Raw genomic sequence first — 115,343 nt, 5'->3', positions numbered from 1 at the left:
TTTCGTTGAAGCTCTTCCTTCATATGCTGATATCCCCTGGTGTTTAAATAAATATTGGCCATATCTAGGTGGATACCGCCAATAAAGGCTGAAATTACAACATTTACCTGTTAAAGTGGGTAAAATAGAGCAGAGTTGTTTTCCTGAGGGGCTTGACCAACACCTCGTAAAGAAGCAGATCCCTACTGTGCAAGTTTGAAAATGGTTATATCCTGCTGGAAGCCTAGCAGATAGCATTTAAACCAGGTTTTTTGGAAAAGAGGAGGACATAGAATGAATTTATTAGTTATCATTGCGGTAATCATATTTAATCCCTATTATGAAATATTCATTACTAATTTTATCATTTTCTATTTTATTTTTCTCTTGTAAAAAGGCTGAAAAAGAGCCTGTTGGTGCGGCTGTCTCAACAAAAGTTGTAAACTTTAAATCCATCAGCGGACTGGAAGCTTTGCTTGCAGATACAGAGCCAACTGCCGTTATGGTGACGAGAAACATCGTTTTACGCGATCCTTTGAAAATTGAACTGAGCGGCACTTCGGAAGTTAAGCTGATCAATTTTACTTTGAAAACCATCAAAGATGTTCATGTTTTTGTAAAACTGGCAGGAGAAACAGAACGGTTGGAGCTCTTGAAAATTGACTCTATTACACCATTGGTTAGCTTCAAATTGCCGCTGTCGATCGTAGAAAAGGAGGAACAGCTGTACACGGAAAGTGGCAGGCTCATGACAATTGCCAAACAGACTGATCTTTCCAAAGCAGAATTTTCAGTAGTGGTAGATGATCCCTTTTACAAAAGAATAAATGCCATTAAAATCCCCTGGAAACTGAGCTTTAGAAAATCACAGGAGGATGCTGGCAATTGGTACCGGATGAATCCTTTACACGCCAGAGAAAGTTTGGTGATGTTTACCAATCTTGCTTATTTATTTTCACAGGCTGCTACCCAGACTGCTTTCATGAATTATGAGGGGCTAACTGCAAATGATGGCACTTTACTGAGCATGGAAAAAAAGGACGCGGTTTATAAAGACATTCTGACCAGAGCAAATATCGAAACGGGCTTGGTAAGAAATGTAAATGGCCTGGGAGGAGGAAACCTTGTTGCAGGTGCAGAATACGTATTGATGAGGCATTACAATAAAAACTCAGAAGAAGTAATTGTTCATGAGTTGGGGCATGCCCTTGGTTTTAGCCACAGTAGTAACATGACTTATGCTTCAAACAGTAAAGCTTTCCATTTGGCCATGCGACCTTTGATTAACCAATTGCTGACTGATCGGATTTATCCTTATTGGGACTATAGAATATTGAATACCTATAATAAATACATCGACATGACGGGTGATTACCTGCGTGAGGGAAAGAAACCTGATGGAAGCAGACATAATCCAACAAAATACGATTACTAGCCAAAGCATTTGGACTCCATTTAAAAAAAATTAAAACAGCTGGCAATTGCCGGCTGTTTTGTTTAAAAGTAATCACCTCCTCTTTGTTGTTTTAATAGTCTTAGGCCAATACAGCATGGTAATCGTATGTTTTTTAGTCGAGTGCTTTATTATGTATTAATTGCGGGATATTGCTTATTTTTATATAGTGTAGGCAGTGTTGTTTTGCCGGATTGAAATTGATTGCGGGTGTATAGCGTTTTTTGAATTTTAAAATTTAAGGTGTCTGCTGATTCAGGACATTTTATCATATAATATTTCTAACCTATAAAACTATAAGCATGAATTTAATTGAAATGTTAAAGAATGAGGTAAGTGGAAACCTGATCTCTTCTTTAAGCCAGAAAGCTGGCGTAACAGAGGACCAGGTAAAAACAGGCTTCTCTGCTGGTATCCCTGCGGTTTTAGCAGGAATTCTCAAGAATGGTACAGGAGCAGGATTCCTGGATACCATCTTACCCGGACTCAGCGGATCCAGCACTACAGACCCTGGTCAGGATTTATTAAATGGTCAGGAAGATACGCTGCTGGAAAAGGGAAAATCTATGTTGGGCAGCTTATTCGGAAGTGATACCAGTTCCGTAACAAATGCAGTTTCTTCTGCTACAGGATTACCCGAAGGTAAATCCGCGGGTTTACTGGCGATGATTGTTCCCCTGGTAACCGGTTTAATTACAAAGCTCATGTCTTCAAAAGGTTGGAGTGTATCCGATTTATTATCAAAGATTTTTGAAAGCAAAGCTGAAATTGCAGCCGCATTGCCTCCGGGTTTAAGCAGTTCTTTGGGCATTGGTAATATTCATCTTCCTAACGAAGGAATTCCTGATGTTCCCAAATCCACAGTGCATCCTGAGCGTCCTATTCCTCCGGTGAATATGCCGGTTAAAGATGCTGGTGGAGGCTTTATGAAATGGCTTCTTCCCCTTATCGTTGTGGTGGTGGCCATATGGTGGATGTTAGGCAAACAAGGCTGTAATCAAACTGCAGTGACGAGTACGGTTGATTCGGTAACTGCGAATATAGATACAGTTGGTGGTAAAATGGGGGAAGTGGTAGATGTGACAGTAGTTACCGTAGAAGGTAAACTAAATGAAGCAGGTGATTTTGTAAGAGATCTTGGAGCGAAGATGACAAAGAAATTGCCTGATGGAAAAGAGATCAGTATCGCTGAAAATTCAGTAGAAAATAAGTTAATTGGATTTATTGAAGATAAAAGTAAGCCGGTAGATAAAACCACCTGGTTCACTTTCGATCGGTTGTATTTTGAAACTGGCAAAAGTACCTTGAAGCCGGAATCTCAGGAACAGCTGAATAACATCGCGGCGATTTTAGTAGCTTATCCGGCAGTAACATTGAAATTAGGAGGTTATACCGACAATACCGGTGATGCTGCAGTGAATAAGAAAATATCTGAAGAACGTGCAAATACTGCTAAGAATGAATTGGTGAAATTAGGTGTTGATGGCAAACGTCTGGAGGCAGAGGGTTACGGTGCAGAACATCCAGTGGCCAGTAATGATACTCCTGAAGGCAGGGCACAAAACCGTAGAATAGATATTCGGGTAACCGAAAAATAAAGAATTATATACACAAAAAACGCCTTCAAATTTATGGTTTGAAGGCGTTTGATTTATAACGAGAAATTGATATTTTTTATAAGCTGATGAATTCGCTTAAACAGATTTCCAGATTTTAAAGGTATTCTGGTGGCTTCCATCTATTGGTCTGATGACCAGGCAAAGGTGTTCTTCTCTGCGAGGGAAATATTTGTCAATAATCAACTGTGTTTGCTGTATCAATTGTCCAAGGTGTTGTTCAAAATCTATGCTTTTGACGTTTAAAATGACCTGGTTCATTCTTGCTGAAATGGTGCATTCGAAAGTGAATTCTCTTTTGAGTGCTTTTACTACTTTTGACCTCATTTTTTTCATTGAACTATGGTTTAGTATGTAATTGAATGGGTTTTTTTAATTGTTAATACAGCCTTAAACGCTGGCTGTGATTAATAATTGTGTCGTTAAATGTCATTATTTTATGTCATGATGATAAACGACTATATTTTAAAAATAGTGAAAAGGCTTTAAGAAAGGGAATTTGAAAGTGTGTTTCTTTGTAACAAATTCATTCCTGTTTAACCTGTCGAATGCTTATTTTTGGCTGGAATTTATAACTATCTAACAAGGCTCGTTTAAGATTCATATAGAGCAGGTGTCTTGACGAGCTTGCATTATGAAGCGCATTCGCGTTGAAACCAGCTTAAGTCCAATATTTCTTCTCCCTGAGACCTTAGTCATTAGGACATGCTTATCTACTGAGGTTATAATTATGAGGGCATTGCCAGATAGACTATTGGGGGTTGGTAGGGCCTAAGATAGCTTATAGCCCAATCAGCCTCTTGGATAAACCCATTAGGTGATTGAATCTTCCTTAAAAAAATATAGCCTCTTATACTGATCACTATAAAGTTTTTTATTATCTTCATACAGTTCATCTCGAACGATAGTTAACTGAACCTAAAACTATTAACGACTCTCATATGGCAATAGCTGTAAACGGCCCACATGGCCACTTCAAAGGAAAAGTAGGCAATCTGGTTTATTATATGCTCAATGGGCAACCGGTAGTCCGCTTGATTGGCCATAAAGGCAATCCCAGTTTACTTCAACTGGCCAATTACCAGAAAATGTCTGTTACCATGAAATTGCTGAGCAATATGACCGGCTTTATCAAATTGGGATTCGGCTTACAGGCCAAAGGGACAGTTCATAATGCACACAACCTAGCCACCTCTTACCTGAAAAAACACGCTTTAAAGGGTGAATACCCTAATATCAGTGTAGATTATACGAAAGTTAAACTGAGCGAAGGCAGCATGCCTGCAACCCGGGATTTAAAAATTGTTAAAGTCGCAGGCGGCTTGGAAATCAGCTGGGATCCGACGCATAGCTATGAATTACAACACAACGATAGTGTGATGGTGATGCTCTGTTTTCCGGAAACCGGAAGAGACCGTGAATACCTGAATATTGCCAGAAGATCTGAAGGAAAGTGTTTTCTCCCATTGTTAGAAGAACAGCTCAGTCAACAGATAGAGCCTTATACAGCTTTCATCTCTGCAGATGGAGAAAGTGTATCTGATAGTGTTTATCTGGGTAATTTAAACGGGGAGGTTAAAACTGAGAAAGAAAAAAGTGACGAAAAAAAATACCAGCAGGTAAAAGAGCGCTTTGATCAGGTGGCAACCAGCTATAGGAGTCAGATTAAGGACGAATACGGGATGAAACCACGTACCAAAGCCTTTAGAGTACTGGAAAAGGAATATCTGGCGCTCAAAGAGAAGCTGGAACACCTACCCGGGAAGCCTGGCTAAAAAGGGGCAGGTATTTTCATTATGTAACTTAAATTCTAACCTGTGGTGTAAGCGGAACCGTTAGTACATTCCTCAATCCGTCAATATCAATCGGCATGAAAATATTAACAATTTGTGCTCAAACATGCGCGTATTCAAATGTATTAAGAAGTGTGTTTGAATATGAAAATAAAAATTTGAAGCAAGCAAAGTGAATTCAATGGATTTTGTCTATAGTTCATAGGCTGGATACATTTTTACTGAGATATTCTGGAATAAATATTTAACGGACTGGTCTGGCATGATACCTCCTCCGGTTTTGTCATCAACATCAGCAAAGCTGAATGGCAATATTCCATAGCTTAAAGTAAGAAAGGTTCCTGATGGGACTTACTTTTATCCTATTGCTATCAGTAAGGAAGGAGAACGTACACAATTTAAGCGCTTTATTGAGATTAAAATATAGTGATCGAAAAAAAAAGGGCAAAAAGAAAACCAGAACTACAGTTTTTTGTTTATTCGGAGCAGGATGTCATTAATGGAAAATTTCTCAATATAAAAATCATCCAGGTTGAAATAGGGAAATTCAGACGATAAGCAGGACGAATACTAATAATATATGAAAAACATAATTTTTGCAGCAACAGTAGTTGCAGTGGCTGTTACCACAATATCTTGTTCAAAAGATGACAAGCATTCAGAAAGTTTAATTCAAAAAAGCGAGTTGCCTTCAGAATCCAGAACATTCATTGATACTTATTTTTCTGGTAATGAAATACTAAGAATAGAAAAGGACACTAAAAGCACAGACGAATATTACGAAGTTTATTTTGTTGGAGGAATGAGCGTTGATTTTGACCAATCGGGAAAATGGACAGAAGTGGACGGTAACAACCAAGCTATTCAAACGGGATTTATCCTTCCAACTATCATAGATTATGTTAAAGTGAATTACCCAACTTCCGCTATTGAAAGCATTGACAAAAAACCATATGGATTTGATGTGGAATTGTTAAACAATATCGAGTTACGTTTCAATACAACCGGTGTGTTTTTGGGGTTAGGAAAGTAATTTAAAATGAACAAAAAAAAATATCTGACGTCCCTCTAAAAAGGGTAACATTTAAAATTAGAGAAAAAAGCTGATGATGTTCCATTATAAATAATGGAATTAGTTAGGAAAAGATTAAAATGTCCCTTTAGATGGATTGATGAAAGAATAGGAGGCAGACCATTCTTCGTTTGGATCTCCCGTTTTACCCAGGTAAGGTTTGGCAAATTTGGAGTTTAAATTCATAAACTTAAATTTTTCCTGATTTTGTACTGGAAATGTCCTTTAATACTGCGTGATTCATAGCGACAATTCTTTTTTCAATATTAGAGCCACCTAAGAAGAAATAAACACCCGGTACTTTTTGTTGAAAATAGGCGAAATCATCATTAAAATAAGGGACTTGTCCATAGTCAGGCATAATTACATTCTTATGCGTTTTTGGTATGCAAACATTTCATTAGGCTTAACCATAATTTTACCTACTGGTAGGTTAGTTATGTGTAAACCATAAATTTCATCAGGACGTATTTCGGAAAATAAACCGGAGTTAATCATATTTTTTGCTCCAACGAATGTTTCTTCTTCTGGTTGAAAAATAAAATATACTGTTCCCTGTAGATTTTTTTTATTTTTTGAAAGGATTTCCGCTATTCCCAATCCAATTGCTAAATGCACATCATGGCCACAGCCATGCTGTACTCCTTTTATTTTAGACTTAAACTCAACCTCGTCAGGAAAATCATTAGGTAAGGCATCCATCTCAGCCCGCCAGGATATCTTCTTTCCTTTTTTTTTACCATTTAAAATGCCTACAATACTATGCCCATAAATGTCTGTTTTAACTTCAATCCCTAAATCCAACAAATGCTGTTTTACGATTTATTGAGTTCGGTTTTCACTCCCTGCCAGCTCAGGGTTTGCATGAAAATCTCTTCTGATTTTCACCAATTTATTATAGATTTTGTCAGTTTCTGCGCTGACCAAGTCGTCATTTAAAGTTGTTTTCCCTTTTTGTTGCCAACTAAAAAGAATTATCAATTGAAAGAATAATGAGAGAATGCATTTCATAAGCTGAGATTCTGCAAGTAAGACAACATGAAAAAAACTAATGTTACACTCCGAAATTTAATACAATGACTTTTCAAGAATTACAAGGCAATTAAATGGTCATCATAATGGTATAATAGGTACTTATAAATGTGGTGGAGATATTGAATAAAACTATTCCTAAATTTGACTATGAAAACAATATTTTTTTGCTTGATATTGAGCTTTATTACGTGCGATTTACGAGCACAAAGCGGAAAAGAATTTGAACTGAGAAGACTTAAAGGGCTTTTTGAGGAGGCCATGTCTAAAGATGACTTCAAGGATACAAATATGGTATACATGTTTGCTTATAAGGTGGAAGTTAAGAAATCAAAGTCCGGAAATGTCGAAATAAAGAGTATTAATTCAAGTGACTCCTCTTCAAAGCTAATCTACAAAAATACTGATTTCATAAAGAAGATTAATTTCTCTATTCTAATGGGAGAAAAGAAGTCCTGTACTTTTGTATTTCCTGTAGTTATTTTTTTAAGCCATTATGAAGGTAATCATCCGGGAATGGTGAAAATTTCGGATGTAATAAAGAAATTTTTACCCTATCTGTATCTCAATGGGACTGGAATTGAACCTACTTACAATTATATATACATTCCTGCATTAATACTACTAACCTCCACTGCTTCAGATGTGTAATGTATTTTATAGCTTGGTGCTACCATTTGTTAAGTCAAAGCATCATGGAAAATTATATTTACTAGGGTATAAACCCGGTAAACGCGTTTATGATTCCACATATACTGTAGTTTCCTGATACGATGATACGTCATCCAAAATCCCCAGGTTTTATGGGCTTCTGCAAGCGCTGACAGCTGACTACGATCTCATTGTCATCCTTACGTTTCGCTCTGTAGTAAAATACAGTTCCTTTTCCATTTCCTTCAACTGTTTAACCTGAGAAACTTCCATCCCGGAATACTTACTCTTCCATTTGTAAAATATTCCCTGACTGATGCCATGTTCAGGGCAGATATCCCAAACGGATTTACCTGATTCTGCGAAGATAAAATCTTGATGATCTGTGGTTCGCTAAAATTACTTTTTTTCATTACCCTAAATTATTAAATACTACATTTATGTAGCTGTTTTTAGGGAAGATTACATTTTATGAAATTTGGCTAAGGGTTAACAGCCGTTGAGATCAGATATATTTGAAATAGTGTAGGTACCTGCCAATTACCTTTTTCATATCATCATCATATTGCGGATGGTCTAGGAAATCATTTGACAATGCAAGAAAGGAGGTGTCATTTCCGGCGATGAATTGTTCAAAGACCTTTATAAAATCAGGAAATGATTTGTAGATGGGGTCTGTATCAACCAGATGATCAAAATTAAGCGAGGATAGCGGTTTGAAGAAAATCCTTAACCAGGAGGTGGTCAGGGATTTCTCTTGATAATACCGCTGAATGATGCGGTTGAGCATTTCGGTAAGCACCTGAATAAAAAAAAGGTATTCTGTGTTTTTTGCCAATACGATTACCGGGACATCACCAATTACCTGGTTTGTGGTCCAGCAGGTTGATTTAGCATGAATATCCAGTACACATTTTGCGTATAATTTTATGGATTCTCTGATTGCGCCATTTGCCCAGTGGATTCTTCCCAGGTTTTGCTCTTGTTGAATCCGGCAGAAAAAAAGATATTCATGGCCTGTTTTTTCAAGGCCCAGGGTATGGTAAATGATCGTCTCCGATTCCCTAATCGCGAGTTCGTAATCCTGTATTTTGTAATAATAATAACTGATGTAGGGCATACAGAAAACAGAAACCCAGGTACTCACCTCTGGACTTGCTTTTCTTAGTAATCGGTTGCCTTCTTTCAGCTGCTGCATGGCCATTTCCTCATTCTTCTGTTTTGCGGCGACGAAACAGCTGGCAAAGCAGTTATTTATCTGGTTGTAGTATTCCAGCTCCTCAGTGTTCAACACTGTGTTTAGCGTAGCATCTACATAAAACTGATAAGGATTTTCAATTTTAGTGGCTAAATGTTGGTTAATCACTGCAGTCATGGGTTTGTGTTTATAGGTTTATAATAAAATGTCTTTAATCTTTCTGTAAACGATGTCGTCTTTTATGGTCTCGTCAAAATCGTATACACAGAAATCTTTACCTGCTGCTTCAATTGCTACCTGCGAGCATCCTCCATTACATAGGGGTAAGATTCCGCAAGTATGACAAGGTTTATTTTTTAGTTTCACACTCATCCTATCGTGAAATTTCTGATTCCAGATGATTTCGCCCTGTTCCGTAACCACGCCTTCACTGTTTTGATCCGAAAAATCACGTGCTGTGCATTTGAACACTTTGCCATCATAGTTTATTGTGGCGTGGTTTACTTTATCGGCATAACAGGAGTTTTGTAAGGTATTGGGTACATAGGCACTATGTGCTTTGAATCCTCTTGCTCTGAAAAAGCTGACAAGGTCATCAACCCGATCATTGAGGTTGCCATCTTCTTCCTGCCATACTTTGTGCATGGTAAAGGTCAGATATTTGCTTTCTTGTTCATTAAGGTCAGCGAAATCGTCATAAATTTCTTCAATATCATTTAAGTTGGTTTTTGTGAAATTGATTCTTGCAGTCACCCTGAATCTGTTTTTTGCCAGCAATTTAATATTGTGTACAATATCATCATAAGAGCCCCTGTTCTTTGATACATATCGTACCGTGTCATGGAGGAATCGGTTTCCGTCAAGCGTGATCTGGAAATCATTCAGGTTAAACCGGTCAAATTCATACAACATACTTTCTTTGATCAGGAATCCATTTGTAGTGATGTTAGAGCTGATCAATACCTCATAATTAACTTTTATCTTCTCCAGTTCTTCGTAGATCGGCAGCATTACCTTATCAAAATATAACAAGGGTTCGCCCCCAAACCAGGAGATAATGACTTCCTTGATTTTATCGTTTTTTGCAAGCACCATTTCAACATGCTTAACAATATTTCCGATCGTGGACATATCCATTTTTGAATCCTTGATATGCGATTCATAACAGTACCAGCACTTGAAATTGCAATTCATTGTTGGATTGATCACCAGATGGTATCTAGTGTCATCCTGATCAATACGGTTCATGATATCCCTGACTTCTTCTACTTCATCCCTTTCGTTATCGACGATGTACCGGTCATCTACTAGCTTTTGAAAGAAAGTAGGGTGGTAGTTTTTCAGTCCTTCCATGTTGTTTTCTGCCATAGCTGCCTTATAGAGGTCAACTAAAATTGGATCCAGCAATAGAAAATTGTTTGTTAATGTATTAAACAATATGTGATTATTGTCAACCATAAGGCAATGGTTAAAAAGACTGTTTTTCATGATCGTTTGTGTTAAGGTTAAAATAGGGGGAGCGCGGTGATTGCGCTCCCCCAGGTTTAATTTCAATGGCAATGAAATTTTAAGTACCGCAGCCAGCTACTGAGTTTGAGGTACAGCCCTTGTTGTTACAAGGAACATTAATGTCATCAATTGGAGCCATAGTACCTGATGATCCACCTGCAAATCCGCCGGTAAGCTGATCGTTTTCTGATTCGCTAACAGATTGTAATTCATCTTTAAGTGCGTCCAATACTTTCTTTTTAAGTGAGTTTTTGTCGGTTCCCATCTTGGTTGATTTTAAAAATTTATCCCTACTCTTTTAAGGGTTTTCAGGTTCCCCCTTTTCTACGCGTATTTTTTTTATTCTTTACATTCGGTTTTTTTCATTAGCGTTTCCGCCTTCAACTTTTTTGACAGTTGGTTTCTTACCCAGACTGAAATTGTATAGCAGTTGTAAGGAGAATCGTCTGGTTAGATATTTCTGTTTCTCCAGAAGTTTGAAGTTTCCGGAGACGATCTCATAATCGCTGCGGTTGGTGTCAAATATGTCGGTAATCAGCACCCTGGCTGTCAGTTTTTTCTTGAAAAAGCTGTTGCTTAGGCCTAGATCGATATAATAGTTGGGTACGAAGACTTGGTTGGAATTATTGTATTTTGACTGGTACAAGGCAGAAACTTCCATTCTCAGGTTCTGATAAAGGGTAATGTTCTGCGTCGTTTTTCCGGAGAAGATTGTTCTTTTGCTTTCGCCAGAATCAAATTTGATGATATTTCTGTAGAGCATCAGGTTATTCACCATGGACCACCATTTGGCTACAGTTACAGGTACGTATAAATTTATCCCGTAATATTTTTGGCTAGACAGGTTCTCCCAGCTATAATTGGCGACGATACCATTTTCACCGTTGTCTTTTAAGTACTGAGCAAATACACCTTCGGTTAGACTGGCAAACAGCGTTAGGTTGTATTTACTCAGGTACAGGTAGGAGAGGTTAAAAGAATTGGTAAACTGGGGTTTCAGGTAAGGATTTCCCGAAATATAGGTGTAATCATCAATCCGCCATTCAAAAGGATTTAAGCTATTGAATGTAGGGCGATCAAGTCTGCGTCCATAATTAAAAGATATTGTGTTGTTGCTGTTCAATTGCCTTTTCAAGAAAAGAGAAGGGAAAAGGTTAAAGTAGTTCCGATTATTGAGCTGCGATGAAGTAACAGAGAATCCCTTTGTATCGGTATGTTCTCCTCTTAAACCAAGCTGTATATTGGTTTTCCCAAATGAGAAGTTATACTGGGCATAAAGTGCAGCGATCTTTTCGGTGTATTTGAACATGTTGCTCCTTGCAGCATCATTGATGAACCCATTATCAGCCAGGTACTCATAAGTAACATTATTAGAAGTATGGGTTGCAGTGTATTTGAGACCAAGTTTCAACTGTCCTGCATTTTTGAAAACCTTTACGTAATTGGCCGCTGCATTGTAGTTTTTAATGCTTACGGGTGCAGCGTTCCTATAGATAGAGTCGAAAAGCGGTACAAACTGTTGATCGCTGTAATGCGAGGCAAAATTTCCTAAACTGTTTCTATCGTTATAGGTATAATCAGCGATTAGGTTAAACGATGATCCCAAAGTATCAAGTTTCCAGTCGTAATTGAGTGACAGTGTATATGTTTTGTTATTAGTTTGTGTTAAAAAGTTTCCATTAATGCGATTGTACCTATTATTAGCAGGGTCGTTTAGCAGGGCATCAGATAAAGAATTTAAGCTGGCCTTATTGAAGTTGCCGTTAAACTCAAGACCTATATACTGATCTTTGGATAGGTTATAGGCCGCTCCTGTGCGGAAATTATGGGCATTGCTGCTGCTTGTTGTATTGATGTTAGTTTGGTAATCCAGATCGGCCTGTGAACGGATATCATGAAGCTCGGCTGTGGTTTTTTTCTTTGTGAAATTGTAGCTGCCATAGAGCTGGAGATTCTTATAGCCATAGTTCAATTGGGCAGAAGTATTGTAAGATGGCATTTTTGGGGTGGTTGCCCCTAAACCAATGTTCCCGTCCAGGCCACCAGTACGCTGTTTTTTTAGAATCACATTAATCAGTCCACCACCACCCTCAGCTTCAAACTCCGCACCTGGGTTAGGGATGACTTCTATAGATTCGACATCTTCTGAACGCAAATTGGTCAGGTAATTCTGCACCTGTTCTCCGCTTAAACGAAGGAGACGTCCATTAACCATGATTTTTGTAGCCGTATTCCCATTGATACTGATGGCATTGCCAGTCGTAACTACACCCGGGGCATAATTCAATAATTCAAAGGTACCTCGACCACTGCTGAGTATACTTTCGGAAACATTGAGCACATAACGGTCGATTTTTCGGCTGATCATCGGCTTCCGGGAGGTCACCGTTACTTCTGCCAATATTTTTGCATCAGGTTCCATCACAATGCTTTTGAGATCCATGTTCCCGGTTACTGAGATGTTTCTGCTTTGGGATTTATAACCCACCATGCTGATGAGCAAGATATAACTGCCTGGTGCAACTGATAGTTTAAAGATCCCTTTTTCGTCACTGAGCGCTCCTTTTAGAGGCTTGCTGTCGCCATTTGATTGAAGGAGAGCAACAGAGGTAAATGGGAACGTTTCAGACCGTTCATCAAGAATCACCCCGGTCAGTAGGAATTGCTCCTGCGCCTTAGCCAAAAATACATTAACGCATAGGAACAACAGAATTAGCACTGGCTTCAGTTTCATACCGTTGGTATATGCGGCTTTATAGTTGTGTGAAATCATATTCCGAAAGTATAATAATGAATAGCTACGGAAAATTATTTTAGACTAAGGTGTTTCGTTTTTCGACGAAGTACAGGATATTGGCCCCTTTGAACGGATTTTATCCTTTCGGAGCAGCTGGACAGCAGATTAGCCTTATTTTCCTCTTTCCGTCGAAAATAAGATTGACTTCGTCTAATAAAATGGTGTCTGGCCCTCAGTTATGATAGATTTATATCAAATTAATGTTCTGCTGATGGATTAGAAAGCTGCTTGCAGAACCAGATATGACGTAAAGAATAAACTATGAAAAACTTAAAGAGTTGGTTCCTGAAAGAAAAGAAGAGTATCAGCGATTGTGCAGATTTCGAGATGGATGAAGTTCAGTCTGATCAGTTTTTTGGTGGTTTTAAAGAATATATGCCGCCAATATATGAGCATGAGAGTGCTGTGAAATCAACCGTTAAAGTGTCAGATCTTTTTTCTGCACAGGCTGAAAACAAATAAAACAATATAGTTATGTCAAAGAAAAAAGATCAAACCAGTAAAAAGGAAGAAACCATCATCAATAGCGAAGCAAAGCTCAAGGCATTCGGGATCATTAAAGATACCGAAGACGATGATATCGAAATTGACGGGGAGCAGGCCACCGGTGGAAAAGGAGAAACTGCAGAAACACACTGGCCTACTACAACTTCTTGACCAATTAAGCATTTTATGTTATGGCTTTTTTAGACAAAAAATTCAAATTTTATCGGCAGTTGGATTACATGGATTGCGGACCGACCTGTTTAAAGATGGTCTCTGCTTTTTATGGAAAGGATTATTCTCTGGATTTTCTGCGGGCGAACTCTTATATCACAAAAAACGGGGTAAGCCTGCTAGGCTTAAGTGAAGCGGCAGAGAAGATCGGCTTCAAAACAATGGTGGCCAAGATCAGCTATAAGCAGCTGACTGAGCAGGTGCCATTGCCTTGCGTTTTACATTGGAATCAGGAGCATTTTGTGGTGCTATATGATATAGAAAAAAAGTCGATATTTAGAAATGTAGAAAAGTTAGTGCTAGGAGACCCAGGACATAACCTGGTTAAAGTGGAACGAGAGGTATTCGAAAAATGCTGGATCAGTGCTGCTAACGACAAGGGTGTGGTGCTTCTGATGGAACCTACGCCTGATTTTTACCGGGATAGCCATGAAGAGCGTAAGAATAAAATGGGCTTCGGCTTTTTATTCGATTACGTGAAACCCTATAAACGCTACTTTCTCCAGATATTTTTGGGTATGTTCCTGGGTAGCCTCATCAGTATGTGTTTCCCCTTCCTGACGCAGAGCCTGGTAGATTTTGGGGTGAACCGTAAAAACCTGAGTTTTATTCACCTGATCCTGCTGTCACAGCTACTGCTATTCATAGGTAGTATTGCGGTAGATCTCATTCGAAACTGGATTTTACTCCATGTAAGTACCAGGATCAGTATTACGATTATTTCCAATTTCCTGGTCAAACTGATGAAGCTGCCGATCAATTTTTTCGAGTCGAAGAATGTAGGCGATATCACACAGCGGATCAATGACCATCACCGTATTGAAACTTTCCTGACTGGATCAACATTGAGCACACTTTTTTCTGTGATTAACCTCATCGTATTTTCCTTTGTCTTGGCCATCTATAATGTGCAGTTGCTGCTGATCTTTGGGATTGGCAGTATCCTTTCCGTGCTATGGATCTCCATCTTCCTCAGGAAAAGAAAAGACATCGACTACACCCGTTTTCAGCGGTCGCGGGAAAATCAAAACAGCCTGTACGAGATCATCACCGGAATGCAGGAGATTAAACTGTATAACAGTCAGCGGGCAAGACGGTGGGAATGGGAACGGATACAGGCCAAGCTTTTTAAGGTAAACATCAAAAGCCTTGCACTCGATCAATATCAGGAAATAGGCTCGTCATTTTTTACCCAGCTTAAGAATATCATTATTTCTTATTCTGCTGCCGTATTGGTGATTAACCAGGAGATCTCTCTTGGAGTGATGCTGAGTATCTCTTATATTGTAGGTCAAATGAATGGCCCTCTCGCACAGATCATCCAGTTTATACGTAGTATCCAAGATGCCAAGATCAGTATGGACCGCCTGGGCGAGATACACAATAAAAGAGAAGAAGAATCAAGTGAAGACCTGGTGGGTGCTAACGAAAACCCGACGGAACGCATGGGGAATGACATAGATGCAGATGGCATTTATTTTAACCACAGCCACTTTTTAAATAGTATCAAATCGGTATCAGGCGAAGGCATTACCATCTCCAATTTATCCTTTCGATATGGCTCTCCAAAAAGCAGTCTGGTGCTCAAAGATATCAGCATGCACATTCCCAAAGGAAAAATCACTGCTATAGTGGGATCTAGCGGAAGCGGTAAAACTACACTCATGAAACTGCTGCTGAAGTTCTATCCACCCTCCGAAGGAAATATCCTGGTTGATGGCATCAACTTAAACGATGTGTCTGCTCAGTTATGGAGGAACAACTGCGGTACGGTGATGCAGGATGGTTATATATTTTCGGATTCTATTGCCAGGAATATCGCCGTTGATGGAGAGCGCATTCAGGAAGAACGGTTATATGATGCCATTAAGGTGGCGAATATCCAGGATTATATCGCAAAGCTGCCATTGGGTTTTACTACCAGAATCGGGAACACAGGATCCGGCTTAAGCGGTGGACAGAAGCAGCGTATTTTTATTGCAAGAGCCGTTTATAAGGATGCAAAATACCTGTTCTTCGACGAAGCGACCAGTGCCCTGGATTCTAATAATGAAAAGGTCATCATGGAAAATCTCGACCAGTTTTACCAGGGTAAGACTGTGCTGATCATTGCACACCGTCTGAGCACCGTTAAGAGTGCGGATCAGATCATTGTGATGAAAGATGGGGAAATTGTTGAGCAGGGAAATCATTATGAATTGGCTGCTCAAAGAGGATACTATTATGAGTTAGTAAAAAACCAGCTCGAATTAGGAGCTGTTTAAAAATAAAATGATATGCCACACAATCAACAGCCATTAGAAATACGAAGTAATGAAATGGAGGAAATCATTGGGCAGGTTCCTCATTGGATTGTCCGCTGGGGCATATGCGTGCTGTTCAGCGTAGCCATCATTGGTATAGTGATCATCCGTTATGTGCGTTATCCGGATATTATCGCTGCAAAAGTTCTGTTGCAGGCAAAACAGCAGCCCGGAAAAGTGACCGTCAGGCGCGTAGATGCAAGTCAGGAATTTAAACTGCTGGTAGGCGAGGGTCAAATGGTGGTTAAAGGAGATACCCTGCTGGTACGAAGTGATACAAAAACTGGGTTGAAGTACCCTGTGATTACCCCAATGGCCGGAAAGATCTATATTTCAAATGGCATTGACAATAAGAATACGCTGGACTATGTAATATGGGTAGTACCCAAAACTTCAAGTTTCGACATTAAGATCAATTATGGTAGTAAAGGAGCAGGCAATGTGAGAGTGGGACAGCAGGTAAAGATCGACCTGTATGACTATCCAAATAACCAGTATGGCTTTTTGGAGGGCACCATTTCCTCCATCTTACCGGTGCAGTTAAATGATCTGCACCAGGGTTATGTGAAACTCGCCAGTGCCAAGCTCATTACTTCTAACCGTACAGAACTGCCGATCTTACCAACGATGCAAGGGGATGGTGAGATCTTGTTGAATGACAGAAGCATATTCGAGCGGATCTTTGGAAGTTTATTATAAAATTGATGTATAAAAATTTTGGAAAAGTAATTGTAAGAACCCCGTTATTGAGTTATGAGGATCTGATCAAAAAGGAAGATCAGCAAGGTTTTGATTTTAACCGGCTTATTGCGGTTAAATTGAATGATCCCTGCTTTATGGAAACCCTTTACTGGGCCTCTCCCGATATTTACCATTTGTCCTTACAATATAAACAAGGTTTATTGAAGGCTGGAAAGAAGGAAAGTAAGTTCCTCCATGCGCTAAAGAAATATATCATCAGAGCCGGCAGCAGGGCAACCCCTTATGGCTTGTTTGCCGGATGTGCGGTCGCGGATATCATTGATGGGAATGCTTCGGTTTCATACAGCAGTACCATCCCAATGGCTCCGGAAAGAAAAGTAAGGCTGGATATGAGGGTGCTGGGACAACTGGTTGACCATATCAAACTTGACGAAGCTGTTATTCCCCACCTCCATTATCGTGCTAATTCTTCTTTATATCAGGTTCAGGGCAGTTATCGCTACCTCGAATATCTACTTAAAAATGGACAAAGGGAATATCAGCTGAGTTCAATTGAAAGGACGGAGGTATTGGACGATATTTTGCAGGCATGTCAGCTGGAGATGAGGAGCAGGGAAGATATTTTTGCCCTGATTGGAGAGGTGGCCAGCCAACAGGAGAAATATGATTTTGTACAGGAACTCATTCAAAGCCAGTTTTTAGTTGCAGAAATTGAATTGGGCGTAACAGAAAAAGACCAGCTGCTAAAACTCAGTACTTTCTTTAATCCCTTGGCATTAAAGGAGCCAAGCTGCCGCAAATACCTGGAGCTCATCATTGCGCTGACAAACATGATCACTGAATTTGAGGCTGTGGAGCTGGGGTCACTGCCCTTTGAAAAGATCGCCTGGCTAAGCGAACAGCTGGCAAGCCTGGGTATTGAAGTAGAGGGGGAGGTGTTCCTGCAGGCCGACCTGTTCAGACCTGAAACCTCAGGTGTTCCTGTCAGCAGCGAGATCGTTGCAGAACTGCTGGAAGCGACCAGAGTACTGAGTCTGTTTACCTCAAAGAGCAGCGTGCATGAACAAAGACTCAAAGAGTTCAAAAAGACTTTTATAGAGAAGTACGAAACCCAGGAAATTCCCTTCGCTGAAGTGAGTGACATGGAAATGGGGATTGGTTTTCCGGTTTCCCAGCCCATTGGGAATGTTGCACATCATCCATATATGGAGGAGGTTAAGCCACTTTCAAGCTTGCAGAAATCAGAGCCGACTCAAAAATGGCACGAGTTTTTGCAGCACAAGGCAGGTCAGATTAGACGGTCCGATCGGAAAGGTATAGTGCTCCGCTCAAATGAACTTTCGGCTTTCTCGGATAAGATGGATCAGTTGTCTGGTACAATGTCCATCCTTTTCTCTAGCTTACCAGATGGAAAACTGTTATGGAACAGTGCTGGCGGTGCAACGGCAAATAGTTTAATTGGTCGTTTTGCTTATTTAAATGAAGACATTGAAGCGCTATGCAAAAAGATCGCAGAGGAGGACAGCCGTTTGTCTGGAGATGCTATTCTGGCAGAAATTGTACATTTACCAGAAGGAAAGGTCGGCAATGTAATACGCAGGTTGAATTTAAACCACTTTGAGATTCCTTTTCTGTCAGAACCCGGACTTGACGCTGATCATGTGATTCCAATTAACGACCTGATGATTTCCGTTCAATACGATCAGGTGGTGCTGCGGTCTAAAAGTCTGAATAAGAGAGTAATTCCGCGCCTGTCATGTGCCCATAATTATACAGGCAGCGACCTTTCTGCTTATCAGCTCTTGTGTGCTTTACAGCATCAGGGTAAAACAGGTATAAACATCAGTTTGGGGCATTGGTCAAAAGGGAGGAAGTTTTTTCCGAGGATAACTTATGGAAGTGTGATCCTGGCACTAGCCTCCTGGCATTTTAAGCCTGAAGACTATGGAGCAGTACTCCTTCAGGATAATCCCGCAGCAGCACTGAGGAACTTTCTTCAAAGCTGGGATTTGCCGCGTTTCTTTGCCCTAACTGAGGGGGATAATGAACTTTTCTTTGACCTGAATGAGGATAGTTACCTGGAAATACTAATTGTTGAGCTGAAGAAAAATAGACCTCTGAGGTTTATAGAATGGTTACACTTTGATGCCCGGGATCAGCAAAAGCGATGGGTAAACCAATATGTGTTGCCTTTATATAAAATAAGTGACAAGGATGAAAATCATCCTGATTTGGCCGACTTTGAAACCGCCACTTCTGTTAAGCGTAGTTTTCCGCCTGGAAGTGAGTGGATCTATTTTAAGTTTTACTGTGGTGCCCACCTGTCGGACGAGATTCTGGAAGGACTAATCCGGCCAGTTTCTGAATACTTGCTTAGCCGGCAGCTGTCCGATCAGTTCTTTTTCATTCGTTATAATGATCCGAATTATCATATCCGTTACCGGATCCATCTGAATAACTATCAAAAGAATGATTTCGCTGAAGTGATCGAATATATCAATCAAGCGTTGGAACCTTATCTTGTGAACCGTACGATCTGGAAGGTGCAGCTGGATACCTATCAGCGTGAATTGGAGCGGTACGGGCCATCGAATATTGTGACTACTGAATACCTATTCTTCGAGGACAGTCAGCTATACCTGCAGCTGCTGGCTGCCGGGACATTCCTGCAATATGAGCACATTCGGTTATTTGCTGCGCTGAAGAATATAGACAGCTGGCTGGAATTGTTTGACCTGGATCTCCACGAAAAAATGCTTTTTACGGAGCAAATGGCAAATGTTTTTCTGAAGGAGTTCGGCAATGAATGCAAGATTAAGATCGCCCAACAGTACCGGGAATTAAGAATGGAAATCAATCAGTATATGCAGGGATCAGAAATTAATGAACTGTTTCTTGGCCGTGGCCTTAAAAAATCGGATCTTTCAAGAGAGAACCTGGCGAGTTATATTCATATGAGTATCAACCGATGGTTCAAAACAGAGCAACGCCTGATGGAATATTATGTCTATTCTTTTTGTGCAAAATATTATAAAACGAGGACTAACCACAGTTTAGTGTAAAATGAATAAGGGCAGCAAATGAGTAGCAACAACGCTAAATTTTCTATTTATCCCAACCGGCAATCAAGAATTGCAATGCATTTTCTATTGTGGACTCTGGTGTTCTCCTTGCTTCTGGTGATTTGCAAAAGCTTGTTTGGGGTAGAATATATTTCCTATACTGTGCTGATCTACACCTTTCTAGTGGTATTGGTGATTATCTGTAACCATTATTTTCTTTCTTATTTTACGCTGCCCCTGCTGGAGAAGAAACCATGGATCGTGCCTTTACACCTGCTGATCGTCTATATTTTCTCTTCTATTTTCACCATAATGCCTCTGGAATTCCTGGCTAAGACATTTCCTGAGATGAAGCTTTTAAAGAGACAAAGCGAGTTGTACTATGTCCACAATATCTGGGATGTGTTCAGCTATAGGGCTTTTTTATGGTTTGTATCTTTAGTCCTGTTCTATAATATTCTGGCCTTTTTCTTGAAATTCGCGAAGAATTATTATGAAACCAACCAAGATAGATTAGCCCTGATCAGGGAAAAGAATGTAATGGAGGTTAATTTTCTGCGTTCTCAAATTCAACCTCATTTTTTGTTCAATACCCTCAATAACATCTATGGTCTGGTCATTGAAAACGAAAAGGCGAGTCAGTCTATCATCAAACTTTCTGACCTGCTCCGGTTTTCCTTGTATGAAAGTAGTAAAGGAACCGTTACGCTGGAAAGAGAAGTATCATTCCTGACAGACTATATCAATCTGGAGCAGATGAGGCATAAGGATGAAAGAGTGAAAATTGATTATAATTTTGATCATATAGCTGATAAGCAGCAGAAAATCAAACCGCTTCTAATCGTTAATTTTATTGAAAATGCATTTAAACATGGGATAAATGCAAATGTAAATTATTCATGGGTGAAAATTGTTTTGAGATCCGAGCAGAATGTCGTAACTTTTACAATAGAAAATAACAAACCAATAAATTCCGTTGTTAAGGTCATAAAAGAAATAGGTGTCGGTCTTGCTAATGTAAGAAGAAGATTGGACCTGGAATACCCAGGACGTTACGACCTGAGCATTAAGGATACGATGGAGATCTATGAAGTAAAATTAACACTCAGAATCGATGATTGAACAGATGAACGTTATTATAGTAGATGATGAGCCTATCGCACAGGACATCATCGAGAAATTCGTTGGGATGGTTCCCTATTTAAAGCTGGTAAAGAAATGTGATAATGCCATCGAAGCACTGACTGATATCAAAATAATGAAGCCGGATCTTGTGTTTTTAGACGTGCAGATGCCGGAGATGACTGGACTCGAAATGCTTAAAATATTGAAGAACCAGCATGCTTGCATCGTATTGACCACTGCATACCCGCATTTTGCAATCGAAGGGTTTAATATGGATGTCATCGATTACCTGTTAAAACCAATTCCATTTGAGCGATTTCTGAAAGCGGCCAATAAAAGCTTCGATTATTTTAAGTTGATTAAAGGCTCCGCTGCCTTTGAATCTGATGTGTTGACAAAGAACCACCCTGCAGGAGATACCAGAAACCATATTTTCGTGAAAGAAGGGAAGAAACTGGTACAGCTCTGTGTGGAAGACATTGTGATGGTAAAGGCGCTGAAGGATTATATGGAGATCTTCTTAAAAGAGCGCAAGGTAATTGTCCATATCACCATGTCCAGGCTGGAAGCTATCTTGGTTCCTCCTCAGTTTATCAGGGTGAACAGATCATGTATCGTCAGAAGAACTGCGATCAGATCTATTCAGGACATGCACCTGGAGACTGAGCTCAAACTGGATGAACGTATTGTTATCGGGAATACCTACTGGGAAATGTTGAAGTCTGAATTTAAAGAGCAATTTTAAATTAGGTGTAAAATGCTGATGGACAACAGCGATTTTAGTAATTATGTCGAATATATGGCATGTTTCGTCTAAGTTTTAAGGTTCTTATTCTTGGAATTTCTAATTTAAATAGAAATTAATCGTAATTATATGGGAAATGTTAAATTAGTAATCAAAAAACAAATTGTTTTCAAACCTGCCAAGCAAATTGCTGGTGCAAAGTCCAATAAAAATGCTTCGACAACTACCTTGTTTACGACAACCGAAATTATTGGGGCTTAACAGATTTAAAAGAGAATGCCCTTGTATATTCGTTTACAGGGGCTTTTTTTTAACTCCAGGTACTCACCGAATGCGACAAAAAAATATGGAAATATAGGTGTATTTCAGCTGCTCCCTGAAAACAGAAAAGCCTGAAATCTTGCGATTCCAGGCTTTCGGCATGGTTTTGATGACCATTTCAGCGGAGAGTGGGGGATTCGAACCCGCGGACCCTTTGACAAGTCAACAGTTTTCAAGACTGCCGCAATCGACCACTCTGCCAACTCTCCGGCACAAAAGTACGAACTCCAGTCGGTTCTGCAAATTATGATTCACTTTATTTGATGAAGTATTGGTAAAGCGCTAAAAATGAGAAGATTTATTTTTGATCTTTTGACTATCTTAAGCAAAAAGGGTTGCTCTAATGCGCCGATCCTAGGCTTTTATTGTTTCTATGCCCTTATTTGGGTTCTTTTTCTTAGAAACTATATGTGATTTTTGCTACGATACAGCATAACAGGCATTCAATGGAAATAATATCTTTAAATGTCTCTATAAACACGCTCAGTTTAGGCGATATGCTTAGATCTTTTTTGTTGTCAGTTACTTTAATATTTTTAGGCTCGATATTTTCCGGAAAAATATATGCTCAAGTTCTCCCTGCTATTTTCTTGCATACAGATAAAGGCGCTTATTTTCCTGGAGAGCCCATTTGGTTTAAGGGCTATGTTATAAATGAGGGCATATTAGATCAATCAGTTAGGAATTTATATATTGATTGGGGAAATACCCAGGGCTCAATTTTGGAACATAACGTCTACCTGGTTGCAAAGGGCATTACTCCATCTCAGTTTGTAATTCCATCAAACTATGCTGAGTCTGAGCTCAACCTTAATGCTTATACGACTCTAATTGCTAAAAATAGGGAAATGGGCTATTTTAAAACGCTGCCAATTTTGCAACAAAGTGCAAGAACACGAGCAGCTGTACTGGCTAATTATTTTCTATCTTTTATCCAGAAGGTGGGGTGTATTTAAAAGGTGTTGTGAATAAATTAATTCTTCGTACTTATGATCAAAGTGGACGTTCAGTTGAGCTGAAGTACACAAAGATGGCGCAAAACTAAGTGTTTTGGATGGCAGAGATACAGTGAATGTTTCTTTATTGACTGCTATAGGACATCCAGATCAGCAAGCTGGAGAAGCAAAAGCATATACAATTGAAGGCAGGATAAACCGCCGACAGCCTTTCCGGCAGGAATTTAATTTAACCTCCGGAGAACGAAGTAGTTTAAAACTGCTTAAGGACAACGTTGAAGCTACATTAAGAGAAGTCAATATTAAAAAAAGACGAAACTTTCAGTTGGAGAGAATGGATAGAAAGCTCGTTAAAGGCTGACCAGCACTGGAAAGTTCGTTTACTATCAAAAATTGATAAAAAAGAGGAACTGTCCCGCTAAATAAAAGTTAAGTTGCTGTTTTTTATTTTGATAAATAAAAAGTAGTATGAAAAATGTTACATTAGTTGAGGGGGATTGATTAACATGTTATTGTATAATAAGCATTCAGATTCAGAGCTCATGGCTTTGTTGAGGTTGGGCAATAGGGCTGCCTATACCGAAATCTATAAAAGATATACCGGAATTTTATATAGCCATGCTTATGCTAAACTTCAGGATCGTGAGGAAGCCAGAGATGCAATTCAGGAGTTATTTACAGTATTATGGGTTAAACGACAAGAAATTGCAATTGATACCAACCTGGCAGGATACCTCTATTCTGCCGTTAGAAATAGGGTTTTGAATACCATTTCTCATAAACGTGTAGCCTCCATTTATGTTTCCCAACAGGAGATCAATAGCAATGAGTTTGTATCGGCAACAGATCATCTGGTCAGGGAAAAGGAGCTTGCCTCATTGATTGAAAAGGAAATATCATGTCTTCCTTTAAAGATGAGAGAAGTCTTTGAGCTGAGTCGTAAGAATAACCTATCCCGAAAAGAAATAGCATCACAACTGAATCTATCTGAAAAAACAGTGAAGAACCAGATCAATAGTGCTTTGAAAGTTTTAAGGGTCAAAATGGAAAATATCTTTACCGTCTTTCTTTTTTAAATTATTTTTTCTGGTCATCTGGGCCCCCCGGCCGAGTTAACTGTCTTTGTTATAATTAAGTGCTAATCCTTTCCCTATGCAAAGTGCCAAACTAAAAGAACTGGTCAGTAAGTACCTCGCGAATGAATGTACAGAAGAAGAAAAAGCTTTTGTAGAGCGCTGGTATGTGAAATATGACCCCGGTAATGCTAAACAATTAACGGAAGCTGAATTGGAGGCCGATATACATGGCATCGAGGGTACATTGGAACATTTGGTTCAGGAACCGAATCGTTTGATGCTATGGTATCGTATATCAGCTGCTGCCCTGGTGGTATTCAGCTTATCGGTTCTGTTTTATTTTTACCGTCCCGACAAGAAAATTGAAAAATATGCACAAAGCACAGAAACAGAGATAAAACCTGGTGGTGATAAAGCGATGCTCACCCTTTCTGATGGTTCTAAGATTAGCTTAACAGATATCAAAAGCGGAGAAATAGCCGTTCAATCCGGACTGCGGATTTCTAAATCTGAAGACGGACAAATTGTATATACTTCTGAACCAAAACTAAAGTCTAACCAACAAGAGGAAAGCACAGCATACAATATTATAGAAACACCAAGTGCAGGAAAATTCCAGATCGTATTGCCTGATGGCAGTCTAGTTTGGTTAGATGCAGAATCCTCTTTAAAATACCCGGTAGTTTTTGCAGGTAATGAACGTAAGGTAGAATTAACCGGTCAGGCCTATTTTGAAGTCGCAAAAAGCAAAGGGAAATCTTTTAAAGTATGGAGTAAGAATCAGGAAGTGGAGGTTTTGGGGACACATTTTAATGTGAATGCTTATGCCGATCAATCCGCTACGATCACCACCTTGTTAGAAGGTAGTATTAAGCTGAATTCAAAAAACACAAAAACCTCAAAGCTGTTAAAGCCTGGACAACAAGGGGTATTAACAGGAAATGGTATTGATGTGGAAGAGGTGGATGTCTCACAGGCAGTAGGCTGGAAAAATGGTTTCTTCATATTCGAAAAAGAAGAGGTCGCTACTGTACTTCGTCAGCTGGAACGCTGGTATGACGTAGACATCAGCTCCGAAGGATCATTTGATAATATTAAAATAGGAGGAACCATCTCCCGTTCAAAAAGCCTTTCAGAAGTACTAAGGGTACTTCAGCTAACCAGAAAAATTAAATTTAAGATTGAAGGAAGGAGGATTATAGCTATGCCTTAACTCTACTTTGGCTGGTTCATAAATAACCAGGAGCGTTGACGCGCCCCTGGAGTATAGTAATGGGCCGTCTTCTTTAATACATTGTATTTAACAAAGTTATCAACCTAACGAGATAAAGAGGGAACCTGGAAGTTGTTCTCTTTATCCTGAACCCAAACTTACCAAATGTATGAAATTGTACGACTTAAATTCGTATAGGGATTCCTATGTGAAAAATAAAATTCTTTTAACCATGAAACTTTCTCTGGCATTGCTGCTATTGATCATGTTTCAGGTGAATGCTTCTACTCTCGCACAAAAAAAAGTTACCCTTTCAGAGAATAATGTAACCCTTGAAAAGGTGCTGAAGTCGATCACCAAACAAACAGGTTACGACCTGGTGTTTATCGCAACTGATATATCCACCGCTAAACCAGTTTCCATCAACGTGAAAAACGCAGGAATGGAAGATGCGCTGGATTTATGTTTTAAAGATCAGCCTTTTGAATATTCTTTAGATACTAAAACTTTAATTGTTCAGGAAAAAGTAAAAGCCAAACTACAAACGAAACCCCAATTAATAGTAGCAGAACCGATCTCCGGTAGGGTATTGGACGAAACCGGGCAACCTTTACCAGGAGCTTCGGTGAAAGAACAGGGAACCACCAATTCGGCGCAAACCAATAATAAAGGTGAATTTAAGCTCAATGTTGCAGGTCCGGAATCTTCTATTTCTGTTTCCTTTGTTGGTTATATCAGCAAAACCTTAAAAGTAGGTACTCAAAAAGTGTTCAACATTAAATTGGAACCTAATCCAAATCTATTGAAGGATGCCGTAGTAATCGGTTATCAGACGGTATCCCGCCGTACTTCTACCGCTGCGGTATCCACCGTTACCGCAAAAGAAATTGAAAACTTACCTTCCCCAAGTTTTGATCAGTTGTTACAAGGAAAAGTTGCCGGGGTAAACATCCAGAACTATTCTGGTGAACCTGGTAGCAGACCTACCTTCACCGTTCGTGGTAATACGGCAATGAGCAGAACTGTAAGTACCGTGAATGCTTTAAGTAGCCCGCTTTTTATCATTGATGGTGTTCCTGTTTCCTATGATGACATCTCTAGTTTTTCTGATGTTACGCAAACCAATTTTATTGCAGGGATCAATCCAAATGATATCGAAAGTATTGACGTGTTAAAAGATGCGGCTTCAGCCTCTATTTATGGATCCAGAGGTGCAAATGGGGTAGTAGTGGTCAAAACGAAAAGAGGAAAAATTGGGGAGAAACCACAGGTAAATGCGAATTTTTATACCGGTCTTTCCATGCGTGCAAACAGTGAAATCTATTACGTAGGGGCTGAAGAACGCAGGTATAAAATGAATTACCTCACTTCTTTAGGCAACTACGAACAACTGTCTACTCTTCCGCTATTGTTAACAGATAGTTTGAACCCGGCTTTCAATAATAAAACAGACTGGCAGGGACTTTTCTTCCAGACGGCAAAGATCTATAATGCGGATGCTTCGGTATACGGAGGAAGTGAAAATGTAAGCTACCGTCTGAGTGGTAACTACTATAATGAAGAAGGAATCGTGAAAGCAACAGGCTTTAAACGTTATAATCTGGCGGCAAGCATGGGCTATAAAATGACGCCAAAATTGAATGTTGACCTTTCATTCCGTGTGTCGAGAACCGATAGGTCAAGAGGTAGAGGGGTGATTCCAAATCCAAATGCCGATTATACCAATCCTTTGCCCATCAATAGTGGCGCCTTTCCATCCTCCCTGTACCAGTTGAGTCATGCGGATAGCCTTAATTTTATGGGTCAATATGACCTGGCAAAAGATAAAAATATCAATGATGATGTGGCAACCAGTATCACATTGAACTATAATTTTACACCAAGTCTAAAGTTTACGAGTCAGGGTTCCATGTTGCTTTCGAGCTCTACACGTGACCTTTTCAGGCCAAGTGCATTGGATGCTGATGGTGTTTTCTACAGCTACTCGATGAATTCTAAATTGCAGAATTACAACATTGATAATATGTTGATTTATAACCTGAACATTCAGGATAGCCACCACCTTAACTTTTTAATCGGTAACACGGTCAATTATATCAATGTCGGATATACCGGAGTTGGTGGGTTTGGAGTAGGAAATAACTCTATAACTACTGTAAATGCAATTAAACCTGGTGATTTTGATAAGAATTACACCCGTTCCAGTAATAAACAGGCAGGGCTGTTGTCTTTCTTTGGCCGTGTAAACTATGACTATAAATCGAAATACCTGTTTTCTGCATCCTTAAGAAGTGATGCTTCTTCACGCTTCGGTAAGAACAACCGTTGGGCGTATTTCCCGGCAGTTTCTGCGGGTTGGATCTTGTCTGACGAGTCTTTCATGACCAAAACAAAATCATGGCTGAGTATGCTGAAAATCAGGGGTAGTTTTGGTGTCAGTGGTAACTTGCCAGATGATTTCTATGCGCCTTATAACTCTTATCTGGTTGGTGAGGGAAGTCTACAGCCTGGTGGTTCAACTTATACCTATAATGGTACAACCATTATTAACCACAATCCAAATTCCGTTACGCAGGATAACCTGACCTGGGAAAGGGCATTACAGGGGAATATTGGTATCGATGCAGATTTCTTCAACAACAGAATTCAGTTGGTAGCAGATGTGTACAACCGAAATACAAAGGATATTTTCTTCAATCTTAAGCAACCAGTAACCAGTGGTTACGATCAGGTGTTTACCAACTCTGTAGGGGTAAGAAACGTAGGTCTGGAGTTTACCCTTTCCGGCAGAGTGTTTTCACCAGAAAAAAGCTTCCAGTGGAATCCACGTTTGATCATGTCTTTCAATAAAAATCAAATCACTAAACTTCCTGATGGAAACAGAGATATCGTGATTGACTATAATGGTACGACTTATATCCTTTCTAAAGGACGCCCGATTAATGAATTTTATCAGGTGAAATCAAATGGAGTATACTCAACGGCTGCAGATGTGCCTTTTAATCCTAGAACCGGTAACCTCATTACTTATTGGGATGGTTCAGTCATTGCCGGACCAGGTACTTACCGTTGGATCGACCAAAACGGAGATTATGATGTTTGGGATAGAAATGACCTGGTGAGAACCGGAGATCCAAATCCTAAAGTAACCGGTGGTTTCAGTAATACTTTTACTTATAAGAACTTCTCTTTAGAGGTATTTACCTCATTCTCCCTGGGTAGAGATGTTTACAATACCTATGTGGCTTCCCTTTTAACCAATTACAAGCAGATCGGTAATTTCTATGGTCAGGGTTTAATCGACCTGAGTAAGCTTTCGATCTGGCGCAATCCTGGTGATAACGCTGCTTATGCGGATATCAATCCTTACAAGCCTTATTATTACCAATTCAACACCTTCTCTTCTGCCTATATGGAAGATGGAAGTTATGCCCGGATTAAATACATTAACCTGGGATATAGATTCAAACCAGAATGGCTAAAAAGAGCAAGCCTGAGCGCTTTACAGGTTTATGGGATTATTGATAACGTATACACGTTCCAGAAATCAAACCTACCGGATGTAGAGGCTGTAGACGCCCTGGGTATTTATAATGGTAATGGATATCCTTTACCTAGAAAATTCACTTTAGGCGTTAGAGCCACATTTTAATCACCATTAGAATCAATTAGAGATGAATACTAAAAAATCATACGCAGCCATAGCCTTGTTATTCTTGCTGGCTTCAACCATGCTTTTTTCTTCCTGTAAAAAGCTGTTAAATTTTGCTCCCGAAGATGCACCTTATGAAGGTTCCTTCTGGAAAACACAGGATGATGCAGTTTCTGCACTTGCCGGGGTGTATTCTTTGTCCAGACAATCGATGGTCAGGGGAAGCGAGAGTGAAAGAATGTCGCACTTCAGTTATGGAGATCTTTCAACCAATGAATATAATAAGGTAAATGGCCATTTTACATTGAGCTTTCTGGTGGAAGGCGATAAGTATTATGGAACAGGGATAAATATCGGCGATTTTATTGGCCCTTACCTGGAAGACCTTGGCGATTGGCAATCTTACTACAGCACCATCAATATGGCAAATACCGTATTGGATAAAGCGAGCAAAATGCCAAACAATGTTTTTACCGGAAATAGGAAAAATAGTGTGCTTGGTGAGGCTTATTTCTTAAGAGCCTACAATTATTTTTATATGGTAAGAATTTGGGGCGATGTACCATTGGTATTGAAGAACAATCCTGATCCGGTAACCTCAGTAAACCTGCCACGTACTTCGGAAAAAATTGTTCTGGATTCTGTATTGGCTGACCTGGATAAGGCTCAAAAATTACTGAAGTTTACCACCGGAAACGACCGTGCAATTGCTGCGGATAAAGGAGCTGTTTTTGCACTAAAAGCGAATGTATTGCGCTGGCAATATTTTCTTGGGAAAAATACAGACAACAGCCTGCTCACAAAAGCAGTGGCTTCCATAGATTCTATCACCAATTCAGGAAACTATAATCTGGTTCCTGCAACAAAATATAAAGATCTCTACAAAGGAAGATCTGAAGAAGCTATTTTTGAAGTAGCCACAAGTTTAAATCAGGCCGAGTATCAATTGGGAACGGGATTCTTTTATACCACCGCAATGATGCCTTATATCGCCAATAGACTGAGCACGCCTATCATCATCAACAATAACTTTTTAAGCCAGATTTATTACTATGATAATGATGCCCGTATGGCTTATAATTTTGACACCAGGGACGCAAGTAACTGGATCCTGACCAAATACACCGGTCGAAATGGCGAGAATGTCAAGTATAGAAATGCAGGAAACAATACTGATCCTATGGTAGATTGCAATACCCCAATTTTCAGACTAGGAGAACAACTGTTGCTACGTGCAGAATGTAATGAACTACTAGGGAATTATGGACCGGCTGTAACGGATTTAAACGCTGTAAAAGCACGTGCCGGAATTGAACAATATACCGGAAGTAATGCTGATCTAAGAACAGAAATCTTCGAAGAAACCTATAGAGAGGTGGCTTTCGAAGGGCAGTTATGGTATGTAATGATCCGCAACAAGAGGTTACAGGAATATACTGAAGGACGTTTCCCACAAAGTCGTTTTGATCAGGATGGTTGGAAATGGCCAATCTCCAGAACTAATCTTCAGAAGAATCAGCTATTGGTTCAAAATAAATATTGGAATGGAAGAAATTAAGCACATCAACATGAAATTGAAGCACATATTAATAATGGCCTTTGCTGTAGTTGCTATGGCTACCGCCTGTAAGAAGGATAAATATGTCATCGGAGGTAGTTTGCACGATCCACATGTGAACATGACCACCTATGATTACCTGAAAACAAATCGCTTATTTGATACTTTACTGGTCTTGATTGATAAAGCCGGAATGAAAGAGGAGATCAATGGTGATGTGACCTTTTTTGCGCCTACAGATTACTCAATTAAAGCCTTACTGAAAAGAAGAGAGGAGAAATTGCAACAGGATAATAATGATGAGAATTTAAGGTATACTTTAAATGATCTGCCTGTTCCAGAGCTTAGAGATTCTTTACGTTCTCATATTTTTGCAGGTAAAATGACCAGGGAAAGCCTTAGTTTAAATAATAAACTGGTGACCAGTAAATCGAACGAACCATTTGTGGTGAAGCTGATCGAACAGGAAAGTCCAGGTCTGGTTAGTAATAAACCTCAAATTTTATTCCTGATAAAGATAAGAAATGGACTGGATCCGAATCCTACTCCTGAGAATTATCCAACAGAGGATCTGGATTTATATACGTTTGCACAAACGTCAAATATTCAGACCACTACCGGCGTATTACACGTCCTGACGAATACACATAGGTTTTATTGGTAACGAAAAGAAAATAATCTGATGAAGAAATATATATTAATAATGGCGGCCTTGCTGACATCGGTTGCCATCTGGACGGGATGTAAAAAGATTACTGTAGGCTTTTTGAGTGATGACGTTTATTATGTTGGCAGCCCTTTCCAGGTAGAAAAAGGAAAAAATGGCTTCCTGACTTCTGAGCTGAAAGGAGATGGTTCTACAGTGCCATTGAAGATCAAATTGTTAAAGATCAAACGCAAAGGAACAAATGAAAATGCAGATGAATTGTTCCAGGAACAAAAGGTATATGTTTATAAAACAGCCTTTGATCCGGAGGTGCATACGACACTTGAAAAGTTGAATGCGATTAGAGACCTGGTGTCGAAACCACTGTTTGAATTTTTACCAAGCGGTCAGTTTTTGTTTACCTCAGGAACATTAGTGATTCCTACAGGAGCCCAGTATACTTTTGATCTGGAATTGAGTAATGAGAGTGGTAAAAAAACCTATGAGAATATTGGCGAACTGGATTTTGTAGAATCACAGGCTTACTCGATCAACAGAAATAGCGCAACATACCTGCTGGATGGTGGTGCAACTTTCGAATCATTACCTCCAGTAGAGATCAAGGTAACCAAAACAGCAAATACAGGTACGAATGTAGTGGTTAGGTATGTGGATGAGGATGGTGTTCCATTTAATCCGAAAGCTGGTGAACTTATTGTTCGTGGAGACCGACCTACCTTAGACACTTATGCGAAATTTAACCCGGTGATTAAAACAGATACGGAAATGAGCCTCAATTTTGAAATCATTCCTTTCCCGTACAAAACACTCCCAGGATATGGTTCTTTTGATATTTTTTATAGGATTCCAAGTGAGTTCGTGAAAGTAACCAATCCAAAAGCGAGTTATGGTCCGAATGCAAGATTCAATATCAATCCTGCAATTGGTTTCCAAATCAAACAAGAGGGAAATTATCTTGTAGAAGTGAAAATCATGGGTGTAAAAAGAAAGTAACATGCTATGAATAAAAAAAGCTGCCCTCTTGATAACTAGAGGGCAGCCTTTTTTTATTTTAATCGAACAAGGTCAGTGTAACAATTTGTTGGTCCGGTTTGATCAATTCTAGTCCCTTATTGGGATTTTTTTTCGTAGAAACCTTATTCACTTTCTTGCTCACCTGAGTCCTTTTCATCATATGGTCAGGATAGGGTTTACACATTTCTAATAGTTGTTCTACGCTTAGTTTTTTATTCAGCCACCTTAACTCCTCATTTCTGTGAAGGATCACCGGCATCCTTTGTTTATCATGAATTTCTCCAACCGTTTGATTGGCTACCGTAGTCATGATGCCAAAGGTTCTGTACTTTTCCCCGGTTTCCGGATCTACCCATTGACTCCATAATCCTGCAAAGCAAAACGTTTTCCTTTCATTGGTAAAGCGGTAGGGAATCTTGTCGGTATCAGTTACTTTTTGCCATTCATAAAAGCTATCTGCTATAATCAAACAGGTTTTACGATGTTTCATTAATGGGGCATAGGTTTTCTTTTCCATGACTTCCTCACTGCGGATGTTCCATGTGTCATAAGTAAGCACATTGCTACTTGCAGTGTGTGGAACAATCCCGAATGACATCTGTTGAATGATATCCGGCTCATCAGAGGTAATGACCAGTCCGCCATCCGTAATGGCGATATTGGCATCTGGCTCATATGCGCCAACAAGTTGATAGGGGTTGTTTTTTAGGATCTCTTTTTCCTCAGCGGTTAGGGTATATCTTGCACACATAATTTAGGATGGCAAAGCTATCTTATTTCTGCGAAATTGGAAAAAACAGGTTCAAAAATTCCATTGCTATGGCCACTTGCTGGAGTTTAAGTTAAGCAGGCAATTATACCCTCTATGACTTTCTTAGTTTCCCCAGGATCTTTTACAGAAATACAGCGCACACCAGTTGTTCGGGCTGGATGGTCGTTTCCACCTTCAAATAACGCATCCCCAATAAATATCATTTCTTTTATTGGGAGCTGAAGTGTATCCTGAAGCTTATGGATACCATAAGCTTTGTCAATACCTGGCTTGGTAATATCTATAGAAGTTGCACCCCCCATTTGTATTGAAAATTCTGGTAAGGTACGGTCGAGTTCTGCTTTAATCAGCTTTCGTTTACTAAAGTCCGGATCCCAGTTTTTTTTGGCTTCCAGAGGAGCCTGCTGTCCCAAGGCTGAAAAGGTAATCTGACTACCCCGGTCCTCGATTTGCTCCCCCCAGGTTTTTTCTGGTCTGAAGCCTGAAGAAGTTATGGCCTGTTCTAAATTCGAGAGTATGCTTTGTTTTTCTTCATTTGTAAAATCCTCCGAATACAATTTTCGCCAGTTCCCGTTGAATTGGTAATATTTAGTACCACAGGTAGGTAAAATGGACAATTGGGAAAATGGGGTATGTACGGGAAGTCGGGAAAGTACTTGTTTTTCGAATTGAGGCCAGTCGCCACCAGAAATAATAGCCACCTTCACCACCTGAAGTAATTTGTTTAATAGTACACCCATTTCTTCATCAATTGCCGTTTTGCTCTCTGCTAAAGTACCGTCAAGGTCAAAAATGATGAGCTTTTTCATCAGGAACCTGCATTAGATGATGTGTGATTTTTTTCCATTTCCGCATGGTATTCCGCTCTTCGGGCAGCACTGTTACAAGCGGCACGGTGAGCTAAAGATTGCTGTGCTGCCTTGATGTTCTGGTCATTTCCTTTCCATATTTCCAGTGCAGGCTGTTGTATTGCCCTCGAGAATGAAAATGTCAATGGCCAGGGCATTTGTGGGCCATATCTAAGTTGCATCATATTGAGTCGTTCAGTGGCAAGGCAGGGAGATTGGCCACCTGATAAAAAAGCGATCCCACCAACGGCAGCAGGTACCACTTTCATAAAGCTGTGGATCGTTTGCTGGGCGATCGTTTCCGTATTATTCTGATCGGGGCAGGTTAAACCAGGTAAAATCATGTTTGGCTTTAAAATCATGCCTTCCAGGCTGACCTTTTGTTCATATAAAGCATTAAAAACTTCCTTCAGAACATCTTCCGTTACTGCGGCGCAGGTCTGCAGGCTATGAGAACCATCCATCAATACCTCGGGCTCTACAATCGGCACGATTCCAGCCTCCTGACAAATTGCCGCATATCGGGCAAGTGTAAAGGCATTTGCGCTGATGGCAGTCTTTGTAGGAAGATCGGTATCAATATGAATCACCGCCCGCCATTTTGCGAAACGTAAACCCATCTGATAATAATTTGCCATCCGCTCAGTTAAACGATCCAATCCTTCGGTAATGGTTTCCCCTGGAAAAAAGGGTAAGGGGCTGGTACCCTGATCTACTTTTATTCCGGGTATAATGTCTTTTTGTTTCAGGATGGCAAGAAAGGACTGTCCGTCATCTGTTAGTTGCTGGAGTGTTTCCTCAAACAGTATCGCACCACTGATGCTTTCTTCCAGATGTGGTGTAGTGACGATCAGTTGACGGTATTTCCTACGGTATTCTTCCGTTTGTGGAATGCCCAGCGCTTTAAAACGCTTGTTACAGGTGCCTGTGCTTTCGTCCATGGCCAGTAATCCTTTGTCTCCGGTCATGAGCCTTTCGCTGAGATGTTTCAGTTCTTGAGTGTTCATCGTATTATTTTTCTGAAGGTCGGTTATTGGGGTTTGCGCTAAGTTGATGTGTTTCCAGGATCTGCCTGGTGGCTGAAAAGTCCTGATGATGAAAGCTCAGAATGCCCAGTTTTTGAGCGGCTTGTGCAAGCATTAACCGGTCGTCAAAATACAAACATTCCTCAGCAGAGACTTGCGCAATTCCCATGGCCAGGTTAAAAATACCAGGATCGGGTTTCCGCATGCCAACTTCACAGGAAGATATAAAAGCATCAAAACAATCGTGTAAACCGAATTTCTGGATGCGATAATTGTTGATTTCCCGGCCCTCATTGTTGATCGAAATTACCCGGAATCCACAGGTCTTTTTCCATTCTTTTAACCAGGGTAAGAAATCAGGTAGTGCAACTGACTGTGCAAACAGAAAGTCTTTAAAGTCCTGCCTGGAAAAGTCTCTGGGATGATTGAATACCACCGTATCCAGATAGTCATCTAAGCTAATTTTACCAATTTCATAGACGTTAAAGATAAAGTTATGAAGCACCTCCATTTCCTCGTAATTGAGGTTAAATTTAGCTGCTGCTGCCTGTCTGGATTGATGACCCCAACCATTGTTTAATAACACCCCGCCAACATCAAAAAAGAGTACTTTAATTCTGGAGCCTTTCATAATCGATTTTTAATCATAACAATAATCTCAAAAATTGGTTTGCTACTGTAATCAACTATATTCGTCTCTGTTAATTGTTGTATTTTTAAGCTGTAGAGATTTGAGCGCATTTTTTTGATATGGAGTTGAAATCCTTTCTGAGACAGTCTTATCCAATTCCTGACCAGCAAAGCAGAACTGCATTGGTCATTGGAATAGGGATTGGTTTGCTGATGCTTTTATTAAAGCCTTATGGATTGTCAAATGTGGAAGTCCGGCATGATCGGTTATTCCTGGCTGGCTATGGTCTGGTGAGTTTCCTCGTGCTCTTCTTTAACGGTACCGTTGTGATCAGACTTTTTTCTGAAACCAATTGGAACATCATCAGGCAAATTATCTGGAGTTGCTGGTCGGTATTTTGTCTGGGGCTGGCAAATTATGCCTATACGCTCGCTGTCGTTGATGACTTTCCTTTTCGCATCTCTATTTTACTTACTTTTCAGTTGTATACTTTTTTTATCGCTGTGATACCGCTTACAATTTTAGTCCTGATCAGGCAAAACCGACTGCTGCGGCTAAATAAAAATACAGCTGAAGTTCTGAATGAGCAACTCATACCGACCAGGCATTCCGGGCTGCTTCCTGAAATGCTGGAACTTAGTGCCGGTAATAGCAAAGGCCATTTAAGTATTCCTGTAAGAGAGATAGCTTTTATTGAATCTGAAGGCAATTACGTTCAGGTGTACCATTCCAGGAATGGTTCCATCACTCCAACAATGATCCGCAGTAGTATTGCCAAAGTTGAAAATGAAATGATTGGTCTAAATCAATTGATTAAATGTCATCGGGCCTTTATTGTAAACATAGATTTTATTGAGGAGCTGAAGGGAAATGCACAGGGATATCGCCTGCGGATCAAGGGCAGTGATCTCGAAGTTCATGTATCCAGACAGTACACAAAAGTAATCAAAGAGGCCATTAAATCTTGTTTTTCATCACAAAACCATGCAGTTCATCCCTAAGGTTTCAGCAGTTCATTCACAGCGTTTAATATTGTCCTGGGATTTTAAAACTAAGCCATATGGACACGCTATTCAAAACAATTTTAACACTACACATCATCGCCGGAACGATAGGTCTGACTACTGGAACAATCAACATTATTGGTAAAAAAGGGGGTAAAATACACCTGATCATCGGGCGCATATTTTTATATAGTATGCTGTTTGTAAGTGCATCATCATTTGTAATGTCGGTACTCCATCCTAATTATTTCCTGTTTATTGTAGGGGTTTTTACGTTATACATGTTGTCATCCGCAGCAAGGTATCTCCAATTGAAAAATTTGTCTAAAGGGCAACAACCGGCTTTAATCGATTGGCTGCTGACCTATTTTATGTTCCTATTTGGGATTGCTTTCCTGATTTTTGGCCTGGATCATCTGATTCATAAAAATCCTTTCGGAATTGTATTTATTGTTTTTGGTGGGATAGGATTAAGGTTTGTGCGTGCAGATTTTCAAAATTTCAGGGGGAAGTCGAAAGTGGAAAATATCTGGCTGCTGGCACACATCCAAAGGATGACCGGTGCTTACATTGCGACACTCACTGCTTTTTTGGTAGTGAACAACAAGGTCATTCCTGGTATTATCGCCTGGTTACTGCCAACCATCATTGTTCTTCCTTTGATTTTTAAATGGGTAAGAAGGTATAAAATAAAAACAGCTGTTTAAGAATTACACTCTTGATTTTGATTCTGAAGGCCATGATGTCTAAACAGGATAAATTGACCAGACATTATTTGCCTGCTTTAGGACTTAAAAAGAGTAATAAAACAGCGGTGAATTTTAAGAAGCCAGAAAACAATTGAAGAAATATAGTGGTGTTGGTGCCCAGCTGTTGATCCGGCATGGTCAGTAGGGGTAAGGTACTTAAAACAGTTACAAATAATAGCACCCATTTTACCCAGTGTTTCCCGATAAATGCAAAATAACCCAGGGTAATAAACAATAAGGAGGTTTCCAGGCCAATGCCAATTTCGAAATCAGGGTTTTTGTGGCTTTGAAGTATTCCTGCGATTAAATCAATAATAATGGATCCAAAAATGAGGTATGCAGCTAATTTGAAACGCTTGTCGGGGGTGTTTTCCATTTAGAGGGATAAAAAATGGAAAGTTACGATTAAAATCCTTTCGCTCAAATTGAGGAAGAAAAAGATATCATCAGCAAGCACTGAATTCATTCTAAAGACTTCATATTACTTAATTTGGTTTTTATTTTCGATTCGAGTACCTTAATAACAATATCGTTCCTATTGTTGGTGGTAAATTTAGCGGTGTGTTATACAACACGAAGAACTTAAAGTATTCTGTTGTCATCGAAAGTGGTGATTTTGAATTTCGTTATTAGACATTGCTGCCTGCTAATGGGTTATTTCATCTCTAGCAGCTGGCTGACCATTTTACCATTCCACAGATATTTTTCACGTTTCTTGCTTACTTTATAGGTTAATTCTTTCTGATCAGGATCAATAACCTCTCCTTCGGTAATGTCCTTAATAATTAAATCTGAAGCCAGCTTATGTTCCGATGGGAATAACAATTTCTCTTCATAATAGGAAACGCCGGCATCGCTGACACTACTTTTCCCTGGCAGGTCTATAAATTCAGTACCTGTCCAACCTATATAATAGTGATTCGAGGCTATGCCACAGGCCTCAGCTAAAAAGCCAATACGAAAAATGCGCTGTAAACCAATTAGCCCCATGTTATTCAAGATTTTGCCCTCTGTATAAGTCTGACCTCCTTTTTCTGTTAAAAATGTGGTACGGCCAACCAGACGAAGGGAGGGGTCAAGAATCTTGATCTCACAGAGTGCCAGGTTCGCTTCATCATTTGAACGGTTTGGATATTTATTATAACCGTACATCCATAATTGTCCATCCTGATCCCTGCTTGATCCTAATGCCAATAAGCCTAACCAGATAAAGCCAGATCGTTTTTGTTTGCCAATGGTATATTCTACTTTATACCATGGGGCGTAGAAATCCTTAAGAAATGTGTTGTTTAAAGCTTCGCTTTTGATAACCACTTTAGTTCCTGCAGTTAATGAGTCTAGTAATTTACCTTTTAGTCCAGGATAGTCACGTAGGTAGGCAACATCAGCAAAAACGCAGGCCGTATCATTTATCCTTTTATTCCAGATATTAAATTCTTCAGCTACAACATAAGCTGCAGGAGCCTCCTGAGCTCGACCATTAAGGGAGGAGATCGCAATCAATAAACCAACAAATAGATACTTTAACATGGCGCAAAGAAACAAAAAAACACCATGATTTAAAATCAAAATGATCCTTTCTGCTAGCCTGGGATAGATTTTTTGTTGATGATCTTGAAGATCAAAGCCAACTCTATAGCTTACTCTGGAATAAATCCAAGATATATCCAGAAGTTATTCTTCCTTTTAATTAAATTTAAAAAAAGGTCGTGCATATGAACAAAGTTTTTTTTCTAATCATCATCAGTTTGATGTTATGGAATATCAAACCTGTGGGGGCCTGTACCATTTTTTCCTGTGCCAGGGCTGGAGAAGTATTGGTTGCAGCCAATGAAGACGACAGTACTCCATTTACCAGGATATGGTACAATCCTGCTACAAAAGATCGTTATGGATCGGTTTGCTTTGGTGCACCTGACATGCAGGTGGCTTCTGCTATGAATGAATATGGATTATTCTTTGACTTTGCTGCAGATAACTATGATCTTAATAAATTAAAACTAGATCATCCCTTTGACGGATTCCTGATGTGGGAGGTCCTGGGCAAATGTAAAAACGTAAAAGAGGCGCTGAATATCATCAGAAAATACGATTATAATAGCCCTTCACAGGTATTGATTGCCGATAAAGAAGGAAACTCAGTATTGGTCAATCCAAAGGGTATTATTGAAAAAGCCGGTGATTTCCAGGTGAATAGCAATTGTAATATTCTCAACGGAGCAATAGCCTGCAGAAGACCTGAAATTGCAGAGCAGGCATTATCTGGTTCTAAGGAGAATTCTATTGATTTCCTAAAAGGGGTTTTAGATCAGACGCATCAGGAAGAAGAAAAGCTAAGTACATTATATTCTACGATCTGCGATTTAAAAAGAGGTGTGATTTACGTTTATTTATTCCATAACTACCGTACCCCTTACAAAATAGACCTGAAAGCGGAATTGAAAAAGGGTTACCGTATAGAAAATTTGGAAGATCATTTTAAGCCGGGTTATGCCTACGAACAGTTTTCAAAAAATCACAGTCTGTATCTTAAAGAATCCATTATTAATGAAATGACAAAAAATGGGGTAGGGATAACGACCGATCAATATCTTGCACAATGTAAGGCTTCCAAAGCTGAAAATCCAAAGTTAGATGCCGCTTTGTTAGAAGTCGCGCTGCAATTGATTAAATACTGTTGGAACAAGGAAAGCAATGGTGGGATGTGGGATTATTGGTTTAATTTACCTTCTGGATATCGGGTACAGCAACTCAACGATGAGCGCCTGGAATCAGCAAAAAAACTATTGACTTATCTGTCTGAAAATGATCAGAAAGATGCTCAGCTTCGCAGTTTTATTTTTGAGATGCTGGCGTATGTTAACCTTTTACAAGGAGATCATAGTGTTGCCAAAGCAATTTATGAAAAGGCCATTGCAAATCCTGAACAGGCATATCAGGTGACCTTGATCAGAGCAAAGGAAATGATAAACAGGATGCCTAAATAAGGTCCTGATAAAATCTGATTTTGCAAAGAAGCCCTTTGTCTTAAAAGACAGAGGGCTTCTAATTATAATTTTGGTTTATAAACCAGGCTATACCTTTCAGGGCTTGCTTATTTAAAAATGCTGTTTAATGAATCCTGCACTTTAAGCGTGTCTTCCGTTATTGTTTTTTTGATTGCCTCATTAAAGGAAGGCTCAAACTCTGCGTTGATTGAAATCTTATCTTCCTCATCCAGAATAGTTAGCTCAAATAGATTACTTCCAAACTTAAACCTGCTTTTAATTCTGGTTGGTGCTTTTTCTATGATTCTGATCAATTCGTAACTATTGCTAATCTGGTCAAAAGCATCCTTTGCAGATTGGAAGATGATTTGTGTAGCTACATTTAAATCATTGATGATTACTGTTGCATTTTGTAGTGCAGTTTTTAACTCCCCCTTAGTGCCATCATGTAAATGCTTTAGATCTGGTAGAAGATCCTCACTGAAGATGATGTCCTTTGGATCCTGAATAAGAATAATTGCAGAATTATTGTCGCTGTCAAGTTGTTGTTCTAAAATGATGAAAGCATTGCCATCTTTAAGGTTTACCGTACTTTCTGAAGTATAATCAATTTTGATATCGCTGATCACATTTTTAATGATGTTTACAACGTGTCCCAGCACTGGATGTGGAGTGATATTGTTCATTAGTCTAAATTTTTTGCAAAGGTAAGGCTTGCTAACCTTCGTTTATATGGCGAAAAGAAAAAAAAACAGAATTTTTGTGGAAATGCTTCATTTTTACGTACTTGTTTTTTCTCTAGAAGATGATCTATCCTGATTAATGTCTTCTTTTCCAAAAGGGAGCATTGTGCCAGCGCATTTCTCCGCGATAATACAGTTTTTTATGTTTCAGGTATTGTTCCCAGATTCGATCGGATTGTTGGATGTACTGAGTTTGGATTTCTTTTAGACTTTCGGATTTTAAAAGTCCGGATGGATCAGTCTCAGCTAATAGATCTGTCAACTGTACTGCCGATGCCATGGCATTAAACATGCCTTGTGAGGAGAGGGGATCAAAACTCATGGCCGCATCCCCAAGTGCCAGCCAACGTTCACCGGCTACCTGGTTCAGGCGCGTTGAATTGGCAGATACAGTTTGAGGAAAACCAATCTCGTTGGAACTACATTTGATAAGTTTCGCCATTTCCCGGTTGCTCTGTGCCAGTCTGATGAATTTGTCTCTATGTTTTATATGGTTTCGATCAATCAGGTCGGGGTCGGTCTGTAAAGCCAGAATTCTTTTGCCATTTGGTAGCGGAGAACTGTACCACCATCCGATTTCAGTCGCTGAAATGGTGCTCATTTTATTGATATCCAGATTAGGTAGAGTAATATAGCAACTCATTAATTTATCATATTGCATTCGCTCAATGCCTATTTTTCTTGCAAAATGGGATTGTCGGCCGGTTGCATCAATGACCAGTTTAGCGCTCAGTTGTACGCAAGAATCATCAGGTACTTTATATTTAGCATCTATTAAGTCTTTATTCTTTGAAGTGCTGGTTTCAGGTATACTGGTACAGATAGACCATTGTTGATTTTCAAAATGCACAGTTTGTAATTTGGCAGGCCAGATGCAATGTACACCCTGCTGCTGTGCCATCTTTCTTAAATAAATTTCAAACGCCTGACGATCCAGATGCCAGCCAAAACCATCAGGATTACGCAAAAGATCTACAATATTTGCATGTTCATTACCCCAATAGGATTGTGTGCCAATGTGTTTGAGGTGCTGACTTTGGGTTGCATCCGGTTGAGGGTTGTCCAAACCCTCCAATAAATCAAAGCGGTTTAAGATTCGTCTGCTGGCTGGGGGCAAACATTCTCCTATCCGCGGGACCGGAGAGGCCCTTTGATCAATTAACAGTACCTTGTATGATTTCGCAAGCGCGATGGCGGCGGTGCAACCCGCTACACCACCGCCAATAATCGCGATATCTATTGTTTTGTTCAATGTTTTAATCATTAAAAATTTGACGCTTTTAAACCTATCTAGGAATGAATCTGGAGAAGCGACTGCTTTTTTCGGTTACACCAGTACTTCCTCCAGTGGCCTGCTGTTTCAACAGAAGTGGTTTTTCAGATTTAGGTGCTTTAGACGACAATAGCGTTAAGAGCTTCTGAACAGCCGGACTAGTTTTGAAATCTTCTGTGAGCTCTGATTCCACGAGTTTAATTAAACTGGCTTTTGTACCTGCAATTAGATTTTGTTCCGTTAATAGATCTTTATGAGAGAGGTCTTTGACAGCAGTATTTAAGGTTTGATGTAGCCCTTTGTCTAATGCATTTTTGCTGTTTAAGATACCTTGTAATTCACTTAAGGCATCCGCTAATAAGGCGGCTTCCTGTTGAGCATTTGGCGTGATTCCCACCTGCATTTTTGGAGGAAAGTTAGGGTCATTAGGCAGACCTGGACGTGCTTGAACTACCGCTAGCTTGTCAAAGTATTTCACCATACTGTTGATCTGGTTGGTATAATTCGGTTCTTCGCCGTCCAATGGCAAATCGTCCAGCCAGTCTTTTCGGTAGGCAAAGGCTTGTTTCCGTGTTTCTTCAGATAAATGTGGATCCATAGAGACCTTATATTGCTCCTCCGTTAAGATATTGTTTGGTACTCTTGCCGGCCAAAAGGTAGGTAGGTAAGGATCGTAGGCTGAGGTATAACCATCACGGCAACTGGCAGTATCTGTTTGCCATGGGATTGCCATCCACCTGGTAATGCCACCAGCAACCTGACCTCCCAGTAAAGGGCCTTTCGCTAAAGTAAATACATCGCTGTTCATCACCGGGCCATAGTAAGAAGAATTAACCGGTGGTGTTTTAGGCGCATGTTTTAATCGGAAGGCCGACATATACATACCTGCAGTTCGCATAGGCCAGGTCATTTCGCAACCTGGATGGAAAGCATCTGCCAGACAGAATTCCATTGCCGCACGAGTGAGCATATCCGGTTGTTCTGCAATAGGAAGTTTGTCTATCGTGATGGGCTCTGGTATATGCGGACAATCGGTCATGTCTACAAAATCTGCATCGAAGTCGCCTTTTACCCATTGGTCAATAAACGACAGTTGTAATTGAGATAGGGTAGCGTGCTGGCGTACAGAGCCTAAAGTCGGGATGCTAATGGCATCGCCATACATCCAGGGCCATAACTGCGGTGCCTCAGCACCAGATACTTCATAGCGACGGAAATTATTAGAAATTGTACGGCGCATTTCCATATTTGCTGAAGAAGGATCGTTTAATCTTACCATCCATTTAGCCGTAGTATAATCAAATTGACCACCCCAGCCAAAAGCAGCTCCGAAACCTGCATTTACCCATTGCAGGTTCGTCATGCGCTGGAAAATTGGCAGGATATCTTGCGTAAAGGAAGGTCTTTTCGGACGGGCCAGCATTCCCGAATCAACAGCTACATCTCTCATCAAATCCCACATGGTGCGAACCGATTTTTGCATAGGGGCATAATCGGGAGGCCCGCAAATCACCCATGCTGGTTCTACCTTAAGTTTAACGCCTTTATATTCTACATCGGCAGTAACCGGACCATCAGAGATATCGTCGTACCAGCCTTCATTATTTGCGAAGGTAATAGCAATGTCTCCATTGATGTTTTTGGATACCCCATGGCCGCCAAGCATGATCAACCTTCCTTTTTCATCTGTGTGCATCTCACCCAGATAAACAGTTTCCCCCTGGAATTTCCCTATAAAAGGATGACCTTGATTTACCAGGCTTCCGCTTACAGATTGATGTCCACCATCTATGATTAAGGAGTTTCGGTCCGGGATATTGATATTTCTCAACATGGATGCTGGTGCATCAACGGCATCCGGAATATCCAGTGCCATTTGAAATTGATACCAGGAGGATTTTTGATTCGCCAGATGGGAATGCCAGACAATATTCGAGTTTTCAGCAGTCAGTTCTTTAATTGCCTTTCCAGCTGCATTGAACCCATAAATTCTGAATTGGGCAGCCTGCCTTTTCAAGGCTCCGGTTTGATCACGGTAAGCATAATCATCCGTTAAGGCTACAGGTTCTGAAACCAGCGGACCAATAAAGTAATCGTCTTCACTATTACCCACACGCATGACGCCGATTGGCGGGTAAATGCCCGCAGTAACGATACAATCACTATTTTCATCAGTATCCCCTATAAATGGAGGATTAAGGTGCTCAGGTTCTTCCAAACCCTGGCCATTGGCCTGGTGTCTTGCTTCTGCACTAGCCGCGTAAACGACTTTCCTTGCCTGAGCAATAGAGCCAAGCGGTTCATGTTGGGCCAGGGTTCTCCAGATGTTAAAAGCGAGCGCAGTTCCAAATTCAGATTGCCCTATGGCAAGGATATCCTGTTGAGGGAGCTCCAATTCCGCAATGCAGATGTAAGGGCTTTCTTCAATACTCCAAACTTCCTGTGCATCATCGAGCGGCATCGTTTTGTCGTTGGTACGAAGTTGTATTTCAAAACGGAATTTTGCAGACTTATTGCGCAGGCGCGATTGTAAATCAAGAGCGAGATAATTTTTATCATTAAATACAGCCCCATGATGGGTATCATCCGGCACTAAACGATACTTGACGATGTTTGTATCACCCAATCTAAAAGGGAGTATGGCCCAATAACCGGCGCTGAGGCAGCTTGCTTCTACTTTTGTCATCGCATTGAGGATCTCGGCAAGTTCAGGATGTTTATTGATGTAAGCATCATAGTCCTTATCGATTACACCAGCTGTAGTAAAACTACACATCTGTTGTGCATCACGGGCAAAAAAACGGTCTATATTCTGGAAAATGAAATCTGCATTGTCACTATCTCCCAGTAACTTTGGTCCTTTAACTCCAAACAGTTTGAGTCCTAGTCCGAGGGTGCTGTGTAAATCTGGAGATTTTGGGTCGGTATCACTGGAGAAACGTATGGCACATTCGTAACTATCTCCTGCAAAAATCCCTACTTTAAACTCGGGTTTGATATCCTTCTTTATGCGAAAGGTTCCATACACGATGCCGTGTTGTTTTCTGAATACTGCGCGTTGAGCAGGCTTTTGGCCTTTTTCGATTCGGGATTTCTGACCCATTTCTACGAACATTTCTTTGAGGCGTTCGGTGACTATTTTAGTACTTCCTTCGCTATCCCAGCAAACTACTTTATTTGCTGTGGTTTCCCCAATGATAATAGGAGAAGATGCAGTCTGCGGTGTTGCAGCTGAGCTCTTTTTTGATTTTTCAGTCATGGTATAATTTTCGTTTTGGTTGCTAAAAAATTAGAGGCTATTGCAAATCTTGAATTTTGCATTAACTCTTTTTACGAAAAAAATAAAGGTTGCCGATGGCTGATTAAACGAAGAACATCATTTAAATAATTCATAATGGAGAGGTTAATGTAAGCAATAGGGTTTGATAGCTTAAAGCTATAAAAAATGCTGATAATAAAAAAAGGAATAAGCTTAGCTTATTCCTTCAGTTCTTTAAGGTCGTTTTTGTTGAGCCAGCCCTTGGTGACTTGCCCATCTTTACTCGTATGCGTTACATAAATAAAACCTTTGTCTTCTTCAATGACGTTAAATTTAGCATTGGTCCATAGACCTAGCACTCCATTTTTTTGGGAATTGGCATCTGCTGCATCATAAAAATAAAGGGTTCCTTTTGGCAACTGGTATTTTTTACCTTCGCTAACGATAACCGGAGTAGCCTCTTTTGCCTTTGCTTCTGCTTCCGCACGTTTTGCAGCAGCAGCCATCTGCGCTTCATATTCTTTCTTAAGGCTATCAATTTCTACCTTCTGCGCAGCAGTATCAATCGGAATTGACTGAACCTGTGCTGTGGTATCAGGTTCATAATGGGTTTCATTGTTACTGGTGTCGGCTTTTACAACATTCGTAGAATCCAGCGCTGCCTGATGCAAGGCAGGATCATCCGTCTTCATGAAAAGACCATATACTGAAAGCATGCCCAAGGCGAGGATGGATAGGATCATGATGGCGAAAACAGGTTTCGATACCCTCACTTCGTCCGTTGGGGGAATTACTGGCGTTATTGCTTTTTCCTGCAATGGAACTGGAGCCGGTTGAGCTGGTATTGGAACAGGAGCTATGGCATCTGCACCTCTATGGGTAATGGCTTCTTGTAAAACAGCTCCATTGGCATAACGCTTTTCGGGACGTTTTTCTAAACAGTTTTTAATAATGTGTAACAACCAGTTTGGCACATTCGATTCCTTTTTTCTTTTTTCTGCATCCCAGCTTTCTGGTAAGCGGTTGATCCGAAGGGTTACAGGGTCCGGAACCTCTGCTTCCATATGTGAGATCATGACCTGATTCCTCGAACTTTCGTTCTTGTTGATCAATGGGAAAGGCACCGTTCCTGCAAGCAGTTCGTAAAGGATAATTCCATAGCTGTAGATGTCGGTCTGGAAAAACATCTCGCCATCGTGTTGCTCGGGTGCCATAAATTCCACCGCACCAGCGTGCCTTAGACTGGTCCGACGTTGCTCATCAGACATGATCGCCAATCCAAAATCCAGTAATACATAATTACCGGTTTCGGTATTGAATTTCACATTGTTACTCTTGATATCCCCATGCTTAATGCCAACCCGGTGACAATGAGCCAATGCATTGGCCAATTGTTCAGCCAGCTTAATGACTTCCTGAATCGAAAATATTGGTGGGTGAGGAGGCATGAGCAGTTTCTCGAGGTCAGGACCTTCAATGTACTCCATCTCAATAAAAGGAAAGGAACCACTTTCAGTCAGGCCTGATCCCAGTATTTTTACCACATTAGGATTGGGCACTTCATTCACTTTCTTGAGTTTTTCTACCTCATTTTTAAACCTGATGAAGTTCTTGTCGTCCTCACTTTCCGTATGTATAGGAGTCGGCATAATCTTCACTGCTGTGATGATTGTTCCGATTCTTTTACCCTTGTACACAGAACCCTGTCCACCTGTACTTAGGGCGCCCAGATTTTCTAATCCTTCTGTTATCGTAAAAACTTTACTCATTATACAATATTAATAATTACCAACTTCAATATAACTAAATTCTAAAACTGCGAGCTCACCTAAAATAATCTGATCTCCTTCCTGTAGCGTATGACCTATCTCGGCCACATTTAGTTTTACAGGGGTATGATCGCCTAGCGACCTCATTCTGACTTTATTCCTTGGAGGAATGCCACCTTCATCGGCAAACAACAGAAAAGAGCCTGTATTGTTGTCCCATTCTATGTGTGCATGTTGTCTGCTAATAAATTTATTCGCCTCATTGCTGCTATTGTCATGAAAAGCAATGTGGTTGATCCTGAAAAAGCCATCACTCACCTGAACTTTAGCTGCCCTGCCGATATTGATCTTTCCGTCTGCTGCAGTAATTTTATAGGCCACTTTCTCCGATTCACCATTTAAGGTACGGATATAGGCGGTGTTAGATTTCGTAACCACCACATGTTCCGGTGTTCTGATGTACAATGCCGCATTGATGTTGGCAAATTTTATGGCATCCGCCGGTAATTCTTCCACGAAATTAATCTGCAAAGTCCAGTCTGCTGGTAAATCTATGGCAAAATCATCCACTATGCGCTGGATTTCATTTTTAAATCTGGCTTCATCCTCTACAAAAACGGCTGATTCGTACATGAACCTTTCTGCAGGTAAACAAGCCAGTAGCAGTGCAAGACCTTTGATGTGTTTGCCTTCTCCACCCTCCAGCTTCTGAAGTTCCTGTTTAATGGCATTCAGCAATGCTTCTCTGATGGCTTTTACATCCTGTAATGGTCCTGATTCGCGCTTATTAAATAGATTAAACATACAATCTCTTTTTAAGTTTTTTTCTCTTCTTTACTTAAGTATCCTAGTTTTAACAATGCTGGTATGACGTGCTGACCTGCAAGTCTTACCGCCCTGCTGGAGCCACGGGTAGATTCAATTCTGATACAGACCACAATGTGTCCTTTTCCATTTGCCTTAGGCGCAAAAAAAGTATACCAGCCATCGTTTATTTGTTCGTTCTTCCAGATTCTTTCCGGCGTTCCTGTTTTACCAGCTACCTTTAAGCCCAGTAAACTGGTTTTATTGGCACTTTGTTTCAACATGTAACCAGCAATGGTATTCGCATATTGGGAATCCTTGGCAATTTTAACCGCAGGGTTAATGGAAGTTGCCGAATCGCTTATTTTTAATACATAACGGTTGGCTACCAGTTTGCCATTATTGGCGACACCTGAAACCAATCTGGCAACAGCTGCAGGCGTAGCAATTAGCTCACCCTGACCCCATGCCATTCCTGAAATGCCTTTGGCCCTGGTTCTCCGGATTCTTGCAGGATCATACTTTGGTCTGGTATTAAACTCCGTTTTTTCCCAAAGGGATCTCCATTTGTCTTCCTGTTTGGTATTTGCAGTATCCCTACCATAATAATAGCCACCAACCCCATGTAAAAACATTCCTGTTTTTAAATACAAGCTGGCCATTTCATCTTGCAAATGTTCCTCATTGGCAATTTTAATAAAGTAAACATTATTTGATTTGACAACGGCCTGCTCCATATTGATACGACCTGTTTCATCGGGTTCAATACCTTTGGTTCGAATCCGTTCGGCCATGCTTACGGTAAATGTTCTGTTTGCCGCCTGAGGCCCCATTTTGTTGAAGGCGGCCATTGCAGTCAATACTTTGGCTGTTGAGCCTGGTGGAGTGGCAGTGGTAAAGCCTAAATCTGTAGTCGTATACCATCCAGCCAATTTATTCTGGTCACTGGTACTCATATTCAGTAAATCCCAGTTTTTAAGAGGAGGGAGGGGATAAACTGCCGAAGTAAGGACATCGCCAGTCCCGTCTTCCATGATGACCACTGATACCCGACTGTTTCTGATTGCAGTATCCTGAGCCATGGTATTTTGAATGGTCGTTTGTAGAGCCGCATCTATAGTCAGTTTCACATCCCGGTTACGTTTTTTGAAGGTTTCCACTTCTTCACTATTGATGCCTGACAACAACAATGGTGCTAGGGCAGAATAATCTCTTTTATTGACCGTCATTTCTTTTACTCCTCTCGGCAGAAATCTGTTTTCTCGGTATTTATGCGCATGGGTGTTAAATGAAATTGTTGGTGTTTTAAAGCCCCTCAGTTCGGCAGCATGTTCGTATTCGGCAAAATAACCATTGGTACTTCCGTTAAACACGTTGGTATTGTTATCGCCCACCCAGAAAAACAACTGGTCCTCAAATGGGTAGTAACGATCCATCCGTTTATGTGCTGCTGAATCCAGGTTATAACTGATCCCGGCATTGTGTAGCTCTTGTTGTTGTTTTTTAATGTGATCAGGATTACTTGTCGCCAGAATATGACCATTCCTGTCATATAGGTCGCCAGCCGCCAGTTTGTTCATTAAAATGGCAATTCTAGGATTGTAACTGAACATCCTTGAACCACTTCTGTCGGCCACCAAAGCCGGTTGAACCACCCACTTTTTATTGTGAATGATGTAGCTGGCTACGGTAAGGGTAAGCGATACTATGGCAATGCTTGCAGTGAGTAATGCCGGAACGAGGTTCTTGTCCTGTTGCCGGGTCAGGTATGTCATTTGTACATTCGTGCCTTTTACCAGGGATACTGCAATTAAAAATCCTGCTGCCAGCATATTTGCGACCAATGAGGATCCGCCATAACTGATAAATGGCAATGCCACACCTGATAGTGGTAAGGCACCTGTGGAACCTCCTGCAATGAGCAGAAACTGGACGAATAAACTGATGCCCACTCCGGCGGATAAATAAAAAAGAAAGGGCATGCCGGTTTGCCGGCCAATCAGAATGGACCGGTGCAAGAATATGAGGAACAAAATGAATATGCCTATGATACCTGCCAGACCAAATTCTTCCCCAATAGCTGGTAAAATCATATCGGTATGCGCTTCAGGAATCGTTTTGGCAAAACCTTGTCCAACCCCCTGACCGCTGATGCCGCCACTGGAGATCGCCCATATGCCATTTGCCACCTGATCGCCACCATAGACCTCGTTGTTCCATGGATCCTGCCATATCGATTTACGTTCGCTAAGTCTGTTTACAGGGCCTGGAATCAATTTGTCCAGATAAGGAACCTGATCAATCAATAAGAAGGCAGCCATAACCACAACCATCATGATGGCCGATTCACTGGTCTTTTTGTTGATCACCATGATCAGCGATACCAATGCCAGGGTAGCTAAGGTAGCCAGCCATACATTGAGCAGCCATGCGCTCAGCACATAAATCAGGATGGCAGTTACCATCATCATAAAGTCGCCACGCGAAAAAGAAAAAAGAATGATAAAAGTGAAACAGACCACCATTGCCGGACCAAGATCACCTAGTAGCAGGTACATCAGTATGGCCACAAGGATCGCAATTAAAGCAAAAGAGAAGAAAAACCAGCGTTTTTTCCAGCTGCTATACTCGGTAATGAAACGCTCATTTGAGGCAAAGAAACCGGCAAGGAAAAGGATGATCGCATATTTTACTATTTCACTGGGTTGTACACCAAATAGATTCACTTTTACCCCACTGCCTTCAGGACCGGTACCAAAAATGATGGTAAATACCAGTAAACAGATGGCCATAATTGCCCATTGCCAGCCTTTAGCCTTGCTGTATGCATTTTTTACCAATAACATACGGTACAAACGGGAGTCTACATTGAACCTGCGCATGTTTAATGACAGCATGATTCCAATGCTCAAAATTCCCAGACCATAAAAAATAAGGCTATCCCTGGCCAGGAAACGATCGCGCAATGGATCCTGTAAACTGAGTAGGGTGAGAAAAGAAAAGCCCGTCATCAGCATGATAATGGGTAAGATCAATTGATCAGCCTGGGGATACCTGGCTTGCAGTAGGAAATGAAGTAAAAAGAAACCACTAAAGAAGCAAGCGACAATAATCCAGTACCATTGGTTGTAATTTTCAGGTGTGCGAACAATCAGTGATTTCTCTTTTTTAAGGATTTTGAAATCACGGGTAGAAAAAAGCCGGATGCTGTGCGGGGATTGTTTGAAATTAAGCATCACATCTTTATCCAGTTCCTGTAATCCCTGAGACTTTCCGAACTGGGCACCGGGCTTTAAGGGAAGTACACTATAGGCCTTATTGTCGGGCAGATGTTGGAAATGATAGGCTCCATTTGCATCTGTTCTCAGGTAAGCAATAAAGTCATGAACCTCTTCGTCTTCCGCATAAGCAGTGTCCTGGGGCAGGACCATTTGTAGTCGGATCAAAACACCGCCAACAGGTTTATTCGCGGTGTCAGTGATTTTGCCAGTGATGCTGTAACTGCCTTTAGAGAAGTCTTTTAATGCTGGGACTTGCTGCGGTTTTCTTTGTTCCTGAATGTATTTCAAAGAATCACTACCCGTAAAGCCTAACAACAGCCGGGAAGCAATTACCCTTTCTTTAAAGTTCTTGCCACCGTTTGAAAAAGCAATATCCGCAGGAACAAAAAAATTCCGTTTGTTCAGCTCGCCAATATTATCAATAGCCTCTTTGTTGAGTGAAACCTGGTTGCCTACAACTTCTTCAATCAGGTTAATGTCCTTCTTGTCTTCAAAATAATATCCTTTGGTCAGGAGTTTTTTTATTCGTTTACCGGGCTCAGCATCATTTAAATTCAGCATGGTACCCTCGGTTAAACGGGGCTGCACATCTGCAAATGTTTTTTGTTGGGTAAAATATAGCGTGACAAATAAAGCAGCCAATACCATTGTGCTGAGAAGTAGAAATGTACGCTCAACCTTTCTGTTTTGACTTGTTGCTGTTTTTTTGTCCATGTGGTGATTTAATTAGCGGATGGTGTTTTTAATAGTGTATCTGGTTACTTTTTCTTTACAGCCGGAAGATCTGTTTTGATAAATTGTACGTTTTTCAGCAGGACTCCCTTTTTCTGTAAAGCACTGACATCCTCAAAATTCTCTAAAATAAAGTTTTCCAATAGCGTGCTCTTATTGGCCGGAGAAATCATAAATGCCTGTCCTTTATATCCGGTATCACTTTTAATGACCAGTTTGCTTTCCGCCTTTAGGTATAAGCTATCTCTGTTGATCCTAATGGGTTCAGTAATGAGGATGGGCGATTTAAAAATAGCCGTGTCCAGGATCAGGATATTTCCTTTGAGCTTGTTAAGGGTGTCCTGTAATTTAAAAGCCTGAGAAGGTTCAGCAATTGTGGAGTCAGGAACAGCTTCAGATCTGATGTCTGTGTTCGATTGCTTCCAGAAGAAATAAGCTATCCCTGCAATCACAAGTAAGCCGATTAGCAGTAATAATGGAATTAATTTATTGCCTTGTTTTTTAATGGGTTCCTCAGCCCTGGCTTCATTCCCTATTGGAACTGTCTGCGGCAGGATAGGGGCAACAGATTCTGGAACTGGGGTTAGCGTTTTATTTTTCTTTGGTTGTGATTTTGGTTTTAAAGCTTCATGTATAAATGTGGCTTTATCATTTTTAACCAGTACAACGGTAATGTTATCGCGACCTCCATTGGCATTAGCCATGTTGATTAAAGCTATGCCCTTTTGGACCAGTGTAAGGTCTTGCAAAAGTACATTAGTAATCCCTTCCTTGTTCACCATGTCCGACAATCCATCACTACAAAGGAGGATCAGATCGCCGGGTAGGAAAGGAGACTGACCGGTTTCAATATCTTCTGCATGGCCGGTTATACTGCCTGGAAAACCTAAGGCTTTATTGATCTCGTTGCGTTTCGGATGCTGCATTGCCTGCTCCTCAGTTAAACGCCCTGAATCTTCCAGGAAACCAACGAAAGACTGGTCCTTAGATATTTTTATTAAAGAATTGTCTCTCAGTAAGTAGAGTCTGGTGTCACCTACATGCGCGTAATAGAACAGGTTATTTTTCATATCCACCACTGCCATGCTGAGTACACAGGCCATATCTTCATGTGCTTTTTGCTCCTGTTTGGCTTTTAGGATCTGATCGTTTGCTGCTATCACTGCATCCCGCATCAATTGCAGCAGGTCAGCAGTTGGTTTAGCCATCAGTTTAAGTAGTGTTGCTCTGGCAATTCCGGCAGCCACCTCGCCACCGGAATAACCGCCAACGCCATCTATGACACAAGCCAGAATAAAATCTGTCTCTGCAATTTTCTCGGCAATAAAGGTATCTTCATTATTGCTGCGCACTTTTCCGGTATCGGTTATTCCAAAATAGTTGCTATCCATCATTTTTGTGGGTCGAATTTTTAATGGACATAAAATGTGCGATGAGTAAGACAAAACATATCAGCAATAACGCTAATGACAGGACTTGTGACATATACTAGGCTTTAAATATGTTCATACCAATAATTCCGTTCAGGATAATTCTGGAATTCATCGGTAGTTCTATCCATTTTGGATCATCCGGATTACTTCTTTCCACCAGATTTTCATTTAATATCGTTTTCTCTCCAAATGAAGAAAGGAAGAATTTATCTTCTGTTGAGTGATATCGGATTTGCAGGTGCGGAGAGTTCAGCCATTCAGAAGGAATTTTGAAAACATTTTTATCTTCTCTGTTCTCCTCATTGCCTGAAATGATGATGTCTTTAGACCTCATCAGGTATTCCAGTTTTTGTCCTGCGTAAGCCTTATCAGGCAGGGTAGTTTCAAATCTTGCCAATACGACATTTTCCTCCTGCACTTCCTGCTGCTTCGTCGCAAATTTTAAGTTAGCCAGATAGGGGATTTCATAATAACCTTCGCTGTAAAAGATGAAATCCTTTAGGATATCGTTACTAATATCGAATGTCTGAGCCAGTCCGGTTTGTCTGGGGATAAAAGTAACCCTCAGATTTTCTTGCTTCTGGCCGCCATCTGGCATTAATTTACCAATAAAGCCTTTGTCGCCAGGTTTATAGTCGGGATGAGAAACAAAGCGAAATACCCATTTATTACTGGATGGCTCTACTCTTTTTCCTGTAGCAGCATAATCGTTCAACAGGTCGTAAAACTTCTTTACAGATTCTTGTGCAATGAGTCCGAACAGGCCGTTCCTGTTGTCCATAAATGCACGATAATCCTCCGTATTTAAGCAGATGATATATTCATGATAAAAAACCACGCGTTCCGCAAAGGAAAGTTCGCCAATAGATTCTTTGAATTTCTCTATGATGTAGGTATAAACGGTATCGGGCGTAAGGGGCTCTGCTTTAGCTACCGGATCAGTTTGGTTATTATTGCTTAAAAACCAATCCTGAATACCTATTCGCTGCCAAAAAGAAGGTTTTTCTTCCATTTATAAACGTTTAATGATCTTTGAATTTATTATATAACGGTAAATCTAGGTATTTCAGTGTAAAAATAACTATCCTCTTTGAAAGGTTGAAAACCCAGATCAGCTTGCTTTTTTCATAAGATTGCTGCTGGGATTTCTAATCATGGTGTCCGACTTACATTCCATTGAATTATTCCAGGAGGATGAGGTAAAGGAATCTAAAGACTCCATACTATTGTTATTTCCTTGAATGTGTTCCTTTTTTAACTGATAATTTTGTGTTTATTTCTTTTTGACTAAAAGAAGGTATCTTTCTTGATAGGTTCAGCTGATTTTTAATGAGCCCTGAGCAATTGTTTTTTATCTTTGCCAGTTAAAATTAATTTTCTATTTGATCGCTGTTACCTTCCATGTTTTTACGTTTCCTATTTCTGATTTGTGCGACTACTATTTTCAATTCTTTTTCATCCGACATTACCCAAACAATTAACTATGATCAATTACAGGAAGAGATCTCTGTTTTAAACGGCAACAATCAAAATGAAAAATCTTTAATCAAGCTGGAAGGTATCTTAAACAATCCAAAATCTACAGCCTATGATAAGTATCATGCTTACTTGCAAAAATCTCTAACTTATAAGCAACTGTACAATTATTCCGGTGCGCTGATAAATCTACAAAATGCCTATCATGAAGGTCAATTGAGCCAGCATAAGGTGGAAACGGAAACGCGCATACTCATTGAACGTATACTGATTCATTATGATTTAAATAATGAGAAGGAGTTGTTGGAATCTCTAAAGCAGGTAGATCCTCAGCACCTCCATTATGTACAGAAAGAGACACTTGCCTTTTACATCTGTATCCTAGGTCAACTGGAGCTCAAAAAAGGGAATTATATTGCTGCTGAAAAACATTTTGACGCTGGGATCAGGCTTTTGGAACAACAAAACCCAAAGCATTTACCAGTGTTATATAAAGCCAAAATTCAACTGTATAACAAATTAAAAGATAAGCAAAAAGCACAGGAAGCGTTTGATAACGGCTATGATAATGCAAATAAGTATGGGATAGATATCTATAAAATTACGATGCTTGAAAGTATGATTCTCTTCTACGTTGGGAATGGTGATTTTAAAAATGCCTATGAAGTACAAAAACAGGTAAGTGAGGAAAGACGTCAGTATGATGCTGCAAATCGTAGTGGAAAATTGAACCAGTTAGAGAAAGAACTCTTACAAGAGCGTAATTTGGAAGAAAGTAGTAATCAAAAGAAGATCACCTTACTTTATATTTATGTGATCATCCTGTTATTGGGTTTGATCATTGCTTTGTTTAAATTGAATAAAGCAAATAAGCAGCGTCGTCTTTCTACTGAAAAGGAATTGGAACTTTTGCGTTTTCGCTTATTAAAGGATGCCAATCAACCAGACGCAGAGGAAAGCACCGCATTGTTGAGCACTATTGATGTTTCTAAATTGAAGCCTCGTCATTTAAAAATTATTGAACTGGTTCGTGAGGGGAAAACGAATAAAGAAATTGCCGCCGAATTGTTTATCTCAGATAATACAGTGAAATATCATCTCAAAACTATATATGATATTTTAGAGGTCAACAGCCGCTCGGCACTGATGTAATCTCCCTTATCTTAACCGCTCAAACAGGCCCTTGTAGTTTTTACAGGGGCTTAGTTATTTTAGCCCTGAGATTTAAGGTGTTTTTTGTTTAACGATCTTAAGATTAATGTCTTGATGGTGTAAATCCTGCTGTACTACCCATTCCACTACCCAGCCTTTTGTACTGAAAACTACCTTCAGACTACCTTTAAACTACCTTTTGAGGGCTTGGAAGCGCTGTTTAAATAGCTAAACTTTGCGGCTTTACCAATCACAAATTTTCATTACCATTTTTATCAAATCATGATTAAAAAATCATTTTACATTGCGTCATTATTCTTATGTAGCCTTTCTATAAAAGCTCAGGAAAAGATCGGTGTCGCATTTATTCCTATGTCCTTCGATGAGGAAACAGTTTCGAAGATGGAAGTCAAAATCATTCAGGAAACCATTATCAACTCATTTGTAGCTTCTAAAAGATTTACTGTGGTAGATCGCAGCAACCTGGAGAGCCTGGAGAAGGAGAAAAAATTACAAAGAACAGAAGCCTTCATGGATAGTAAGGAGTCTTTTAAAGATGGGGTAAGCAAAGGAGCCAGTTTTATGGTTGAAGGCAATATTCTGGGGATAAAGCATACCAACAAGAAAGATAAATGGAACAGTAATGTGACTATACAATTAAAAGTTCTGGACGTGTCGACAGGTGAAATCATAACTACTGAAAGTATCAATTCTGAACCTGTTGCGGAAGCAGAAGATCTAAAAGCAATCATCAAAGCCCATTATCATAAGGATGAGATGAAAGCGATGGAAGCCAGAGAAACTCAATTAAACCAATTAAAAGACAATTCAGATGCCTCCTTTAAAGTTGCTTTGGAGCGCTTAAGTGATAATGTAAAGCGCTTTACAGGTAAAAACTTTCCGATGCGCATAGAGATTGTGGAGTGGATTGGCAAAGGTGGAAAACCGCAATCTGCGAAAGATGGAAATTTCAAAGGCCCATATAAGAATTTTGTCATTGCTGCGGGGTCAAATTTAGGAATCAATAAAGGACAATTGTTGGAAATTGTCGCTAAGAACATGGTCAGTGTAGGTGGAAAAGCCATCGAAAGACAACAAAAAATCGGTGCTGCATGGGTGTTTAGTGTAGACGATGGAAACTTCTCCAGCGCAACGATAATTGAGGGGGAGAAAAACATCAAAAAGGCGGTTACTGACAAAGTAACATTCGGTGTCTTAACAAAATAATAAATGACTAAATAATTCAAATAAAAATGAGAAAAATTAAATTTTTGGTACTGTTAGGCTTTGGCTTATCTGTATCTAGCTGTTCTAAAAAACTATTGACAAATCCTTATTCGAATTCTTCGGTGATTAATCACGATGCACAAGGTTTGGTGACGCTAAGAGGAGTTAGTGATGAATTTCCGAACAATTCAAAGAATGAAGGACATGAAGTGGCACTTAAGGATGCACATAAGAAAGCTTTGCAGCAATTGTTTTATATGGGATTTCCTGGGACGGATTTTAAAAATCCAATGATCCGCAAAGGAAAATCCATTGAAAATGATAACAAAGCGTTTTTTGATAAGTTCTGGAAAAGTGATTATAAGCAGTTTGTTACGAACTCCAATCCAACCTTTTATACCTGTTCGGGCAACACAAAATGTGTTTCTGCAGTGGTAGAATTTAAATTGAATTACAATGCTTTACGTACGGAACTTGAACGCAATAAAGTGTTAAATAAAATCGGTTTCTAATATGAGAAGAATATTTGCAAGTACAGTACTTTGCATAGTTCTGGCTTTTTTTATTCCAAATGCTCAGGCGCAAATCGCAGCGACCAGAAGTACGGAGATGACTCGGGCTGCTGCAAAGATTATGGTGGTACCCTATAATAAGCAGGACGAGAATATTCAAACTGTTTTAGATAATAATCCTGCCATCCGTACTGCAGTATCAAAAGTGAAGGAAGCATTTGATCAACGGGGATGGTCTACCGTAGATTTTGTAGCGAATTTGCGTGCTGCACAAGCCAATGCTGCTTTTACAGCGGATAGACAAGCCACTTTCAAATCGGATTTGTTGAGTGGGTCTGGTGCTGATTTTTATGTGCAGGTTGATGTGCAGAACAGTACGGATGATGCAGGAACCAATATTACTTTAAATGTAACGGCATTTGAAACGCACTCAGGGGCAAGTTTCTCAAATCAAACCGCTTCAAGTGGACGATTTGCTACCAACGATGTAGAGAAACTTATCATTAAAGCTTTTGAAAAGATGCAGGAAGAATTCATGAATAACCTGATGGTAAAAACGGATGAAATCAGGGATATCGGTAGAGCATTGGTAATTCATTTCAATCTGGATGAAAATTGTAAGATAGATTTTGATGCCGAATTGGATGGAGGTAGCTTTTTAAATGAGGCCATTGAAGAGTGGATTTCTGCAAATGCATTTAGAGGCAGAGCCAATTTAGCGGGTATTGTTGAAAATAAAATGATATTCGACGAGGTTCGTATTCCCTTGTTCGACCAGGAGACGGATAAGCCTTATAATCCAAATAAATTTGCAAACGAAATCATTCGGTTCTTAAAAAGCAAAAACTTAACCGCAACCCGGAACGTGAAAGGTCAGAGCTTGTTTGTGACGATTAAGTAAGGATTTATGAAAAGAATGCTGTTAAATATGATGTTGCTCGTTTTTTCAGGCACAACGATTTTCGCGCAAGCCATAAAGGTAAGTTCCATTGGTTACAGTGTGAGTACGCCGGAGGGAGATGGACTGGTCCTGAAAAAACACTACGAATCCCTGGTAGGGCAGTTAAAGAGTAATTTCAGGAATCGACTGAGTTTTTCCAACCAATCGCCTTTTACCATCCTTCCTAAAATTAATGTGCTGAGCAATATGACCGCCGGAGATATGGGAGAGGTTAAAGTGATGAAAATACAGGTTCAACTGAGCATTGAGAATCCGGAACTTCAGTTGACCTTTAATACCTTTAGCAAAACCACGATTGCCACCGCAAATGATGTAGATGCGGCCATCGCCAAGGTGATTCAGGAGATCAGACCCAGTGATAAAAAATTCAATGAATTCTTAGCATCCGGAGAACAATTGATCCAAAATTTCTACCAGGAAAACTGTCCGAAGATTTTAAAGTCGGCCAAAGTAAACATTGACCGAAAAGAGTTTAGCAAGGCTTTTGCCTTATTGCGCTATGTTCCAGAGGAAATGGGCTGCTATAAAGAGGTAGAAAAGTTAATTACCTCCATTTATCAGGAGCAGAAAAATGAATATTGTAGTCATCAGTTGCTCAAAGCGAAACTAGAGGAATCAAAGGAAGGTTATGATAAAGCTTTAACTTACCTGCGCTTTGTAGATCCGGCGGCCGACTGTTATCAGGAAGTTTCTGCTTTGATCCAACAGATTGGGACCCGGGTCAATCAGGAAACCATCAGGCAGTTTGAAAAGGAGAAAGACATTTTTGAAAAGAAATCTGAAATTGAAAAAATGAAAATCCTGATTTCCAATACTGAGGAGATTGCAGTACACCTTCATGATAAAATTTAATACCATCCTTTTAAGGAACGGATATGGGCTGTATCAAATTGGTACAGCCCATTTTTTTTTAAAGAAAAATACTGATTGCATTAAGAATTGATTATTCCAGCTTCTGCTTCTAATTTTTTGATGATGATTCCTTTTGCAAGCGTAAACGCATAATCTTTTGCTTCAGCAAAAGAGAGGTCATATTTACGTGGGATATCATTCACTTCAGCAGGAAGCGCGGATAATAGTTTGTCATAATATTGGTCCAGGATTTTCCTGGAAGGAAGTTCGAAATTGAGCTGAAGTTGAAATCGTCTTAACAAGGCCTGGTCAATCAGTTCCGGATGATTGGTCGCAGCAATCAATACCGCATTTTCAGGATAGTAATCGATCAATTGTAGGAGGGTATTCACCAATCTTCTCATTTCCCCAACATCTTTGTCATCAGTACTTCTTTCTTTGCCAATCTGATCAAATTCATCCAGAAACAGCACTGCTTGCTCTTTTCCAGCTTTGTCAAAGATCATTTTCAGGTTTTGTGAAGTTTCACCAATACGTGATCTGATGATCGTACTCAGATTAAGAATGAGTATTTTTTTCTGAAGTGCATTTGCAATTGCTTTGGCCGACATGGTTTTGCCGCAGCCAGATTTACCGTGTAACAAGACCTTATTGTTAACCGGTAGTCCATATTTACGTAATTCCTCCTGGTAGGTGTTTTCTTTGATCAGCTGTTCAAAATTAGATTTATTGGCTTCATCCAGAAAAATGTCATTCAACAATACAGGCTCTTTATCATTGATGATAAAATCAATCACGTTCATATTTGTTTATAATTTAATGGTCATCGGATCTGCAGCAAAGTTATGACAATTATGGTCAGAGAAAGGGGATCAGTTTTGAGAAATACAACTAAGGTCTGAATAGGATTAAAGAAAATTAACGCGCTCATCTATATAGACATTAAAATGCTTTGAATATTGTGTGTTATCAGATTTATTAGAATCCTTCAGCTATAATTTCAAGCAACTGTCTGTTTTTAATAATAACCTTTCTGGCTTCATTGGATATGATGTGCTGTTCTTTAAAGAAAGTAAGTACTCTGACTACCGTCTCTTCTGTGGTTTCTGAATAGCTCGCTATGTCAGATTTTGAAAGAGTAATTACTGGTTCAGGAGCCGCAGATCGATATTTTTCATTCAATATAAGCAGAATCAGTGCAATTCTTTCTTTAGTTGATTTATGAGATAAGGATCCTATCAGATTGATCCAAACATTGAATTCGAAACTTAGGATCTCCACTAAATTAAAAGATAAATTAGGTGAACGTTTGGCGATATCCAAAAAACCTCTTCCATTGAAGATTTCAATCTCACTATCCTCCAAAATAAATGCAGAGACAGGGTGTTTTTCATTGCATAGGATGGGTCTAAAACCAAAGCACTCTCCAACAGTGTAGATATAAACTATACGACTCTTGCCATCTGCGCCAGTCTGTTGTATTTTTATCTTTCCTTTCTTTACAAGGTATACAGCTTTTGGCATGCTTCCCTCACGGTACAGTTCTTCTCCCTTTTTTAATTTTGCAAGTTTTGAAATGCCCTTCAATTCATCCATGTATACAGGCAGTACAGATTTAAATAAGGTATCACTCTTGAAATGATACTTAGAAATGTCAAAATTCATATGTAAATATATTTATCTATGGTTGATGATCGTCAACTTTTATTGTTTTAAAATACTGTTTTTTTGTTTTGAAGTAAAACGAATTATTCAACTAAACCTATAAAAAAATGAAAACGAAATCTTTTACCCAAACTCTTTGCCTGATATTCTTTATGGTATTATTACTCTCTTCCTGTTCCAAAAAGTTTGTGATGCAAAATTCAGGCATTGCTCCTGCCGCATATGCGATTGCTAAAGTAGATAAAGGCGATAATGATAATTATAAAGTTGAGATAAAGGTAACTCATCTGGCACCATCAAAAGACCTCCATCCTTCCAGAAAAACTTATGTAGTATGGATGGAGACAGATAAAAATGGAACTAAAAATATTGGTCAGCTCCAGAGCAGTTCTAGTATGTTCTCCAGACTTTTAAAAGGTTACCTGGAAACTTTTACATCCTTTAAACCGGTTGGCTTTTTTATCACTGCTGAAAATGAACCTGCAATTAGTTATCCAGGGTCTATGGTGATTTTTAAATCCAACTAATGGGTTTGCAAAAATTATACTGTTTATTAAAAGGGTTAAAAAAACAATTATGGCACAGCAACTAAATCCACGTAAATTTAAACGTACAATCGCTTTCCTGGCTAAATATAAACTTGCATTAGTGATACTAATTGCCCTTCTCATAAACGGTATAATTTGGTTATGGAATGATCTTCATTTCAAAACGGTTAAAGACCGTGCAAATAAACAGTACTCACAGCAACAGTTCGAGGAATTCAAGTTACTCGCAAGGCCATATGTCTGGGCCATACGCGGAGAAATGCTGAATAAAAACCATCAGCAAATTGACCTTTATGGAGCAGAGATGATCCGTCAAAAAGGATTTGAATCCATTATGGTATCTGATGCGGATGGCTTTATCATCAGTGCAACTGATAAGAAAGTAGAAGGGAAGTATATCTTTACACTGATAGATAGTGTTCTTTTAGCTAAAGATTCTACTACAGTGAATCGGCTAAATGACAGCCTTGCTGTAATAAATAGTCCAATTATGGGTTTTAATAGCCGTTTGGGAACATTAACACTTTTTAGAAAAATATATCGGTTTAAATACCAATAGAAATTCCCAAACCTAATTTTTATAAGCATGGCAGCAGTATTGAAAAATGCATATGTCGTGATATTTATGGATATTAATATGCCAATAATGGATGGTTTGGAACTCTCCTGCAGGAATACGAAAATGGGCGACTAGCAAAAGAAAGTAGTCTATATTATCGCTTTAACCGCCTCTATTGCTGAAATCAATTGAGCCTAATGATTTGGAACCACGGCTTCATCATGTTGCTAGATTGAAAAGCTTAGGCTCAAATAAAAATCCCTACAAATTCTGGATCTGCAGGGATTCTTATTATGAGCTCTTCTTTTATTAAAGCTTACTTTTTAATTCTTTGCTCATTTCCTGAGCAGTTTCCAGGTGCTTTTTCAATATGGGCAATTGCTTTAAGCTAAACTCCCTCAATTCGGAGCTATTAGAATTACTAGCTACTACATAAAGGTTAACCAATTTTCTGTTGCTTTCTGTCATTATTTTGATAAAATCAAGATCTGTTTTAGGAGTACCGACTAGAATGATCTCTTTTTCCAGTATAACGTTCTTATTTGAAGCCAGTTTCTTAAGTTCCTTTAGGATATCAGCGTGATCGCCAGCAATCATACTGGTATAATCTTTTACTTTATCTTTTGTAGATACACGGGCCATTTTATTGCTCATATTGATCTCCATTTGTTGAGCGACTGCCATCAGATTGATCAATTCTGCATCGGTCAAAGATTCCAGATCCTGTGATTTCTCTTTCGCAATTATATTCGCCCGTCCAATTGCATTACTTGCTATGTTGCTGGCATTGCTCCTTGAACCTGCAGGTCTTGGTTGGTTAATTCCTGGGGTTAATCCGTCACCACTGGCATTGATTACAGATCTGCTGGGATTTTTTATATCCGGGCTAATCGTTGTAATTTTATTCCGTTTTCTTTTTCCCTCTGCAGTTGGATTTCTGGAGGTCGAACAAGAATAGAACAGGCAGGATAACAACAGGGAAGCGGTGATGATGCGAAGTGTGTTCATGGGTACTTAATTAGGTAGTATGCTAAATCAAGATAAAGCAATAACACAAAGATAAGTTAAATTGAAATGCATCCGGCTCAAAAAAATGCTGATATAGATTAATTTATCCCAATAATTTTAGCCTTAAAATTCAAAACAACTGAAAAAAGAAAAGCGGAAATGATCTCCGATCATCCCCGCTTTATCTAAATTAACGCTCTCATATATAAAGACGCTTAATTTGACTGTATATTGTGTCGTCTGTAAAATAAAATTACTTATTTACTTAGGCGCTCCAGCGCCTGCTCCACCGCATCCAGAAAATTAACTTGTCGGCCTCTATTGCTTTCGTAAATAAAGTCTTTAATGCTATTTCCCGGATATTTACCAAAATCACCAACTATGGCTAATTGAATTCTGTAATTAGATACTTTTTGCAGAATCTCTCCAGCAATGCCATTTTTTAGGTCAAAGAAATCAGCTGTAATACATCGTTCATGAATAATGATCTTATCAAAGTCCTGATAATACAGGTCAACCATCAGTTGTAATGCTTCTTCGGCATTGGTTATGATCAGTGAATCAGATTTCACTTCCGCGATTTTTACTGCTCCATTTTGGTGCACTTCTATTTCCATAAACACTAAACTCGACATTAATTTATAAAAGACAAACTTATATAAGGAGTCTTATCATGATCTACGAAAGAAGGATAGGACATCGCTTTCCTGCCGATCTTAAGGAAAACATAAATTGAACCCTCAATAATAATAATTCACAGGATTTTCGGTTAATTTTGCCTGATGAAAGCAGCAAAAAAAGAACTGATGCAAGAACCTGTGGATCGTGATATTTTTGATAGGTTAAGGTCCGGAGGACCTATCCGGTTAAACGATCCGGAATATTTCAAAATAAGCGAGGTGCTGAGCAACACGATGAAGTGCTCTCAGCAGCTGAATACGGCGACTGATTTGGATCAGGTACGCCATCATTTAGCTGAGATTATTGGAGAAGAAATAGACAAGAGTACCACTGTTTTCATTCCCTTTTACACCAACTTTGGCAGATTTATTAAGATCGGAAAAAACGTTTTCATCAATCATGGCTGTTCATTCCTGGATTTGGGAGGGATTACGATCGAAGATGGAGTGCTGATTGGCCCCGGTGTGAAATTGGTCACAGAAAGTCATCCACTGGACCCAAATGATAGAACTGCGCTAATTACAAAGCCAGTTACCATTAAACAGCAGGCATGGATTGGTGCAGGAGCCATTATATTACCTGGAGTAACCATAGGAAAAAACGCTGTGGTCGCCGCTGGTGCTGTAGTTTCAAAAGATGTACCGGACAATATGATTGTGGCTGGGGTACCGGCGAGAATAGTGAAATCCATCAATGATTAGTAAAAAATCAAACTGACAAATCTGATCAGTTGTCGATCAAGGAAAGCTATATGCGGCTCTTTAAGGAATGCTGGAAATACCATCAAATAAAAAAGCATTCAAAGCGCGCGCCTCTTTGAATGCTTTTTAAGGATAATAGCCTCAACTATGGACAAGTAGCGCTGCCTTCTGCAATGCAGAAATTTGCAAAGCGAACCTCCTCATCCCTTAATTGAGAAGCATTATTCAGGCTGCGGTAAATGCCCCATTTCGGCCGACAAAAGGTCGTTCCGGTTCTCCATAAATCGATGTTGGAATTGCTATAGGACATCAAACTGCTGCCATCACTTACTTTGTTGATCGTGATGTTGTAGGTTCCTGAAGAGCCATATTTAATGGTTTCTACCACTTCTACCCAATTGCCTTTGAAAGGAGCCAGATTAACGACCTTAACTTTAGTGGTTGTACCCGAAGAATTGATGTGTATCAGCTCCATTTTGTCGGTGTTGTTAGCTCCGTACCGAGGCGTAATGGTGATTAAAGGAGAGGCATCATCACCGTCGCCGGCTTTGATCTGGTGAAGGTGGGTAAAGCTGGAAGAAGCTTTAAAAGCAGCATCTATTTTAAATTTCCAGCGATAAGTAACCGTTTCTCCATTAGTGGCTTTAAGGTTCGCTGGAGAAGGGCCATAAGTTTTAATTTCTGTCCGCTGACGGTCAGTGGCCTGACATCTGTCGTCGTCTAACGCAACATGTGCAGAAAATACAAATACATTGGTGTTAAGGCCAGTATCAAAGGCCTCAGAGATGTGATCCTGGGCATGTCCGCAATCAGGTACTTCATAGGCCGTTCCGCCCAGTACGCTATTGAGTAAACTGTAGGTATTCCCTGGGCCATCGGCATTTAATGTCACACCAACTGCCAGAATGGAATTAGTTGATTCGGTTTTATTGGTTAACTGCAATGATTCCGGCTTTTCAGCATCTTGAATGCCGCTTTTACAAGAACTAAATATCAGTCCTGTCAGCAATAAGCTTAAACATTTAATTTTCATTTAGGATGAATTTAAAATTGTGGTTTACAAATGGTTAGTTCGTGAATCGGCCAATCGCACAATATAAATTTTGTGATTTAATTTAAATTATTGGTCAATATTGAAATTTATTTAATTAACCATATGCGTATTTTACTAAACGTAAACAGCATTTGAGTTGCATTCATATTTTTAGTATGATTGCAGGTCTGGGGATATAAATCTTGGAGGAATATAATTTATAATCCCTTCTATATCATATAATAAGTTCCGTTATTGGTATTAAAAACACAATATTTTATTATTTTGTATTTTAATATGAAAAAAGCGCTCGTGTTTTTTTGGTTGATATTTTTGTTCTCTGCCATCGGGTATTTGTTCTGGTATAATGACATCGTTTACCAATTGCCCACTCCAATTCCTAAAGCTTACAAAGCTATTGAAAGCGGAAAACTGATCGTTAATAAAGCCTTAAACCATAAACATCGTAAACCTGTTTTTCTCCATTTTTTTAATCCGGACTGTCCCTGTTCAAGATTTAACATGAAGCATTTTAAATCATTGGTTAAAGAATATGGCGATCGTGTCGATTTTAGGGTAGTGGTCCTGAGCCCAAAATCTTTTACTGCAGAAAGCATCCAGGATAAGTTTGGCCTTCAGATCCCAATACTATTCGATGAAAGCCTGGCTGCAGCTTGTGGGGTGTATTCTACCCCTCAGGCGGTTTTACTAGACCAGAACCAACATCTGTATTATCGTGGGAACTATAACACTACTCGCTATTGTACCGATGAAAAAACCAGCTTTGCAAGAATAGCACTGAATGGTTTGTTGCAAAAACAAACAGGATTGGTGTTTAGTCAGGCCGCTTTAAAATCCTATGGTTGTACGCTGCCAAACTGTAAATGATCATTAACTTTTGAACTGATGTAAACCATGATATCAAACCCTCATTCATCTATTTCTGATAGCCAAAACCGCTTACTCTTTATGGGCGTTAAGGAAAGAGCCGATCGTTTAATGAATTACTTTTTGTGGGGGTACTTCATTGTGGGGCTTATCTTCGCGCAATTTTATGATACCTGGTTGATTGCAGTTGGAGTAGGAGGACTTTCCTTACTGGCTTATTATTCCGCAAAATACCTTTTACCATCATCAGATCTTTATCAATATGTTTTAAGCGCAGTGCTGGGTATTTTTATGGCACAGTTTATCTACCAGATGCATGGGCTATTCGAAATGCATTTCTTTGCCTTTATTGGGAGCGCTTTGCTCATCAGCTACGAGAAATGGAAACTGCAGATACCAATTCTCATAGTGGTGATGGTTCATCATGCAGTATTTGGTTATCTGCAAAATAGTGGGGTCAGTGGAATCTATTTTTCACAGTTGGATTATTTCGATCTGCAGACCTTTATCATTCATATTTTATTGGCTGATATGATCTTTTTTATCTGTGGATTATGGGCTTACCTCCTCAGAAAATCGAATGAAAGACAGGTGATTCAAACTTTAGCCATGGCCGAACTCCAAAAGGAAGCGCAACTCTCCCAGGTTCGGAAACAGAATGAAGAGGTATTGGAAAAGGCCAATGAGCAGTTGAAACTGTCTAATCTGGCATTGGAAAAAGCAAGGACTGAAGCTGATAGGGCCAATCAGGCCAAAAGTATTTTCCTGGCTAATATGAGCCATGAGATAAGAACTCCGATGAATGGGGTGATGGGAATGGCATTGCTTTTAAAGGAAACAGAACTGAATAAAGAGCAATATATGTTTGCTGATGTGATTGCGAATTGTGGCGAATCTCTGATCAATGTAATCAACGATATCATGGACTTTTCCAAAATAGAGTCCGGTAATATGGAGTTAGAATCTGAAGATTTCAATTTGCGAAAATGTATTGAGGATGTCCTGGATATATTTGCAGTTAAATCCGCTGAACTTCAGTTGGAATTAATTTACCTGATTGAAGAAGATGTTCCTGTGCAAATTGTTGGTGATCAGCTTCGATTGAGACAGGTGCTGGTAAATCTGATTGGTAATGCGATGAAATTTACCCAGGAGGGGGAGGTTTTTGTAGTCGTTTCTATGGGGAAAGATTTACAAAATGGACAGTTCGAACTCGAGTTTGCAGTAAGGGATACCGGTATTGGAATTGCGGCCGATAAACTGGGTAATTTGTTTACCTCTTTTTCACAGGTCGACTCTTCTACCACCCGGAAGTATGGCGGTACTGGTCTGGGCCTCGCCATCTCAGAAAAGCTGGTTAAATTGATGGGTGGACAAATCAATGTGGAGAGCACACTGGATCAGGGATCAACTTTCACATTTAAGGTGCAGACGGCAATTGGAACGAAGTCATTGATTCCATATACCAATTACAGTATGGTTGAACATGCTGGAAAAAGGGTGCTGGTAGTGGATGATAATGCGACAAACCTCAGCATCTTAAACAGGCAGTTTAGCCATTGGAACTTACAACCAATATTGGCCAGTTCGGCTAAACAGGCATTATCTATATTGTCGCTCAATCCGGCAATCGATTTGGTAATTACAGATATGCAGATGCCTGGAATGGATGGGGTGATGCTGGCCAGGTTGATGAAGGAGCGTTATCCATTAATTCCAGTTATTTTGCTCAGTTCTATCGGTGAAGAATTTGAAGAGCGTCAACGAGGTTTGTTTTATTCGGTCATGACTAAGCCTATCCGCCAGCATGTTTTGAGTAAACAGCTTTCAAATGCCTTGCAAATCAGAAGTCAGGTAGAGGTAGAAGATCGGATGTTAAGCAATAAATTGTCTGCCGACTTTTCCATAAATTATCCTTGTACATTGCTGGTTGCAGAGGATAAAGTGGTTAACCAATTGGTCATTGTTAATATTCTTAACCGATTGGGCTATCAACCAGACCTGGTGAAAAATGGAGAAGAGGCCATTGATGCAGTATATGGTAAAGATTACGACATTGTCTTAATGGACATGCAAATGCCAGTAATGGACGGCTTAGAGGCAACCCGACTGATCAGAAAAAAACAATTTAAACAGCCCGTTATTATTGCACTAACCGCCAATGCATTAAAAGGCGATGAACAGGATTGTCTGGATGCCGGAATGGACGATTATATTGCTAAGCCGATTCGCCTGGAAGAATTGATGGATAAACTTGAAAAATGGTGTAAATAGGCCTTATCAGGCTATATTCTCCAGACAACGCATCACCTCTTCCTTTTTGCGGCTCGACACCTGTATCTTCTCTCCATTTTCCATTTGCAGATAGCCTTCCCTGTAGTATTTTTTGACATAGGCAAAGTTCACCATATAGGATTGGTGGCATCTAACGAAGCCGAAAGGATAAAGCAGTGGTTCATATTCCTTAAGTCCTTTGGAAACCAAAATTTCTTTAGCATCAATGAGCACAAAGGTAGTATAGCCCTTGTCGCCCTTACAATACATGATTTCCTTAATCGCGACCACCTCAATACATTCAAATGTTTTCAGGGCGATGCGTTTGTTGAGGGATACTTCCTGAGAAAGGTAATAGTCCTTAGCGATAGCCAGCTGTTGCTGATCAAAAGATTCCTGCTTTCTGTAATTAAAGCATTTGTCAAGTGCAGTGCGCAGTGATTCCTCATCTACAGGTTTCAGCAGATAGCCAAAAGCCCCGAGGTTAAGTGCCTGTATCGCATACTGGTCAAAGGCTGTGAGGAAAATCACCTGAAAGTCTGAGGTACCAATCTGATCAAAGAGGTTAAAGCTATTTCCATCTTTCAGCCTGATGTCTGCCAAAATGATATCTGGTCTGAGGCCAGGAATTTCCTTTGCTGCCTTTGAAATTTCGCTAGCATAGCCAATCACCTCTACGTAGTCAATTCGTTGAACAATTTGCAGAATGTCTTGCAAAATACGGGCTTCGTCTTCAAGTATATATAGTTTCATCTGTCTTAAATTTACTCAATAATCATTGGAATCATGATTTCCACACGAACCCCGGTTCCTGCGTTGCTATTTTTATCTATGAGGTTAAAATGTGCCTTTTTACTGTAACTTCCAAAAAGCACCTCAAATCGCTCTGAGATGATGGTTTGTGAAAGGGATTGTTTTTTCTGTTGTCCGGTGGCTTTCGTTCCCAACCCGCTTCCATTGTCTTCAATGACAATCTTTAATTGGTCATCGCTCAGCTGAAAGGAAATATCCAGATTGCCCTTATAGTCGATGTTTCTGAATCCATGTTCAATCGCGTTTTCAATGAAAGGTTGGATCAACATGGGCGGAATTAAGGTCTGATGGATGTCTAACTCCTCATCAGCGGAAATCCTGTAATCAAAAGCTCCGGTATAACGCATTTGCTGAAGCTGAAGGTAATTTTTAAGGGTACTGATCTCTTCCTCAATGTCAATAAAATCCTTCCGGTTTTGTTCCAGTATTGCTCTGAGCAGAGCTGAAAAGGCTCGCAGATAACGAACAGATTCCGCAGTGTCGCCAGCCGAAATAAGGCCTTGCAAGTTTGCAATGGCATTAAATATAAAATGAGGATTGAGCTGGGCTTGCAGTAGTTTCTGCTCCATTTGTAAACGCTGGTTTTCGGAAGCCAGTAATTTGTTTCTATCCCTTAAACGAATCTGACGATACACAATGATAAACATGGAAACAGCAGCCAGAAAGATAATCAGCAACAGGAAAAACGACCAGCGCTGTTGCCTGATCACCTCTTCGTTAAGTTGATTGCGGGCATTGAGTGCTTTAATGCTTTGGTCCTTTTTCTCAACTTCGTACTTTTCATTCATCTCCGCAATATTTCCTGCTTCAATAGCGCGATTATTTCGCTCTCCAATCTTGTAGACAGAGTCTGCTGCAAGTAATGCAGACTTATAATCTCCTTTAAGTTTATAGGCATCAATCAGTCCCTGATAATGTACTACTCTTCTTTTTCCAGCTGGATTTTTTTGCTCCAAAGCGATCCCGGCTTTATAATAAAAGATCGCTGAATCTGCCTGGCCATCCTGGACGAAGGCAGTAGCGAGATTGTTATAAGCGATGTCATTTAAATTGTCAGATTTTTTCAGGTAACTGAAGTATTTTCGACTGGCTTCGAGTGCTTTGTCTGACAGGCCTTTCATGCTGTAGATCTGAGCCTGATTGTCGTAGGTACGCGCAAGGGCAAGGCTATCCCCAAGGCTTCTGGCTAGTTTTCTCGCCTGACCATTGTAATAGGTCATCTTATTATAATCTGCCAAACGCGAAGCTAGTAAAAATGATATGTCAAAGTAGCGCTGTTTGATCGCCTTGTGGTTCTTGAAAGGGTGAGCCTGGAAGTATTTTGCAGAATATTCCAGAGATTTTTCATTGTTGTGGTTTTGAAAATAAGCTTGTGCTACCAGATCATAATAGCGATAGCTGATTTTGCTGTGGTTTCGTTCAGAGGCTTTCAAGCCTGCAAAAATTTTATTCATTAAACTCGCCTCAACCGTAGAAGCATGATTCAGCATCTGCGAATACATAGCATAATTCTTCAAGAGCTCTGTTTCATCATTTTTCCTGGTACTGGTCATCCTGGCGTATTCAGACATCGCGCTGTCCAGTTTCTTTTCCAAAGCGAATTTTCTGGCCCTAAAATAATGGTAAAAGGGACCCTTGTCTTCAGCTTCAGCTATTGAAAGAAGGCTGTCCTGGGCCAGGATTGTAGCATTGGAATGCGCTGTAGAAAGTGTATCGAGCGAAATAATTAAGGAGAGATATGCCTCCGGAGTTTTTATGGTGTTGCTACTGACTAAGGCTGGCCTGGTGTCTGGAGATCTATCTCTACAGCCTAACACACATAAGGCAGTCAGCGAGGCAATTAACAAATGAGCGTGTTTGTAAATGATCTTCATGAGCTTAAAATCTGCTTTATCGCCTGAGTTTTGCTTTCAGCTTTAAATATATCAATACTACTGAAAATGGGAAAGGACCTATCCATATTCGGCAGGTTTGAATCCATATCCGTATAAATAATTAGCCCCATTCCTTGTTTCGCAGATTTTTTAATTTCTCTTACGAATATCAGATGAAATGCCCCGAATCTGGGTTTAGTGTTTTTCCCTCTCTTTTTTCTCCGGAAATTCAAATTGAAAAACAATGGTCATCCACCTATTGAAAACTAAATTTTTAACCTTTTATCTAAAAACTATGAAACGTTTATTTATCGCATTAGTATGCACAGCAATGGGCTTTAGTGCCATGGCATCAGAAGTATCGCCAGCCAAAACCCAACCTCTATCTAAAAAAGCACTGGACGTTAAAGTGCTGGAAGTAAAAGCTCCGGAAACAAAAGCTGTTGAGCAAAGTAAAATACAAAAAAGAAAGACCACTAAATATGTTTTTCATTTAACCTGTGGAGACGTTATCGTGAATGTTTACAACGATGCAGTGAACGTTCCAGGAGTAATGAGCGGTATTTGGAATCATTTCAACGACCAGAACTGCAAATAGTATCCTCTGGTTTGCTTAGATCAGCAAAAGGCATTGTCTTTTGCTGATCGTCATCATTAAAAAAAAGGTGGGTGGCCTTTTTAAATTTTAGCGCATATGAAAAGATATTATAAGCTGGGCTTAGGGGCGATTGTATTTTGCCTGCTTTGCGGATTTACAGACAGCATCAGTAATACCCAACTACCACCCGTTTCCATCGCATATTACCGGTTTAGCCATATCAGAGACTCTACACAAAGTGGAAATGTCTGGACCGAACAGTTCTTGCTCGCTTTCGATGCAAATCGAAGTGTTTACCTCAGTGAAACCAAACATACTCAGGATTCTGTGAACCGTGCCATACTCAAGGCTGCGGAAGAGAGTGAAAGCGATGAGATCGACATGGGAACTTTCGTACCAACTACGCCGGAAAGAATCTATGCCGATCAGCAGAAACGAGCGGTCATCAAAAATTTCAATGGCAACAATTACCTGATTACTACAGATGAAGGTAAAATCGACTGGAAGATTTCTAAGGAAACAAAAGAGATCCTCGGATATGTTTGTCAGGAAGCTACAGGCTTGTGGAAGGGCAGGGTATATACCGCATGGTTTACGACCGATATTCCGGCTGGATTTGGGCCATGGAAATTGAATGGATTACCCGGACTGATTTTGGAGGCTCATGATCAAAGTGGTCGCATTTCTTTTACCTGTACCGGACTATCCCTTGCTGGGAAGCTTCCTTCCGAAATCTCTATAAATTTACCAGAAGGACTAACCAGAACCACTGCCGCCCAATACGAGCGCATGGAGAAGGCTTACGGAGAGAACCTTGATATGGATGCTTTTGATCCTGCAAGTGTGACCCTGATGATGAATAATGCACAGTCTGCAAGCGATTCAAAAAAAGCCTTCAAGGTAAATTTTCCTCTGGAACTGGATAAATAAAAGGGGCATGCCAAAGCAAGCTTTTTCTTTGTTTTTATTCCTGATGATTCAGGCTACGCTGTGTTTTAGTCAGTCGCGGATTTCCGGCTCTGTAAAAGATACGGCCGGGCTTTCCATTAATGCGGCCTCGGTAACCATTACCGACCAAAACGGAGCAGGAATTCTCTTCTCCAGAACGGATGCTCATGGGAAGTTCAGTATTGAAATTCCCTCACGGACAGACTTATTTCTTAAAGTTTCAGCTATCGGATTTAAGCCTTTTTCCCTTGCGCTGAAGGATGCTGGCGTCGAAGAATTATTGCTGAGGTTAGTCGGAAATGTGACCAGATTGCAGGAGGTTGCGGTGAAGTCCTCTAGCCCGATCAGCAAATCTAAAGATACGCTCAAATACAAAGTGAGCCATTTTAGAGAAGGACAGGACAGGGTAATTGTTGACGTGATTGCAAGGATGCCTGGCATTCAGGTGGATGAAAAAGGTGGGATCAGCTATAATGGCAAGCGGATTTCCAAGGTATATATAGATGGGGAAAACCTGTTGGATAGAAACTATAAACTGGCTACAGGGAACATCCCTGCCGGGGCGGTAGAGCAACTGCAGGTGATAGAGGCAGATCAGCCCATCAAAGCGCTCAATGGATATGTCTTAAGTGACGATGTGGCGCTAAATCTCACGCTCACAGATAGTGTCAGAACCGTTATCACCAGTAATGCCCAGCTTGCTGCCGGAAACCAGGCCTACTATGGCGAGCTTTCCAGCATGATGTTTAAAAAAAAAGCCAAAGCCATTTCCGTATTCAAAGCCAATAATATCGGTCTGGATCTGTTGGACGAAATGGAAGAAGTTGGGGAATCATCCGCTAATGAACTCAAGGCCAAAAGCCCGCAACACTATCTTTCCATGCAGAGCGAAGTTATTCCGGATATCCAGCAGAAGTATTACCTGATGAATGATGATTTTTCGGGCAGTATCAATCCGCTTTTCTCCATAGGAAAAGACTGGACCATGCGTTTAAACCTCAGTACCTCCCAGCTCAAACGTAAGTATCGCTTCAGCAATTCCCTTGCATATTTTTTAGCCAATGCTGATACGATCCGTTACAATGAGCAGCAGGACAATGTTTACCGCTATCAGAATTGGAACATGAAGGCGCAGGTCGAGAAAAACAGCCCTAATATTTACTTACGCTCGCAGACCAGTTTGGACCTGCCCAAATGGAAACGAAATGGACAGACTATTCAAAATGACCAGTCTTTTAAGCAGGGGCAACCCTCAAATGATCATTCTATAAGTAATCTGACTACCCTGGTTAAAGCATTAGGTAAGGAAAGTGTAATGGAGTATAGAAGTTTAGTTCAATACCAGAAAACAAATGAGCAATTGCTCATCTCGCCGGGCATTCATGAGGAAATATTAAACAGCGGAGCAGAGTATTTAAAAGCTGCCCAGCAGGTATTTACAGAGGAGCTGGTCATTGAGCAAAACATCGCTTTCAGGAAAAGAATCAGTCAACTGGTTCTCTCTGCCGCGGCTGAATTTGCTCTGGAAAAGAATCAGCTGCTCAGTCATCTTGGAGTAACGAATCTGGCAGGAGAGGAGTATATACCAGGTACTACATTTCGCAATGATATCGATTTTCAGCATGTTGAATTGAGGGGTAATTTATCAGCCCTTTATCAGTTTAAAAATGGATCATTGAACGTATCCGCTGCTCCCGGTTTAAACCATATCACTTATCAGGATCACCAAAAGCAATCGGAGTCAAAACAACAATATTTTGTTCCAAATCCTGCGCTTAGCTTTCGCCTTAATGCAGGAAAGTTTGCGCAATTGCAGTTAAATTATTCCTCGGAAACAGAATTTGGTGAAATAAAGGATATTTATTCCGGAGCGATACTGGTCAACTTCAGACAATTCAATTCTAATGATGTTCCGCTACCCAGAACTGATCATCAGAACCTGTCTGCCAGGTATAGCTATCGTAGACCGATTCATATGTTTTTCTACAATCTTGAACTCAGTTACCGATCTTCAAAACAAAACTATATTAGCGCATTTACAATAGACAGTGGCCTTACCAAAGCCATTGCCGTAGATTTCGACAATAGAACAGCGCAGTTCAATTTCGGTGCAAATTTATCTAAATATATCTTTTTCATCGGGACTAACTTTTCAGTCCGGGCAAACCTGAACCTGCAGAAGGGGAATACGCTTTATAATAATGAGGTCAATCCATTTAAAGCCGTACAACTGAATGCAGGAAGCTCCCTGAGGAAAAAAATATCCAGGGGAATCAGCCTTGCAATGATGTATGATTATATGCAGATGAGCAATCGTCAGCAAGCCTTAAATGAGCGACTGGAAACGCTGGTAGAGCGTCATCAACTTAAGGCGGAATGGAACCACAGGATTAGCAACAGGTTATTCTACCAAATCAATTATAGTATGGTAAACTTCAGACAATCCCTTCAGCGACCTACCAGCAATAATTTTTTTGACGCCAGCCTGAGGTATAACCTGAAAAAAAGTGGGGGTGTTTTTGAACTACAGTGCATCAATGTGTTAGGGCAGAATTTATATTCACAAAGCAGTTCCAATGCCAACGAGCTTTCCAGATATGAGGTGCCACTAAGGGAACGTACCTTTCTTTTTAAATATAGTTTTAGTTTTTAGAATTGTTGGAATCAGACTCAGCAGTTATATCTGGAGTTTTGATGGATGATAAAAACAAAAAAGCCTGAAATCTTAAGATTCCAGGCTTCGGAGATTTATTTTAAAACTTCCTCCAGTTTACGTTCCAAATCGGCTCCCCTAAGGTTCCTTGCAATGATGACACCATTTGGGTCAACAAGATAATTAGCTGGGATTCCCTGAAGTCCATAATAGGTAGAAACTTCATTTTTCCAGCCCTTCAAATCAGAAACTTGGGTCCATGGCATGTTATCGTCTGCCACAGCTTTCTTCCATTTCTCTGCATTGTCATCTAGTGAAACACCCAAAACGGTAAATCCTTTAGGGGAATACTTATGATAAGCCTTTACTACATTCGGGTTTTCAGCACGGCAGGGGCCACACCAGCTTGCCCAGAAATCAACCAGAACATATTTCCCTTTCAAAGAAGAAAAACTTACCGGTTTTCCAGAAAGATCATTTTGTGTAAAATCGATCATTTTCTGTCCGTTGCCTCCTCTTTTAAGCACAGCAAGTGTGGTTTCCAGTTTTTTGCCTGAAGGAGTTGCTCTTAACGCAGGACTCAAAGATTGGAAGAGTTTTTCCAATTCTAAATAATCATTACTGTAGCCCATGTTTTTAATCTGATCAATACTGACATAACTTTTAGGATGACCCGCTATAAAGGCTTTAGTAAGTTGATCCTTTTCTTTATCCAGTCGGTTCATTCGATCTTCAATCCCTTTAAGGGCTACACTGTCTTTTCCCTTTTCCGCCAGGTCATATTCTTTATAGAGTGCTTCCAATTTAACTGTTACAGGTTTCTCCATGGCCTTTAAGGCATTTAGCTCCTGCTGGGTTTTTCCTCCGGTTACCACAAAATTTTTGGGTGACGAAAGTTTACCTTTAATGGTCAAAGGAACGTTTTCTACATATACTGCTTCCCCAAAAGTAGCCTGGTCAGAAAAGTACAATAATTCAGGTCCGGCTGTAGTGGTACCTTTATAGCTGAACTTGCCTTGCTTTACGGCTGCTGAATCCCTTTTGCCTCCAACAGAAATGTAAATATAGGGGCCCTTTAAGCCTGAAATATCACCATGGACAGTATAACTGTTTTTGTGCGCCATTGTTTTTTGTTTGTGCTGTGCGCCTGCACCTAAACTAAGCCCCATAAGGCTTAAAAGAATAATTTTCTGTTTCATAATTAAAATTTAATAACCAGGGTTTTGTAAAATAACACCAGCAGAGGCATCAACACTGACCTGCGGGATAGGTAAAATCAATTTATTTTCGTCTTTAAGGCTTGCTTTTATGGCCTGAGCCTGTACATCTTTATTGGTAATGTAGCGGACAATATCGAACCAGTCTTCTCCTGATTCTGCGCCAAGTTCCAGTTCCTTTTCAGTTCTGATCAGACCCAGTAACTCTGCTTTTCCAGCTGCTGAAACTGTTCCAACACCTCGTTTTGTTCGCAACGCATTCACTGCAGCAAGCGCATCGGCTAAGTTTCCACCACCTCTTCTGGTCTCTGCCTCAGCATAAATTAAATAGGCTTCTGCCAATCTAAAATAGTATTCTGTATCGTTGCGGCTTCCATCCACACCCTTGCTAAATTTTCCATTGCCATGCCATTTTGCAGGATCTGCAGGATCTCTTGTTGTTTTAACAATAATCGCCTTTCTTGCATCATTGGCTAATAAAGTAGTGTAACGGTCGGAAAGAATGTAACCTCCCAACGTATAGTAATAAGTTTTACCATTTTCATAATAGATATTGTTGTTATTGGCGAAAGTAATAGCGGCCAGAATCACCTCATCGGAATGGTATTTGTCTATTTGGAACATATTGACAAAGTTCGAACTTAAGGTGGCTGGTCCATTCATCACTTCCCTGGCCAGTAATGCGGCAGCAGTATAATCTTTTTTATACAAGAGTACCTTGGATTTTATTGCTTTGGCAGCCAGTTTTGTCGCATAACCTTTGATTGTTCCAGTGGCATAATCCGGACAGTTTTTGATGGCTTCATCCAGATCTGCCAATATAAATTCATAAGAGGTTTTTACATCTGCACGCGCCGAAATAGGAAGATTGGGTTTGTCTTTAATCTCAATTCCAAATTTAGAGTTGATGTCCCAGAATTGCCCAAACAAGCGTAAGGTATAAAAATGGGCTAAAGCCCTTAGGAATCTGGCCTCCGCAACAATTCCGAATTTTCGGGGATCAGTTACCTTAAGTGCCGTTGTTTTTTCAATAACAAAGTTGGCCGTCTGGATCATGGCATAGGGCCCTGCGTACAGAGAGCTGTTCAAAGTAGAATTATTTGGCATCACATCATTATTGATATAGGGAGCCAAACCTGCAGAGGTAGAAGTTAGGTTTACACCCATTAAACCTGCATAAGCCGGAAGATAAAAAGCCAGGGGTTCATCCCTTAAACTGTAATAGGTGCCGGCAAGTAATTTATCTGCAGAGGGAATATCTGTGACTACTGTAGATTCGTCTAATTTATGTTCTGGTTTTAAGTCGGTTACATCTGTTAGTTTACAGGCCTGTACCATGACCATTAATAAACAGCTGAAATATATATAGGTCTTTTTCATCATTAAAATTTTAAATTCATACCAAAAGTGATACTTCTTGTCTGAGGATATGTTGCGGTATCCCTACCATGATCGGTAAATGAGTTTTCACTATTCACTTCAGGATCCAGTCCTTTATATTTTGTCCAGGTAAATAGATTGGTCATTCCGGCAAATATCCTTACCTGTGAAACATGGAGTTTTTTCAATAACTCGTTCTTCAACAAATAGCTAAGCTGTACATTTTTTAAGCGAAGGAAAGAAGTCGACTCTATAAATCTGTCATTATTCGTATCTGTATTTTGTGCGGGTCCATTGATGACATTCCGGGGTTGATCTGTATTGGTATGCTGAGGTGTCCAGGCATTAAGGACAGCTTCAGATACATTGAGCTGATAGCCATAAAATGAATCCGGGTTTTGTTCCCTTTGTGCTTTGCTACCCACATCGAATTGGAACAAGCTGCTCAATTCGAAGTTTTTATACCTGAAAGCATTGCTCCAGCCGCCATAATACTTTGGATTTTGTGCATAACCAAGGATCACACGGTCATTGCTATTGATCAGTCCATCGCCGTTCACATCTACATATTTTACATCACCAGCTGAAGTTTGTGAGTTTTGGTAAAATGCGTTCGGATTTCCGGACTTGGCTCTTGCTATGGCATTTAGTTGGTCAACTTCTTCTTTTGTCTGATAGAGTCCATTAGTTCTGTACCCACGGATCCCATTTAATGGTTGTCCTTCTGTTAGGAGCAGGGTTCCATAAAGTGCCGTTCCGTAGGTTTTCTCTACTTTATTTTTGTTAAAAGTGATATTGAAGTTGGAACGCCATGAAAAATCAGTACTATTTACAGGAGTCCCGCTAAGGCTGATTTCCAATCCCTGATTGCTGACATCTCCAAGATTTTTCGTCTGAAAAGTATAGCCACCAGAAACCGGGATACTTGGGCCGGTGATCAGGCCTTTGGTATATTTCTTATAGTAAGTCAGGCCGGCAGTTAGTCTTGATTTTAGAAAACTCAGTTCCAATGCCGCATCTGTTTGGGTAGTGCTCTCCCAGTGAATGTCCGGATTCGGTTGTCCGCCATCGGGATTTGCCCTCAATCCGTTAATGCCATTATAAAAATAGCCGGTATTGAATAAGGTCAGGAATCCAAACCCACCAAATGCAGAAGTACCGGTTTTACCAATGGTGAATCTCATTTTTGCATCATCAATAAAATCGAGTCCCTCCATAAATTTCTCTTTGGAAAAACGCCAGGCCACACCTGCAGAAGGGAAGTAGCCCCACTGGAATTCTGGTCCGAACTTCGTGGAGTTATCAGCTCTACCACTTAATGTGAGGTAATATTTTTCATCATAGTTGTAATTGACCCTCATAAAATAAGACTCTAGTCCGCTGCTTTCAGAATCACTGGAATAGCCGCTGATCGAACCTGCCGATCCCAGGTTGTTGAGCACTTCATCATTAGGGAAATTAATGCTGCTCACATTGGTGTAATTGCTTTTGTTTAAGGTCCAGGACGCCCCGGCAACGGCATCAATGCGGTGTTTGTCAAAAGCCTTCGTATAGCTTAGGGTATTGTCAAAGATCCGGTTGGTGTATTTAAACATCTTATCATATCGGCTACCTTTCTGGTCGTATTGAGATTCCGCCAGCATCCAGCTTGGCGTATAATTATAGCCAGTATTGTCATTGATGTCATACGATAAGGATGACCTTGCTTTTAATCCCTGAACGATTTCAAGCTCTGCATATATGGTGGCGAGTAAGCGCTGACTCTGGTTGATATCGGTGACTTGTTTGGCAGCTAATGGGTTGTCTGATTGTCCATCATTGGCATAGCTTCCATCGGGATTATATATGGGTAGATCAGGTCTGTAGGTGGCTACACCATAATTGTTGTAGAGGATGGAAGAGCCTCCGGTTTGTCGGATTGAACTATAATTCATGTTGGTTCCAATTTTGAATAGATCAAAAACTTTGGATTCTACATTTGCACGCAAAGAATAGCGTTTAAATCCTGTGTTCACCAAAATGCCCTTTTGGTCTGTTAAACCTGCAGAAAATCCATAATTGGTACCGCCGTCAGTGGAAGCCCCAAGCAAGCTCATATTTATATTTTGTACCACACCAGTTTGGGTAACTGCTCTTTGCCAGTCTGTGTTTCCTGTTCCAGGAAATGTTTCATCATCTATGGACTTTCCAGCAGCAGCATAGGTGTCTTGCATAAATTTCACATAATCAGGGCCAGAAAGCACCTTGTAAAATTTGTTCTGCTTGTCGATGGAGGCATCATAGTTGAAGCTAAAAACAGGTTTCTGCCCGGCCTTTCCTCTTTTTGTGGTTACAATCACCACACCGTTTGCAGCCCTGGAACCATAGATCGCAGTTGCCGTAGCATCTTTGAGGATTTCTACATTCTCAATGTCGTTAATGTCTATTCCTGCTAATGGATCCATCAGCCCATTGGCTGGTGCAGAACGCAAGGCATCCGCTCCACCACCATTGTAAAGTTGGACAGGGATTCCGTCAATCACAAATAAGGGGTCATTGACACCAGAAACCGTAGACATTCCCCTAATTCTGATGGAAGCTCCTGCTCCAGGAATACCATTGGGTCTGCTCACCTGTACTCCGGCTGCCTGGCCAACAAGGCCCTGAGTAAAGTTGGTGGCAACCTGCTTACGCATATCATCGGCATTGATGGTCGCAACAGATCCTACAAGGTCTTTTCTCTTGGTGGTTCCATATCCCACCACTACTACATCCTCCAAAGCTGCCTGGTCTTCAGTAAGCTTAATGTTGAGTTGGGTGTTGTCATGGACGGCAACTTCTTTGGTCTTATATCCTAAAAAAGAAACCACCAGGATGGCATTCTCTTCTATATTGTTCAACTCAAATTCTCCACTGGCATTGGTTTTTGTAATTCTGCCCGAATTTTTAACCTTGAGGGTAGCTCCAGATAATGTCCTGCCGTTTTCATCAGTAACTTTCCCCTTGATATGAATCGCCTGAAAAAAGGTGGTCAGCAATTCAACAATTGATTTTTCCTTTACTCGGATTACAATGGTTTTATGATCAATCGTATAGGTGAAAGGTTGATTACTCAATACTTTATTTAATACAGTCTCTAATGGAGTGGCTTTAAAGTCGGCATCAATATTCCTTGCTGCTTTTAATTTTTCGGGTTGCCAGAGTACGTTATAGCCGGTTTGGGTTTTAATGACTTTAAAGACTTCTTCTAAAGCCATGTTTTTTTTATGTAGCGTAATCTGTTGTCCGTAACTCCCTGCGCTGACCTGTAATATAGTGGCTATGGTCAAAAAGATGGTTAGTCTCATGATAAACAGGATTTTTTTTACACGGCTGTGCTGGCCGCATAAAATTCTATTGTAAATTTTATACATTTGATAGTTTGGTGGTTGGTTTAGTAGACAATTAAATTCATACGGCCAAATTCTTTGACAAATCCCGATCCTACTCGGGTTTTGTCTTTTTTGGCGCATTTTTGTAGCGTTTATTTCATTACAAAAATCCTCCTTCCTTCAATTTTAAATTTAACGACCTCTGTTAGACTTAACTTCTTTAATACATCTCTGACCAGCTCAAACCTGGAAATTCCTCCGCTAAAAATTTCATTCTTTAATTCCGGGTTCTGAAAAATGACTTCGACATCATACCATCGACTTATTTTTCTCATAATACTTTCAAGGGGTTCATTGGCAAACTGAAATTCCCCATTTTTCCAGGCAATTATATTGTCGGTATTTACCTGCCTTATTTTTAAATCTCCAGGCTTAAGAACAGCTTGTTCCCCTGGTTTAAGGATTACTTTTGTAGGACCGCTCACCTGAACACTTCCTTCCAATAATGTTGTTTTCGTATCCCCTTCATTGGTGTAGCTATTGATGTTAAAATGAGTACCAAGTACCTTTACGAGCTGTCCTGTTGTTTCTACGATGAAGGGATGTTTGCTGTCTTTTGCTACTTCAAAATAGGCCTCACCACTCAGTTGCACTTTTCGTACAGCAGTGGCGACAAATGATTGGGGATAAATCAATTTGGATGCTGCATTAAGCCATACCTTGGTGCCATCTTGCAGGTGGATCTGGTATTGCCCACCGCGCGGAGTTTCGATGGTGTTCAAAGCGAGCTCTGTTTTTCCATTAGGAGTAGGGGAAATTTCATAGACCAACTGTCCGTCCTTAGTTTTAGTGATCTGAACGCCGCCTGCTTTGGCCAGCTTGCCATTAGCAGCAGCTGTTAAGGCAATACGCTCCCCATTTGCCAGCGTTAAATAAGCTTTGTTCTTACCGGGAGCGATATCGTTAACAATGATAACACCATGTTTTAAATCTCTTTTATAGTCGTTAAACCAATAGATACCAAAACTAATGACCAGGAGCACTGCAGCTGTAATCGCAATTTTTGGCCATAATGGTCTTCTTACAGGCTTTGTAGCTGTATTTTTCTGTACACCTCGCCAAATTTCGTTATGTAGCTGTTCATAATCCGCGACTGTTAGATCTGTAGGTTCTGAAGCTTTATAAAACAACAGCCATTTCTCGATCAACATTTTTTCTTCGGCTGTACAGGTGCCTGCTTTGTATTTAGTCAGTAGTGCTCTGGCGTTTTTCAAGATTTATGTTCTCCCTCCTAAACATAGGACACTTCTAAAATGCCTGGTGGGTAATGGAAGAGAAAATAAATATTAAAGAATGTAAAATAAGTAGAGGAATGTGCCTAAACGAGTACGTAAAACCTTTAAAGCCCTTTTCATATGGGTTTCAACAGTCTGTTCTGAAATTCCCATTTGTTCGGCGATTTGTCTGTTACTTAGAAATTGTTTTTTTCGTAGCTCAAATACAGTTCTCATTTTAGGAGGCAGGGCAGCTACTTCCATCTCGATCAGTTTTTCTATATCTTTTTCCCGAATGGAAAAATCAGATTCCTGAGCAGTATCTTCAATCATTTGCTGCAGCCCTAATACATGATCTTCCCTGATCCCCTGGTGTCTGAACAAATTCAGCGCCTTATTGAATACCGCCCGATAAAGATAACTATGAAGGCTTGTTTTAAGTTCCAACTCAGATCGCTTGTTCCATAGTTTTACAAAAACTTCCTGCATGATATCTTTAGCCTCGTCCTTATCTTTCACTTTCTTATAGGCAAAACTAAACAGGAGGGGATTATACCTGTTAAAGATCTCGGTAAATGCGGAATGATTGTCTTCTTTTAAGAAGAGAAGAAGATCATGATCATCATATTTACTGTAATCCCGCATATCCTTTTATTCATGACGAATTTACATAAATTTCATATCGATCATTAAATTATTATCAATCAGAATAGGTGCGTTTATAAGAAAAGGGTATAAAAAACTATCTTTAACAGATCAAAAGCAATCGGTATTCACCCTCATTTTCCAGGGGTGCCCGATGTACGCATGGTAATGCTTTTTGTCCCGGATGATCAACCGCCAGTTTCCAAAGATGCCCTTGTCCTAGATTTATTGGCTTAGCATCAGGTTTAGGCTGATAATGTAGATCAAAAAAATATTCACTCAAAAAAGTTTCAAATGTGATCTCTGAGCCCTCATGTAATTCTTTCAGTTTTTCCCGGATATGTGGAATTAAAATCTTTTGTTCCACCTGATCATTGGGAAGGATATCGCTTGTAGCACCAAAATATGTACATAAAAAAGTATCAGTGGAAATAGGAGAGCGGTCTACATGATAAGAATATACATCTGTTGAAATGAAATCCAGTTCCTCGTCACGCTGGTAGCTCCTGATCAGATTGAGTGAAGGGGAGGCACCAGAATCTTTTAATAGCTGCAGATCACTAAGAATAATTTCTCTGGCGATGTTCCCATTTTCAGTTAGTTTGAGCGCTAAGAGCGTTTCAGGATACACCTCTTTGATATTTTCCTTCAATTCAAGTTGAGATACAATTTCCTTAAAATCTCCGGCTAAATCCCTGTGCCAGCAAAGTGCATTCATAATGCCATGAAAAGGCGTATTTAGAAGCTTAGTAAAAGTAGAGACTACTCCAATTTGATTGCAGGCCTGAAATTTATGGTTCATGTGGTTAAAAAGAATAGCCAAACATTAATGCATACAAAAGTAATTAATAAACATAAGTTGTCACAATTGGCCCCCTAATTCGTCGTTTTCCCATACTGTCAAAACTTGAAATGCCATTTATCTTTACTGTATCAACAAGGTAGTATCCATAAGTTTCAGAATAATCTAAACCGCTATGAAAAATTTATTTAAAGTCTATCATCATTTTAAAACATTAATACTAATCGCAATCATTATGGGAACAGCATCTTCATCCAAGGCACAACAAATTAAACCTGTCAGCAGTGGCTACGCGCCAGTCAATGGGATCAAAACGTATTACGAGGTATATGGGGAAGGGAAACCTGTCATTTTACTACATGGGGCATTTATGACCATCGGCATGAACTGGGGCCAAATGATCCCAGAATTGTCGAAGACAAGAAAAGTCATTGCGGTTGAATTGCAAGGACATGGGCATACCCCATTTTCAGACCGGAAATTATCCCGTGTTACTTTAGCAAGTGATGTGGAAGGGCTGATGGATTACCTGAAAATTGATAGTGCTGATATTGTCGGCTATAGCTTTGGAGGTTCTGTTGGTTACCAGTTTGCCATACAAAGCCCAAAGCGTTTAAGAAAACTAGTGATCATTTCTTCTACCTATAAAAGTGATGGTTGGATGCCCGAAGTAAATAATGCGTTTAAAAGAATGAAGCCAGAACTTTTTGCGAACAGTCCGATGCATGTGGCTTATGATGCAGTAGCGCCCGACAAAAGCAAATGGAAGAATTTCCTGGAACAGATGATCGCTTCAGCAGGCGAATCCTATAATATGGGTGATAGCAACATTGCAAAGATTACTGCTCCTGTGTTGTTGATCGCAGGTGATAATGATGGTCTGGATAAAATAGAGTTGGTAAAAACGTATCAATTACTGGGGGGTGCGGTATGTGCTGATTTTGGAGCAATGCCAAAATCGCAATTGGCCATTTTGCCTGCCCAGGGACATGTGACTTTAATGCAACAAAGTCAGACTATATTAGGTTATCTGGATAGTTTTTTAAAGTAATTAAATAAACTATTTTAAATGGTACGCTTTCATCATGTTTTGCTCGACTCATCTTAGGCAGATCTTTGAACCATAAAGTGGAAACAACTTCCGATATTTAAATTGATGTGTATACTTAAATAGCTATTACCACCGTCCCTTACTAAAAGTTGTTCCTTTTGCCATTCCTGATCAGGATATTCTACAATTCCGCTCAACATTAAACGCCATTCATTGTGGCTAAGGAAGCTAAAGAAATCTTTAAAAAAAGGTATGAGGGTTTAAGATCAGCTTTTCTGTAAGCTGATTGTACTGAAGTTTGCTTATTGCTCATTATTAAAGGTTTTGAATAACAAATCTCCGATTTGATAGTTAACAGCTATTGATTTTTACAATGAGGTTGATCACACACTTAGTCTAATGCAAAAAGGCCCCGACAAAGCCAACCTTCCTTTCGAAAAGGCAGCCCCAAAAGACATAAGTGATCACCCAATGATAGGGTTTAGTTTTGCTCAACTTAGCTCGCGGGTTAAACTGTCAGATTTATTTGCGATGCTTGCAAGCAATTCCTTATCAAAGATTTTAGAACTGCATTTTTGTTAAACGTTCGATTAATTATTAACTCTATGCTAATATACATTGTAAATATATAAATTGAAAATATTCAGTTAATGTATTTTCTTTGTTTAGCTATTTTAGTTCTCTGAAGTATTTAAAAGAAGATCGACTCTTTATTTTTATCCTTAATTCCTGGTGTATATCTTTGTATCAGAAATGAAAAGAGCACAAATCCAGGAAACCTTCAGAAACATTGATATTTATTTATTCGACCAATTGGCTAAAGGTACCTATGACGACTGCAATACGATTTTAGATGCTGGTTGCGGAACAGGCAGAAACCTGCTTTACTTTTTAAAAGAAGGTGCTGAGGTTTTTGGAGTAGATCAAAACCAGGAAGCGATCTCTCAGCTCAGAAGCCTTGCCAGTCAATTTCATCATATCAATTCGGAAGAAAACTTCAAAGTATCAGCTGTCGAGAATTTACCTTTTGAACCAGAAAGTTTCGACCTGGTCATCAGTAGTGCCGTTCTCCATTTCGCTGAAAATTTGGAGCACTTTAAAGCCATGTTGGATGCGATGTGGAGGGTGCTAAAACCCGGAGGTTATTTTTTCTGCAGATTGGCTTCAGATATAGGTATTGAATCATTGGTACAGTTCATCGGGAACGGTAGATATTTACTTCCAGATGGTTCTGAACGTTTTCTGGTGAATCAGGAAATGTTGCTGAGATTCACTAAAAATCTTGGTGGGAATCTCCATGAGCCTATCAAAACCACCAACGTTCAGAACCTAAGAAGTATGAGTACCTGGTGTGTACGCAAAAACACATAAGGTCATTGATATTCATTTTTGTATTATAGAAAAAAGGTTTCAACTCCTTGAACCATCTATTATTTCTATAATCTTTAAAGCCACACCGCTTGAGGATTGAAAATTTTGTCCGGTAACTATTCTTCCGTCCGTTTCAACATGTGAGACATTGGGAGCTGAGAACTTAAAAATTCCTCCTCTTTCTTCAATTGTCTTTTGAATTAAGAATGGAAAGTGCTTAAAATAATCTCCATCCTGCTTTTCGTATGAATCAGGATAACCACTAATTTTTTTTCCTGCTACTAAATAATGACCATCAGTCGTTTTTAAGTTAACAATTCCTGCGGTTCCATGACAAACAGAAGAGATGATACCTTTATTTTCTTCATATACTTTTAAAGCAATAGTTTGAATCTCTTTATTTTCAGGCACATCATACATGGCAGCTCCACCACCAATGTAATGGACAACTTTATAATTTTTTGAATCGATTTCCTCAGGTTTTCTGGTGTTTTTCATGGCATACATAAAATCCGGGTCAAATAAATATTGCTTTTGCAAAGTGTCAGAGGTGTTAATGTAGGCTAATGGAATACTTCCTCCCTTTGGGCTTACAAAATCAACGGTGTAGCCAGCTGTTTTAAATGTATGATAAGCGTTAACTATTTCAGAAAAACTATTACCTGTTACTAGGTTTGAATTGCCATAATAGTGAGCATTAGACACAATGAATAGGATATTACGTCCTGATTTATTTGTATTTAGGCTACTCGCAGACTTACTGATTATCTTCCATTCACCTTGAATCTTTTTAAGTAGGAACATATCTATAAATTCTAACTTTTTGTCAGGTATTAATATCTCTGCCTTAGCTAAAGCGATATTGTTGTATAGATCAATTGAAATGATTCTACCTACACGTCCATTGAACTGTCCCTGATTGTCTTTCTTAAACCATTTGGTATATTCAGTAGCAGGGACAATCCAAAGGTCTTTGTCTTTATGACTTAAAAATAAATTGGCTTCCGAATAAAAAGCCTCTTCGATGCGATCAGGCTTGTTGTAAGAAGTTCCATCAATGTATTTTTCGATACATTCCTTAATTGAAAGTGTTTCTGTCTGTGCCACTAACCAACCTGGCGAAAATAGTAGCGCGATAAAATAGATGACTTTTTTCATAAACTTTTTGAAATTTAATTTTTCTCAAAGCTATGTTTAGCAAAGTCTCAGGCGGTACTGATTTATAATTCAGGACTCCTAATCTATAAAGAGGAGTGAAAAATCATGATTTGTTGTGATGGAGAGGCATGGTCTCCCTGATTTACATTCATTAAAAGCGAGCTTTTCATTGACATCGGATAAATTGATACATTCAGGGACACCTGCATTATAAGGCTCTATCCAAAATGCAATTTCAAGTAGAGTTTGTGAATCAATGAAATTCATTCCATACGCTTCATTTAAATTAACGCTCTTAAGTATAAATAAGCCTGATGATGTTGGATATTGTCCAGCTTTGGAAAAAAAAATATGAAAAATAAATGTGAAATTATCTAATTTAGAAGTAGTTATTTGCATTTTGGTTATTGAGATGCCTAATTTATATAGCTATGGTTACAACAAAGATCTAATTATGACATTAAATCCGTATAAAAGCGTAATCGATTGGTTTTTTAATTATTTAACAAGAACAAAAGATAAAAGAATGGTTAAAGATCGGACGGTTCGCTTGATGTTTGCATTTAATATTCAGTTACTTGTTGTATCATCGATATTTTTTGGCGCCTTTTTTAGAGATACTCCTAAATATATATACTTACCAATCTTTTTTTTAGTGATTTATGTTCTTGAACGTATGAATAAGAATTATGTAGATAGTAAAGAAGTTTTATTATCTGATGAAAAAAACACTTTTGTTGATCATATATTCTATTATTTAATCCTATTGAGTCCGTTGCTTATGTTAATGCTTTTAGTATTTGTTCTTGCTTCGTGAAATTATTTAAATAGTATTTCATAAGAAATTTTTGTAACTATATTGATTGCCTTATTGGGAGTTACTTTTGTTAAAGCACAAAACACTGTTGTTCAAAGCCCAAAGGTTATTTTATATTCTTGCGAGGGAAAGCTTATTCCCACAGAAAAGATAGAAGGCCGTTATGTTATTCCTCCGGATTTATTTGTTAGAAAGTTGACAAGGGATTATATTCATGAGACCATAAGCGACCTGCTTAAGATAGGTGCCCTAGAAAATGATTTAAATCCGAGTGTTTTAAGATAAAAGGAAAATAGCAGATGAAATAGAGTTAGCTGAATTTAATGAAGTTTATCTGGAATCAGACAGGCTTGATTTATCCATGCTAAAAGGTAATAATAATAAAGCTTTAATGGGGGCTCAGTAGCGGATATAGAAAATAAGAAAAGTGGAAATGACCCTCCGATCATTCCCACTTTATCTAAATTAACGCTCTCATATATAAAGACGCTCAAGTGGTGTTATATATTGTGTTACGATAGAATTAAAATAAGAAATTATAATGTCTAAATGTCAAATTGTTGGAATAGTAGTATTAGTTTTGGGCATTGGGATGTTTTTGTATGGGGTATCAATGTTTACTTATCAAGGTCCTCCATTAAGCTCCTTTGAAATTAAAATGGGGGAATATTCCTTTTTCTTATGGCTTCCAACAATTATTATAGGTGTATGCCTACTCTTTATTAAAAAACATTAGGTAAAAGGTACTGACGAGATTTTCATCCATGGTCGCTAAACTGAATCAGTATAAACCTTCATAATAAAGCCATACCTTTTTCCACTTTTATATCGAGCATTTTTGCATAATGTTATGTGGTCTGTCTATTAGCACTCCCTAACATTTGAGAAACACTTTCAATAGGAAACCCATTGCGACAAGATAACAAAAGTAATTTGGAATGGATTTCTTTAGTATTGAATGTAGGTAGTTAGGGGACGAGCTGAAATTGTTTTCATAATGTTAAACATTAAAAAGTAAACAAATTTAGCCTTGCAGTGATGGAGAATCAAAGTGTTTAGTCATGGAACTTGTTCGATATCAGTTTGATGTTTGATTTCTGCTGAGTCGTTTCCTTTTCAGAATTTACTCACCGAATCACTCACCAATCTTATGGGATTTAATGAGAATTTTGATACCTGATAAAAACGAAAAAGCCTGCTATCTTACGATTTGCAGGCTTTTTCTTGGTTTTGATACCATAGTGGCGGAGAGTGGGGGAACTGTACCCAGGGTTAAAATCCCGCTTTAATATGGTGTCTGGATGGTTTGTGATTATTGACTCACCGAATCACTCACCAATCTTGTTTCTTTTGTAGTTGCAAATGCTATTTGTTAAATTTAGCTATAATTATTGAAATTTTTCTATAAACTATGTTGTTTTTAGAGATCTGAAGTCAATAGTAATCAAAATATTTTTTTTTATTAGCTATGTTGCAGATTTATTTTTTCCTTTTCAGGTTTGTTATTGTAAGCTGTTGCTATTCAGTTTGTTCTGTTTTGTCATCATGTTTGAATTGTTTAAGATACTCACTGTATTTCTGAAGGTCCTCATCGTCTGGGTTTAAAGAGAGAGCATAATTAATTTTGCCTGCCAAATGTAGTATATAGTTTGCCTTAGTATTCTTAGTGTGCTCTAAATGAGAATTTAATCCATATTTCTTTAAATAGTAAACTTCTAAACGAATTTTATCCCTAGAGGCTCTAGGTGTTTGCATCTTTGTATTAACGACTATACCAGTAACAATCTGTCTAACATTTCGCTTCATAACTTGAGTCTTTTCCGGATTTAGCTTAAGATGATATTTTGTAATAGTTTGTTCTACAAAATTTATTAATTCTATTTCATCAAAAGTTCCAGAGAATGCCAGGTCATCAGCATATCTAGTAAAACGAATATTCTTTGGTAAACAGTATGTTGCGATTGACTCATCAATATTTATCATATATAGGTTAGATAAATATGGACTAGTTGGGGCACCTTGGGGGAGGCTCTCATTGAGTGTGCATAGTTTGCTCAGTAAGTTCGAAACATTAGAAGAATAACCCATCCTAGAAAAAATCTGCTCAACATACTCTCTTTTGATTGAAGGAAAAAAATCTTCAAGATCAAGGTTAAGTACCTTTTCTTTTCCAACGTGAAGCTTAACATTGTCTATTAGACTTCTTGATTTGATATAAGCCTTTGCAAATTTGCTTACTTTCTGAGTATATAAAATTTGATTTAAAATCCACAATTGGATTTCTTTCAAGCTTGGTAAAGGTTCATTAATTCTTCGAAATTTACCATTCTTTTTTTTGACTAGAAAGCTTCTATAAAAGAATTTTGGGTCTGACGCTGCATTTTTCAGATACTCCTTTTTGTAAGCTACAAGTGCAGCCAAATTGGTGGTGTTATATATTATGGGTAAATTCTTTGTTAGTAAAGGTTCTGCATATTTGAGACATCTCTGAATATTATCCTCAGAAAAACCAGCGTTCGTAGCCTTGATTCTGAATTGTCTAGCATATTGAGGGAATTTCATAAAGGGTTTCTTTTGGGCCTAAGTTAATAACTTAGACCCATAGAACAAAGCGTTGAACAGGGAGCGAAATGCCTGAGGGCCGACTTCTTAGGAGGCGTGAAGGCTTTCGGTTCCTGTTTAACGCTTATAGCTTGAAAAGTCATTCACTAGCAGGAGAGGTGAACTCACCGTCCCGACCAAGGATACACTTGGTAATATCTTAGAATGATAAATCATTCTGATCTGGTAAAAATACATCTTTTTTATCAAATTCTGAAATTTTACTCGATGTGTCTGGTTCAATCCACATGGAGGAATTTCTTCTATTAAATTTCTTATTCAACTGGTCAATTTCATTAAGCCCAGAGTCAGTAATGAATATTTTTCCTTTCAATTTAGAAATCTTCTCTTCTTCTGCCAGGATATCAATAAATTTTATAATTTGAGTATACTCAAATCCCTGTTTAATTAACGGAGTTAGGTTTCCATTGTGTTGAACCAACCTGAGTAATAATAATCTTACTTCTGACTGCATATCTATCTTTTAAATGGTGCAAGTTGTTTACTTTCTTCTAGCCAAAATACAGGGAAAGTATTGTTTGCCGACCTATCTGTGATAGCAAAAAGACTCTCAGATTTACCATACCCCAGTCTAAATGAATCTCTTACTTTTAGTTTTTTCTCAATCTCATCCATCAAAGCCAATTTCTCAATTTTATCAAGTCCCGTATAATTATCTGATATTCCTCTATTTAATATCTTGGTACAGGTGACTATACTTGGATACACCGAATTTATGTATTTGATACCTTGTAACTGTGCTACAAATGTTAAAACCATGATCTTATCACTCTTTAAAATAAGAGATTGGGCGTGAAGTTCGTCCAAAATATCTCTGACAGTACCACCCGTACCGATAAAATCATCAACTAGAATTAATATGGACTTTGGCTTAGTGAGTAATTTTTTGATATTATCCCAATTACTTTCAAATTTTAGTTTGGTGGCCAAACTCTCATAAGTATAATCGAACCGTTTTAATGAATACCATACTGCATCTGCACTTTTGCTTTCAATTGGTGATCGAGTTTTAAGTGGTGAAATAATAATTAAATCATAGTCTGTTATTTTATCAATCTTTTTAAGAGCACCTAAAAAATAGTCCTGATATTCATTAAAGGGGATGTTAAGGAATTCATGTCCTAACTCTATAAGTAAATCTTGTTTTTTTTCGTCAAAAAGGCCAAGTCTTGCGCAGAACCTATTGAAGATGCTAGAGTATTTGTCTGACTCTTTAATAATTTCCCATTTTTTTGTTTCAAAAAGACTCTCTAATTTGCCTAAATTTTCAATTGTAATTCCCATTTTAAATTAACTAATTAGAAATATATTTTTATGAAAAAGGGGTTGCTGAGTTACTCAGTCTCAAAGTGGACAGTAGATTTCGTAGGCAACTAGATTTTGTTTTATATTTCATAGTGCTCCAATATATTGCTTATTTGGTAGAATTGAAAATTTGTGCTTAAACTACTGAATTGAACTGTTAGAAGAATATAAAATTCTAAGAAATAAGGGGGCATGAAATTTTTTCATAATCTAATATGAAGTAATTTAAAAGCTGAAAATTTTTAGATTTTTTCCTTACTCCTAATGTTATTGGGAACTCCATGGGGGGTGCTTGCCGTCTTGATATTATAAATGTGCTCTCTTTTGATAGTAAATATTCGTGGATTATTAATCAAAATTATCTCAAAATTATCAATTGATATTAGTTTTATAATATATTTGCTACAATTAGTGTAAAATCTAAATTAATGATCTCATATGACCAAAAAACAATCGGTTCAGCAACAACTCACTGCTGGGCCTAATGCCATAGGGTTTGATTACCAGTTCTATTATTTTATGTACTTGGCCCTTGACCTCTCACACGGCGATTCAATTGGATTTGAGGTTAGAGATGATGTTCATATCCAGAAGAACGACGGTAGTGTAATCCTGTTTCAGGGTAAACATTCCATTCAAACGAATACTAGTGGGGAAGTTCAAAATTTAACAGCATTGGATTTAGATCTATGGAAAACGATGAGCAATTGGGTGAGCATGATTGAAGCAGAAAGCGATCGCTATGCATTTTTAGTTAAGAATTCGTTTGTGCTATTTACTAACAAGAATGAAAATTTTAATGAATTCATAACTGCTTTATCGATTTTCAAGGTCGATGGTGATTATAGCATTGTTGCACTAAAGCTAAGAGAATTGGCTAAAAAAACAACAGACAAAATCATTAAGAAATACTTGAAACATATATTAGGACTAAAAGTTAAAGAGGCGAAAATCTTTTTGTCAAAACTGACTGTAGAAACAGGAGTAGATGATATAATTACTAAGATTAAGAACAGATTAATGAAAACGGCAAGAATAGCTGCGATCGCGGATGCTATTTTTGATAGTTTGTATACCAGCATGCAGACCGCTAAATATCTTGATATCAAAGACAGAAGTAAATTTGAAATATCATTTGACGACTTTAATAACCGGTTCGGAAGGTGTTTTCTGGTGGCGTTTAAAGAAAGAGCATTGCCTAAAAGAGATTTTCCAATTTTGCTTCCTGAAGACTTGGAAACGCAAACTTTTATCAAACAGCTGATAGATATCGGTGAAATTTCCCCAGGCTCGAAACAGGTCATAACTTATACTGAACAAATGTTAAAAGTACTGAACAACTTTAGTTGCTGGGTAGAGGAGAATCTGTTGTTTCCACATGAAAGTGAAAAATGTGATAGTGATGCTATTTTTCTCTGGCAAAATAAATTCAATTCAAAATATCGAGAGATCAACAAAAAGCTCGCTTCCGGTACTGCAATTGTAGACTTAGAAGAAGATATCCGTGCAGCAGCACTGGATATAATTGATTATCTCCGAGAGCAGAATTTGGATATACTTGAAGGGAAGTTAGGGATAGATTTTAGCAACGGACATTATTATACCCTTTCAGATAAATTACGATTGGGATGGCATTTGGACTGGCAAAATAAATATCAGAACTCATGAATGGGATTTATTACACGTATAATAATGAGGCAATTGCAAGCTGTGTTTTCATTTCCGTGTTAAGAGAAATCGGCTCAATAGATGTTGCAAGATCTTGCTTAATATTACCATTTTTACTGGATGATAAGACAGTGAGTTATTTAAAAGACTGCAATGTCGGGGAGGAAAAACTTTCTGAAATCATCAGAGAGCAGCGAAGATTGTTTATTTCATTTAATAAACGCTATTTGGCTTTGCTCCCCGTTTCCATAAATGCCTTACTATTACTCAATAAGGGGGGGCAGATTTCTATCGGAAAAAAGATATTTGACACCTCCAATCTGGATTTTAATCAGGTGAATTTTGGAAATAGGTTTAGCGCAATTCAGAAGGCTATTCCTAATTTTTTAATTTTAACGGAAAATCTAAGTACCGTTCAACTTTATCAACTTTTAAAAATTGAGTTATGAAATTTATTCTGCATGAAATAAAACTTTGGTTTAAGGACGAGGATGCCGTCCCAAAAAGCTATAATTTCCTACCCGATAAGGTGAATGTGATAACAGGTGGTGCTACAACCGGAAAAACGAGTTTTTGGAGTATTATTGATTATTGCCTTTTGTCTGGCAAAATAAATATCGCCAATAGTATTGTTGAAACGGTGCTTTGGTTTGGTATACATTTTACTATAGGTGAAAAACAAATTTCTATAGTCAGGAAATCCCCTGAGCTGAGATCACCATCGTCAGAGATCTGTTTTAATGAGGGATATTTTCCTTTTGAATTGGTTGCCAATAAAGATGTAGCTGTGGTTAAGGCCCTACTTGATCTTGAGTTTGGAATATCCGACGCACTAAGGTTTCCTCACGGAAAGGGGCAGGGCCGAGCAAATTTCAATTTATCTTACCGCTATTTTTTGTTGTTTAATGCATTGACCGAAGATATAATTGGTACATCTGGAACTTATTTTGATACTACCTTTTACGGAAAAGAAGAATATGAAAATGCATTGTCGCATATTTTTGATTTGGTGATTGGGGTCAATGATATGGACAACCTTAAAGCTAAGGAGCGGTTAGCACAAATCAATGCCGAAATCAGAAAAATTGAAAAGACCGAACGGGATGGCCAAAAAATACAGCGGGAATTTGATGCGCAAACTCGTTTGCTCCTAGCGAGATCCAAGGAATATGGTTTTGTACCTTACGATCAGCAACCAGAATCAATAGAAGATGCTTTAGTGGTATTAAATTCAATAGTTTCTGAAAGTAAAAAGGTCGTTGATAATACCCGAGCTTTTGCAGAAATAGACAAGCTAAATAAGCAAAAGGATTATATAAGAGCCCAGCTTTCAGCCTTAAACCGTTATAGGAATGAATTTGAACAATACAAACGGACGTTAAGAAAGTGCGCAGACAGTTTACAACCTATTGTTTATCTTAACGAAAACCTATCTGCTCAATTGGTGGAATCGTATGAAACCAAGATCTTTGTTGATTCTCTTGAGGCCTCTCTGCTAAATATTAGAGATAATCTTTCTAAACGTGTGGAGGAGCCGGTTAAAGTTTCCGGAGATGCAAAGGCTTTGCAAGATGAATTAAAGGAAGTAGAGGCTAAAATTACCCAAATAAGCGTAATGAGTAAAGAGATCCCGGCTGAAGCTCAGCGTTTTATTTATCTAGGAGAGCTAAAGAATGCCTACGAACAGCTCTTAAGGTATGAAACACCTAAACAAATCGACTCAGTTAAATTAAATCAGTTGAATATTGAAAAGTCTAGCTTGGAAAGGATACCAGAGGATACACAAGAAATCAAATCAAATATGAATGATCAGCTTAATGATAGCATTCAACGTAATTATGATTTGCTTAACTCTCTGCCAGCTTATAGTAATGCCAAGACAAAATTCAGTAGTAAGGATATGATATTGCAGCTGCTCCCTCATGGTCAGATGTTCCCCCTCGATAACGTAGGGAGTAAGTCAAATTATATGATGATGCATTTGTGTTTTTACCTTGGGCTACATGAGCATATGATAGCAGTAGAACAATGTCATGTCCCACAGTTTCTATTTATTGATCAGCCCAGTATCCCATATTATGCTGATGGGGATAGTATAGGCAACCAAGATAAGGCAAAACTTATGGACGCCTTTTCCTTAATAAATTCTTTCGTTCAAAATATTGTGGAAGTGAAGAAAAACACATTCCAAGTTTTTATGGTTGAGCATGCTCCTGAAAGTTATTGGACAAATGATAATAAACTAAATTATTTCCATACTGTTGGGAAATTCATAGACGGCAATGGATTAATTCCAAAAAATATCTATAAAGAAAAATAATGCAAAACATACAGTTAGGTGCCATAAGTAAATTAATCATTCATAATGTTGGAAATAAAGCAAATGATGAGGGTACTCATTTCGCGGATTCAATGACTGATTTTGTAAACATAGAAGAAGAAGTAGGACAGTTAATTGCGAATAATTTCAAATTCGATGAGTTATTTAATTTTCATTTTGTTCCGACACTTGATTTAAATCCAGTTTATCAGTTTGTTAAGACAATTTTTAAGGAAAATTCTTCCTTTATAGATCAATCTCGGAATTGTGCAAGGTACTTATACGATAAAAGTAGCCACCCAAAAATTAAGGGTGGCGAATTTTGTATGGTTTATATTCGAAATTGTCAGGTAAATGAGGTAACTGCTGATGCACTAGCTTTCATCAAATCCGAAAATAAAGAGACTATTTTAAAGGTAACTCCTTCTGGTAATGGTTTTGATATGCATACTGAAAAAGGTATAAATATCAATAAATTGGATAAAGGGTGTTTGATTTTTAATATTGATCCTGAAAAAGGATTTGTGGCTGCTATTGTAGATCAAACCAATCGTAGTGCCGAAGCACAATATTGGAGAGAAGAATTTTTCAATCTCAAAGTAATTAATAATGAATTTCATCAGACTAATGAATTTTTATCAATAACAAAGAAATTTGTTACCAGTCAGTTGCCAGAAGACTTTGAAGTGACAAAGACTGAACAAATTGGGTTCCTTAATCGTTCAGTGGATTATTTTAAGACACATGAAACTTTTGATAAACAAGGATTTGAGCAGGAGGTTTTCGCAGATGGTAATGTGATCGAATCTTTTAGGAAGTTTGATAACAGCTACCGGGTAGACAATGAGCTTGAATTGGCTGATAGCTTTGAGATTTCTGATAGAGCAGTAAAAAAGCAAGCTAAAGTATTTAAAAATGTTCTAAAACTAGACCGAAATTTTGATATTTATATTAAAGGTAACCGAAAGTTAATTGAGCAGGGAATCGAACTTGATGGGCGTAAATTCTATAAGATCTATTATGATGTGGAAAGTTAGTTGTTTATCTCAAAGTGATGTTTTCAAAGATGGCTGAGGAACAAATTCCATTGCTAAATTTGACTCACCCCCTTGCTTCCCTTGGTATCACTTTTTCTGGTGGTGGATTTCGTGCAGCTGCCTTTTCGTTGGGTACATTGAGCTATTTGGATGCGATTCAATACAAGGAAAAGAAACTGGTTGATAATATAACATTTATGTCGTCTGCTTCTGGAGGCAGCATAACAAGTTTATTTTATTCGGCGAAGAGGCATCTTGGAATAAGTTTTAATCAAATCTTTAACGACCTCATTAAAGAAATGGAAGGAGAATGCCTTCTCGATAAAATGTTAAAGGTTCTTGCAGATGATAGCGTGTGGGAGACTTCGGGGATTTCAAAGCAGCGAAATATAATCAATGCCTTTAGTATCGTCTATGATAGGGTGTTGTTTACAGGAGAAACATTCTCAGTTTATTCCAAAAAGAGCCACATGGCTAACTTTGAGATATGTATCAATTCTACTGAGTTTTTCAGGGGATTGAGTTTTAGATTTCAGACAGACGGTACGCCAATCAAAACTAAAATCATTGGTAACAAGTATATCTTTTTTAATAAACTAGGATTAGCGACTTTTAATCAAATCAAGCTTTCAGATGCACTAGCAGCCTCTTCATGTTTTCCTATTGGTCTGGAACCAATAGTTTACCCAAGAGATTTCTCTTATAAATTATTTACCGGAACGGAGCTAACGGTAGAAAAACTAATAGAAGCTATTTCTTATAAAGACTATCAGCATCTCTCTCATACCCTTGATAAATGTGTAAATCCTCCAAACGAAGGTGCAGAATCTCTTCCTTCATTTGGCCTGATGGACGGTGGAATGACTGACAATCAGGGGTTGTCTAGTATTATGTTGGCTGATGTCAAACGGCGTAAAAGAAGTAAACCAACGCCTTTTGATTTGATAATTGTAACTGATGTTTCAAGCTACTTTATGGACGCCTATCTGCCGCCGCATCTTGAAAATTCGCCTTCATGGAGAACAAAAAATCTAGATTTTTACCTTAACACAGGTAAGCTCTATTTAGTGTTTTTTGCATTTATTCCTGAGATTTTATTGTGCTTAGGTGCGATGCTATTGTTGAACGTAATGATTTTTGGGGCTAATATTTTTACTTGGGTATCTAGTGCACTTGGTTTTGCTTTAATTTTAGTAGCTATTGGACTTAAATTTTTAAAAAGATCTGCAGCACCCTTTTTGAAGAATATGGAGTCGATTACAACGAGGTCAATGTTAGATTTTTTCAATTCTAATAAAAGCCTATCTGACCCTTTATTTGAGAAAATAGCAAACTACCTCTCCAGGACAAATTTGGGAGTGATTGAGCAAATGATAAAAGCTAGGGTTAGTTCAGTGATCACCATGGTGTCAGATGTGAATCTTAAACAAGTTCGACGATTGATATATGAATCTTTCTATAAAGACAAATGTTGGGAAAATAGGCGAATGCCTAATTTTATTTATGAGCTAAGCTCGTACAATGCTGAATCCCGATCAAAAAGGATAAAAAGCAGGATAAAGGGATGGGTTTCTACTGAAAAAGATAATAGATTGCTTTTGGAAGGATTGGATCAGCTCCAAAATGTAGCAGAAGATGCTAGACTTATGGGGACTACACTTTGGTTTGATCAAAAGGATGTAGAGAGCGATATGCTAAAAAAAATAATTGCAACGGGACAATTTACCACGTGTATGAATTTGTTAGAATATGTTTTATCACTTAAAAGAAAAAATGTGGATTTTTCTGAAAATGAAAACCAATCCTTAGAGCTGCTTAGGAGGCAATTAGAGAATGATTTACTTCAGTTTAAAGCAGATCCATATTTTCTATACAATAAAAGCATAGGGAAGGATAATCAAATGATATGAAATACTAGCAATGTTGACCTATCATATAAAATGAGCCTTAGATAAGCTCTAATTCTAATTGAAGCTTGCTGTTTTTATCTTGAGATCGATCATTCTGTGACATATAATGCCAAATGCTATAATCCATTGATGAACGCGGAACTTCTAAGAAGTCAGCAGCATATTCTACAACTTTTTTGGTAACATGGTAATCTGTGGTTGGAATTTCGGCTAGCTCAACAAAAGAATATATATGTCGGTCTACTGCTACAGTATCAACGTTTAGTAGTTTTAAAGTATAATCAACAGTTTTTGGACCGACTCCATTGAGTTCAAGGAAGTTTTTTCGGTTTTTTTCCTGAATAAGATAGATTTTAAAATCGACACAAGTGTTGATATTGTTTCTTATAGCAAAATCTATTATTCCTTTCAATCTGTTTAATTTGATGTCGTTTTTCCATTTTATTATTTTCTCAAGACCAAGTTCATTAATTAAATCTTGAAATTTATTTACTGTGTTGGCTTCTGGGTAATTTAATAAAACTCGCTGTACTCTAGGTTTAACAACGGTGTTATAGTTTAGACCTGCTTGCAACGTAATATCAACCAATAATGCTCCAATATGATTATAGCAGAATTGTTCATCCATATAAAAAGTCTCAAATGTTTTTAAGCTATTTATATAATTTACCAGCTTACGGGCATTTTGTGCTATTTTCATGAAATTATTCTTGTTCGATTTTTCTAATTGCATTTAATCTATCAACACAGTTAGGGCATGCGCCGCATGGAATAATTGGAGAAGCTTGACAAGAAAAGGTCGTTCCTATTGCAACTTCCAGCTCAAGCCCAATTTTTGCTACCTCATATTTAGAAAAGTATCTAAATGGCATATTAATTTTTACCGATCCATAATCCGTCAACATCTCTTCCATCTTATTAAAAAAATCGTTTGAACAGTCAATTTCCTTGGCGTGATTACTATTAATAAAAGCGGAATAGACATTTGTTAAACCTAAAGTTTGTGCAAATGTAGCACCAATTGTTAATAATAATACATTTCTATAAGGAATATATAAATCGTCAGCTACAATATCCTCTTTCCAAAGATTGGCAGGCTTAATAAACCTCGAAGACGATTTGGAATAAATTGAGCTAACATCAACATACTCAATTCTATTTATGTGACTTGAAGGTAATACCATTTTTAAAGTTTCAAATTCAGTCTTTGCACAATGTTGCCCATAATTTATAAATAATGGGACAAAATCTATTCCCTGATTTAGAAGCCAAAAGGCCATTGTTGTAGAATCAAGGCCTCCAGAAGTTAACAAAATTCCGTTTCTACTCATTTACATTTATTTTAGATGCGACTATAAAAATTTCGGAAAGGATGTGATCTAAATCACTAGAGACTAACAAGGGTAATTCAGTTAACATACAGTTTTCAGCTTTATTAAATGGATCATAGACAATTGTTGGAATACCTTTTGCATATGCTAGGCCAATTTCAATTAATGTTCCTGGGTCATTGAATAATAAGACTGCCAAGAGAATAGAGCATTCGCTTATAAGGTTCATATCTGCATTAAACAGATCTTGTTTACGGGATTTGAGTGCTTCTAATTCCATTTGTCCGTTTTCTTTGATTGGTCGACGGGGAGTGAAATTGTGGTATATTAAACTTTCACATAGTTTATCAATTAAAGATGTGTCTACAAAGTCGAAATCTGGAGCAGCTATGTATATGTTAATAGAATTTCGGTTCTCCCAAGGTAACGCTACTCCTTTTAATATTGCTAGGTGATCTGTTTTCATTTTTAACAACCTAGTGGTAGCATTTTTGAAATCATCAGGATAGGTAGTTAGTGCATATTCATAAGCCAGCCAAGAAGATAATATCATTGCATCAGACAGACCTATTGAAGATACTTTTGCAATGAAACAGGCGTCAAAAACATCACCAACCCCCACCGAATGATTAATCTTTGATGTCTGAGCAGAAGCTGAAAAAGATTCTCCTGTAATAAAGTTATAGCCTCTACTTCCACCTCTATTTTCTTTTAAAATGATTTTATCAGTGTAATTTTTAAATAACTCATTAAAAAGGTTCAGATCCCCAAAGAAATGACTCTGAAATAAAGTAGACGAAGTTGATATGAAGACTGTCTTAATTTTTTTATTCAATGATTCAAAATAAGATAGATCCATAACATTGTTCGCTATGTCAATATGAATATTACCTGAAATGTGGTTTATTAAACGCGCTTGATCATAATTTCCTGATATCATTAAAATATCTTCGTAGTTGTTTTTTGCTAATAAATTAAAAGCATCCTGATCATAAGTTATTTCAATGTCTTCTCTTAGTAAAAAATCGTATCCTTGATCTCCAACTTCTTTTACTTCTTTAATTAGAAACACATATGGTGATCCAGTTACATTGCCAAGCTTTATAACATCAATGCAACCATGTTCTTTTAAATAATCATGAATTTGAAGATCAAGATAACTTGGAGAGAAATATGCGACTGAATAATTTATATTCATTGCCCATAGACCTCTAGCGGCATGAATTATGCCGCCTAATCTCATTTTTAATTCTTGCTCGGAGGTTTCAAGAGTTACATCTACAAGAACATCTCCTATTAAAAGTATTTTAGGTTGAGACATTATCCCGGAATTATATCTACTGCAACACTTGGTGTTGGGATGTTTTTAGAGTTTGTTATTACGCCTGTGTAACTGAAATTATCTTCCATACAAATCAGTAGATAATTGTATTTGGTTGGTAAGTAACCTATTTCTTCTCCTATGTTGGTTTCAGCAACTAATCTAGTCCCATTGAATGATATGTTGATTTCAACTCCAACTAGGGGTACTTGTGTGTGGTTTTTAAAAAAAACACACCTACTTACTTCTTCTAAGTTACAAGAAAATGCTATTCCACATTTATCAAATCCACTTTCACCACCATTATTATCCTCTGGATTTTTAGGTTTTCTATTCGAATAGTCAGAAAACGTTCCAGAACCTGTACTTCCCATATTTACGATTTTTATATGATTGTTAATATATACTATTTATAGCTATTTCGTATGTGAATGAATAATTTGCTGGTTATAAGATGCTTACTAATTTTTAAATATATCTATATTTAACTAAATGATTTATATTTTTCATTATTTATTATAGTGTGTTTAATTTGTTACATGAGGATGCGTTATAGTGCTTGTGGTTTTTTGATTGTTGTATTAATATTTACAATATGGAAATTAAAAAAAGCTTTTTTAAACCTAATAAATTATTTGATTTTTCACCTCATCCTTATGATATCGGTAATCCTTTTGGATTTTGGCACAAATATGAAGACAACCATTTTTTGAAGAAAGTCTATAAGGTCAATGAAGATGATTTTGATTTATTTTACAAATATCATTTATCATACAGTCTTAATAATGATGTTTGTACTGAAGAGGTTTTCTTTATTAAGGTATGGGAGATTGTTAACGATAGGATTAAGCACTTAAAAGCGAAAGATCCTTACTCTTCTTCACATGGTCGCTATGTGTTCTGGATAGAGAAATTACAACAATTCCAGAAGTACCTAAATTGTATAGACCAATGGAATGCAAGGCCATCTCATTTGGTTATTGCTGAAAAGGAAGAGATTATTCAGAAACAAAAGCAGGAAATTGAAGCGCTTCAGGCGCGTTGGGATAACGTTAAGGGGTATGAGGTTTCTCAAAAGATCTGGATTAAACAAGGTTACCTGCCTACGGTGATTGATTTGTTTAAACAAATCGAAAAACTCGAACTACCTTCTGGTGGAAATCTGCTGAAATATGATCATCAAGTTGCTTATCCCAGAATGATCAGCAAGTATTTTGCTCATGCGGGCAATGAGATACTCGTTGAAACTTTGCGGAATTACTATGTGGTCAAAAAGGATGATATCCCTGTAAAAGGAACTTCCATTCATTCAGAACACAAGCTTTTCAAGATTGTCCCTATAAAAGAAACCAAAAAATAACAATCGGTTTAAGATTTGTACATGACCGGAGCGATCACGTGGTCATGGTTTGAGATTCTTTATGCTTCACATTTGCCTTGTAAACTTAAAAAGGAGGTAAATATGCAGATCGAGATTCTCAGCAAGGAAGAACTCTTAAAGTTCAAGTCCGAACTTATTCAGGAGATTAAACAAGCCATCAAATCAGATGATTCGCCAGTAAAACAATGGCTTCGAAGCTCAGAAGTCAGAACGCTATTAAAGATTTCATCCGGTACACTTCAAAATCTTCGGATTAAAGGCATTCTGCCTTATGAAAAAATAGGGGGTATTTTTTACTATGCCTATTCTGATATTGTCCAGTTGTTAGGTGAAATCGGGAACTCATGATGGATACAGGAAACAGACTCAGCAGTTTTTTAAAACTCGCCAGTAAGCACAAACGCTTCCACCAATCACATTTAAGCCTTTATTCTGCCATACTGATGTTTTATGCCCAAGGACTCTGTCAAAATCCTTTCAGGATATCCAGAAGCAAGCTGATGAAATATTCAGCGATCCATTCATTTGCTACTTACCACAAGTGCATGAGCGATTTTGTGAATGAAGGCTTTCTCGACTACGAGCCTTCCTATCATCCGAAACTGGGTAGCCAGGTCACTTTGTTAAATGACGATGGTGCAGGGCATGATGGTTAGGCTCATTGCATTCAAGTCCTTTTCCTCTTTTAGGAAAAGGAGCAAGCAGGAATTGGGCAGTAGCCCTATTCTATGCTCGTATGCTTTGCAAACGGGCTTGTAAGAATCCCCCGAGGATTCTTTGGCCTCCGGCAGATAGCAAGGGGGCAGAAAAAGGAATGTTCACTAGGGTGCGGATGTTAAATGAACATAACAGTGCACGCTTTTAAATCAAAACAAGATGCAAGAAGAACAATTCAGAACGGTGAAATACTCACTAGCGGTAGACCTGAAATTTGACAAGATTGCCCTGAAATTAGGGAGAGCTAAAAGACTTCTGTTCATTCAGATGGTAGAATACTTTTACCGGAATAAGAAAGATCCTGCTGATTTTAATGATGAGTTATTAAAGAATACCCTGCTCAAACAGCACCAGCAATACATTGGCTTTATCAAAGTGCAGGAGTCAGAGTATTTTGATCCCATAAGGGTGGAGATAAACCGGATTGCTGAGCGTCAAAGGAACCTGCTGAATCTTTTTAATACCCAGGTACTGAAATCAAACGAACAGTTGTTCCGGAATCAAAATGAGATACTCAGTCAGCAACAAATGCAAATAGCGAAGTTTAGCCAAACTGATTTGCTGATAGCTAAGGTAGAAGGAAAACTATACACCAAGGAAAGGTTGAAACAGGAGTTTGTCCTTATTTTAGAAAACTATGTTAAGGCTAGAGAGGCTTTGGGGCTCATGTTCTCCGGCAAGGAAAAAGAGGCGCTGATCACAAAGGTGATGGCACAAGTTAGGGGATTGTAGTTATGTACCTAAATATCTCAGACAGCAGTACAGCTAATAACAAAGGCAGTAGTGGTATACTTGTTCATTACCTTGAAAAAGAAAACAGGGTATTAGAGCTGGAAAATCCTGAACATTGGTTTAACCAAAAGCATTCCGATATTCAGGCTTATGAAGCTCGCAGGACTATTGATCAGAATATTGCCAAGCTCAGTAAAACCGACGCCAAGTTTTTTTTAATCAATATCAGTCCAAACCAGAAGGAGATTGCTCATTTAAAATCGCAATATGGGGCAGAGGGTGCAAAAATTCAGCTCAAAGCATATGCAGAAAAGGTGATGGATGAATATGCAAGGAATTTCAACCGTGCAAGCATTAACAGCAGTAAAGATCTGGTCTGGTTTGCCAAACTGGAAAATCACAGGTATTACAGTTACAAGGACAAAGAAGTAAAGGAGGGAACCAAAAAGCGGGGAGAACTAAAAGCAGGAGATCAAATGCACGTTCAGGTTATTGTTAGCAGGAAAGACGCCAGCAATAAAATTAAGCTGAGTCCGATGAATAATTCCAGAGGAAAGAACATTGAACACTCCAAAAAGCTGGGGCAGTTTGACCGGATGAACTTTAAACAGTCCGTTGAAACCTGTTTTGATCAGTTCTTTGATTTTGACCGGAAGCTGGGTGATACATTTGCCTACGCCAAAATTCAAAAGAACGGCACTTTCGCACAACGAATGCAGTTAAGTACTTTGGTGCAGGGATCGGCAGTCAACGGTGATTCTCACGAATTGGCGAGGCAGCTGATCAAAGGGGTAGACGAAGGCGCGTTTTTAAGCACCACCACTATGCTGGAAAGTGTAGGAAAAACGGCAGGAGATTTTATGAAAATCCTGCTGGAACCTGTTTCCCATGGAGTCGCAGGGGGGGGCAGTCCTGATGGATTAACGCCAGAACAGAAAAAGAGGAAAAAGAAAGGGCAACAGCAGGAGCAGGAATTACAAATAAGTCGTTAACAGGCAGGGTGTCTTTGCAGGAGTAGGTTCTGCCGCTCAAGGAGTGGCCTGCAAAACACCCTGTCCGCTTTGGCCTTTGCACAATTTTGCGGGGTATTTATGGAAAAAGACTGTGGGATTAAACAAGGAGGAAGCCTACTGATCAAGGTGCATTGCTTTTAAACTTCCAGAAGTTGGATTCTGATAAGCCAGCGTGCCTTGTTCAAATTCAAAGAGTTGTTCCATAAGGACTACTTTTTCGTATGGAATATCCTTGCTTTCCTCTATTAGAATCTTTCGGTAATTGTGAAAGGTGTTCATGGAAATTCCCAGCAATTCTGGGAGCAGGAGCATGGCTTTACGGTATTGCAATATGTTTAACGTGTGTAAATACTCATTGATTCTGTATTTGGTGATTGGCTTGTTCATGATCGTTGATTTTTAAATGGGTTAATAATCATTGGATATTGGAAGCAGACCATTTTTAGCAGATCAAGCTATAAAAATGCAGGGACTAAAAATGGTCTATCCTTTGGGCTTAATTGGTGCTTTCAAGACGTTGTTTTTCTATCTGAATAAAGGATACGTTTAAAAAACCAATCAGCTGGGTGTAAAACAAGAGCATATCAATAGTCTGATTGCTGTCGTATTCTGCGGTATGGTATGTCCATCCTTTATATAGTTCCCAGACTAGATCTCTGCATTCGTGAATAGGGGTGTTGTCGAAGAATTCAGTGAGTAAATTTTCAGGATTTTGCAGTTCATCATCGGACAAACGTGCAGGCTGGTAATCCAGCTTTCTTAGGATTTCTTGCATGGTGATTGTTTTATGGGTTTTAATTGGACTGTTCTTTTGTGGTCGCTCTCTTAAATTCATATAAGCTTTCCAGTTTAGTGATGAAATCCTGAAACTGTGGATTGTAATGCCTTTTAAGTACGCAAATGCTGAAATGGCGTGCCTCAAAAAATGCGCTGAGCTGGTAATCCGCTAGAGTACCCAGCAGATAAAGTTTCATTGGCTCTTTTGCATTACGAAGAAAAAAGACAGGATTTTTAGCCTCCGGTACGAAGGTTTTATTTTCAATGCGGAACCTCATCTTTAATTCATAGTGATTTCCCTTATCCAGCCATTGAAAGCAAAGCTTAGGGATTTCCCGAGCAAATACGCAGGGGATTAAGTATTTCTTTAATGGTTTTGCTTCCAGATTTTTTATGCCATAGGTCATAAAATAATGGGTGTAGGCTTGTGATTCCAGCATAGGATATGCCTCTTGCCATAAGTAGAAGAGCCGATCCCTTCGCTCCATATTATGATTATGGATTTCCTGTTTTTCTGCCTTAGTATGGCGGAATTGGGTGTTTTGCGTCGGAGCAACCGCCATCATTTTTGCCATTAGCGGATGAAGTTGGAGTTGGACAGGACTGTATTCCGGTTCCGCAAAAACTTCGGCATCGGTTATGAAATACTGGTAGCTTTTTATAGCATCTTGATTCTTGCCAAGTTTTCCAAGGTAAGAGATTAGAAAAGGGTAATGATTAGAACGGTAAGAGGCAAAAGTGGTATTCGCAAAGCAATACCCAATCACGCAATTGCTGGCAGAAATATTGGTTTGAGTAATGGGAAGTCGTTTTGAACGGGCAGGGCATATTGTATCCTTAAATGGATAGTAAAGTTTAGACTCTGGTTTATAGAAATAAGAATATTGCGCTTTCAGCGCAACGTTCATTCCCCACCTGTCGTTGATGATGTTAAGGTATTTGCTTTTACCAGTTTTGGGATGAAAGAAATCCGGCCAGTAAAACTCTTTAAAATCACATACTCCGCTATGGTTTATTAAATCCTGTAAGGCGTAATAAGCATAACGGCTGAGATAGCTTTCGTTGGTGTCTACATTACAGCCGACCAGTAGTTCCGTTGGTTTGACCTGTAGGTACACCATTTCTTCTTTCTCCTCTCCAAGCGTAATCCCAATAGTGAGGATCTCGCTCTGAAAGGAGATTTTCCTTTGTTTGATGTACAGAAATGGCTTTCTGGTTCTCCTGAATGCAGAGTGCCTGTTTAAAGTTTCCAGACTGAGTATTACAGTCCCTTTTTCCAGCGGAAGATGAAAAAAGTCGATGCCCTGAGGCATTAATTGTTGCATTTCCATATTGATCTCATTTTAATTGATTTAACTTTTAAAATGAGTCTTGGGTGCTGGAGATTGATACATTTGGGATCTGCCAACCGTGGCAATTAAAGTTTCTGAGGCCTTATGTTAACACGGAATTACAGCAGATCCCAAATCTATCTGGATACACAAATATAGCATATCTACACATAGATAATGGGTTTTCTGCTGTCTTGCGTTAACGGCCTCAGAATGCTTGCCGCAAGACTCTTTATAATACAAAATATTTGTTTCTCTTATCTATTTGTTATTCATGTAGATAGTTGTTTGGTTAAATGTATGAATTATATTTACAACCTCCAAATATTTATGGTTTACCCGTTTTAATATGGAGGTTTTTGATGGTTGATTATCCATATCGTTTAAGAAAATTTGTAAATGAATAATTCAATCGGCGAATACCTTAGGTTAAAGTTAAGGAGTAAGAACATTTCAAATAAAGAAGCGGGGGCTTCAATTGGTCTATCTGAGTCAGCCTTTGAAAAAGTTTTAATGCAGGATGATATTTATGCTTCAAGGCTAGTTAAGTTATCTGAACTTCTAAAAGAGAACCTTTTGGAATATTACTATAAAATTGAACCGATTAAATCGCTGATTCTAGTAGAAAAGAATGAGCACAAATCCGCTTTACGCAACCTTAGTGATAAGATTGAATTGCAAAAACAAGTAATTGACAGTAAGGAGGAGTTGCTGATAACGCAACGCAAGTACATTCAGGAATTAGAGACACGTCTTAAAAAATAAAGCTAGTTGCTGGTAAAATGGAAGAAAAAGAAGAAAACTGTTTACGGGTAACCGAATTTAAATTGTGGTTGGAATTTGAAGAAGTTGACCCAGGTTCATGGGACAAAGAAAATGATTTTGCAAATATTCATGTTGACACTGCCGACGGCAGACATTACGGAATAAATGTTTGGACTTTTAAGTTTTTTGAGACTTCAATAGCCCAAGTCATAAATGAAAAAAGTAATTTAAATGGCCGTTATGTTATTCCTCCGGATTTATTTGTTAGAGAGTTGACAAGGGAGTGCATTTTTGAGACTATAAGCGACCTGCTTAAGATAGGTGATCTAGAAAAAGTTTTAAATTCAAGTGTTTTAAGTTAAAAGGAAAATAGCAGATGAAACAGACTTGGTCGAATTTGATGAAGTTTATGTGGAATCAGCCGGGTTGGATTTATCCATGCTAAAAGGTGACAATAGTAATTAAGCTTTACTGGGGCTCAGTAGAGGATATAATAATTCAGAAAATAAGAAAAGCGGAAATGATCCTCCGATCATTCCCGCTTTATCTAAATTAACGCTCTCATATGTAAAGACGCTTACAGCGCTTTTATATTGTGTGGTTGCTAAATTAAATCAGCATAAACTTTCTTTAGTATTGCCATATCTTTTCCCACTTTTATATCATGCATTTTTGCATAATGCTGTGTGGTTTGAATACTAGTATGCCCCAGCATTTTAGAAACGCTTTCAATAGGAACCCCATTTAGCAAGGTTACTGTAGTAGCAAATGTATGCCTCGCAATGTGAAAAGTAATCGGTTTATTGATTCCACAGAAATCAGCAATTTCTTTTAGGTAGCTGTTCGTTTTTTGATTGCTTAATATTGGAAGTATCATTCCCATATTCAAACACACTTTATTTTTAGCATACCGGCCTAGTATATCTCCGGCCATCGGTAATAAAGGAATGTGAGAAGGGACATTCGTTTTTTGCCTTTTTATGGAGATCCAATTCTCACCATCTATTCCAATTACAATATTACTGTTCTTTAACTGCTTCACATCAATGTAGGAGAGTCCGGTATAGCAACAGAATAGAAATACATCTTTAACCTGCTCTAGTCGCTCTGTAGCCATTTTCTTATTGGTAATGGTCAGTAACTCTTCTTCGGTTAAATGCACGCGATCCAATTTCTTAATGGTGTGTTTGTAATTTAATAGGGGATTAGCGGTAAGATGCCCATTAGATAGCGCGATACGGATAATTTTCCCTAAGTTCTTCAAATACTTAACCGCAGAGTTATTAGCGCATTTACGGACTGAGCGCAGATAATAATCATACTCGGCTATAAATTCATGATTCACCATAGCAAGATCAGCATCATCAATTTTATACTTCCAGTTCAGGAACTCAACAGTGTGCTTTAAAGAGGTGCGGTATCTTTCCATCGTTCCCTTGCTAAATTCCGAGCCTACTAAGGATTCCATCTTTCTGTTGTGTTCTTTGAATACTTCTAACAATGTAGGGCGGTCTTTAGCTTTCCCAAGAAATCTGTCACGTAGAATCTGAGCAGTGATCTTCTGGTTTTCTTTGGTGAGCTGGGAATGTGCTTCGTGAATTTTTACCTGCAAATCATCCAGATAGAAGTTGAATGACTTAACTGATTCTTTGTAGCCTTTGGCTCTTCCTAACCTTGGATTCCATTGTATTGGATCAATGGATCTACCAGTAGTTACCTCAGATCTTGTGCCGTCAATAGTGATTCTTAGATAGATAGGGGAAATCGCGCCAATTTGATAGTTTTTCTGTTTCTTCATGTAGAAGAGTAGGCTGAAATTAGTTTTCATAATGTTGCACATTAAAAAGTTAAACAAATTTAGCTTTGCTACTACTGTCAGTCAAGATGTTTGCTTAGGTAACTAGTTCATTATTAATAAACTAGATCCTATTCGGTGAGTACCTTAAATTACCTTCAACTACTCACCGAATGACTCACCAACTATATGTGAATTGATGCTTCATTTGGCTTTGGTCTTAAATGAAAAAACCTGCAAATCGTATGATTTGCAGGTTTTTTCGAAATCTAGTCACCTAGTTGCGGAGAGTGGGGGATTCGAACCCGCGGACCCTTTGACAAGTCAACAGTTTTCAAGACTGCCGCAATCGACCACTCTGCCAACTCTCCGGCGCAAAAGTACAAATCTTAATTGGTTTTCCAAATTTTGATTAAAATATTTCTATATTTTTTTTGAAACCCCTTAAAACATGCTTTAAACCAGTGTTTTGTCCCAAAACCAATAATAGCAACCATAAAAATCACCTGCTACCGAAAGTGATTTCCGCTAAGTTATGCTCTGGAAAGGACAGGTTTTCTGCTTACTAATGACAAACCCTGTCGTTTTTTTCTCAACATCTTTAAAAAAATCAAAAATCACCATGTCTTATTCGCCCCCTCATTATGTCGTTTCTGCACTACTTTAATCTGCCCTTTCCCTTCTAAATTTGAATTAGTAAATTTATATAACCCTACAGCCATGAAAAATATCAATCAACGAATAACCACTAACCTATGGTTCGACAAGAATGCCGAAGAAGCCGTCAAATTTTACACAGGTATCTTTAAAAACTCCAGCATCAAAGGAATGACCCATTATACAAAAGAAGGCTTTGAAATCCACCAAATGCCGGAAGGCACAGTAATGACCATTGTCTTTGAACTGGATGGCAGGGAGTTTTTAGCTTTAAACGGCGGACCAATGTTCAAGTTCAATGAATCGATATCCCTCGTTGTCAATTGTGCCGACCAGGGGGAGATCGACTATTATTGGAATAGCTTAATCCCTGGTGGAGACCCGGCTTCACAAGTCTGCGGTTGGTTAAAGGATAAATACGGACTTTCCTGGCAAATCGTTCCAACACTAATGTCAGAACTACTCAAAGATGAAAATACGAAGAAAACGGGCAATGTAATGGCCGCGGTGATGCAAATGAAAAAGATCGACATCAGTCTTTTAGAAAAAGCTTTTGCCCAATCCTAAAATAAACCATAAACTCAACTATAAACTAATGAAAAAAAACAAAATTATCTTTTGGATTGCCACCATTCTGATCTTCTTATTTGAAGGCGTGATGCCGGCATTGACTTCACAAACAGAAATGGCTAAAGAGGGGATCCGACATCTGGGATACCCAGCTTACTTTGGTGTTGCACTAGTCGTATTTAAAGTATTGGGTTCGATTATTCTGGTGATCCCAAGAGCACCTAAACGTTTAAAAGAATGGGCTTATGCTGGCTTCGGCTTTGATTTTATTTTTGCATCTATTAGCCACTATGCAGTAGAAGGGATTGGAATGAATGCATTTTTTCCCTGGATTGTATTCGCGGTACTCGCGGTCTCTTATGTGTATTACCACAAGACCTATGGCGCGGAAATGGCATAAAACAATAAAGCCCAATGTAAATTGGGCTTTATTAGCAGTTTTTTGAAGCGTATCGCTCAGAAAAACAATTATGTTATTTTTTGTTGTTCTCCAGATAAGTAGTTAGGATACTTTTCAGATAAAGCTCAGGTTTAGGCATCACGATCACCGTTCCAGGTTCTTTATCTTGCGAATGCTTGATGTAATTCGCTTTAATTTTTCCCCAGTCTTTTGAATAAAGCTGGATAAATGTATCTACAAATTCTTTATCAGTATATTCTTTTGGAAGCTTACTTAAAACCGCTTCAATTTTCTCTTCTTTTCTATGTAATACTGCCATGATAATTTCTTGATATTTTCTTGTCCAAAGCTATGAAACTAAATTGGGTTAGCCTAGATATTTTCTTAGCCCTGAAAATTGAGGCATAAAATTCCCATCAGCAAGATTTCCCTTGAAGTAATTGGCTTGAAATTCTCAAAATAAACGAGAAATAGGAGTGATTTTCCGAAGAAATCAGCTCATGGGTTTAACCAGGTTTTCCAGGCAAGTGTTCCAGCTTGTTTTTGAGCACCTGGTATTCCTTTTCCAATACTTTAAAAGCCTTGTCTTTTGGCTTGATATGGTAGTTATCTTTCATCACCTTTAAATAACTGCCTTCCACCTGATCAAAGCGTTCTTTTAGCTGCAAATACTTTTTCTCCTGGCCTTTTTCGGCTTCAGTTTTTCCTACACCATTCAAATTGCCCAAATAAACACTGTCAGATACGCTTTCCCCATCCGCAGAGATGAAAGAGATATAAGGTTCTAACTGTTGTTCCAGCTCTCCTTCGTACAGATGAACGAAACATTTTCCTTCGGATCTTCTGGCAATGTTCAGGAATTCCTTGCTTTTACCAGTTTGAGGCATGCAAATCATCACCATGGCACTGTCGTTGTGTTTTATGTTATTGTCGAATTCAGGATTCCAGCTGATCTCCAGTCCGCCTGCTACTTTGACAATTTTTAAATCACGGGTTTCAGGCATACTGCCCTCACTCAATTTTAATTTCGTGTAATCTACGCTAATATTAGGGTATTCACCCTTTAAAGCGTGCTTTTTGTGGTAGGAGGTTGCCAGATTATGTGCATTGTACACCGTTCCTTTGGCCTTTAAACCGTAGCCTAATTTAATATAACTGCCCATATAACGGAGTAAATCCATGGTAACAGACATTTTCTGGTAATTGGCCAGTTGAGGTATGGTAGGTTTCCCTTTTCTACCGATTAATCGGACTACGGGTTGTCCGTTGAGCATATAGAAGACAAGATTGCCTACTTTTCCCTTAAGGTGGCCTTGTGGGCCGTTTGCAGCTATTGCCATATGTTGAGCGTTAAATGGTTTGGTATTCAGTTCACTATTGTTCGGTATTCATAAGATGAAGATACGTATAAACACCTATTAAACAATGAGATGACTATTCTGTTTTTTAAGATAAAATAGGAATATTAGAAAGGTTATTTAAAAGGTTTATAAGGGTATAAGCTTTTCTAGGCCCTATCAACCTCCTATAGAATATTGAGCAATACCCACATAATTATAGACGCAATAGATAGGTACTCCGAAGCTCAGGTATAGGGAATTCAAAGAAGTTGAGGAGGAAGGAACAAGATGGTTTAGAGGGAGGCATAGTGCATCATCATGCGCAGCCGCATCGTACAGACATACGAAATTACTGTTTTGGCGAAGAAGCCAGAATTACTTGCTCTTGTGAGTTGATTTTTCCGGGTGCAAAAATTTATCCGTTTCAGCCCTCAATTCTTCGAGGCGGTGTTTCACAACCTCCGATTTTTTTTTGAGCTCAGCGGTATGAGCAGCAAGATTTTTAGTGATCTCTGCACTGCTTTGTGTAAGATCTTTTTTGTCTGTTTGATCCATGACGATTGCAATTAATACTTAAATATAACAGAAAAATCAAATCCAAACATTAAAACCAGGTTAAATTTTTCTACTTAAACCAAAAAGGAGTGCTATTGTCTTTTCGCGTTTAATTTTATTTATTTAGGTCTGTGTATCCACCTTTTTGTCTGTTTTCAGATCCTCAATTTCTTTGTTTAAAAAATAAGAAAGACCTGTTCTGATGACTACGGTACCGGCTAATATCCCTAAATCCTGAAAGGATGGATTTAGAATGGTGTCAATGATATCTGAAGCAATTAAAAACTCCAAACCCAATAATAAATAATAACCTACTTCAATTTTAATCTGAACGGTCCTTTGTAAGGAAAAACCTTTACCAAAACGATTGTATTCGTTTTTTATAAAATGATAAAGACCTATAGCTGCACCGTAGCAGATAATGCCGATACTGATATAACTGATGATATGCGAGGTGTATCTCAGTACATAATCCATATAGACTCAACTGTGTTTAAAAGCGTAATGATATGTTCCCCCAATTAATTACAGGAAGTTACGAATATTTATCAAATTCCGGAAGCTTTTCCATTTCTTTTTTGAGCATAAATGCCCCTTATTCCCGACCATATTTTTAATGAAATTTTTAAACTCCGTTCTGTAGATTTCCTTTGCCATTGCCACAGAAATCTTTAAGCAGAAAACTTTATCTACCTTGCATTAAACCACAACAAATGACTACTTTGAATTTTAACCCATGCAAACCATTGCTGTTGCTTGTGTGCCTCCTATGGAGCCATACGAAGCA

108 protein-coding genes, 2 tRNA genes and 1 pseudogene (2 of these 111 cut by a window edge) are annotated in these 115,343 nt (G+C 38.9%); 56 read left to right on the top strand and 55 right to left on the bottom strand.

Annotated elements, in window-relative coordinates; genetic code table 11:
- On the bottom strand, nucleotides 1–62 hold the beginning of the coding sequence (gene cobT / locus R2Q94_RS16950) for a nicotinate-nucleotide--dimethylbenzimidazole phosphoribosyltransferase (RefSeq protein ID WP_316822657.1). 982 nt of this gene lie to the left of the window's left edge; 62 of the gene's 1,044 nt are visible here — the first part of the coding sequence; the start codon lies at nucleotides 60–62; its stop codon lies off the left edge, out of view.
- A 257-nt stretch (nucleotides 63–319) separates the two neighbouring features.
- On the opposite strand from cobT, the gene R2Q94_RS16945 reads away from it, so the two are divergent.
- Nucleotides 320–1,414 (top strand): hypothetical protein, encoded by a 1,095-nt coding sequence (locus R2Q94_RS16945; protein ID WP_316822656.1) that lies wholly within the window; start codon nucleotides 320–322, stop codon nucleotides 1,412–1,414.
- Between the two features lie 320 nt (nucleotides 1,415–1,734).
- Nucleotides 1,735–3,030 (top strand): OmpA family protein, encoded by a 1,296-nt coding sequence (locus R2Q94_RS16940; RefSeq protein ID WP_316822655.1) that lies wholly within the window; start codon nucleotides 1,735–1,737, stop codon nucleotides 3,028–3,030.
- Between the two features lie 96 nt (nucleotides 3,031–3,126).
- Here R2Q94_RS16940 and R2Q94_RS16935 read toward each other — a convergent pair whose 3' ends face one another.
- Nucleotides 3,127–3,384, bottom strand: coding sequence for a hypothetical protein (locus R2Q94_RS16935; protein WP_316822654.1), 258 nt, complete (start codon nucleotides 3,382–3,384; stop codon nucleotides 3,127–3,129).
- Nucleotides 3,385–3,989: 605 nt separating this feature from the next.
- On the opposite strand from R2Q94_RS16935, the gene R2Q94_RS16930 reads away from it, so the two are divergent.
- Both R2Q94_RS16930 and R2Q94_RS16925 read left to right on the top strand, forming a co-directional pair.
- Nucleotides 3,990–4,823: a DUF6266 family protein gene (locus R2Q94_RS16930; protein WP_316822653.1), complete on the top strand. Its 834-nt coding sequence runs from the start codon at nucleotides 3,990–3,992 to the stop codon at nucleotides 4,821–4,823.
- 598 nt (nucleotides 4,824–5,421) lie between these two features.
- On the top strand, nucleotides 5,422–5,874 hold the full coding sequence (locus tag R2Q94_RS16925; RefSeq protein WP_316822652.1) for a PepSY-like domain-containing protein: 453 nt from the start codon (nucleotides 5,422–5,424) through the stop codon (nucleotides 5,872–5,874).
- A 229-nt stretch (nucleotides 5,875–6,103) separates the two neighbouring features.
- Here R2Q94_RS16925 and R2Q94_RS16920 read toward each other — a convergent pair whose 3' ends face one another.
- Complete coding sequence (locus R2Q94_RS16920) at nucleotides 6,104–6,274, bottom strand: hypothetical protein (RefSeq protein WP_316822651.1); 171 nt, start codon at nucleotides 6,272–6,274, stop codon at nucleotides 6,104–6,106.
- A 2-nt stretch (nucleotides 6,275–6,276) separates the two neighbouring features.
- Nucleotides 6,277–6,717: a M20/M25/M40 family metallo-hydrolase gene (locus tag R2Q94_RS16915; protein WP_316822650.1), complete on the bottom strand. Its 441-nt coding sequence runs from the start codon at nucleotides 6,715–6,717 to the stop codon at nucleotides 6,277–6,279.
- A gap of 378 nt (nucleotides 6,718–7,095) precedes the next feature.
- Here R2Q94_RS16915 and R2Q94_RS16910 point away from each other — a divergent pair, with 378 nt between their 5' ends.
- Entirely contained in the window at nucleotides 7,096–7,596 is a 501-nt protein-coding gene (locus R2Q94_RS16910; RefSeq protein WP_316822649.1) for a hypothetical protein, read from the top strand.
- 180 nt (nucleotides 7,597–7,776) lie between these two features.
- Here R2Q94_RS16910 and R2Q94_RS22230 read toward each other — a convergent pair whose 3' ends face one another.
- The 6 genes from R2Q94_RS22230 to R2Q94_RS16885 form a co-directional block, all read right to left on the bottom strand.
- On the bottom strand, nucleotides 7,777–7,902 hold the full coding sequence (locus R2Q94_RS22230; RefSeq protein ID WP_410478571.1) for a hypothetical protein: 126 nt from the start codon (nucleotides 7,900–7,902) through the stop codon (nucleotides 7,777–7,779).
- The gene (locus tag R2Q94_RS16905; RefSeq protein ID WP_316822648.1) at nucleotides 7,842–8,009 is read right to left on the bottom strand and encodes a hypothetical protein; all 168 of its coding nucleotides are present in this window, start codon (nucleotides 8,007–8,009) and stop codon (nucleotides 7,842–7,844) included. Before R2Q94_RS16905 ends, R2Q94_RS22230 begins: the two co-directional genes overlap by 61 nt.
- A gap of 92 nt (nucleotides 8,010–8,101) precedes the next feature.
- Nucleotides 8,102–8,971 (bottom strand): hypothetical protein, encoded by an 870-nt coding sequence (locus R2Q94_RS16900; protein WP_316822647.1) that lies wholly within the window; start codon nucleotides 8,969–8,971, stop codon nucleotides 8,102–8,104.
- Between the two features lie 18 nt (nucleotides 8,972–8,989).
- Complete coding sequence (locus R2Q94_RS16895; protein WP_316822646.1) at nucleotides 8,990–10,252, bottom strand: radical SAM/SPASM domain-containing protein; 1,263 nt, start codon at nucleotides 10,250–10,252, stop codon at nucleotides 8,990–8,992.
- A gap of 109 nt (nucleotides 10,253–10,361) precedes the next feature.
- The gene (locus R2Q94_RS16890; RefSeq protein WP_316822645.1) at nucleotides 10,362–10,568 is read right to left on the bottom strand and encodes a hypothetical protein; all 207 of its coding nucleotides are present in this window, start codon (nucleotides 10,566–10,568) and stop codon (nucleotides 10,362–10,364) included.
- An 81-nt stretch (nucleotides 10,569–10,649) separates the two neighbouring features.
- On the bottom strand, nucleotides 10,650–13,076 hold the full coding sequence (locus R2Q94_RS16885; protein ID WP_316822644.1) for a TonB-dependent receptor domain-containing protein: 2,427 nt from the start codon (nucleotides 13,074–13,076) through the stop codon (nucleotides 10,650–10,652).
- A gap of 285 nt (nucleotides 13,077–13,361) precedes the next feature.
- On the opposite strand from R2Q94_RS16885, the gene R2Q94_RS16880 reads away from it, so the two are divergent.
- From R2Q94_RS16880 to R2Q94_RS16845, 8 genes are all read left to right on the top strand, one after another.
- On the top strand, nucleotides 13,362–13,562 hold the full coding sequence (locus R2Q94_RS16880) for a hypothetical protein (RefSeq protein ID WP_316822643.1): 201 nt from the start codon (nucleotides 13,362–13,364) through the stop codon (nucleotides 13,560–13,562).
- A 12-nt stretch (nucleotides 13,563–13,574) separates the two neighbouring features.
- Nucleotides 13,575–13,757 (top strand): hypothetical protein, encoded by a 183-nt coding sequence (locus R2Q94_RS16875; RefSeq protein ID WP_316822642.1) that lies wholly within the window; start codon nucleotides 13,575–13,577, stop codon nucleotides 13,755–13,757.
- 20 nt (nucleotides 13,758–13,777) lie between these two features.
- Entirely contained in the window at nucleotides 13,778–16,081 is a 2,304-nt protein-coding gene (locus tag R2Q94_RS16870; RefSeq protein WP_316822641.1) for a peptidase domain-containing ABC transporter, read from the top strand.
- Between the two features lie 12 nt (nucleotides 16,082–16,093).
- On the top strand, nucleotides 16,094–16,819 hold the full coding sequence (locus R2Q94_RS16865; protein ID WP_316822640.1) for a hypothetical protein: 726 nt from the start codon (nucleotides 16,094–16,096) through the stop codon (nucleotides 16,817–16,819).
- Nucleotides 16,820–16,824: 5 nt separating this feature from the next.
- A complete protein-coding gene (locus R2Q94_RS16860) occupies nucleotides 16,825–19,884 on the top strand; it encodes a lantibiotic dehydratase (RefSeq protein ID WP_316822639.1) in 3,060 nt (1,019 codons plus the stop codon).
- Between the two features lie 18 nt (nucleotides 19,885–19,902).
- Nucleotides 19,903–21,006, top strand: a complete 1,104-nt coding sequence (locus tag R2Q94_RS16855) for a sensor histidine kinase (protein WP_316822638.1) — start codon at nucleotides 19,903–19,905, stop codon at nucleotides 21,004–21,006.
- Nucleotides 21,007–21,010: 4 nt separating this feature from the next.
- The gene (locus R2Q94_RS16850) at nucleotides 21,011–21,754 is read left to right on the top strand and encodes a response regulator transcription factor (protein ID WP_316822637.1); all 744 of its coding nucleotides are present in this window, start codon (nucleotides 21,011–21,013) and stop codon (nucleotides 21,752–21,754) included.
- Nucleotides 21,755–21,883: 129 nt separating this feature from the next.
- Nucleotides 21,884–22,015, top strand: coding sequence for a hypothetical protein (locus R2Q94_RS16845; protein ID WP_316822636.1), 132 nt, complete (start codon nucleotides 21,884–21,886; stop codon nucleotides 22,013–22,015).
- A 182-nt stretch (nucleotides 22,016–22,197) separates the two neighbouring features.
- Here the strand turns inward: R2Q94_RS16845 and R2Q94_RS16840 are convergent.
- A tRNA-Ser gene (locus R2Q94_RS16840) sits at nucleotides 22,198–22,284 on the bottom strand.
- 237 nt (nucleotides 22,285–22,521) lie between these two features.
- Here R2Q94_RS16840 and R2Q94_RS16835 point away from each other — a divergent pair.
- The 8 genes from R2Q94_RS16835 (at nucleotide 22,522) to R2Q94_RS16800 (ending at nucleotide 32,190) form a co-directional block, all read left to right on the top strand.
- Entirely contained in the window at nucleotides 22,522–23,031 is a 510-nt protein-coding gene (locus R2Q94_RS16835; RefSeq protein ID WP_316822635.1) for a hypothetical protein, read from the top strand.
- Nucleotides 23,032–23,125: 94 nt separating this feature from the next.
- Nucleotides 23,126–23,392 carry a hypothetical protein gene (locus R2Q94_RS16830; RefSeq protein WP_316822634.1) on the top strand — a complete coding sequence of 89 codons (267 nt, stop codon included), beginning with the start codon at nucleotides 23,126–23,128 and terminating at the stop codon, nucleotides 23,390–23,392.
- A gap of 145 nt (nucleotides 23,393–23,537) precedes the next feature.
- Nucleotides 23,538–24,107, top strand: coding sequence for an RNA polymerase sigma-70 factor (locus R2Q94_RS16825; RefSeq protein ID WP_316822633.1), 570 nt, complete (start codon nucleotides 23,538–23,540; stop codon nucleotides 24,105–24,107).
- Nucleotides 24,108–24,183: 76 nt separating this feature from the next.
- Nucleotides 24,184–25,320 (top strand): FecR family protein, encoded by a 1,137-nt coding sequence (locus R2Q94_RS16820; protein ID WP_316822632.1) that lies wholly within the window; start codon nucleotides 24,184–24,186, stop codon nucleotides 25,318–25,320.
- A 169-nt stretch (nucleotides 25,321–25,489) separates the two neighbouring features.
- Complete coding sequence (locus R2Q94_RS16815; RefSeq protein ID WP_316822631.1) at nucleotides 25,490–28,972, top strand: SusC/RagA family TonB-linked outer membrane protein; 3,483 nt, start codon at nucleotides 25,490–25,492, stop codon at nucleotides 28,970–28,972.
- 22 nt (nucleotides 28,973–28,994) lie between these two features.
- Nucleotides 28,995–30,530, top strand: a complete 1,536-nt coding sequence (locus tag R2Q94_RS16810) for a RagB/SusD family nutrient uptake outer membrane protein (RefSeq protein WP_316822630.1) — start codon at nucleotides 28,995–28,997, stop codon at nucleotides 30,528–30,530.
- A complete protein-coding gene (locus R2Q94_RS16805; RefSeq protein ID WP_316822629.1) occupies nucleotides 30,517–31,194 on the top strand; it encodes a fasciclin domain-containing protein in 678 nt (225 codons plus the stop codon). Before R2Q94_RS16810 ends, R2Q94_RS16805 begins: the two co-directional genes overlap by 14 nt.
- Before the next feature lie 18 nt (nucleotides 31,195–31,212).
- Complete coding sequence (locus R2Q94_RS16800; protein ID WP_316822628.1) at nucleotides 31,213–32,190, top strand: DUF5007 domain-containing protein; 978 nt, start codon at nucleotides 31,213–31,215, stop codon at nucleotides 32,188–32,190.
- A gap of 58 nt (nucleotides 32,191–32,248) precedes the next feature.
- Here R2Q94_RS16800 and R2Q94_RS16795 read toward each other — a convergent pair whose 3' ends face one another.
- The 4 genes from R2Q94_RS16795 to R2Q94_RS16780 all read right to left on the bottom strand — a co-directional run bounded on the left by R2Q94_RS16795 (nucleotide 32,249) and on the right by R2Q94_RS16780 (nucleotide 35,487).
- Entirely contained in the window at nucleotides 32,249–32,962 is a 714-nt protein-coding gene (locus tag R2Q94_RS16795; RefSeq protein WP_316822627.1) for an SOS response-associated peptidase, read from the bottom strand.
- An 86-nt stretch (nucleotides 32,963–33,048) separates the two neighbouring features.
- Nucleotides 33,049–33,792 carry an HAD-IIB family hydrolase gene (locus R2Q94_RS16790; protein WP_316822626.1) on the bottom strand — a complete coding sequence of 248 codons (744 nt, stop codon included), beginning with the start codon at nucleotides 33,790–33,792 and terminating at the stop codon, nucleotides 33,049–33,051.
- On the bottom strand, nucleotides 33,792–34,838 hold the full coding sequence (locus R2Q94_RS16785) for a class I fructose-bisphosphate aldolase (protein WP_316822625.1): 1,047 nt from the start codon (nucleotides 34,836–34,838) through the stop codon (nucleotides 33,792–33,794). Before R2Q94_RS16785 ends, R2Q94_RS16790 begins: the two co-directional genes overlap by 1 nt.
- A 4-nt stretch (nucleotides 34,839–34,842) precedes the next feature.
- A complete protein-coding gene (locus R2Q94_RS16780; RefSeq protein WP_316822624.1) occupies nucleotides 34,843–35,487 on the bottom strand; it encodes an HAD-IA family hydrolase in 645 nt (214 codons plus the stop codon).
- A 119-nt stretch (nucleotides 35,488–35,606) separates the two neighbouring features.
- Between R2Q94_RS16780 and R2Q94_RS16775 the strand changes: the two genes are divergently transcribed.
- A complete protein-coding gene (locus tag R2Q94_RS16775; protein WP_316822623.1) occupies nucleotides 35,607–36,488 on the top strand; it encodes a LytTR family DNA-binding domain-containing protein in 882 nt (293 codons plus the stop codon).
- Between the two features lie 59 nt (nucleotides 36,489–36,547).
- Nucleotides 36,548–37,198 carry a hypothetical protein gene (locus R2Q94_RS16770; protein WP_316822622.1) on the top strand — a complete coding sequence of 217 codons (651 nt, stop codon included), beginning with the start codon at nucleotides 36,548–36,550 and terminating at the stop codon, nucleotides 37,196–37,198.
- Between the two features lie 64 nt (nucleotides 37,199–37,262).
- On the opposite strand, the gene R2Q94_RS16765 is transcribed toward R2Q94_RS16770, so the two are convergent.
- Nucleotides 37,263–37,616, bottom strand: coding sequence for a hypothetical protein (locus tag R2Q94_RS16765; protein WP_316822621.1), 354 nt, complete (start codon nucleotides 37,614–37,616; stop codon nucleotides 37,263–37,265).
- Between the two features lie 143 nt (nucleotides 37,617–37,759).
- On the opposite strand from R2Q94_RS16765, the pseudogene R2Q94_RS22225 reads away from it, so the two are divergent.
- Nucleotides 37,760–37,873 (top strand): annotated as a pseudogene (locus R2Q94_RS22225) (DUF5025 domain-containing protein); the annotation flags it as partial.
- Nucleotides 37,874–37,894: 21 nt separating this feature from the next.
- Here the strand turns inward: R2Q94_RS22225 and R2Q94_RS16760 are convergent.
- Entirely contained in the window at nucleotides 37,895–38,770 is an 876-nt protein-coding gene (locus R2Q94_RS16760; RefSeq protein WP_316822620.1) for a hypothetical protein, read from the bottom strand.
- A 185-nt stretch (nucleotides 38,771–38,955) separates the two neighbouring features.
- Between R2Q94_RS16760 and R2Q94_RS16755 the strand changes: the two genes are divergently transcribed.
- Complete coding sequence (locus tag R2Q94_RS16755) at nucleotides 38,956–40,227, top strand: hypothetical protein (RefSeq protein ID WP_316822619.1); 1,272 nt, start codon at nucleotides 38,956–38,958, stop codon at nucleotides 40,225–40,227.
- Between the two features lie 107 nt (nucleotides 40,228–40,334).
- Here the strand turns inward: R2Q94_RS16755 and R2Q94_RS16750 are convergent, their stop codons facing one another.
- The 8 genes from R2Q94_RS16750 to R2Q94_RS16715 all read right to left on the bottom strand — a co-directional run bounded on the left by R2Q94_RS16750 (nucleotide 40,335) and on the right by R2Q94_RS16715 (nucleotide 54,533).
- Nucleotides 40,335–40,913 carry a hypothetical protein gene (locus R2Q94_RS16750; protein ID WP_316822618.1) on the bottom strand — a complete coding sequence of 193 codons (579 nt, stop codon included), beginning with the start codon at nucleotides 40,911–40,913 and terminating at the stop codon, nucleotides 40,335–40,337.
- A 133-nt stretch (nucleotides 40,914–41,046) separates the two neighbouring features.
- Nucleotides 41,047–42,234: an NAD(P)/FAD-dependent oxidoreductase gene (locus R2Q94_RS16745; RefSeq protein WP_316822617.1), complete on the bottom strand. Its 1,188-nt coding sequence runs from the start codon at nucleotides 42,232–42,234 to the stop codon at nucleotides 41,047–41,049.
- Between the two features lie 22 nt (nucleotides 42,235–42,256).
- The gene (locus tag R2Q94_RS16740; RefSeq protein ID WP_316822616.1) at nucleotides 42,257–45,502 is read right to left on the bottom strand and encodes a LodA/GoxA family CTQ-dependent oxidase; all 3,246 of its coding nucleotides are present in this window, start codon (nucleotides 45,500–45,502) and stop codon (nucleotides 42,257–42,259) included.
- A 218-nt stretch (nucleotides 45,503–45,720) separates the two neighbouring features.
- Entirely contained in the window at nucleotides 45,721–47,271 is a 1,551-nt protein-coding gene (locus R2Q94_RS16735; RefSeq protein ID WP_316822615.1) for a serine/threonine-protein kinase, read from the bottom strand.
- 9 nt (nucleotides 47,272–47,280) lie between these two features.
- Nucleotides 47,281–48,075, bottom strand: coding sequence for an FHA domain-containing protein (locus tag R2Q94_RS16730; RefSeq protein ID WP_316822614.1), 795 nt, complete (start codon nucleotides 48,073–48,075; stop codon nucleotides 47,281–47,283).
- A gap of 11 nt (nucleotides 48,076–48,086) precedes the next feature.
- Nucleotides 48,087–52,070 carry an FtsW/RodA/SpoVE family cell cycle protein gene (locus R2Q94_RS16725; protein ID WP_316822613.1) on the bottom strand — a complete coding sequence of 1,328 codons (3,984 nt, stop codon included), beginning with the start codon at nucleotides 52,068–52,070 and terminating at the stop codon, nucleotides 48,087–48,089.
- Between the two features lie 44 nt (nucleotides 52,071–52,114).
- The gene (locus R2Q94_RS16720; protein ID WP_316822612.1) at nucleotides 52,115–53,482 is read right to left on the bottom strand and encodes a PP2C family protein-serine/threonine phosphatase; all 1,368 of its coding nucleotides are present in this window, start codon (nucleotides 53,480–53,482) and stop codon (nucleotides 52,115–52,117) included.
- A 94-nt stretch (nucleotides 53,483–53,576) separates the two neighbouring features.
- A complete protein-coding gene (locus R2Q94_RS16715) occupies nucleotides 53,577–54,533 on the bottom strand; it encodes a hypothetical protein (protein WP_316822611.1) in 957 nt (318 codons plus the stop codon).
- Nucleotides 54,534–54,922: 389 nt separating this feature from the next.
- On the opposite strand from R2Q94_RS16715, the gene R2Q94_RS16710 reads away from it, so the two are divergent.
- The 5 genes from R2Q94_RS16710 to R2Q94_RS16690 all read left to right on the top strand — a co-directional run bounded on the left by R2Q94_RS16710 (nucleotide 54,923) and on the right by R2Q94_RS16690 (nucleotide 59,701).
- The gene (locus R2Q94_RS16710; RefSeq protein ID WP_316822610.1) at nucleotides 54,923–56,149 is read left to right on the top strand and encodes a LuxR C-terminal-related transcriptional regulator; all 1,227 of its coding nucleotides are present in this window, start codon (nucleotides 54,923–54,925) and stop codon (nucleotides 56,147–56,149) included.
- A gap of 282 nt (nucleotides 56,150–56,431) precedes the next feature.
- On the top strand, nucleotides 56,432–57,376 hold the full coding sequence (locus tag R2Q94_RS16705) for a CsgG/HfaB family protein (RefSeq protein WP_316822609.1): 945 nt from the start codon (nucleotides 56,432–56,434) through the stop codon (nucleotides 57,374–57,376).
- A 26-nt stretch (nucleotides 57,377–57,402) separates the two neighbouring features.
- A complete protein-coding gene (locus tag R2Q94_RS16700) occupies nucleotides 57,403–57,888 on the top strand; it encodes a hypothetical protein (protein WP_316822608.1) in 486 nt (161 codons plus the stop codon).
- 1 nt (nucleotide 57,889) lies between these two features.
- Nucleotides 57,890–58,789 carry a DUF6175 family protein gene (locus tag R2Q94_RS16695; RefSeq protein ID WP_316822607.1) on the top strand — a complete coding sequence of 300 codons (900 nt, stop codon included), beginning with the start codon at nucleotides 57,890–57,892 and terminating at the stop codon, nucleotides 58,787–58,789.
- A gap of 6 nt (nucleotides 58,790–58,795) precedes the next feature.
- A complete protein-coding gene (locus R2Q94_RS16690; protein WP_316822606.1) occupies nucleotides 58,796–59,701 on the top strand; it encodes a hypothetical protein in 906 nt (301 codons plus the stop codon).
- A gap of 80 nt (nucleotides 59,702–59,781) precedes the next feature.
- Here R2Q94_RS16690 and R2Q94_RS16685 read toward each other — a convergent pair whose 3' ends face one another.
- Complete coding sequence (locus R2Q94_RS16685; protein ID WP_316822605.1) at nucleotides 59,782–60,504, bottom strand: ATP-binding protein; 723 nt, start codon at nucleotides 60,502–60,504, stop codon at nucleotides 59,782–59,784.
- Nucleotides 60,505–60,679: 175 nt separating this feature from the next.
- Nucleotides 60,680–61,366 (bottom strand): Crp/Fnr family transcriptional regulator, encoded by a 687-nt coding sequence (locus R2Q94_RS16680; RefSeq protein WP_316822604.1) that lies wholly within the window; start codon nucleotides 61,364–61,366, stop codon nucleotides 60,680–60,682.
- A 107-nt stretch (nucleotides 61,367–61,473) separates the two neighbouring features.
- On the opposite strand from R2Q94_RS16680, the gene R2Q94_RS16675 reads away from it, so the two are divergent.
- Together R2Q94_RS16675 and R2Q94_RS16670 are read left to right on the top strand one after the other, a co-directional pair.
- On the top strand, nucleotides 61,474–61,893 hold the full coding sequence (locus R2Q94_RS16675; RefSeq protein ID WP_316822603.1) for a hypothetical protein: 420 nt from the start codon (nucleotides 61,474–61,476) through the stop codon (nucleotides 61,891–61,893).
- 49 nt (nucleotides 61,894–61,942) lie between these two features.
- Nucleotides 61,943–62,473 carry a hypothetical protein gene (locus R2Q94_RS16670; RefSeq protein ID WP_316822602.1) on the top strand — a complete coding sequence of 177 codons (531 nt, stop codon included), beginning with the start codon at nucleotides 61,943–61,945 and terminating at the stop codon, nucleotides 62,471–62,473.
- Between the two features lie 309 nt (nucleotides 62,474–62,782).
- On the opposite strand, the gene R2Q94_RS16665 is transcribed toward R2Q94_RS16670, so the two are convergent.
- Together R2Q94_RS16665 and R2Q94_RS16660 are read right to left on the bottom strand one after the other, a co-directional pair.
- On the bottom strand, nucleotides 62,783–63,481 hold the full coding sequence (locus tag R2Q94_RS16665) for a DUF4142 domain-containing protein (protein ID WP_316822601.1): 699 nt from the start codon (nucleotides 63,479–63,481) through the stop codon (nucleotides 62,783–62,785).
- 257 nt (nucleotides 63,482–63,738) lie between these two features.
- Nucleotides 63,739–64,116 carry a DUF4180 domain-containing protein gene (locus tag R2Q94_RS16660; RefSeq protein WP_316822600.1) on the bottom strand — a complete coding sequence of 126 codons (378 nt, stop codon included), beginning with the start codon at nucleotides 64,114–64,116 and terminating at the stop codon, nucleotides 63,739–63,741.
- A gap of 147 nt (nucleotides 64,117–64,263) precedes the next feature.
- Between R2Q94_RS16660 and R2Q94_RS16655 the strand changes: the two genes are divergently transcribed.
- The gene (locus tag R2Q94_RS16655; protein WP_316822599.1) at nucleotides 64,264–64,863 is read left to right on the top strand and encodes a DapH/DapD/GlmU-related protein; all 600 of its coding nucleotides are present in this window, start codon (nucleotides 64,264–64,266) and stop codon (nucleotides 64,861–64,863) included.
- Nucleotides 64,864–65,008: 145 nt separating this feature from the next.
- Here the strand turns inward: R2Q94_RS16655 and R2Q94_RS16650 are convergent, their stop codons facing one another.
- Complete coding sequence (locus R2Q94_RS16650) at nucleotides 65,009–65,896, bottom strand: heparin lyase I family protein (RefSeq protein WP_316822598.1); 888 nt, start codon at nucleotides 65,894–65,896, stop codon at nucleotides 65,009–65,011.
- A 297-nt stretch (nucleotides 65,897–66,193) separates the two neighbouring features.
- Between R2Q94_RS16650 and R2Q94_RS16645 the strand changes: the two genes are divergently transcribed.
- Both R2Q94_RS16645 and R2Q94_RS16640 read left to right on the top strand, forming a co-directional pair.
- Nucleotides 66,194–66,784, top strand: coding sequence for a TlpA family protein disulfide reductase (locus tag R2Q94_RS16645; protein ID WP_316822597.1), 591 nt, complete (start codon nucleotides 66,194–66,196; stop codon nucleotides 66,782–66,784).
- Nucleotides 66,785–66,865: 81 nt separating this feature from the next.
- Nucleotides 66,866–69,058 (top strand): response regulator, encoded by a 2,193-nt coding sequence (locus R2Q94_RS16640; RefSeq protein WP_316822596.1) that lies wholly within the window; start codon nucleotides 66,866–66,868, stop codon nucleotides 69,056–69,058.
- A 6-nt stretch (nucleotides 69,059–69,064) separates the two neighbouring features.
- Here R2Q94_RS16640 and R2Q94_RS16635 read toward each other — a convergent pair whose 3' ends face one another.
- Entirely contained in the window at nucleotides 69,065–69,811 is a 747-nt protein-coding gene (locus R2Q94_RS16635) for a LytTR family DNA-binding domain-containing protein (protein ID WP_316822595.1), read from the bottom strand.
- Between the two features lie 11 nt (nucleotides 69,812–69,822).
- Nucleotides 69,823–71,745: a histidine kinase gene (locus tag R2Q94_RS16630; protein WP_316822594.1), complete on the bottom strand. Its 1,923-nt coding sequence runs from the start codon at nucleotides 71,743–71,745 to the stop codon at nucleotides 69,823–69,825.
- 295 nt (nucleotides 71,746–72,040) lie between these two features.
- On the opposite strand from R2Q94_RS16630, the gene R2Q94_RS16625 reads away from it, so the two are divergent.
- The 3 genes from R2Q94_RS16625 (at nucleotide 72,041) to R2Q94_RS16615 (ending at nucleotide 75,944) form a co-directional block, all read left to right on the top strand.
- Nucleotides 72,041–72,343 (top strand): hypothetical protein, encoded by a 303-nt coding sequence (locus R2Q94_RS16625; protein ID WP_316822593.1) that lies wholly within the window; start codon nucleotides 72,041–72,043, stop codon nucleotides 72,341–72,343.
- Between the two features lie 96 nt (nucleotides 72,344–72,439).
- Nucleotides 72,440–73,273 carry a GLPGLI family protein gene (locus R2Q94_RS16620; protein ID WP_316822592.1) on the top strand — a complete coding sequence of 278 codons (834 nt, stop codon included), beginning with the start codon at nucleotides 72,440–72,442 and terminating at the stop codon, nucleotides 73,271–73,273.
- Nucleotides 73,274–73,280: 7 nt separating this feature from the next.
- Entirely contained in the window at nucleotides 73,281–75,944 is a 2,664-nt protein-coding gene (locus R2Q94_RS16615) for a carboxypeptidase-like regulatory domain-containing protein (RefSeq protein WP_316822591.1), read from the top strand.
- Nucleotides 75,945–76,039: 95 nt separating this feature from the next.
- On the opposite strand, the gene R2Q94_RS16610 is transcribed toward R2Q94_RS16615, so the two are convergent.
- From R2Q94_RS16610 to R2Q94_RS16585, 6 genes are all read right to left on the bottom strand, one after another.
- On the bottom strand, nucleotides 76,040–77,143 hold the full coding sequence (locus R2Q94_RS16610) for a TlpA disulfide reductase family protein (protein WP_316822590.1): 1,104 nt from the start codon (nucleotides 77,141–77,143) through the stop codon (nucleotides 76,040–76,042).
- Between the two features lie 9 nt (nucleotides 77,144–77,152).
- Complete coding sequence (locus R2Q94_RS16605; RefSeq protein WP_316822589.1) at nucleotides 77,153–78,541, bottom strand: RagB/SusD family nutrient uptake outer membrane protein; 1,389 nt, start codon at nucleotides 78,539–78,541, stop codon at nucleotides 77,153–77,155.
- A gap of 2 nt (nucleotides 78,542–78,543) precedes the next feature.
- Nucleotides 78,544–81,867, bottom strand: coding sequence for a TonB-dependent receptor (locus tag R2Q94_RS16600; protein ID WP_316822588.1), 3,324 nt, complete (start codon nucleotides 81,865–81,867; stop codon nucleotides 78,544–78,546).
- A gap of 176 nt (nucleotides 81,868–82,043) precedes the next feature.
- Entirely contained in the window at nucleotides 82,044–83,165 is a 1,122-nt protein-coding gene (locus R2Q94_RS16595; RefSeq protein WP_316822587.1) for a FecR family protein, read from the bottom strand.
- A gap of 72 nt (nucleotides 83,166–83,237) precedes the next feature.
- A complete protein-coding gene (locus R2Q94_RS16590) occupies nucleotides 83,238–83,810 on the bottom strand; it encodes an RNA polymerase sigma-70 factor (RefSeq protein WP_316822586.1) in 573 nt (190 codons plus the stop codon).
- Between the two features lie 103 nt (nucleotides 83,811–83,913).
- The gene (locus R2Q94_RS16585; RefSeq protein WP_316822585.1) at nucleotides 83,914–84,612 is read right to left on the bottom strand and encodes a DUF1826 domain-containing protein; all 699 of its coding nucleotides are present in this window, start codon (nucleotides 84,610–84,612) and stop codon (nucleotides 83,914–83,916) included.
- Nucleotides 84,613–84,787: 175 nt separating this feature from the next.
- Between R2Q94_RS16585 and R2Q94_RS16580 the strand changes: the two genes are divergently transcribed.
- Nucleotides 84,788–85,663, top strand: coding sequence for an alpha/beta hydrolase (locus tag R2Q94_RS16580; protein ID WP_316822584.1), 876 nt, complete (start codon nucleotides 84,788–84,790; stop codon nucleotides 85,661–85,663).
- A 753-nt stretch (nucleotides 85,664–86,416) separates the two neighbouring features.
- On the top strand, nucleotides 86,417–87,034 hold the full coding sequence (locus tag R2Q94_RS16575) for a class I SAM-dependent methyltransferase (RefSeq protein WP_316822583.1): 618 nt from the start codon (nucleotides 86,417–86,419) through the stop codon (nucleotides 87,032–87,034).
- A 39-nt stretch (nucleotides 87,035–87,073) separates the two neighbouring features.
- Here the strand turns inward: R2Q94_RS16575 and R2Q94_RS16570 are convergent, their stop codons facing one another.
- On the bottom strand, nucleotides 87,074–88,192 hold the full coding sequence (locus R2Q94_RS16570; RefSeq protein ID WP_316822582.1) for a nuclear transport factor 2 family protein: 1,119 nt from the start codon (nucleotides 88,190–88,192) through the stop codon (nucleotides 87,074–87,076).
- 364 nt (nucleotides 88,193–88,556) lie between these two features.
- Here R2Q94_RS16570 and R2Q94_RS16565 point away from each other — a divergent pair, with 364 nt between their 5' ends.
- A complete protein-coding gene (locus R2Q94_RS16565; RefSeq protein ID WP_316822581.1) occupies nucleotides 88,557–89,009 on the top strand; it encodes a hypothetical protein in 453 nt (150 codons plus the stop codon).
- Between the two features lie 1,518 nt (nucleotides 89,010–90,527).
- On the opposite strand, the gene R2Q94_RS16560 is transcribed toward R2Q94_RS16565, so the two are convergent.
- The 3 genes from R2Q94_RS16560 to R2Q94_RS16550 form a co-directional block, all read right to left on the bottom strand.
- Nucleotides 90,528–91,571: a reverse transcriptase family protein gene (locus R2Q94_RS16560; RefSeq protein WP_316822580.1), complete on the bottom strand. Its 1,044-nt coding sequence runs from the start codon at nucleotides 91,569–91,571 to the stop codon at nucleotides 90,528–90,530.
- A 199-nt stretch (nucleotides 91,572–91,770) separates the two neighbouring features.
- Nucleotides 91,771–92,085, bottom strand: coding sequence for a hypothetical protein (locus R2Q94_RS16555; protein ID WP_316822579.1), 315 nt, complete (start codon nucleotides 92,083–92,085; stop codon nucleotides 91,771–91,773).
- Between the two features lie 2 nt (nucleotides 92,086–92,087).
- Complete coding sequence (locus R2Q94_RS16550; protein WP_316822578.1) at nucleotides 92,088–92,915, bottom strand: hypothetical protein; 828 nt, start codon at nucleotides 92,913–92,915, stop codon at nucleotides 92,088–92,090.
- Between the two features lie 459 nt (nucleotides 92,916–93,374).
- Between R2Q94_RS16550 and R2Q94_RS16545 the strand changes: the two genes are divergently transcribed.
- From R2Q94_RS16545 to R2Q94_RS16525, 5 genes are read left to right on the top strand one after another with little or no spacing between them, the layout of a single operon-like run.
- Complete coding sequence (locus R2Q94_RS16545; protein ID WP_316822577.1) at nucleotides 93,375–94,604, top strand: ABC-three component system protein; 1,230 nt, start codon at nucleotides 93,375–93,377, stop codon at nucleotides 94,602–94,604.
- Complete coding sequence (locus R2Q94_RS16540; protein WP_316822576.1) at nucleotides 94,601–95,053, top strand: three component ABC system middle component; 453 nt, start codon at nucleotides 94,601–94,603, stop codon at nucleotides 95,051–95,053. The genes R2Q94_RS16545 and R2Q94_RS16540 overlap by 4 nt, the downstream gene beginning before the upstream one ends.
- Entirely contained in the window at nucleotides 95,050–96,924 is a 1,875-nt protein-coding gene (locus R2Q94_RS16535) for a DUF3732 domain-containing protein (RefSeq protein ID WP_316822575.1), read from the top strand. Before R2Q94_RS16540 ends, R2Q94_RS16535 begins: the two co-directional genes overlap by 4 nt.
- Entirely contained in the window at nucleotides 96,924–97,961 is a 1,038-nt protein-coding gene (locus R2Q94_RS16530) for a nucleoid-associated protein (RefSeq protein WP_316822574.1), read from the top strand. Before R2Q94_RS16535 ends, R2Q94_RS16530 begins: the two co-directional genes overlap by 1 nt.
- Before the next feature lie 29 nt (nucleotides 97,962–97,990).
- Nucleotides 97,991–99,871 carry a patatin-like phospholipase family protein gene (locus tag R2Q94_RS16525; RefSeq protein WP_316822573.1) on the top strand — a complete coding sequence of 627 codons (1,881 nt, stop codon included), beginning with the start codon at nucleotides 97,991–97,993 and terminating at the stop codon, nucleotides 99,869–99,871.
- A gap of 37 nt (nucleotides 99,872–99,908) precedes the next feature.
- Here the strand turns inward: R2Q94_RS16525 and R2Q94_RS16520 are convergent, their stop codons facing one another.
- Genes R2Q94_RS16520 through R2Q94_RS16505 form a run of 4 tightly spaced genes read right to left on the bottom strand, consistent with a single transcriptional unit; the run spans nucleotide 99,909 to nucleotide 102,897 of the window.
- On the bottom strand, nucleotides 99,909–100,571 hold the full coding sequence (locus R2Q94_RS16520; protein WP_316822572.1) for a hypothetical protein: 663 nt from the start codon (nucleotides 100,569–100,571) through the stop codon (nucleotides 99,909–99,911).
- Nucleotides 100,572–100,575: 4 nt separating this feature from the next.
- Nucleotides 100,576–101,202 carry a 7-cyano-7-deazaguanine synthase gene (locus tag R2Q94_RS16515; protein ID WP_316822571.1) on the bottom strand — a complete coding sequence of 209 codons (627 nt, stop codon included), beginning with the start codon at nucleotides 101,200–101,202 and terminating at the stop codon, nucleotides 100,576–100,578.
- On the bottom strand, nucleotides 101,195–102,523 hold the full coding sequence (locus R2Q94_RS16510) for a nucleoside 2-deoxyribosyltransferase (RefSeq protein ID WP_316822570.1): 1,329 nt from the start codon (nucleotides 102,521–102,523) through the stop codon (nucleotides 101,195–101,197). Before R2Q94_RS16510 ends, R2Q94_RS16515 begins: the two co-directional genes overlap by 8 nt.
- On the bottom strand, nucleotides 102,523–102,897 hold the full coding sequence (locus tag R2Q94_RS16505; RefSeq protein ID WP_316822569.1) for a hypothetical protein: 375 nt from the start codon (nucleotides 102,895–102,897) through the stop codon (nucleotides 102,523–102,525). Before R2Q94_RS16505 ends, R2Q94_RS16510 begins: the two co-directional genes overlap by 1 nt.
- Nucleotides 102,898–103,118: 221 nt before the next feature.
- Here R2Q94_RS16505 and R2Q94_RS16500 point away from each other — a divergent pair, with 221 nt between their 5' ends.
- The 5 genes from R2Q94_RS16500 to R2Q94_RS16480 all read left to right on the top strand — a co-directional run bounded on the left by R2Q94_RS16500 (nucleotide 103,119) and on the right by R2Q94_RS16480 (nucleotide 106,345).
- On the top strand, nucleotides 103,119–103,883 hold the full coding sequence (locus tag R2Q94_RS16500) for a hypothetical protein (RefSeq protein WP_316822568.1): 765 nt from the start codon (nucleotides 103,119–103,121) through the stop codon (nucleotides 103,881–103,883).
- A 102-nt stretch (nucleotides 103,884–103,985) separates the two neighbouring features.
- Complete coding sequence (locus R2Q94_RS16495) at nucleotides 103,986–104,252, top strand: helix-turn-helix domain-containing protein (protein WP_316822567.1); 267 nt, start codon at nucleotides 103,986–103,988, stop codon at nucleotides 104,250–104,252.
- Nucleotides 104,249–104,560 carry a hypothetical protein gene (locus R2Q94_RS16490; protein WP_316822566.1) on the top strand — a complete coding sequence of 104 codons (312 nt, stop codon included), beginning with the start codon at nucleotides 104,249–104,251 and terminating at the stop codon, nucleotides 104,558–104,560. Before R2Q94_RS16495 ends, R2Q94_RS16490 begins: the two co-directional genes overlap by 4 nt.
- A gap of 220 nt (nucleotides 104,561–104,780) precedes the next feature.
- The gene (locus R2Q94_RS16485) at nucleotides 104,781–105,353 is read left to right on the top strand and encodes a BfmA/BtgA family mobilization protein (protein ID WP_316822565.1); all 573 of its coding nucleotides are present in this window, start codon (nucleotides 104,781–104,783) and stop codon (nucleotides 105,351–105,353) included.
- Between the two features lie 2 nt (nucleotides 105,354–105,355).
- Nucleotides 105,356–106,345, top strand: coding sequence for a DUF5712 family protein (locus R2Q94_RS16480; RefSeq protein ID WP_316822564.1), 990 nt, complete (start codon nucleotides 105,356–105,358; stop codon nucleotides 106,343–106,345).
- Between the two features lie 135 nt (nucleotides 106,346–106,480).
- Here the strand turns inward: R2Q94_RS16480 and R2Q94_RS16475 are convergent, their stop codons facing one another.
- The 3 genes from R2Q94_RS16475 to R2Q94_RS16465 form a co-directional block, all read right to left on the bottom strand.
- Complete coding sequence (locus R2Q94_RS16475) at nucleotides 106,481–106,753, bottom strand: hypothetical protein (protein WP_316822563.1); 273 nt, start codon at nucleotides 106,751–106,753, stop codon at nucleotides 106,481–106,483.
- A 109-nt stretch (nucleotides 106,754–106,862) separates the two neighbouring features.
- On the bottom strand, nucleotides 106,863–107,141 hold the full coding sequence (locus R2Q94_RS16470) for a hypothetical protein (protein WP_316822562.1): 279 nt from the start codon (nucleotides 107,139–107,141) through the stop codon (nucleotides 106,863–106,865).
- Nucleotides 107,142–107,160: 19 nt separating this feature from the next.
- Complete coding sequence (locus tag R2Q94_RS16465) at nucleotides 107,161–108,474, bottom strand: hypothetical protein (protein WP_316822561.1); 1,314 nt, start codon at nucleotides 108,472–108,474, stop codon at nucleotides 107,161–107,163.
- Between the two features lie 399 nt (nucleotides 108,475–108,873).
- On the opposite strand from R2Q94_RS16465, the gene R2Q94_RS16460 reads away from it, so the two are divergent.
- On the top strand, nucleotides 108,874–109,239 hold the full coding sequence (locus R2Q94_RS16460) for a hypothetical protein (RefSeq protein WP_316822560.1): 366 nt from the start codon (nucleotides 108,874–108,876) through the stop codon (nucleotides 109,237–109,239).
- 17 nt (nucleotides 109,240–109,256) lie between these two features.
- Entirely contained in the window at nucleotides 109,257–109,601 is a 345-nt protein-coding gene (locus tag R2Q94_RS16455; protein ID WP_316822559.1) for a hypothetical protein, read from the top strand.
- Between the two features lie 242 nt (nucleotides 109,602–109,843).
- On the opposite strand, the gene R2Q94_RS16450 is transcribed toward R2Q94_RS16455, so the two are convergent.
- Both R2Q94_RS16450 and R2Q94_RS16445 read right to left on the bottom strand, forming a co-directional pair.
- Entirely contained in the window at nucleotides 109,844–111,067 is a 1,224-nt protein-coding gene (locus R2Q94_RS16450; protein ID WP_316822558.1) for a site-specific integrase, read from the bottom strand.
- A 251-nt stretch (nucleotides 111,068–111,318) separates the two neighbouring features.
- Nucleotides 111,319–111,405 (bottom strand) — tRNA-Ser (locus R2Q94_RS16445).
- A 349-nt stretch (nucleotides 111,406–111,754) separates the two neighbouring features.
- Between R2Q94_RS16445 and R2Q94_RS16440 the strand changes: the two genes are divergently transcribed.
- A complete protein-coding gene (locus R2Q94_RS16440; RefSeq protein ID WP_316822557.1) occupies nucleotides 111,755–112,258 on the top strand; it encodes a VOC family protein in 504 nt (167 codons plus the stop codon).
- A gap of 28 nt (nucleotides 112,259–112,286) precedes the next feature.
- On the top strand, nucleotides 112,287–112,661 hold the full coding sequence (locus R2Q94_RS16435; RefSeq protein WP_316822556.1) for a DoxX family protein: 375 nt from the start codon (nucleotides 112,287–112,289) through the stop codon (nucleotides 112,659–112,661).
- A 73-nt stretch (nucleotides 112,662–112,734) separates the two neighbouring features.
- On the opposite strand, the gene R2Q94_RS16430 is transcribed toward R2Q94_RS16435, so the two are convergent.
- The 4 genes from R2Q94_RS16430 to R2Q94_RS16415 all read right to left on the bottom strand — a co-directional run bounded on the left by R2Q94_RS16430 (nucleotide 112,735) and on the right by R2Q94_RS16415 (nucleotide 115,033).
- Nucleotides 112,735–112,980 (bottom strand): hypothetical protein, encoded by a 246-nt coding sequence (locus tag R2Q94_RS16430; RefSeq protein WP_316822555.1) that lies wholly within the window; start codon nucleotides 112,978–112,980, stop codon nucleotides 112,735–112,737.
- A 187-nt stretch (nucleotides 112,981–113,167) separates the two neighbouring features.
- Complete coding sequence (locus R2Q94_RS16425; RefSeq protein ID WP_316822554.1) at nucleotides 113,168–114,001, bottom strand: DUF6266 family protein; 834 nt, start codon at nucleotides 113,999–114,001, stop codon at nucleotides 113,168–113,170.
- A gap of 375 nt (nucleotides 114,002–114,376) precedes the next feature.
- Nucleotides 114,377–114,556, bottom strand: a complete 180-nt coding sequence (locus R2Q94_RS16420) for a hypothetical protein (RefSeq protein WP_316822553.1) — start codon at nucleotides 114,554–114,556, stop codon at nucleotides 114,377–114,379.
- Nucleotides 114,557–114,679: 123 nt separating this feature from the next.
- Nucleotides 114,680–115,033 carry a DUF1622 domain-containing protein gene (locus R2Q94_RS16415; protein WP_316822552.1) on the bottom strand — a complete coding sequence of 118 codons (354 nt, stop codon included), beginning with the start codon at nucleotides 115,031–115,033 and terminating at the stop codon, nucleotides 114,680–114,682.
- Nucleotides 115,034–115,269: 236 nt separating this feature from the next.
- On the opposite strand from R2Q94_RS16415, the gene R2Q94_RS16410 reads away from it, so the two are divergent.
- Nucleotides 115,270–115,343, top strand: partial view of a glycoside hydrolase family 2 TIM barrel-domain containing protein gene (locus R2Q94_RS16410; RefSeq protein WP_316822551.1) — the 5' portion only. Its footprint extends 2,959 nt past the window's final position; the window shows 74 of its 3,033 coding nt (coding positions 1–74); its start codon is at nucleotides 115,270–115,272; its stop codon lies off the right edge, out of view.

Origin of the sequence: Pedobacter gandavensis (genome assembly GCF_032678465.1) — a bacterium.
Classification (GTDB): domain Bacteria; phylum Bacteroidota; class Bacteroidia; order Sphingobacteriales; family Sphingobacteriaceae; genus Pedobacter; species Pedobacter gandavensis_B.
The sequence above is the reverse complement of the archived record's forward strand: the minus strand, read 5'-3'. Positions and strand labels throughout refer to the sequence as shown.

Excerpts from the sequence above, each read along its gene's own strand:
- R2Q94_RS16945 (WP_316822656.1), top strand. The coding sequence starts at position 320 with ATGAAATATTCATTACTAATTTTATCATTTTCTATTTTATTTTTCTCT.
- R2Q94_RS16940 (WP_316822655.1), top strand. The coding sequence starts at position 1,735 with ATGAATTTAATTGAAATGTTAAAGAATGAGGTAAGTGGAAACCTGATC.
- R2Q94_RS16935 (WP_316822654.1), bottom strand. The coding sequence starts at position 3,384 with ATGAAAAAAATGAGGTCAAAAGTAGTAAAAGCACTCAAAAGAGAATTC.
- R2Q94_RS16930 (WP_316822653.1), top strand. The coding sequence starts at position 3,990 with ATGGCAATAGCTGTAAACGGCCCACATGGCCACTTCAAAGGAAAAGTA.
- R2Q94_RS16925 (WP_316822652.1), top strand. The coding sequence starts at position 5,422 with ATGAAAAACATAATTTTTGCAGCAACAGTAGTTGCAGTGGCTGTTACC.
- R2Q94_RS16920 (WP_316822651.1), bottom strand. The coding sequence starts at position 6,274 with ATGCCTGACTATGGACAAGTCCCTTATTTTAATGATGATTTCGCCTAT.
- R2Q94_RS16910 (WP_316822649.1), top strand. The coding sequence starts at position 7,096 with ATGAAAACAATATTTTTTTGCTTGATATTGAGCTTTATTACGTGCGAT.
- R2Q94_RS16905 (WP_316822648.1), bottom strand. The coding sequence starts at position 8,009 with ATGAAAAAAAGTAATTTTAGCGAACCACAGATCATCAAGATTTTATCT.
- R2Q94_RS16900 (WP_316822647.1), bottom strand. The coding sequence starts at position 8,971 with ATGACTGCAGTGATTAACCAACATTTAGCCACTAAAATTGAAAATCCT.
- R2Q94_RS16895 (WP_316822646.1), bottom strand. The coding sequence starts at position 10,252 with ATGGTTGACAATAATCACATATTGTTTAATACATTAACAAACAATTTT.
- R2Q94_RS16890 (WP_316822645.1), bottom strand. The coding sequence starts at position 10,568 with ATGGGAACCGACAAAAACTCACTTAAAAAGAAAGTATTGGACGCACTT.
- R2Q94_RS16885 (WP_316822644.1), bottom strand. The coding sequence starts at position 13,076 with ATGATTTCACACAACTATAAAGCCGCATATACCAACGGTATGAAACTG.
- R2Q94_RS16880 (WP_316822643.1), top strand. The coding sequence starts at position 13,362 with ATGAAAAACTTAAAGAGTTGGTTCCTGAAAGAAAAGAAGAGTATCAGC.
- R2Q94_RS16875 (WP_316822642.1), top strand. The coding sequence starts at position 13,575 with ATGTCAAAGAAAAAAGATCAAACCAGTAAAAAGGAAGAAACCATCATC.
- R2Q94_RS16870 (WP_316822641.1), top strand. The coding sequence starts at position 13,778 with ATGGCTTTTTTAGACAAAAAATTCAAATTTTATCGGCAGTTGGATTAC.
- R2Q94_RS16865 (WP_316822640.1), top strand. The coding sequence starts at position 16,094 with ATGCCACACAATCAACAGCCATTAGAAATACGAAGTAATGAAATGGAG.
- R2Q94_RS16860 (WP_316822639.1), top strand. The coding sequence starts at position 16,825 with ATGTATAAAAATTTTGGAAAAGTAATTGTAAGAACCCCGTTATTGAGT.
- R2Q94_RS16855 (WP_316822638.1), top strand. The coding sequence starts at position 19,903 with ATGAGTAGCAACAACGCTAAATTTTCTATTTATCCCAACCGGCAATCA.
- R2Q94_RS16850 (WP_316822637.1), top strand. The coding sequence starts at position 21,011 with ATGAACGTTATTATAGTAGATGATGAGCCTATCGCACAGGACATCATC.
- R2Q94_RS16845 (WP_316822636.1), top strand. The coding sequence starts at position 21,884 with ATGGGAAATGTTAAATTAGTAATCAAAAAACAAATTGTTTTCAAACCT.
- R2Q94_RS16835 (WP_316822635.1), top strand. The coding sequence starts at position 22,522 with ATGGAAATAATATCTTTAAATGTCTCTATAAACACGCTCAGTTTAGGC.
- R2Q94_RS16825 (WP_316822633.1), top strand. The coding sequence starts at position 23,538 with ATGTTATTGTATAATAAGCATTCAGATTCAGAGCTCATGGCTTTGTTG.
- R2Q94_RS16820 (WP_316822632.1), top strand. The coding sequence starts at position 24,184 with ATGCAAAGTGCCAAACTAAAAGAACTGGTCAGTAAGTACCTCGCGAAT.
- R2Q94_RS16815 (WP_316822631.1), top strand. The coding sequence starts at position 25,490 with ATGAAATTGTACGACTTAAATTCGTATAGGGATTCCTATGTGAAAAAT.
- R2Q94_RS16810 (WP_316822630.1), top strand. The coding sequence starts at position 28,995 with ATGAATACTAAAAAATCATACGCAGCCATAGCCTTGTTATTCTTGCTG.
- R2Q94_RS16805 (WP_316822629.1), top strand. The coding sequence starts at position 30,517 with ATGGAAGAAATTAAGCACATCAACATGAAATTGAAGCACATATTAATA.
- R2Q94_RS16800 (WP_316822628.1), top strand. The coding sequence starts at position 31,213 with ATGAAGAAATATATATTAATAATGGCGGCCTTGCTGACATCGGTTGCC.
- R2Q94_RS16795 (WP_316822627.1), bottom strand. The coding sequence starts at position 32,962 with ATGTGTGCAAGATATACCCTAACCGCTGAGGAAAAAGAGATCCTAAAA.
- R2Q94_RS16790 (WP_316822626.1), bottom strand. The coding sequence starts at position 33,792 with ATGAAAAAGCTCATCATTTTTGACCTTGACGGTACTTTAGCAGAGAGC.
- R2Q94_RS16785 (WP_316822625.1), bottom strand. The coding sequence starts at position 34,838 with ATGAACACTCAAGAACTGAAACATCTCAGCGAAAGGCTCATGACCGGA.
- R2Q94_RS16780 (WP_316822624.1), bottom strand. The coding sequence starts at position 35,487 with ATGAAAGGCTCCAGAATTAAAGTACTCTTTTTTGATGTTGGCGGGGTG.
- R2Q94_RS16775 (WP_316822623.1), top strand. The coding sequence starts at position 35,607 with ATGGAGTTGAAATCCTTTCTGAGACAGTCTTATCCAATTCCTGACCAG.
- R2Q94_RS16770 (WP_316822622.1), top strand. The coding sequence starts at position 36,548 with ATGGACACGCTATTCAAAACAATTTTAACACTACACATCATCGCCGGA.
- R2Q94_RS16765 (WP_316822621.1), bottom strand. The coding sequence starts at position 37,616 with ATGGAAAACACCCCCGACAAGCGTTTCAAATTAGCTGCATACCTCATT.
- R2Q94_RS16760 (WP_316822620.1), bottom strand. The coding sequence starts at position 38,770 with ATGTTAAAGTATCTATTTGTTGGTTTATTGATTGCGATCTCCTCCCTT.
- R2Q94_RS16755 (WP_316822619.1), top strand. The coding sequence starts at position 38,956 with ATGAACAAAGTTTTTTTTCTAATCATCATCAGTTTGATGTTATGGAAT.
- R2Q94_RS16750 (WP_316822618.1), bottom strand. The coding sequence starts at position 40,913 with ATGAACAATATCACTCCACATCCAGTGCTGGGACACGTTGTAAACATC.
- R2Q94_RS16745 (WP_316822617.1), bottom strand. The coding sequence starts at position 42,234 with ATGATTAAAACATTGAACAAAACAATAGATATCGCGATTATTGGCGGT.
- R2Q94_RS16740 (WP_316822616.1), bottom strand. The coding sequence starts at position 45,502 with ATGACTGAAAAATCAAAAAAGAGCTCAGCTGCAACACCGCAGACTGCA.
- R2Q94_RS16735 (WP_316822615.1), bottom strand. The coding sequence starts at position 47,271 with ATGAGTAAAGTTTTTACGATAACAGAAGGATTAGAAAATCTGGGCGCC.
- R2Q94_RS16730 (WP_316822614.1), bottom strand. The coding sequence starts at position 48,075 with ATGTTTAATCTATTTAATAAGCGCGAATCAGGACCATTACAGGATGTA.
- R2Q94_RS16725 (WP_316822613.1), bottom strand. The coding sequence starts at position 52,070 with ATGGACAAAAAAACAGCAACAAGTCAAAACAGAAAGGTTGAGCGTACA.
- R2Q94_RS16720 (WP_316822612.1), bottom strand. The coding sequence starts at position 53,482 with ATGATGGATAGCAACTATTTTGGAATAACCGATACCGGAAAAGTGCGC.
- R2Q94_RS16715 (WP_316822611.1), bottom strand. The coding sequence starts at position 54,533 with ATGGAAGAAAAACCTTCTTTTTGGCAGCGAATAGGTATTCAGGATTGG.
- R2Q94_RS16710 (WP_316822610.1), top strand. The coding sequence starts at position 54,923 with ATGTTTTTACGTTTCCTATTTCTGATTTGTGCGACTACTATTTTCAAT.
- R2Q94_RS16705 (WP_316822609.1), top strand. The coding sequence starts at position 56,432 with ATGATTAAAAAATCATTTTACATTGCGTCATTATTCTTATGTAGCCTT.
- R2Q94_RS16700 (WP_316822608.1), top strand. The coding sequence starts at position 57,403 with ATGAGAAAAATTAAATTTTTGGTACTGTTAGGCTTTGGCTTATCTGTA.
- R2Q94_RS16695 (WP_316822607.1), top strand. The coding sequence starts at position 57,890 with ATGAGAAGAATATTTGCAAGTACAGTACTTTGCATAGTTCTGGCTTTT.
- R2Q94_RS16690 (WP_316822606.1), top strand. The coding sequence starts at position 58,796 with ATGAAAAGAATGCTGTTAAATATGATGTTGCTCGTTTTTTCAGGCACA.
- R2Q94_RS16685 (WP_316822605.1), bottom strand. The coding sequence starts at position 60,504 with ATGAACGTGATTGATTTTATCATCAATGATAAAGAGCCTGTATTGTTG.
- R2Q94_RS16680 (WP_316822604.1), bottom strand. The coding sequence starts at position 61,366 with ATGAATTTTGACATTTCTAAGTATCATTTCAAGAGTGATACCTTATTT.
- R2Q94_RS16675 (WP_316822603.1), top strand. The coding sequence starts at position 61,474 with ATGAAAACGAAATCTTTTACCCAAACTCTTTGCCTGATATTCTTTATG.
- R2Q94_RS16670 (WP_316822602.1), top strand. The coding sequence starts at position 61,943 with ATGGCACAGCAACTAAATCCACGTAAATTTAAACGTACAATCGCTTTC.
- R2Q94_RS16665 (WP_316822601.1), bottom strand. The coding sequence starts at position 63,481 with ATGAACACACTTCGCATCATCACCGCTTCCCTGTTGTTATCCTGCCTG.
- R2Q94_RS16660 (WP_316822600.1), bottom strand. The coding sequence starts at position 64,116 with ATGTCGAGTTTAGTGTTTATGGAAATAGAAGTGCACCAAAATGGAGCA.
- R2Q94_RS16655 (WP_316822599.1), top strand. The coding sequence starts at position 64,264 with ATGAAAGCAGCAAAAAAAGAACTGATGCAAGAACCTGTGGATCGTGAT.
- R2Q94_RS16650 (WP_316822598.1), bottom strand. The coding sequence starts at position 65,896 with ATGAAAATTAAATGTTTAAGCTTATTGCTGACAGGACTGATATTTAGT.
- R2Q94_RS16645 (WP_316822597.1), top strand. The coding sequence starts at position 66,194 with ATGAAAAAAGCGCTCGTGTTTTTTTGGTTGATATTTTTGTTCTCTGCC.
- R2Q94_RS16640 (WP_316822596.1), top strand. The coding sequence starts at position 66,866 with ATGGGCGTTAAGGAAAGAGCCGATCGTTTAATGAATTACTTTTTGTGG.
- R2Q94_RS16635 (WP_316822595.1), bottom strand. The coding sequence starts at position 69,811 with ATGAAACTATATATACTTGAAGACGAAGCCCGTATTTTGCAAGACATT.
- R2Q94_RS16630 (WP_316822594.1), bottom strand. The coding sequence starts at position 71,745 with ATGAAGATCATTTACAAACACGCTCATTTGTTAATTGCCTCGCTGACT.
- R2Q94_RS16625 (WP_316822593.1), top strand. The coding sequence starts at position 72,041 with ATGAAACGTTTATTTATCGCATTAGTATGCACAGCAATGGGCTTTAGT.
- R2Q94_RS16620 (WP_316822592.1), top strand. The coding sequence starts at position 72,440 with ATGAAAAGATATTATAAGCTGGGCTTAGGGGCGATTGTATTTTGCCTG.
- R2Q94_RS16615 (WP_316822591.1), top strand. The coding sequence starts at position 73,281 with ATGCCAAAGCAAGCTTTTTCTTTGTTTTTATTCCTGATGATTCAGGCT.
- R2Q94_RS16610 (WP_316822590.1), bottom strand. The coding sequence starts at position 77,143 with ATGAAACAGAAAATTATTCTTTTAAGCCTTATGGGGCTTAGTTTAGGT.
- R2Q94_RS16605 (WP_316822589.1), bottom strand. The coding sequence starts at position 78,541 with ATGAAAAAGACCTATATATATTTCAGCTGTTTATTAATGGTCATGGTA.
- R2Q94_RS16600 (WP_316822588.1), bottom strand. The coding sequence starts at position 81,867 with ATGAGACTAACCATCTTTTTGACCATAGCCACTATATTACAGGTCAGC.
- R2Q94_RS16590 (WP_316822586.1), bottom strand. The coding sequence starts at position 83,810 with ATGCGGGATTACAGTAAATATGATGATCATGATCTTCTTCTCTTCTTA.
- R2Q94_RS16585 (WP_316822585.1), bottom strand. The coding sequence starts at position 84,612 with ATGAACCATAAATTTCAGGCCTGCAATCAAATTGGAGTAGTCTCTACT.
- R2Q94_RS16580 (WP_316822584.1), top strand. The coding sequence starts at position 84,788 with ATGAAAAATTTATTTAAAGTCTATCATCATTTTAAAACATTAATACTA.
- R2Q94_RS16575 (WP_316822583.1), top strand. The coding sequence starts at position 86,417 with ATGAAAAGAGCACAAATCCAGGAAACCTTCAGAAACATTGATATTTAT.
- R2Q94_RS16570 (WP_316822582.1), bottom strand. The coding sequence starts at position 88,192 with ATGAAAAAAGTCATCTATTTTATCGCGCTACTATTTTCGCCAGGTTGG.
- R2Q94_RS16560 (WP_316822580.1), bottom strand. The coding sequence starts at position 91,571 with ATGAAATTCCCTCAATATGCTAGACAATTCAGAATCAAGGCTACGAAC.
- R2Q94_RS16555 (WP_316822579.1), bottom strand. The coding sequence starts at position 92,085 with ATGCAGTCAGAAGTAAGATTATTATTACTCAGGTTGGTTCAACACAAT.
- R2Q94_RS16550 (WP_316822578.1), bottom strand. The coding sequence starts at position 92,915 with ATGGGAATTACAATTGAAAATTTAGGCAAATTAGAGAGTCTTTTTGAA.
- R2Q94_RS16545 (WP_316822577.1), top strand. The coding sequence starts at position 93,375 with ATGACCAAAAAACAATCGGTTCAGCAACAACTCACTGCTGGGCCTAAT.
- R2Q94_RS16540 (WP_316822576.1), top strand. The coding sequence starts at position 94,601 with ATGAATGGGATTTATTACACGTATAATAATGAGGCAATTGCAAGCTGT.
- R2Q94_RS16535 (WP_316822575.1), top strand. The coding sequence starts at position 95,050 with ATGAAATTTATTCTGCATGAAATAAAACTTTGGTTTAAGGACGAGGAT.
- R2Q94_RS16530 (WP_316822574.1), top strand. The coding sequence starts at position 96,924 with ATGCAAAACATACAGTTAGGTGCCATAAGTAAATTAATCATTCATAAT.
- R2Q94_RS16525 (WP_316822573.1), top strand. The coding sequence starts at position 97,991 with ATGGCTGAGGAACAAATTCCATTGCTAAATTTGACTCACCCCCTTGCT.
- R2Q94_RS16520 (WP_316822572.1), bottom strand. The coding sequence starts at position 100,571 with ATGAAAATAGCACAAAATGCCCGTAAGCTGGTAAATTATATAAATAGC.
- R2Q94_RS16515 (WP_316822571.1), bottom strand. The coding sequence starts at position 101,202 with ATGAGTAGAAACGGAATTTTGTTAACTTCTGGAGGCCTTGATTCTACA.
- R2Q94_RS16510 (WP_316822570.1), bottom strand. The coding sequence starts at position 102,523 with ATGTCTCAACCTAAAATACTTTTAATAGGAGATGTTCTTGTAGATGTA.
- R2Q94_RS16505 (WP_316822569.1), bottom strand. The coding sequence starts at position 102,897 with ATGGGAAGTACAGGTTCTGGAACGTTTTCTGACTATTCGAATAGAAAA.
- R2Q94_RS16500 (WP_316822568.1), top strand. The coding sequence starts at position 103,119 with ATGGAAATTAAAAAAAGCTTTTTTAAACCTAATAAATTATTTGATTTT.
- R2Q94_RS16495 (WP_316822567.1), top strand. The coding sequence starts at position 103,986 with ATGCAGATCGAGATTCTCAGCAAGGAAGAACTCTTAAAGTTCAAGTCC.
- R2Q94_RS16490 (WP_316822566.1), top strand. The coding sequence starts at position 104,249 with ATGATGGATACAGGAAACAGACTCAGCAGTTTTTTAAAACTCGCCAGT.
- R2Q94_RS16485 (WP_316822565.1), top strand. The coding sequence starts at position 104,781 with ATGCAAGAAGAACAATTCAGAACGGTGAAATACTCACTAGCGGTAGAC.
- R2Q94_RS16480 (WP_316822564.1), top strand. The coding sequence starts at position 105,356 with ATGTACCTAAATATCTCAGACAGCAGTACAGCTAATAACAAAGGCAGT.
- R2Q94_RS16475 (WP_316822563.1), bottom strand. The coding sequence starts at position 106,753 with ATGAACAAGCCAATCACCAAATACAGAATCAATGAGTATTTACACACG.
- R2Q94_RS16470 (WP_316822562.1), bottom strand. The coding sequence starts at position 107,141 with ATGCAAGAAATCCTAAGAAAGCTGGATTACCAGCCTGCACGTTTGTCC.
- R2Q94_RS16465 (WP_316822561.1), bottom strand. The coding sequence starts at position 108,474 with ATGGAAATGCAACAATTAATGCCTCAGGGCATCGACTTTTTTCATCTT.
- R2Q94_RS16460 (WP_316822560.1), top strand. The coding sequence starts at position 108,874 with ATGAATAATTCAATCGGCGAATACCTTAGGTTAAAGTTAAGGAGTAAG.
- R2Q94_RS16455 (WP_316822559.1), top strand. The coding sequence starts at position 109,257 with ATGGAAGAAAAAGAAGAAAACTGTTTACGGGTAACCGAATTTAAATTG.
- R2Q94_RS16450 (WP_316822558.1), bottom strand. The coding sequence starts at position 111,067 with ATGAAAACTAATTTCAGCCTACTCTTCTACATGAAGAAACAGAAAAAC.
- R2Q94_RS16440 (WP_316822557.1), top strand. The coding sequence starts at position 111,755 with ATGAAAAATATCAATCAACGAATAACCACTAACCTATGGTTCGACAAG.
- R2Q94_RS16435 (WP_316822556.1), top strand. The coding sequence starts at position 112,287 with ATGAAAAAAAACAAAATTATCTTTTGGATTGCCACCATTCTGATCTTC.
- R2Q94_RS16430 (WP_316822555.1), bottom strand. The coding sequence starts at position 112,980 with ATGGCAGTATTACATAGAAAAGAAGAGAAAATTGAAGCGGTTTTAAGT.
- R2Q94_RS16425 (WP_316822554.1), bottom strand. The coding sequence starts at position 114,001 with ATGGCAATAGCTGCAAACGGCCCACAAGGCCACCTTAAGGGAAAAGTA.
- R2Q94_RS16420 (WP_316822553.1), bottom strand. The coding sequence starts at position 114,556 with ATGGATCAAACAGACAAAAAAGATCTTACACAAAGCAGTGCAGAGATC.
- R2Q94_RS16415 (WP_316822552.1), bottom strand. The coding sequence starts at position 115,033 with ATGGATTATGTACTGAGATACACCTCGCATATCATCAGTTATATCAGT.